At 67.3% G+C, this 110,996-nt stretch carries 107 protein-coding genes, 1 tRNA gene and 1 pseudogene (1 of these 109 running past the window's edge); 67 read left to right on the top strand and 42 right to left on the bottom strand.

The window, feature by feature from the left end:
• From ACM6JT_RS03585 to ACM6JT_RS03555, 7 genes are all read left to right on the top strand, one after another.
• A protein-coding gene (locus ACM6JT_RS03585; RefSeq protein WP_407970904.1) for an acyl-CoA dehydrogenase family protein crosses the window boundary here: on the top strand, positions 1-326 show its 3' end. 823 nt of this gene lie to the left of the window's left edge; the window shows 326 of its 1,149 coding nt (coding positions 824-1,149); its start codon lies beyond the left edge, outside the window; its stop codon occupies positions 324-326.
• 30 nt (positions 327-356) lie between these two features.
• The gene (locus ACM6JT_RS03580) at positions 357-1,562 is read left to right on the top strand and encodes a CaiB/BaiF CoA transferase family protein (RefSeq protein ID WP_034179133.1); all 1,206 of its coding nucleotides are present in this window, start codon (positions 357-359) and stop codon (positions 1,560-1,562) included.
• A 188-nt stretch (positions 1,563-1,750) separates the two neighbouring features.
• Complete coding sequence (locus ACM6JT_RS03575; RefSeq protein ID WP_014895931.1) at positions 1,751-2,056, top strand: DUF485 domain-containing protein; 306 nt, start codon at positions 1,751-1,753, stop codon at positions 2,054-2,056.
• A gap of 11 nt (positions 2,057-2,067) precedes the next feature.
• Complete coding sequence (locus ACM6JT_RS03570; RefSeq protein WP_175748958.1) at positions 2,068-3,753, top strand: cation acetate symporter; 1,686 nt, start codon at positions 2,068-2,070, stop codon at positions 3,751-3,753.
• 401 nt (positions 3,754-4,154) lie between these two features.
• Positions 4,155-5,444, top strand: coding sequence for a dicarboxylate/amino acid:cation symporter (locus tag ACM6JT_RS03565; protein ID WP_034179131.1), 1,290 nt, complete (start codon positions 4,155-4,157; stop codon positions 5,442-5,444).
• 4 nt (positions 5,445-5,448) lie between these two features.
• Positions 5,449-7,458, top strand: coding sequence for a sensor histidine kinase (locus ACM6JT_RS03560; protein WP_034179130.1), 2,010 nt, complete (start codon positions 5,449-5,451; stop codon positions 7,456-7,458).
• An 80-nt stretch (positions 7,459-7,538) separates the two neighbouring features.
• On the top strand, positions 7,539-8,894 hold the full coding sequence (locus ACM6JT_RS03555) for a sigma-54-dependent transcriptional regulator (protein WP_034179129.1): 1,356 nt from the start codon (positions 7,539-7,541) through the stop codon (positions 8,892-8,894).
• Between the two features lie 96 nt (positions 8,895-8,990).
• Here the strand turns inward: ACM6JT_RS03555 and ACM6JT_RS03550 are convergent, their stop codons facing one another.
• Entirely contained in the window at positions 8,991-9,527 is a 537-nt protein-coding gene (locus tag ACM6JT_RS03550) for a peroxiredoxin family protein (RefSeq protein ID WP_034179128.1), read from the bottom strand.
• 163 nt (positions 9,528-9,690) lie between these two features.
• Here ACM6JT_RS03550 and ACM6JT_RS03545 point away from each other — a divergent pair, with 163 nt between their 5' ends.
• Positions 9,691-10,263: a hypothetical protein gene (locus tag ACM6JT_RS03545; protein ID WP_105389619.1), complete on the top strand. Its 573-nt coding sequence runs from the start codon at positions 9,691-9,693 to the stop codon at positions 10,261-10,263.
• Between the two features lie 333 nt (positions 10,264-10,596).
• Here ACM6JT_RS03545 and ACM6JT_RS03540 read toward each other — a convergent pair whose 3' ends face one another.
• Entirely contained in the window at positions 10,597-12,201 is a 1,605-nt protein-coding gene (locus ACM6JT_RS03540) for a YifB family Mg chelatase-like AAA ATPase (RefSeq protein WP_105389621.1), read from the bottom strand.
• A gap of 264 nt (positions 12,202-12,465) precedes the next feature.
• The gene (locus tag ACM6JT_RS03535) at positions 12,466-12,717 is read right to left on the bottom strand and encodes an accessory factor UbiK family protein (protein ID WP_034179125.1); all 252 of its coding nucleotides are present in this window, start codon (positions 12,715-12,717) and stop codon (positions 12,466-12,468) included.
• A 355-nt stretch (positions 12,718-13,072) separates the two neighbouring features.
• Between ACM6JT_RS03535 and ACM6JT_RS03530 the strand changes: the two genes are divergently transcribed.
• The 7 genes from ACM6JT_RS03530 to ptsP (ACM6JT_RS03500) all read left to right on the top strand — a co-directional run bounded on the left by ACM6JT_RS03530 (position 13,073) and on the right by ptsP (ACM6JT_RS03500) (position 20,502).
• A complete protein-coding gene (locus ACM6JT_RS03530) occupies positions 13,073-13,411 on the top strand; it encodes a P-II family nitrogen regulator (RefSeq protein WP_006398175.1) in 339 nt (112 codons plus the stop codon).
• A gap of 37 nt (positions 13,412-13,448) precedes the next feature.
• Positions 13,449-14,963: an ammonium transporter gene (locus tag ACM6JT_RS03525; protein ID WP_034179124.1), complete on the top strand. Its 1,515-nt coding sequence runs from the start codon at positions 13,449-13,451 to the stop codon at positions 14,961-14,963.
• Between the two features lie 243 nt (positions 14,964-15,206).
• A complete protein-coding gene (gshA, locus tag ACM6JT_RS03520) occupies positions 15,207-16,496 on the top strand; it encodes a glutamate--cysteine ligase (protein WP_034179123.1) in 1,290 nt (429 codons plus the stop codon).
• Between the two features lie 27 nt (positions 16,497-16,523).
• Entirely contained in the window at positions 16,524-17,480 is a 957-nt protein-coding gene (gene gshB, locus ACM6JT_RS03515) for a glutathione synthase (RefSeq protein WP_034179122.1), read from the top strand.
• Between the two features lie 233 nt (positions 17,481-17,713).
• Positions 17,714-18,184 (top strand): PTS sugar transporter subunit IIA, encoded by a 471-nt coding sequence (locus ACM6JT_RS03510; RefSeq protein ID WP_034179121.1) that lies wholly within the window; start codon positions 17,714-17,716, stop codon positions 18,182-18,184.
• A gap of 74 nt (positions 18,185-18,258) precedes the next feature.
• Positions 18,259-18,528 carry an HPr family phosphocarrier protein gene (locus ACM6JT_RS03505; RefSeq protein ID WP_414855971.1) on the top strand — a complete coding sequence of 90 codons (270 nt, stop codon included), beginning with the start codon at positions 18,259-18,261 and terminating at the stop codon, positions 18,526-18,528.
• A gap of 201 nt (positions 18,529-18,729) precedes the next feature.
• Positions 18,730-20,502: a phosphoenolpyruvate--protein phosphotransferase gene (gene ptsP, locus ACM6JT_RS03500; protein WP_072437651.1), complete on the top strand. Its 1,773-nt coding sequence runs from the start codon at positions 18,730-18,732 to the stop codon at positions 20,500-20,502.
• Between the two features lie 97 nt (positions 20,503-20,599).
• Here the strand turns inward: ptsP (ACM6JT_RS03500) and ACM6JT_RS03495 are convergent, their stop codons facing one another.
• The 3 genes from ACM6JT_RS03495 to gpmA form a co-directional block, all read right to left on the bottom strand.
• Positions 20,600-21,352: a HesA/MoeB/ThiF family protein gene (locus ACM6JT_RS03495; RefSeq protein WP_243564936.1), complete on the bottom strand. Its 753-nt coding sequence runs from the start codon at positions 21,350-21,352 to the stop codon at positions 20,600-20,602.
• Between the two features lie 284 nt (positions 21,353-21,636).
• Positions 21,637-23,187 carry a S41 family peptidase gene (locus ACM6JT_RS03490; protein WP_414855970.1) on the bottom strand — a complete coding sequence of 517 codons (1,551 nt, stop codon included), beginning with the start codon at positions 23,185-23,187 and terminating at the stop codon, positions 21,637-21,639.
• Between the two features lie 250 nt (positions 23,188-23,437).
• Positions 23,438-24,184, bottom strand: a complete 747-nt coding sequence (gene gpmA, locus ACM6JT_RS03485; RefSeq protein WP_105389624.1) for a 2,3-diphosphoglycerate-dependent phosphoglycerate mutase — start codon at positions 24,182-24,184, stop codon at positions 23,438-23,440.
• A gap of 134 nt (positions 24,185-24,318) precedes the next feature.
• On the opposite strand from gpmA, the gene ACM6JT_RS03480 reads away from it, so the two are divergent.
• From ACM6JT_RS03480 to ACM6JT_RS03460, 5 genes are all read left to right on the top strand, one after another.
• On the top strand, positions 24,319-24,741 hold the full coding sequence (locus tag ACM6JT_RS03480) for a rhodanese-like domain-containing protein (RefSeq protein ID WP_034179117.1): 423 nt from the start codon (positions 24,319-24,321) through the stop codon (positions 24,739-24,741).
• Positions 24,738-24,998 carry a glutaredoxin 3 gene (gene grxC, locus ACM6JT_RS03475; RefSeq protein WP_034179116.1) on the top strand — a complete coding sequence of 87 codons (261 nt, stop codon included), beginning with the start codon at positions 24,738-24,740 and terminating at the stop codon, positions 24,996-24,998. Before ACM6JT_RS03480 ends, grxC begins: the two co-directional genes overlap by 4 nt.
• A gap of 108 nt (positions 24,999-25,106) precedes the next feature.
• On the top strand, positions 25,107-25,586 hold the full coding sequence (secB, locus tag ACM6JT_RS03470) for a protein-export chaperone SecB (protein ID WP_034179115.1): 480 nt from the start codon (positions 25,107-25,109) through the stop codon (positions 25,584-25,586).
• A gap of 25 nt (positions 25,587-25,611) precedes the next feature.
• Entirely contained in the window at positions 25,612-26,610 is a 999-nt protein-coding gene (locus ACM6JT_RS03465) for an NAD(P)H-dependent glycerol-3-phosphate dehydrogenase (RefSeq protein ID WP_034179114.1), read from the top strand.
• 93 nt (positions 26,611-26,703) lie between these two features.
• On the top strand, positions 26,704-27,228 hold the full coding sequence (locus tag ACM6JT_RS03460) for an O-acetyl-ADP-ribose deacetylase (RefSeq protein WP_217590793.1): 525 nt from the start codon (positions 26,704-26,706) through the stop codon (positions 27,226-27,228).
• Between the two features lie 22 nt (positions 27,229-27,250).
• Here the strand turns inward: ACM6JT_RS03460 and trmL are convergent, their stop codons facing one another.
• Both trmL and ACM6JT_RS03450 read right to left on the bottom strand, forming a co-directional pair.
• A complete protein-coding gene (gene trmL / locus ACM6JT_RS03455) occupies positions 27,251-27,721 on the bottom strand; it encodes a tRNA (uridine(34)/cytosine(34)/5-carboxymethylaminomethyluridine(34)-2'-O)-methyltransferase TrmL (RefSeq protein ID WP_034179112.1) in 471 nt (156 codons plus the stop codon).
• A 107-nt stretch (positions 27,722-27,828) separates the two neighbouring features.
• Entirely contained in the window at positions 27,829-28,632 is an 804-nt protein-coding gene (locus tag ACM6JT_RS03450) for a phosphoribosyltransferase family protein (protein WP_034179441.1), read from the bottom strand.
• 82 nt (positions 28,633-28,714) lie between these two features.
• Here ACM6JT_RS03450 and ACM6JT_RS03445 point away from each other — a divergent pair, with 82 nt between their 5' ends.
• The 8 genes from ACM6JT_RS03445 (at position 28,715) to ACM6JT_RS03410 (ending at position 35,784) form a co-directional block, all read left to right on the top strand.
• On the top strand, positions 28,715-29,680 hold the full coding sequence (locus ACM6JT_RS03445) for a methyltransferase domain-containing protein (RefSeq protein WP_034179111.1): 966 nt from the start codon (positions 28,715-28,717) through the stop codon (positions 29,678-29,680).
• Between the two features lie 195 nt (positions 29,681-29,875).
• A complete protein-coding gene (locus ACM6JT_RS03440) occupies positions 29,876-30,400 on the top strand; it encodes a DUF2244 domain-containing protein (protein WP_051983603.1) in 525 nt (174 codons plus the stop codon).
• Positions 30,401-30,457: 57 nt separating this feature from the next.
• Positions 30,458-32,059: a cytochrome c oxidase subunit II gene (gene coxB / locus ACM6JT_RS03435; protein WP_217590794.1), complete on the top strand. Its 1,602-nt coding sequence runs from the start codon at positions 30,458-30,460 to the stop codon at positions 32,057-32,059.
• Between the two features lie 43 nt (positions 32,060-32,102).
• Positions 32,103-33,710: a cytochrome c oxidase subunit I gene (gene ctaD, locus ACM6JT_RS03430; protein WP_034179108.1), complete on the top strand. Its 1,608-nt coding sequence runs from the start codon at positions 32,103-32,105 to the stop codon at positions 33,708-33,710.
• A 69-nt stretch (positions 33,711-33,779) separates the two neighbouring features.
• Entirely contained in the window at positions 33,780-33,920 is a 141-nt protein-coding gene (locus ACM6JT_RS03425) for a cytochrome oxidase small assembly protein (RefSeq protein WP_006760728.1), read from the top strand.
• A gap of 35 nt (positions 33,921-33,955) precedes the next feature.
• Positions 33,956-34,564, top strand: a complete 609-nt coding sequence (locus ACM6JT_RS03420; protein WP_034179106.1) for a cytochrome c oxidase assembly protein — start codon at positions 33,956-33,958, stop codon at positions 34,562-34,564.
• 16 nt (positions 34,565-34,580) lie between these two features.
• Positions 34,581-34,781, top strand: a complete 201-nt coding sequence (locus ACM6JT_RS03415; RefSeq protein ID WP_047899090.1) for a DUF2970 domain-containing protein — start codon at positions 34,581-34,583, stop codon at positions 34,779-34,781.
• Positions 34,782-34,926: 145 nt separating this feature from the next.
• Positions 34,927-35,784, top strand: a complete 858-nt coding sequence (locus tag ACM6JT_RS03410; protein ID WP_034179104.1) for a cytochrome c oxidase subunit 3 — start codon at positions 34,927-34,929, stop codon at positions 35,782-35,784.
• Positions 35,785-35,959: 175 nt separating this feature from the next.
• Here ACM6JT_RS03410 and ACM6JT_RS03405 read toward each other — a convergent pair whose 3' ends face one another.
• Positions 35,960-36,169, bottom strand: a complete 210-nt coding sequence (locus ACM6JT_RS03405; protein ID WP_034179103.1) for a twin transmembrane helix small protein — start codon at positions 36,167-36,169, stop codon at positions 35,960-35,962.
• Between the two features lie 84 nt (positions 36,170-36,253).
• On the opposite strand from ACM6JT_RS03405, the gene ACM6JT_RS03400 reads away from it, so the two are divergent.
• The 5 genes from ACM6JT_RS03400 to ACM6JT_RS03380 are packed head-to-tail and all read left to right on the top strand — an operon-like array spanning position 36,254 to position 40,336.
• Positions 36,254-36,964 (top strand): SURF1 family protein, encoded by a 711-nt coding sequence (locus ACM6JT_RS03400; protein ID WP_244099585.1) that lies wholly within the window; start codon positions 36,254-36,256, stop codon positions 36,962-36,964.
• A gap of 60 nt (positions 36,965-37,024) precedes the next feature.
• Positions 37,025-37,651, top strand: a complete 627-nt coding sequence (locus tag ACM6JT_RS03395; protein ID WP_034179101.1) for an SCO family protein — start codon at positions 37,025-37,027, stop codon at positions 37,649-37,651.
• 25 nt (positions 37,652-37,676) lie between these two features.
• Entirely contained in the window at positions 37,677-38,789 is a 1,113-nt protein-coding gene (locus ACM6JT_RS03390; protein ID WP_034179100.1) for a COX15/CtaA family protein, read from the top strand.
• 8 nt (positions 38,790-38,797) lie between these two features.
• Complete coding sequence (cyoE, locus tag ACM6JT_RS03385; RefSeq protein WP_034179099.1) at positions 38,798-39,700, top strand: heme o synthase; 903 nt, start codon at positions 38,798-38,800, stop codon at positions 39,698-39,700.
• An 18-nt stretch (positions 39,701-39,718) separates the two neighbouring features.
• Complete coding sequence (locus ACM6JT_RS03380) at positions 39,719-40,336, top strand: SCO family protein (RefSeq protein WP_243564930.1); 618 nt, start codon at positions 39,719-39,721, stop codon at positions 40,334-40,336.
• Positions 40,337-40,483: 147 nt separating this feature from the next.
• Here ACM6JT_RS03380 and ACM6JT_RS03375 read toward each other — a convergent pair whose 3' ends face one another.
• Positions 40,484-40,774 carry a YciI family protein gene (locus tag ACM6JT_RS03375; protein WP_034179097.1) on the bottom strand — a complete coding sequence of 97 codons (291 nt, stop codon included), beginning with the start codon at positions 40,772-40,774 and terminating at the stop codon, positions 40,484-40,486.
• Between the two features lie 210 nt (positions 40,775-40,984).
• On the opposite strand from ACM6JT_RS03375, the gene ACM6JT_RS03370 reads away from it, so the two are divergent.
• Both ACM6JT_RS03370 and ACM6JT_RS03365 read left to right on the top strand, forming a co-directional pair.
• Positions 40,985-42,622: a methyl-accepting chemotaxis protein gene (locus ACM6JT_RS03370; RefSeq protein WP_243564929.1), complete on the top strand. Its 1,638-nt coding sequence runs from the start codon at positions 40,985-40,987 to the stop codon at positions 42,620-42,622.
• Positions 42,623-42,826: 204 nt separating this feature from the next.
• Positions 42,827-43,642 (top strand): MetQ/NlpA family ABC transporter substrate-binding protein, encoded by an 816-nt coding sequence (locus ACM6JT_RS03365; protein WP_034179096.1) that lies wholly within the window; start codon positions 42,827-42,829, stop codon positions 43,640-43,642.
• A gap of 110 nt (positions 43,643-43,752) precedes the next feature.
• Here ACM6JT_RS03365 and ACM6JT_RS03360 read toward each other — a convergent pair whose 3' ends face one another.
• Positions 43,753-44,061 (bottom strand): VF_A0006 family four-cysteine protein, encoded by a 309-nt coding sequence (locus tag ACM6JT_RS03360; protein ID WP_047899082.1) that lies wholly within the window; start codon positions 44,059-44,061, stop codon positions 43,753-43,755.
• 333 nt (positions 44,062-44,394) lie between these two features.
• Here ACM6JT_RS03360 and ACM6JT_RS03355 point away from each other — a divergent pair, with 333 nt between their 5' ends.
• The 11 genes from ACM6JT_RS03355 to nagE all read left to right on the top strand — a co-directional run bounded on the left by ACM6JT_RS03355 (position 44,395) and on the right by nagE (position 60,556).
• Entirely contained in the window at positions 44,395-45,360 is a 966-nt protein-coding gene (locus ACM6JT_RS03355) for an ABC transporter substrate-binding protein (RefSeq protein WP_105393574.1), read from the top strand.
• A 139-nt stretch (positions 45,361-45,499) separates the two neighbouring features.
• Positions 45,500-46,396 (top strand): ABC transporter permease, encoded by an 897-nt coding sequence (locus tag ACM6JT_RS03350; RefSeq protein WP_175750343.1) that lies wholly within the window; start codon positions 45,500-45,502, stop codon positions 46,394-46,396.
• A 1-nt stretch (position 46,397) separates the two neighbouring features.
• Complete coding sequence (locus tag ACM6JT_RS03345) at positions 46,398-47,192, top strand: ABC transporter ATP-binding protein (protein ID WP_072437267.1); 795 nt, start codon at positions 46,398-46,400, stop codon at positions 47,190-47,192.
• Positions 47,193-47,480: 288 nt separating this feature from the next.
• Entirely contained in the window at positions 47,481-48,188 is a 708-nt protein-coding gene (gene imuA, locus ACM6JT_RS03340; protein WP_034179092.1) for a translesion DNA synthesis-associated protein ImuA, read from the top strand.
• Complete coding sequence (locus ACM6JT_RS03335; RefSeq protein WP_414855969.1) at positions 48,121-49,608, top strand: Y-family DNA polymerase; 1,488 nt, start codon at positions 48,121-48,123, stop codon at positions 49,606-49,608. Before imuA ends, ACM6JT_RS03335 begins: the two co-directional genes overlap by 68 nt.
• Before the next feature lie 6 nt (positions 49,609-49,614).
• Complete coding sequence (locus ACM6JT_RS03330) at positions 49,615-52,818, top strand: error-prone DNA polymerase (protein ID WP_414855968.1); 3,204 nt, start codon at positions 49,615-49,617, stop codon at positions 52,816-52,818.
• 327 nt (positions 52,819-53,145) lie between these two features.
• Positions 53,146-53,880 carry a GntR family transcriptional regulator gene (locus ACM6JT_RS03325; RefSeq protein WP_034179089.1) on the top strand — a complete coding sequence of 245 codons (735 nt, stop codon included), beginning with the start codon at positions 53,146-53,148 and terminating at the stop codon, positions 53,878-53,880.
• 108 nt (positions 53,881-53,988) lie between these two features.
• The gene (gene nagA, locus ACM6JT_RS03320; RefSeq protein WP_414855967.1) at positions 53,989-55,092 is read left to right on the top strand and encodes an N-acetylglucosamine-6-phosphate deacetylase; all 1,104 of its coding nucleotides are present in this window, start codon (positions 53,989-53,991) and stop codon (positions 55,090-55,092) included.
• A complete protein-coding gene (locus tag ACM6JT_RS03315) occupies positions 55,085-56,101 on the top strand; it encodes an SIS domain-containing protein (RefSeq protein WP_034179087.1) in 1,017 nt (338 codons plus the stop codon). Before nagA ends, ACM6JT_RS03315 begins: the two co-directional genes overlap by 8 nt.
• A gap of 15 nt (positions 56,102-56,116) precedes the next feature.
• Positions 56,117-58,699 carry a phosphoenolpyruvate--protein phosphotransferase gene (ptsP, locus tag ACM6JT_RS03310; protein ID WP_414855966.1) on the top strand — a complete coding sequence of 861 codons (2,583 nt, stop codon included), beginning with the start codon at positions 56,117-56,119 and terminating at the stop codon, positions 58,697-58,699.
• Positions 58,700-58,786: 87 nt separating this feature from the next.
• On the top strand, positions 58,787-60,556 hold the full coding sequence (nagE, locus tag ACM6JT_RS03305; protein WP_034179085.1) for an N-acetylglucosamine-specific PTS transporter subunit IIBC: 1,770 nt from the start codon (positions 58,787-58,789) through the stop codon (positions 60,554-60,556).
• A 143-nt stretch (positions 60,557-60,699) separates the two neighbouring features.
• On the opposite strand, the gene ACM6JT_RS03300 is transcribed toward nagE, so the two are convergent.
• From ACM6JT_RS03300 to cydP, 5 genes are all read right to left on the bottom strand, one after another.
• On the bottom strand, positions 60,700-63,183 hold the full coding sequence (locus ACM6JT_RS03300; RefSeq protein ID WP_414855965.1) for a family 20 glycosylhydrolase: 2,484 nt from the start codon (positions 63,181-63,183) through the stop codon (positions 60,700-60,702).
• A gap of 569 nt (positions 63,184-63,752) precedes the next feature.
• Positions 63,753-63,875, bottom strand: a complete 123-nt coding sequence (cydX, locus tag ACM6JT_RS03295; RefSeq protein ID WP_034179083.1) for a cytochrome bd-I oxidase subunit CydX — start codon at positions 63,873-63,875, stop codon at positions 63,753-63,755.
• Between the two features lie 54 nt (positions 63,876-63,929).
• Positions 63,930-65,066: a cytochrome d ubiquinol oxidase subunit II gene (gene cydB / locus ACM6JT_RS03290; protein WP_034179082.1), complete on the bottom strand. Its 1,137-nt coding sequence runs from the start codon at positions 65,064-65,066 to the stop codon at positions 63,930-63,932.
• A gap of 31 nt (positions 65,067-65,097) precedes the next feature.
• The gene (locus ACM6JT_RS03285; RefSeq protein WP_034179081.1) at positions 65,098-66,678 is read right to left on the bottom strand and encodes a cytochrome ubiquinol oxidase subunit I; all 1,581 of its coding nucleotides are present in this window, start codon (positions 66,676-66,678) and stop codon (positions 65,098-65,100) included.
• A complete protein-coding gene (cydP, locus tag ACM6JT_RS03280) occupies positions 66,668-66,946 on the bottom strand; it encodes a cytochrome oxidase putative small subunit CydP (RefSeq protein WP_034179080.1) in 279 nt (92 codons plus the stop codon). Before cydP ends, ACM6JT_RS03285 begins: the two co-directional genes overlap by 11 nt.
• Positions 66,947-67,118: 172 nt before the next feature.
• Here cydP and ACM6JT_RS03275 point away from each other — a divergent pair, with 172 nt between their 5' ends.
• Entirely contained in the window at positions 67,119-67,322 is a 204-nt protein-coding gene (locus tag ACM6JT_RS03275) for a hypothetical protein (RefSeq protein WP_414855964.1), read from the top strand.
• Between the two features lie 10 nt (positions 67,323-67,332).
• Here ACM6JT_RS03275 and rpoH read toward each other — a convergent pair whose 3' ends face one another.
• Positions 67,333-68,268 (bottom strand): RNA polymerase sigma factor RpoH, encoded by a 936-nt coding sequence (gene rpoH / locus ACM6JT_RS03270; RefSeq protein ID WP_034179079.1) that lies wholly within the window; start codon positions 68,266-68,268, stop codon positions 67,333-67,335.
• A gap of 360 nt (positions 68,269-68,628) precedes the next feature.
• Here rpoH and ACM6JT_RS03265 point away from each other — a divergent pair, with 360 nt between their 5' ends.
• Positions 68,629-69,198, top strand: a complete 570-nt coding sequence (locus ACM6JT_RS03265; protein ID WP_034179078.1) for an acyloxyacyl hydrolase — start codon at positions 68,629-68,631, stop codon at positions 69,196-69,198.
• A 45-nt stretch (positions 69,199-69,243) separates the two neighbouring features.
• The gene (locus tag ACM6JT_RS03260) at positions 69,244-69,627 is read left to right on the top strand and encodes a nuclear transport factor 2 family protein (RefSeq protein ID WP_034179077.1); all 384 of its coding nucleotides are present in this window, start codon (positions 69,244-69,246) and stop codon (positions 69,625-69,627) included.
• A gap of 131 nt (positions 69,628-69,758) precedes the next feature.
• Here ACM6JT_RS03260 and leuA read toward each other — a convergent pair whose 3' ends face one another.
• The gene (gene leuA, locus ACM6JT_RS03255; RefSeq protein WP_414855963.1) at positions 69,759-71,408 is read right to left on the bottom strand and encodes a 2-isopropylmalate synthase; all 1,650 of its coding nucleotides are present in this window, start codon (positions 71,406-71,408) and stop codon (positions 69,759-69,761) included.
• A gap of 381 nt (positions 71,409-71,789) precedes the next feature.
• Positions 71,790-72,764, bottom strand: a complete 975-nt coding sequence (gene ybiB / locus ACM6JT_RS03250) for a DNA-binding protein YbiB (RefSeq protein WP_243564920.1) — start codon at positions 72,762-72,764, stop codon at positions 71,790-71,792.
• Between the two features lie 193 nt (positions 72,765-72,957).
• Here ybiB and maiA point away from each other — a divergent pair, with 193 nt between their 5' ends.
• Positions 72,958-73,602 carry a maleylacetoacetate isomerase gene (gene maiA / locus ACM6JT_RS03245; RefSeq protein WP_034179437.1) on the top strand — a complete coding sequence of 215 codons (645 nt, stop codon included), beginning with the start codon at positions 72,958-72,960 and terminating at the stop codon, positions 73,600-73,602.
• 71 nt (positions 73,603-73,673) lie between these two features.
• Here maiA and ftsY read toward each other — a convergent pair whose 3' ends face one another.
• Positions 73,674-74,828 (bottom strand): signal recognition particle-docking protein FtsY, encoded by a 1,155-nt coding sequence (ftsY, locus tag ACM6JT_RS03240; RefSeq protein WP_105393312.1) that lies wholly within the window; start codon positions 74,826-74,828, stop codon positions 73,674-73,676.
• Positions 74,829-75,043: 215 nt separating this feature from the next.
• Here ftsY and rsmD point away from each other — a divergent pair, with 215 nt between their 5' ends.
• The 3 genes from rsmD to ACM6JT_RS03225 all read left to right on the top strand — a co-directional run bounded on the left by rsmD (position 75,044) and on the right by ACM6JT_RS03225 (position 76,593).
• Positions 75,044-75,658: a 16S rRNA (guanine(966)-N(2))-methyltransferase RsmD gene (gene rsmD, locus ACM6JT_RS03235; protein ID WP_034179074.1), complete on the top strand. Its 615-nt coding sequence runs from the start codon at positions 75,044-75,046 to the stop codon at positions 75,656-75,658.
• 111 nt (positions 75,659-75,769) lie between these two features.
• Positions 75,770-76,267, top strand: coding sequence for a pantetheine-phosphate adenylyltransferase (gene coaD / locus ACM6JT_RS03230; RefSeq protein ID WP_031403077.1), 498 nt, complete (start codon positions 75,770-75,772; stop codon positions 76,265-76,267).
• A 59-nt stretch (positions 76,268-76,326) separates the two neighbouring features.
• Positions 76,327-76,593, top strand: coding sequence for a YfhL family 4Fe-4S dicluster ferredoxin (locus ACM6JT_RS03225; protein ID WP_034179073.1), 267 nt, complete (start codon positions 76,327-76,329; stop codon positions 76,591-76,593).
• 81 nt (positions 76,594-76,674) lie between these two features.
• Here ACM6JT_RS03225 and hisC read toward each other — a convergent pair whose 3' ends face one another.
• The 8 genes from hisC to ACM6JT_RS03185 form a co-directional block, all read right to left on the bottom strand.
• Positions 76,675-77,742 carry a histidinol-phosphate transaminase gene (hisC, locus tag ACM6JT_RS03220; RefSeq protein ID WP_414855962.1) on the bottom strand — a complete coding sequence of 356 codons (1,068 nt, stop codon included), beginning with the start codon at positions 77,740-77,742 and terminating at the stop codon, positions 76,675-76,677.
• Between the two features lie 118 nt (positions 77,743-77,860).
• Positions 77,861-78,460, bottom strand: coding sequence for an aminoacyl-tRNA hydrolase (gene pth, locus ACM6JT_RS03215; RefSeq protein WP_034179071.1), 600 nt, complete (start codon positions 78,458-78,460; stop codon positions 77,861-77,863).
• A gap of 120 nt (positions 78,461-78,580) precedes the next feature.
• On the bottom strand, positions 78,581-79,189 hold the full coding sequence (locus ACM6JT_RS03210) for a 50S ribosomal protein L25/general stress protein Ctc (protein WP_034179070.1): 609 nt from the start codon (positions 79,187-79,189) through the stop codon (positions 78,581-78,583).
• Between the two features lie 160 nt (positions 79,190-79,349).
• Positions 79,350-80,306, bottom strand: coding sequence for a ribose-phosphate pyrophosphokinase (locus ACM6JT_RS03205; RefSeq protein WP_034179069.1), 957 nt, complete (start codon positions 80,304-80,306; stop codon positions 79,350-79,352).
• 44 nt (positions 80,307-80,350) lie between these two features.
• Positions 80,351-80,427: transfer RNA gene (locus tag ACM6JT_RS03200), tRNA-Gln, on the bottom strand.
• Between the two features lie 55 nt (positions 80,428-80,482).
• Entirely contained in the window at positions 80,483-81,364 is an 882-nt protein-coding gene (gene ispE / locus ACM6JT_RS03195; protein WP_414855961.1) for a 4-(cytidine 5'-diphospho)-2-C-methyl-D-erythritol kinase, read from the bottom strand.
• Positions 81,365-81,391: 27 nt separating this feature from the next.
• Entirely contained in the window at positions 81,392-82,012 is a 621-nt protein-coding gene (gene lolB / locus ACM6JT_RS03190) for a lipoprotein insertase outer membrane protein LolB (RefSeq protein ID WP_034179067.1), read from the bottom strand.
• Complete coding sequence (locus ACM6JT_RS03185) at positions 82,012-83,835, bottom strand: tetratricopeptide repeat protein (RefSeq protein ID WP_034179066.1); 1,824 nt, start codon at positions 83,833-83,835, stop codon at positions 82,012-82,014. The genes lolB and ACM6JT_RS03185 overlap by 1 nt, the downstream gene beginning before the upstream one ends.
• A 368-nt stretch (positions 83,836-84,203) precedes the next feature.
• Between ACM6JT_RS03185 and mutM the strand changes: the two genes are divergently transcribed.
• Positions 84,204-85,031, top strand: coding sequence for a bifunctional DNA-formamidopyrimidine glycosylase/DNA-(apurinic or apyrimidinic site) lyase (gene mutM / locus ACM6JT_RS03180; protein WP_072444687.1), 828 nt, complete (start codon positions 84,204-84,206; stop codon positions 85,029-85,031).
• 24 nt (positions 85,032-85,055) lie between these two features.
• Complete coding sequence (mutY, locus tag ACM6JT_RS03175) at positions 85,056-86,162, top strand: A/G-specific adenine glycosylase (protein WP_131947514.1); 1,107 nt, start codon at positions 85,056-85,058, stop codon at positions 86,160-86,162.
• A gap of 98 nt (positions 86,163-86,260) precedes the next feature.
• Here the strand turns inward: mutY and ACM6JT_RS03170 are convergent, their stop codons facing one another.
• The 11 genes from ACM6JT_RS03170 to kdsD form a co-directional block, all read right to left on the bottom strand.
• The gene (locus ACM6JT_RS03170; RefSeq protein ID WP_034179063.1) at positions 86,261-86,896 is read right to left on the bottom strand and encodes an LON peptidase substrate-binding domain-containing protein; all 636 of its coding nucleotides are present in this window, start codon (positions 86,894-86,896) and stop codon (positions 86,261-86,263) included.
• A gap of 27 nt (positions 86,897-86,923) precedes the next feature.
• Positions 86,924-87,832, bottom strand: a complete 909-nt coding sequence (gene rapZ / locus ACM6JT_RS03165; protein WP_034179062.1) for an RNase adapter RapZ — start codon at positions 87,830-87,832, stop codon at positions 86,924-86,926.
• 75 nt (positions 87,833-87,907) lie between these two features.
• Complete coding sequence (hprK, locus tag ACM6JT_RS03160) at positions 87,908-88,876, bottom strand: HPr(Ser) kinase/phosphatase (protein WP_006483133.1); 969 nt, start codon at positions 88,874-88,876, stop codon at positions 87,908-87,910.
• 129 nt (positions 88,877-89,005) lie between these two features.
• Positions 89,006-89,518, bottom strand: a complete 513-nt coding sequence (locus ACM6JT_RS03155) for a PTS sugar transporter subunit IIA (protein ID WP_034195643.1) — start codon at positions 89,516-89,518, stop codon at positions 89,006-89,008.
• 196 nt (positions 89,519-89,714) lie between these two features.
• On the bottom strand, positions 89,715-90,074 hold the full coding sequence (hpf, locus tag ACM6JT_RS03150) for a ribosome hibernation-promoting factor, HPF/YfiA family (RefSeq protein WP_006477786.1): 360 nt from the start codon (positions 90,072-90,074) through the stop codon (positions 89,715-89,717).
• Positions 90,075-90,233: 159 nt separating this feature from the next.
• A complete protein-coding gene (locus tag ACM6JT_RS03145) occupies positions 90,234-91,739 on the bottom strand; it encodes an RNA polymerase factor sigma-54 (protein WP_414855960.1) in 1,506 nt (501 codons plus the stop codon).
• Between the two features lie 160 nt (positions 91,740-91,899).
• Positions 91,900-92,676 carry an LPS export ABC transporter ATP-binding protein gene (gene lptB / locus ACM6JT_RS03140; RefSeq protein ID WP_034179059.1) on the bottom strand — a complete coding sequence of 259 codons (777 nt, stop codon included), beginning with the start codon at positions 92,674-92,676 and terminating at the stop codon, positions 91,900-91,902.
• The gene (lptA, locus tag ACM6JT_RS03135; protein WP_034179058.1) at positions 92,673-93,338 is read right to left on the bottom strand and encodes a lipopolysaccharide transport periplasmic protein LptA; all 666 of its coding nucleotides are present in this window, start codon (positions 93,336-93,338) and stop codon (positions 92,673-92,675) included. Before lptA ends, lptB begins: the two co-directional genes overlap by 4 nt.
• Before the next feature lie 20 nt (positions 93,339-93,358).
• Positions 93,359-93,973, bottom strand: coding sequence for an LPS export ABC transporter periplasmic protein LptC (gene lptC / locus ACM6JT_RS03130; protein ID WP_034179057.1), 615 nt, complete (start codon positions 93,971-93,973; stop codon positions 93,359-93,361).
• Between the two features lie 3 nt (positions 93,974-93,976).
• Positions 93,977-94,513: a KdsC family phosphatase gene (locus tag ACM6JT_RS03125; RefSeq protein WP_034179056.1), complete on the bottom strand. Its 537-nt coding sequence runs from the start codon at positions 94,511-94,513 to the stop codon at positions 93,977-93,979.
• The gene (gene kdsD, locus ACM6JT_RS03120; protein WP_034179055.1) at positions 94,513-95,496 is read right to left on the bottom strand and encodes an arabinose 5-phosphate isomerase KdsD; all 984 of its coding nucleotides are present in this window, start codon (positions 95,494-95,496) and stop codon (positions 94,513-94,515) included. Before kdsD ends, ACM6JT_RS03125 begins: the two co-directional genes overlap by 1 nt.
• Positions 95,497-95,622: 126 nt before the next feature.
• Between kdsD and ACM6JT_RS03115 the strand changes: the two genes are divergently transcribed.
• From ACM6JT_RS03115 to purU, 5 genes are all read left to right on the top strand, one after another.
• Positions 95,623-97,629, top strand: a complete 2,007-nt coding sequence (locus ACM6JT_RS03115) for a monovalent cation:proton antiporter family protein (protein WP_034179436.1) — start codon at positions 95,623-95,625, stop codon at positions 97,627-97,629.
• A gap of 77 nt (positions 97,630-97,706) precedes the next feature.
• Positions 97,707-98,273, top strand: coding sequence for an adenine phosphoribosyltransferase (locus ACM6JT_RS03110; RefSeq protein WP_034179054.1), 567 nt, complete (start codon positions 97,707-97,709; stop codon positions 98,271-98,273).
• Positions 98,274-98,313: 40 nt separating this feature from the next.
• Positions 98,314-98,928, top strand: coding sequence for a LysE family translocator (locus ACM6JT_RS03105; protein ID WP_034179053.1), 615 nt, complete (start codon positions 98,314-98,316; stop codon positions 98,926-98,928).
• A 5-nt stretch (positions 98,929-98,933) separates the two neighbouring features.
• Positions 98,934-99,788, top strand: a complete 855-nt coding sequence (locus ACM6JT_RS03100) for a DUF4743 domain-containing protein (RefSeq protein WP_414855959.1) — start codon at positions 98,934-98,936, stop codon at positions 99,786-99,788.
• 74 nt (positions 99,789-99,862) lie between these two features.
• Positions 99,863-100,747, top strand: a complete 885-nt coding sequence (gene purU / locus ACM6JT_RS03095) for a formyltetrahydrofolate deformylase (RefSeq protein WP_034179051.1) — start codon at positions 99,863-99,865, stop codon at positions 100,745-100,747.
• 129 nt (positions 100,748-100,876) lie between these two features.
• Here purU and ACM6JT_RS03090 read toward each other — a convergent pair whose 3' ends face one another.
• Entirely contained in the window at positions 100,877-101,959 is a 1,083-nt protein-coding gene (locus ACM6JT_RS03090) for an AI-2E family transporter (RefSeq protein WP_034179050.1), read from the bottom strand.
• 251 nt (positions 101,960-102,210) lie between these two features.
• Positions 102,211-105,096, bottom strand: a complete 2,886-nt coding sequence (gene uvrA, locus ACM6JT_RS03085; protein ID WP_034179049.1) for an excinuclease ABC subunit UvrA — start codon at positions 105,094-105,096, stop codon at positions 102,211-102,213.
• A 264-nt stretch (positions 105,097-105,360) separates the two neighbouring features.
• Between uvrA and ACM6JT_RS03080 the strand changes: the two genes are divergently transcribed.
• The 5 genes from ACM6JT_RS03080 (at position 105,361) to ACM6JT_RS03060 (ending at position 109,350) form a co-directional block, all read left to right on the top strand.
• Complete coding sequence (locus ACM6JT_RS03080; RefSeq protein WP_034179048.1) at positions 105,361-106,548, top strand: MFS transporter; 1,188 nt, start codon at positions 105,361-105,363, stop codon at positions 106,546-106,548.
• Between the two features lie 102 nt (positions 106,549-106,650).
• Positions 106,651-107,202, top strand: coding sequence for a single-stranded DNA-binding protein (locus tag ACM6JT_RS03075; protein WP_414855958.1), 552 nt, complete (start codon positions 106,651-106,653; stop codon positions 107,200-107,202).
• Positions 107,203-107,322: 120 nt separating this feature from the next.
• On the top strand, positions 107,323-107,874 hold the full coding sequence (gene mug, locus ACM6JT_RS03070) for a G/U mismatch-specific DNA glycosylase (protein ID WP_414855957.1): 552 nt from the start codon (positions 107,323-107,325) through the stop codon (positions 107,872-107,874).
• On the top strand, positions 107,861-108,484 hold the full coding sequence (locus ACM6JT_RS03065; RefSeq protein WP_407970884.1) for a DNA-3-methyladenine glycosylase: 624 nt from the start codon (positions 107,861-107,863) through the stop codon (positions 108,482-108,484). Before mug ends, ACM6JT_RS03065 begins: the two co-directional genes overlap by 14 nt.
• Before the next feature lie 101 nt (positions 108,485-108,585).
• Entirely contained in the window at positions 108,586-109,350 is a 765-nt protein-coding gene (locus tag ACM6JT_RS03060) for a ParA family protein (RefSeq protein WP_034179044.1), read from the top strand.
• A gap of 72 nt (positions 109,351-109,422) precedes the next feature.
• Here ACM6JT_RS03060 and ACM6JT_RS03055 read toward each other — a convergent pair whose 3' ends face one another.
• A complete protein-coding gene (locus ACM6JT_RS03055; RefSeq protein ID WP_243564916.1) occupies positions 109,423-109,575 on the bottom strand; it encodes a hypothetical protein in 153 nt (50 codons plus the stop codon).
• A 287-nt stretch (positions 109,576-109,862) separates the two neighbouring features.
• Here ACM6JT_RS03055 and phaP point away from each other — a divergent pair, with 287 nt between their 5' ends.
• Both phaP and ACM6JT_RS03045 read left to right on the top strand, forming a co-directional pair.
• Positions 109,863-110,447 (top strand): TIGR01841 family phasin, encoded by a 585-nt coding sequence (gene phaP / locus ACM6JT_RS03050; protein ID WP_034179043.1) that lies wholly within the window; start codon positions 109,863-109,865, stop codon positions 110,445-110,447.
• A gap of 253 nt (positions 110,448-110,700) precedes the next feature.
• Positions 110,701-110,996 (top strand): annotated as a pseudogene (locus ACM6JT_RS03045) (acetyl-CoA C-acetyltransferase); the annotation flags it as partial.

The following is a 110,996-nucleotide window of genomic DNA, read 5'->3' as shown; positions in this document are numbered from 1 at the left end:
TGCCGATCGGCAGTTTCCAGGCGCTGCAGCACCGGATGGCCGACCTGCTGCTCGAAGTCGAGCAGGCGCGCTCGGCCGTGATCAACGCGGCCGCGCAGCTCGATGCGCCGCGCGCGGTGCGCGAACGTGCGCTTGCGGCAGCGAAATACAGCATCGGCCGGATCGGCACGCTCGTTGCCGAGGAGAGCATCCAGTTGCACGGCGGGATCGGGATGACGTGGGAGCTGCCGCTGTCGCATTACGCGAAGCGCCTCGTGATGATCGATCACCAGCTCGGCGACGAGGATCACCATCTCGCGCGCTACATCGCGTTGTCCAAACAGTAAAAGCGCGCAGCGCGAATGGAGGAGACAAGGATGACGAACGAACCGCGCGCATTGCCGCTGGCCGGCGTGAAGGTGCTCGATTTCTCGCGCGTGCTCGCGGGCCCGTGGTGCGCGATGGTGCTCGCCGACTTCGGCGCGGAAGTGATCAAGGTCGAGCATCCGGCGCGCGGCGACGACACGCGCGACTGGGGGCTGCGGATCGGCGATACCGAGACTACGTATTTCAACAGCGTGAATCGCAGCAAGCGTTCGATCTGCGTGGACCTGCAGACCGAAGAAGGGCAGCGCGTCGCGCGCGAGCTGGCCGCGCAGGCCGACGTGCTGGTCCACAACTTCAAGTTCGGCGGCGCGGAAAAGCTCGGCCTCGGCTATGACGCGCTGGCCGAACTGAACCCGCGCCTCGTGCACTGCGCGATTTCCGGCTACGACCGTTCGGGCGCCGAGGCCGCGCGGCCCGGTTACGACCTCGTCGTGCAGGGGGAGGCCGGGCTGATGGCGCTGAACGGCGAGGCCGGCCAGCCGCCGCTGAAGTTCGGCGTCGCGGCGGTCGACCTGTTCACCGGCATGTATTCGGCGCAGGCGATCCTCGCCGCGCTGTACGAGCGTCATGCAACCGGGCGCGGGCGGCGCATCGAGATGGCGCTGTTCGACTGCGGGCTGATGATCACCGCGTACTACGGGCTCGATGCGCTGCTGATGGGCGAGGACCCGCCGCGCTACGGCAACGCGCATCCGTCGATCGTGCCGTATGGCGTGTTCGACGCGGCCGACGGCCCGCTCGTGATCACCGTCGGCAACAACACGCAGTTCGCGCGCTTCTGCGAGGTGATCGAGCGGCCCGACCTCGCGGCTGACGCGCGCTACAAGACCAATCTCGGCCGCTCGGAAAACCGCGCGGACCTGCTGCCCGAGCTTCGCCGCGAACTCGCGCGCCGGTCGCGCGCGACGCTGCTTGCGGCGCTCGCCGACGCGGGCATTCCGTGCGGTGAAGTGCTTGGGTTGCACGAAGCGCTGAGGTCCGAGCGCGCGACCAGCGCGGGGCTCGTCACGCGGCAGCCGCATCCGGTCGCGGGCGGTGTCGACGTGCTCGCGCCGCCGTACCGCTTCGACGGCGCGCGGCTGCCGGTGCGCGGCGCGCCGCCGGTGCTCGGTGCGGATACGGACGCGGTGCTCGGCGGCTGGCTCGGGATGTCGACCGACGAGGTCGCGCGGCTGCGCGCGGATCGCATCGTGTAACGCGATTTTTCCGCCGCGGCGCGGGCGGAGCGGTTGACGCGCCGGCCATCTACAAGACAAGCCTCGCGAAACGACGAGGTGCCCTGCGGGGACTGGAGTCGGCGCTGAAGCGCCGATTCCGGTCGACCGCGAAGCATGGGGCCGGAACAAGCGCCAAAGCGCCAACTCCGGTCGACACAGGAGACACCATGGAGCTTTCCGTCATCGAATCGGTCACGGCGCGCCGCGACTACCAGCAACTCGTGCGTGCGCGGCGCCGCTTCAGCTTCACGCTGACGGCGCTGATGATCGCGACCTACTACGGCTTCATCCTGCTCGTCGCGCTCGCGCCGCACGTGCTCGCGGCGCCGCTGTATCGCGGCGCGACGACGACGGTCGGGATCGCCGCGGGCGTCGCGATCATCCTGGTCGCGATCGGCCTGACCGCGTGCTACGTGCTGCGCGCGAATCGTGCGTTCGACCGCCGGGTCGACGCGATCCTGCAGCGTTCCTGACGGAGGCCGACATGCGACGCACATCGATCGCGCTCGGCGCGCTTGCCATTCTCGTTTCCTCCGCCGCCCATGCGGTATCGGTCGCGGGCCCGATGCCCGACAAGGTCGAGCTGAACCCGGTCGCGATCGGGATGTTCTTCGCGTTCGTGTTCGCGACGCTCGCGCTCACGCGCTGGGCCGCGCGCCGCACGCGCTCGACACGCGACTTCTACACGGCCGGCGGCGGCATCACCGGGCTGCAGAACGGCCTCGCGATCGCGGGCGACTACATGTCGGCCGCGTCGTTCCTCGGGCTGTCCGGCATGGTGTTCATGTTCGGCTTCGACGGGCTCATCTATTCAATCGGCTTTCTGGTCGGCTGGCCGTTCGTGATGTTCCTGATCGCCGAGCCGCTGCGCAACCTCGGCAAGTTCACGTTCGTCGACGTCGTCGCGTACCGCTTCGCGCAGCGGCCGATCCGGCTGCTGACCTCCGCGAACGCGCTGACGATCGTCGTGCTGTACCTCGTCGTGCAGATGGTCGGCGCGGGCAAGCTGATCCAGCTGCTGTTCGGGCTGTCGTACGGCACGGCGGAGCTGATCGTCGGCGTGCTGATGGTCGTCTACGTGTTCTTCGGCGGGATGACCGCGACCACCTGGGTGCAGGTGATCAAGGCCGTGCTGCTGCTGTGCGGCGCGACGCTGCTCGTGTTGCTCGCGCTCGGCGAATTCGGCTTCAGCGTCGACGAGATGTTCCGCCGCGCGGTGGCCGTGCATCCGGGCGCGCTCGGCATCATGGGGCCCGGCAAGCTGATCCGCGATCCGGCCAACGCGCTGTCGCTCGGCATCGCGCTGATGTTCGGCACGGCCGGCTTCCCGCACATCCTGATGCGCTTCTTCACGGTGCCGAACGCGAAGGAGGCGCGCAAGTCGGTGCTCTACGCGACCGGCTTCATCGGCTACTTCTACCTGCTGACCTTCGTGATCGGCTTCTCGGCGATCGTGCTGCTCGCGCAGCATCCCGAATTCTTCAAGCTCGGCGCGAACGGCACGTTCAACCTCACGCACGACCTGCTCGGCGGCTCGAACATGGTCGCGGTGAAGCTCGCGCAGGCGGTCGGCGGGAACTGGTTCTACGGCTTCATCGCGGCCGTCACGTTCGCGACGATCCTCGCGGTGGTCGCGGGCCTGACGCTCGCCGGCGCGACGACGATCTCGCACGACCTGTATGCGCAGATGTGGGCGCGCGGCAAGCCCGACGAGCGCCTGGAGATGCGCATCTCGCGCGCGGCGACGATCGTGCTGTCGGCCGTCGCGATCGGGCTGTCGATCCTGTTCGAGCATGTGAACGTCGCGTTCATGGTCGGGCTCGTCGCGGCGGTGGCCGCGAGCGCGAATTTCCCGGTGCTCGCGATGTCGATCTTCTGGCGCGGGATGACGACGCGTGGCGCGGTGCTCGGCGGCGGCCTCGGCCTCGCGTCGGCGGTGGTGCTCACGGTGCTGTCGAAGTCGGTGTGGGTCGACGTGCTGCACCACGCGCACGCGCCGGTGTTCCTCGACAACCCGGCGCTCGTGTCGGTGCCGCTCGCGTTCATCGGGATCGTCGTCGGCTCGCTCGCGGATCGCGGCGAGCGCGCGCAGCGCGAGCGCGACGCGTTCGCGCAGCAGGAGTTCTACGCGCAAACCGGCCTGCTGGCCGGCGAGGCCGTGCAGCACTGATTCGTCTGATCAAAGTGCCAATCCGTCCGGATCGCCGGACGGATATTTTCCGGAAATCCGGAATCCCGGATTTCCTTGCCTGCCGCATTATGAGAAATACAATGAAAACAATGGTTTGAGGGGTTACGGAAACCTGGCATCGACCTTGCGATATAAAACGCACGGCCGCCCACTCGGCCTGACTATTAAACCAAGCGTTGCATGGGACCCAAGTAAGCGCTGAAGCGCTAACTCGGGTCGACAGGAGACAATCGATGACCACTGCCTTCCTCCCCCTCCGGATGTCGTGAGGCATCGCTTGTTGCGGCACGGCAGCCGCGCGGGCGAATGCTCTTCCCCTGACATTCGCCTGCGCGCGTGACGCCGTATCCACCGGCTCATCTACTTCAGCAGGAACCATCGTGAAGAAGAAACCCTTCTACAAAGTGCTCTATGTGCAGGTGATCTTCGCCATCATCGTCGGCGTGATCCTCGGCCACTACTACCCGGCGCTCGCCACCGACATGAAACCGCTCGGCGACGGGTTCATCAAGCTGATCAAGATGGTGATCGGTCCGATCATCTTCTGTACGGTCGTCACCGGCATCGCCGGCATGGAGGACATGAAGAAGGTCGGCCGCGTCGGCGGCAAGGCGCTGCTGTACTTCGAGGTCGTGTCGACCTTCGCGCTGCTGCTCGGCCTCGCGGCCACGCACATCCTGCGTCCGGGCGTCGGCTTCAACATCGACCCGGCGACGCTCGACGGCAAGGCCGTCGCGTCGTACGCGGCGAAGGCGCACGGGCAGTCGACGGTCGACTTCCTGATGCACATCATCCCGAACACGATGGTCGATGCGTTCGCGCAGGGCGAAATCCTGCAGATCCTGCTGATCGCGCTGCTGTTCGGCAGCGTGCTCGCGCACCTCGGCGAGCGCGGCAAGGTCGTCACCGATTTCATCGACGGGCTCACGCGCGTGCTGTTCGGCATCGTGCACATCGTCACGAAGCTGGCACCGATCGGCGCGTTCGGCGCGATGGCGTTCACGATCGGCAAGTACGGCGTCGGCTCGCTGGTGCCGCTGCTCAAGCTGATCGGCACGTTCTACCTGACGTCGGTCGTGTTCGTGCTCGTCGTGCTCGGCGCGATCGCGCGCTTCACGGGCTTCTCGATCATCCGCTTCGTGTCCTACATCAAGGAAGAGCTGCTGATCGTGCTCGGCACGAGCTCGTCGGAAGCCGCGCTGCCGCAGTTGATGGAAAAGCTCGAGAAGGCCGGCTGCTCGCGTTCGGTCGTCGGCCTCGTCGTGCCGACCGGCTATTCGTTCAACCTCGACGGCACCAACATCTACATGACGATGGCCGTGCTGTTCATCGCGCAGGCGACCAACATCGAACTGACGTGGATGCAGCAGCTCACGCTGCTGGCGGTCGCGATGCTGACGTCGAAGGGCGCGAGCGGCGTGACGGGCGCGGGCTTCATCACGCTCGCCGCGACGCTGGCCGTCGTGCCGACGATCCCGCTGTCGGGCATGGTGCTGATCCTCGGCATCGACCGCTTCATGAGCGAATGTCGCGCGCTGACCAACATCGTCGGCAACGGCGTCGCGACGGTCGTCGTGTCCGCCTGGGAGAAGGAGCTCGACCGCAACAAGCTGCGCCAGGCGCTGAAGGGCGGCGGCGAAGTCTCGGCGACCGAGACGGCCGGCGTCTGACGTCGTGAAGGAGCAGGCGGCGGCACCGCCCGCCGGCGGCGCGGCACGCGGCGGCCGAGGCGTTGACAGGGAGGCCTATGACACAATAGGCGATCCGCATCGCCAGGAAGCCTCGACCGTGAAGCGCCGCCTGCTCATCCTCGTCGTGCTTGCCGCCGCGCTCGTCGCGGCGTGCGCGCTGACGTGGACGATTACCTGGCAACGCGGCGTCGCCGAGTTGCAGCGCAACGCCGCGGTGCGCGTCGACCGCACCACCAACGCGCTCAAGAGCACGCTCGACCGCTACGAATCGCTGCCCTATCTGCTCGGCAGCCATCCGTATGTGCAGGACCTGCTCGCCGAGCCGAAGCGCGGCGACTACACCGCACGCGTCAACCGCTATCTCGAAGATCTCAACGAACACGCGCACGCGACCGTCACCTACGTGATCGGCGCGGACGGCCTGTGCGTCGCCGCCAGCAACTGGCGCGCGCCCGACAGCTTCGTCGGGATCGAATACCGTTTCCGCCCCTACTTCCTCGACGCGATGAACGGCCGGGTCGGCCGCTTCTTCGGGATCGGCACGATCTCGCGCGATCCCGGCTACTACATCTCGCAGCCCGTATGGCGCGACGGCAAGATCGCGGGCGTCGTGGTCGTGAAGCTCAATCTCGAATGGTTCCAGGGCGCTGACGCGTCCGAGCCGCTCGTCGTCGCGGACGATCACGGCGTCGTGTTCCTGTCGTCGGTGCCCGCGTGGAAATACCACACGCTGCGGCCGTTGACGGGGCCCGTCGCCGCGTCGATCTACGAGACGCGCCAGTACGCGCAGCAGCCCGTCACACCGCTGCCGCTGCGCATCGAGCAGACGCTCGGCGCCGATGCGGAGATCGTGCGCCTCGGCGCGGGCCTGCGCGCGCCGCGCTTCCTGGCCAGCAAGCGGCGGATCGGCGAGCCCGACTGGCTGCTCGTCACGCTCGCGCCGATCGCGCCGATCGACGCCGATGCGCGCAACGCGACGATCGTCACGGGCTTCGGTTTCGTGTCGGTCGCGCTGCTCGCGTTCTACTGGCGGATGCGCCGCGCGCGCGTGCGCGAAATGATCCGCGGCCGCGCGCTGTTGCAGCAGGCGTATGCGGAGCTGAACCGGCGCGTCGAGGAGCGCACGGCCGACCTGTCGGAAGCGAACGAGCAGTTGCAGAAGGAAGTCGGCGACCGGATCCGCGCGGAGCAGGAGCTGCGCGCCGCGCACGACGAACTGATCCAGGCGAGCAAGCTGGCCGCGCTCGGCCAGATGGCGGCCGGCATCACGCATGAACTGAACCAGCCGCTCGCGGCGCTGCGCAGCTTCTCGGACAACACGCGCGTGCTGCTCGATCGCGGCGAGCAGGCGGCCGCGCGCGAGAACCTCGAGGCGATCGCCGCGCTCACCGAGCGGATGGGCAAGATCACGAACCAGTTGAAGCTGTTCGTCGGCCGTGCGAAGCCGCGCAACGAGCGGGCGCTCGTCGTGCGTGCGCTGCGCAGCGTACTGTCGCTGCTCGGCGATCGCCTGCGCGGCGTCGCACTCACGCTGACGCTGCAGGACGCGACCGTATCGCCCGCGCACGGCGTGCCGCTCGATCTGGCGCGCGACTACCCCGAGCTTGTCGCACGTTGCGAGGACCTGCGCCTCGAGCAGGTGCTGATCAACCTGCTCGGCAACGCACTCGACGCGGTCGCGGGCATCGCGGCGCCCGCGATCGAAGTGACGATCGCGGTGTCGGCCGCGACGCTCGCGGTCGAGGTGCGCGACAACGGCCCCGGCATCGCGCCCGACCTGTTGCCGCGCCTGTTCGAGCCGTTCTTCACGACCAAGGAAATGGGGCGCGGGCTCGGGCTCGGCCTCGCGATCTCGTCGTCGATCGCGAGCGACGCGGGCGGTGCGCTGACCGCGCGCAACGCGCCGTCGGGCGGCGCGCTGTTCGTCTTGACGCTGCGGCGCGCGCGCACGCATCATCCGGACTCCGTGTCCGAGCCGGCGGGCTCGCACTAGGCCCGGTCGGCGAACGACCGGCATCAACGCCGCCGCGCGCGCAACACTGCCGCGCGGCCCGTCAGGAGCAAGTGAGTACGATGGCCAACCGGCTGCAAGTGATCTATATCGAAGACGATGCGCTCGTTCGCCGGGCGAGCGTGCAGAGCCTTCAGCTGGCGGGCTTCGACGTCGCCGGCTTCGAGTCGGCCGAAGCGGCCGAGAAGGCGATCGTCGCGGACACCGCGGGCGCGATCGTCAGCGACATCCGGCTGCCCGGCGCAAGCGGGCTCGACGTGCTCGCGCAGTGCCGCGAGCGCGTGCCCGACGTGCCCGTGATCCTCGTCACCGGGCACGGCGACATCTCGATGGCCGTGCAGGCGATGCGCGACGGCGCATACGACTTCATCGAAAAGCCGTTCGCGGCCGAGCGCCTGATCGAGACGGTGCGCCGCGCGCTCGAGCGGCGCGAGCTCGTGCTCGAGAACCATGCGCTGCGGCGCGAGCTGGCCGGGCAGAACGTCGTCGCGCCGCGCATCATCGGCCGCAGCCCCGCGATCGAGCAGGTGCGCAAGCTGATCGCGAACGTCGCGCCGACCGATGCGTCGGTGCTGATCAACGGCGACACCGGCGCCGGCAAGGAACTGATCGCGCGCAGCCTGCACGAGCTGTCGCCGCGCCGCGACAAGCCGTTCATCGCGGTGAATTGCGGCGCGCTGCCCGAGCCGATGTTCGAGTCGGAGATGTTCGGCTACGAGCCCGGCGCGTTCACCGGCGCCGCGAAGCGGCGCGTCGGCAAGCTCGAATACGCGTCCGGCGGCACGCTGTTCCTCGACGAAATCGAAAGCATGCCGCTCGCGCTGCAGGTGAAGCTGCTGCGGGTGCTGCAGGACGGCGTGCTGGAGCGGCTCGGCTCGAACCAGCCGATCCGCGTGAACTGCCGCGTCGTCGCGGCCGCGAAGGGCGACATGAGCGAACTCGTCGCGGCCGGTACGTTTCGGCGCGACCTGCTGTACCGGCTCAACGTCGTGACGATCGCGCTGCCGCCGCTCGCCGAGCGCCGCGAGGACATCGTGCCGCTGTTCGAGCACTTCATGCTCGATGCGGCCGTGCGCTACGGGCGGCCCGCGCCCGTGCTGACCGACCGGCAGCGCGCGAGCCTGATGCAGCGCGACTGGCCCGGCAACGTGCGCGAGCTGCACAACGCGGCCGACCGCTTCGTGCTCGGCGTGGCCGACATGCCGCAGGAAACGGGCGCGGGTGGCGACGCTGCCGACAACGAGCAGACGCTGAAGGAGCGCATCGAGCAGTTCGAGCGCGCGGTGATCGCTGAGGCACTGAACCAGACGGGCGGCGCGGTCGCCGCGACGGCCGACCGTCTGCATGTCGGCAAGGCGACGCTGTACGAGAAGATGAAGCGCTACGGGCTGTCGGCGAAAGGCGAAACCGAGCGCTGAAAAGCAAACGGACCGCGGAACCGGGCTGGCCGGTCGTGCGGTCCGTTGGCGGGGAAGGGTGCTGCGCGCGGCCCTTCGATCCGGATCAGGCGGCGCTCAGGCCGCGTTGCCGTCGAGCGCCTTCTTGAGCAGCGCGTCGAGTTCCGCGAACTGCGGGGCGCCGACGTAGCGCTTCAGGATCTTGCCGTTTTTGTCGACGACGAAGGTCGTCGGCGTGAGCTGCACGTTGCCGAACTGCTTCGCGACGCTGCCGTCGTCGAGTGCGACCTTGAACGGCAACTGGCGCGTCTGCGCATAGTTCGCGACGTACATCGGCGGATCGTAGTTCATCGCGACCGCGACGAATTCCAGCCCCTGACCCTTGAAGCGGTTATAGGTATCGACCATCTGCGGCATTTCCTGCATGCAGGTCGCGCAGCTCGTCGCCCAGAAGTTCACGAGATAGACCTTGCCCTTCAGGTCGCCGGAGGTCGAGACCTTCTGGCCCGACAGCAGCGTGAACGTCGCGTCCGGCGCGCTGGACTTGCCGTTGAACGCGAAGAAGCCGGCTACGGCGATGGCCGCGACGACGACGGCCGCGACGATGTAGCGGGCGGGGCCGGCGCTGCGGCGGGCGGGAGGCGTGGTGTTCATCTGCGGTGCTCTCGGAGTCGGTCGATGACGCGGATCAATGCAAAGGACGTCGAAATTCGGCGCCCATTTTAGCGCGAATGCGGTGCGCGCACCGGCGGCGGCCACGCATCCCGGTTTTCACGTTCGGCGGATAATGGCCCTTTTTGCCTGCCCGATCCACGCCATGCCGAAGGAAGTCTTCGATTCGTTGCGCCCCCTGTTTCGTCCGCTGCGACACTTCGCCGCGCTCGCCTGCGCGAGCGCCGTGCTGGCCGCGTGCTCGCCGTCGTACGACTGGCGCACGCTCCACAACGACGCCGGCTACACGATCGACCTGCCGGCGAAGCCGACCGTCGAGGAGCAGCCGGTTGCGATCGGCGGCACGTCGATGCCGATGCGGATGCAGGCCGCGCACGTCGACGGCGCGGTGTTCGCGGTCGGCACGCTGACGCTGCCCGACGACCGCGACGACACGCGCCGCGCGGCGCTCGAGTTCCTGCGCGCCGGGCTGTCGCGCAATCTCGAAGGTACGCCGCAGACGGCTTCGGTGCCCGTGCCGCTGGCGGCCGGCGGCGCGGTGAACGGGCTCGAGCTGCGCATCGCGGGCGCGGCCGCCGGCGGCGATCGCGCCCGCAAGACGATCGTCGCGCGGCTTGCCGCGCGCGGCCGGCACGCGTACCAGGCTGTCGTGATCGCCGACGGGCCGCTCGCCCAGGAGCAGTTCGACCAGTTTTTCGGCTCGTTCAAACTCGACTGACGACGGCCGGAGAGGGCGCTCAGACACTGCGTGACAACTGAAAGTTCATTCGCAGCTTTCGGCGCTAGTCGCCGGATTTTGCGAGGTTTTTTCGGCTATCCACAGCGCATGTGGATAACTTTGTTGAAAAGTCGGCCGGATTTCCCGCTGAGCCGCACCGGGCGGCCCTCCGGCCCGTTTTGCCGCTCGTCCGGGTTTGGGGAAATATCAATAAAAACAAAGGGATACGAATTTTGCGATGAGCGGGCCCCGGCGAGCCATGATCCGGGGCCAGATTCGCGAAATTGTGCATAAGTCAAGTCTTGACAGCCGGATTTTGTCCTCCGAGGGCGCTCAGAGCGACGTAAGCACGCGCCGGTAGCGGATCGCCTCGGCGATTTGCGCGGCCGTCGGCAGCGGGTCGCCGGCCAGGTCGGCGATCGTCCGCGCGACCTTCAGCACGCGAAAATACGCGCGCGCCGACCAGCCGAAGCGCTCGCCGGCTTCGCGCAGCAGCCGCTCGCCTTCGTCGGTCGGCCGGCACAGGTCGTCGGTCTCGCGGCCGCTCAGCATGTGATTCGTCTTGCCCTGCCGGCCGAGCTGCAGCGCGCGCGCCTGCGCAACCCGCGCGGCCACCGCGGCGCTTGGTTCGCCGGGCGCCGACGCGCGCGACGCGAGTTCGGCCGGCGACAGCGCGGGCAGGTCGATCTGGATGTCGATGCGGTCGACGAGCGGCCCAGACAGCTTGCGCAGGTAGCGCGCGGCGACGTCCGGCGTGCAGCGGCAGCGCCCGGACGGATCGCCGTGCCAGCCGCACGGGCACGGGTTCATCGCGGCGATCAACTGGCACGCGGCCGGGAAGTCGGCCTGCTGCGCCGCGCGCGAGATCGTGATGCGGCCGGCTTCCAGCGGCTCGCGCAGCATCTCGAGCACGTGCCGGTCGAATTCCGGCAGTTCGTCGAGGAACAGCACGCCGAGGTGCGCGAGCGTGATTTCGCCCGGCTGCGGCGGGTTGCGGCCGCCGACCAGCGCGGCGGCGCTCGACGAGTGATGCGGCGCGCGGAATGGCCGCCGGCGCCATTGCGCGGGCGAGAAGCCGAGGCGGCTCGCGGAAAGGAGCGCGGCCGACGTCAGCGCCTCGTCGTCGGTCAGCGGCGGCAGGAGGCCCGGCAGCCGCGCGGCCAGCATCGACTTGCCTGCCCCCGGCGGGCCGACCATCAGCATGTGATGACCGCCCGCGGCGGCGACTTCCAGCGCGCGCCGGGCGCCGCGCTGGCCGATCACGTCCGCGAGGTCGGGCGCGGCCGGCGCCGGCAGGCCGTCGAGGCAGGGCGCCGCGACCGGCATCAGTCGCCCGTCGGGCGCATCGGCGAGGTGTGCGCACAGCGCGGGCAGGTCGGGCGCGCCGAATACCGTGACGCCCGGCACGAGCGCCGCCTCGGCCGCGCTGTCGAGCGGCAGGTACAGCTCGGGCGGACGCGCCGTTGCCGCGGAGCCGGACAGGGCGACCGAATCCGGGCCCGGGCCGGAACCGAGGCCCGATCCGGTTTCGCCCGCGCGCCGGTCCCGTGCCGCGCCGCACGCCATCGCGAACGCGCCGCGCATCGGCCGCAGCGCGCCGGTCAGCGACAGCTCGCCAGCGAATTCGCGGCCGGCCAGCGCGTCGGCCGGAATCTGGCCGTTCGCGGCGAGAATGCCGAGCGCGATCGGCAGGTCGAACCGGCCCGACTCCTTCGGCAGATCGGCCGGCGCGAGGTTGACGGTGATGCGGCGCACGGGGAACTCGAAGCCGCAGTTCTGCAGCGCGGCGCGGACGCGCTCGCGGCTTTCACGGACTTCGAGATCGGGCAGGCCGACGATCGAGAACGACGGCAACCCGTTGGCGAGATGGACTTCGACGGTAACGTCCGGCGCGCGGCCGGATGCGGGCGCGCGACTGCGCACCACGGCGAGCGACATGGCGAGGCTCCTGTAAACAGACGGGCGACGGCCGTTCGGGGCCGCATGCCGCGGGAATCGGAGGAATCGGTGCGCGCTTGCCGGCGTGGCGCGGGGAAAGAACGAGGGACTGCGGAACGACGGACTGCGAAGAGCGATGAACAGCGAAGAGCGGGGAGCTGCGAAGAACGATGGACTACGAAGAACGGCGGTACGGCTTCGGGGCGGCGGGCGCGGGCCGCGCGAGGCGGCCCGCGCCCGGACCTTGCGGTCGGGTGGCGGGCGTCAGGCCTGCGGTGCCGCGAGCTTCTGCTCGAGCTCCGCGACGCGCTTTTCGAGTTCCTCGAGGCGCACGCGGGTGCGGGCGAGCACCTGCGCCTGCGTGTCGAATTCCTCGCGCGTGACGAGATCGAGCTTCGAGAAGCCTTGCGACAGCATGGCCTTCACGTTGCGCTCGACGTCCTTGGCCGGCGAGTTTTTCAGCAGGTCGCTGACGCGCGACTGCAGATCGTGGAAAACGTCGCTGGGTTGCTTCATGTGATTCCCCTTCCTTGCACAAAAATTGTGCATCTTCAGTTGCGTACGTGCCCATGATGCACGCATGACCGGAAATGGTGCGCCCGGAGCGCGAAATCCGGGCATGGCGCCCGCATGGGTGAATGTCCCGGCGAGCCGGGACGTGCGTGCACTCTAGCAACGATCCTTTCGCCGCGCCAGCAAACCGGGCCATGTTGGCCATTCGGCCGGGCTTCCGCACCTTACATCACAGGATGCGACCCCGTTACTGAGCCCTTCGAGACGGCGCTCGGACGAACATGGCATGCGAGTTGCTGAGAAGAGTCCGTTACAACATTCCAACCAATTCGACGGGACAACCCAGCGAGAGGACTTCATGAAACTCATTACCGCAATCATCAAGCCGTTCAAGCTCGATGAGACGCGCGAAGCGCTGTCGGCGCTCGGCGTCTCGGGTATCACGGTGACGGAGGTAAAAGGGTTCGGGCGCCAGAAAGGGCATACCGAGCTGTATCGCGGCGCCGAATACGTGGTCGATTTCCTGCCGAAGATGAAGATCGAGGCGGCCGTGTCCGACGATCTCGTCGACCAGGCGGTCGAGGCGATCGAGCGGGCCGCGCGCACCGGCAAGATCGGCGACGGCAAGATCTTCGTGACGCCGATCGAACAAGTGATCCGGATTCGCACCGGGGAGACGGGCGCTGACGCGCTGTAACAGAACAGACAAGACAAGCGACAAGAGGAAACCCAAGATGCGCAAACTTCTGATGTCCCTGCTGATGGCCGGCTCGCTGATCGCGGCCGGCGTCGGCCCCGCGCTCGCCGACGACGCGGCGTCCGCCGCGGCTGCGTCCGCGCCCGCCGCAACGGCTTCCGACGCATCGGCTGCCGCGGCACCCGCCGCGACGGCAAGCGCCGCGCCTGACGCATCCGCTGCAGCGGCCGCCGCCGCACCGGCTTCGGGCGCCGCCGACGCATCGGCCGCCGCCGCTGCGTCCGCGCCGGCCGCACCCGCCGCGCCGACCGCGCCGTTCTCCGTCGATTCGTCGAAGATCAGCGCCGGCGACACCGCGTGGATGCTGACCTCCACCGCGCTCGTGCTGTTCATGACGATCCCCGGCCTCGCGCTGTTCTACGCGGGCATGGTCCGCAAGAAGAACGTGCTCGCGACCGTGATGCAGAGCTTCGCGATCACCGCGGTGATCACGGTGCTGTGGACGGTGGTCGGCTACAGCCTCGCGTTCACGCCGGGCAACGGTTTCATCGGCGGCCTGTCGCGCGTGTTCCTGCACGGGATGAACTACATCAAGGGCGACAAGGCGACGACGCTGACCGTCAGCCACCTGGCGACGACGATTCCGGAATCGGTCTACTTCGTCTACCAGATGACGTTCGCGATCATCACGCCGGCGCTGATCTGCGGTGCGTTCGCCGACCGGATGAAGTTCTCGGCGATGCTCGTGTTCATGACGCTCTGGTCGCTGATCGTCTATGTGCCGATCGCGCACATGGTGTGGGAGCCGACCGGCTGGCTGTCGGCCGACGGCGTGCTCGACTTCGCGGGCGGCACGGTGGTGCACATCAACGCCGGTATCGCGGGCCTCGTGTCGTGCCTGGTGCTCGGCAAGCGCGTCGGCTACGGTCGCGAATCGATGGCGCCGCACAACCTCGTGCTGACGATGATCGGCGGCTCGATGCTGTGGGTCGGCTGGTTCGGCTTCAACGCGGGTTCGGCGGTCGCGGCTGATGGCCGTGCCGGCTTCGCGATGCTGACCACGCAAGTGGCGACGGCCTGCGCGGCGCTCGGCTGGATGTTTGCCGAATGGATCGCGAAGGGCAAGCCGTCGGTGCTCGGTATCGTGTCGGGCGCGGTCGCGGGTCTCGTGGCGATCACGCCGGCTGCCGGCTTCGTCGGCGTCGCCGGTGCGCTCGTGATCGGCATCGCGGCGGGCGTGATCTGCTTCTGGTCGGCCACGTGGCTCAAGTCGAAGCTCGGCTACGACGATTCGCTCGACGCGTTCGGCGTCCACGGCGTGGGCGGGATTCTCGGCGCGCTGCTGACGGGCGTGTTCGCGGTCAAGGACATCGGCGGCTTCGACGGCAGCCTGCTGCTGCAGGCGAAGGGCGTGCTGATCACGCTGGTCTACAGCGGCGTGCTGAGCTTCGTGCTGCTGAAGCTGATCGACCTGACGATGGGCTTGCGCGTGTCCGAAGAGGAAGAGCGCGAAGGCCTCGACGTGATCCTGCACGGCGAGCATGTCGAATAAGTCATAAGGATGCACGGCGGGCCGCCGCGGAGACGGCGCCCGCCACGAATGAGCGCAGCGACTTCGGCCCGCCCACCCGGCGGGCTTTTTTTCTCCTGCCGCGTGCTGCCGTAGCGCATAACCCTTCGCGCTATCGGGTCAATAGCCGAAAACTTCCTCCAAACCCTTGCGAAGCCGGGAACAATCCCCAAATGGACAGGGCAATTGCTCTACAATCTTCATTCTCCCGCTCGCGAGTGATTCATGGTTCCCCACCTCGTTACCGCGTTGAACGGTCCGCTGCTCGAACTCGAGCGGAAGATCCTCGACGCGACGCCTGCGATCGAACGCTGGTTCAGGCTCGAATGGCAGGAACATACCCCGCCGTTCTATTGTTCGGTGGACCTGCGCAACGCCGGCTTCAAGCTGGCGCCCGTCGACGCGAACCTGTTCCCCGGCGCGTTCAACAATCTGCCGTCCGAAGTGCTGCCGCTCGCCGTGCAGGCCGCGATGGCCGCGATCGAGAAGATCTGCCCGGACGCGAAGAACCTGCTCGTGATCCCCGAGCTGCCGACCCGCAACGCGTTCTACCTGGAAAACGTCGCGCGGCTCGCGACGATCATGCGCCAGGCCGGCCTGAACGTGCGCTTCGGCTCGCTCGACCCGAGCATCACCGACATGACGCCGATCACGCTGGCCGACGGGCAGAAGATCGTGCTCGAACCGCTCGAGCGTTCGCAGCGCCGCCTCGGCCTGAAGAATTTCGATCCGTGCTCGATCCTGCTGAACAACGACCTGTCGGCCGGTATCCCGGCCGTGCTGGAAAACCTGCACGAGCAGTACCTGCTGCCGCCGCTGCACGCGGGCTGGGCCGTGCGCCGCAAGTCGACGCACTTCTCGTGCTACGACGACGTCGCGAAGAAGTTCGCGAAGATGGTCGGCGTCGATCCGTGGATGGTGAATCCGTATTTCGCGCACGTCGAGGGTGTCGACTGGCAGGCGCATGAAGGCGAGCAGGCGCTCGCCGACGCGATCGACGGTGTGCTGAAGAAGATCGCGCGCAAGTACCGCGAATACGGGATCAGCGAGAAGCCGTACGTCGTCGTGAAGGCCGACGCGGGCACGGCGGGGCGCGGCGTGATGACCGTGCACGACGCGGCCGAGATCGGCCGCATGTCGAAGGCCGAGCGCGCGCAGATGGCCGAGTCGAAGGCCGGCCTCGCGGTGCGCGACGTGATCGTGCAGGAAGGCGTCTATACGTTCGAGCGCGTCGGCGACGAAGTGGCCGAGCCCGTCGTATACATGATCGACCGCTATGTGGTCGGCGGCTTCTACCGCACGCACGGCGGCCGCGAGCGCGACCAGAACCTGAACGCGCCCGGCATGCACTACGTGCCGCTCGGCTTCGAGCACACCGCGCTGCCGGATGCCGGCGCCAAGCCGGGCGCCGCGCCGCCTAACCGTTTCTACATGTACGGCGTCGTCGCGCGGCTGTCGCTGATCGCGTCGTCGATCGAACTGGAAAAGACCGATCCCGAAGCCATCCAGGTGTAACGGACCTTCGCTACGTACAGGACCCGCATGGACATTCTTTTTATCGCCGACCCGCTCGAGCGCTTCAAGATCTACAAGGATTCGACCTACGCGATGATGGCGGAGGCCGCGCGGCGCGGGCACGTGATCTACACGTGCGAGCCGCACCAGCTTGCGTGGACCGGGTCGGGCGTCGAGGCGGACGTGCAGCGCGTGACGATCGTCGGCGATACGGCCGACCTGCATCGCCATCCGTGGTACGAGGCGGCCGCGCATGAATCCCGTCAAATGACGTCGTTCGGCGCGGTGCTGATGCGCAAGGACCCGCCGTTCGACATGGAGTACGTGACGGCCACGTGGATGCTCGAACTGGCCGAGCGCGCGGGCGCGCGCGTGTTCAACAAGCCGCAGTCGATCCGCGACCATTCGGAGAAGCTGGCGATCGGCGAGTTTCCGCAATTCGTCGCGCCGACGCTGGTCACGCGCGATGCCGCGCGGTTGCGCGCGTTCCACGCCGAGCACGGCGACGTGATCGTGAAGCCGCTCGACGGCATGGGCGGGATGGGCGTGTTCCGCGTGAAGGCCGACGGGATGAATCTCGGCGCGATCATCGAGATGCTCGGCCACGACGGCACGCGCTCGCTGATGATTCAGAAGTTCATTCCCGAGATCAAGGCCGGCGACAAACGGATCCTGCTGATCGCGGGCGAGCCCGTGCCGTATTCGCTCGCGCGGATTCCGCAGGGCAGCGAGGTGCGCGGCAATCTCGCCGCGGGCGGGCTCGGCGTCGCGCAGCCGCTGACTGCCCGCGATCGCGAGATCGCCGGGACGCTCGGGCCCGTGCTCGCGTCGCGCGGGCTGCTGCTGGTCGGCCTCGATGCGATCGGCGACTGGCTGACCGAGGTGAACGTCACGAGTCCGACGTGCTTCCGCGAGATCATGGAGCAGACGGGCTTCGACGTCGCCGCGATGTTCATCGACGCGCTGGAGCGCGCGGCCGCGTAGGCCGTTTTCCCGCGCAACCCCGGCGGCGGCCCGCGCAGGTCCCCCGTCGCCGGAGCAGCTTGACCGGCCTGCTACAATGCCCGCTTGCCCGGTGCCGAGATCGGCGCACCGAAGGCCCGGCGGTCGGGCCGACACTGTTGCAAGGCTGAACATGAAACGCTTCCCACACTCGCTACGCTTTTTGCCCCGCCGCGGGGTATCGGCCCGCCAGGGGCGGCCGGGAGCGATCTGACATGGCCGGGATCCTGATCATCGCGCACGCACCGCTCGCCACCGCGCTGCGGGACTGCATCGCGCACATCTACGGCGGCGTGCCCGCGCGCATCGGCTGTATCGACGTGATGGCGGACAGCGATCCGACCCAGGTGATGGCGTTCGCGCACGCGGAACTCGCGCGGCTCAAGGAAGAGAACGGCGTGGTCGTGCTGACCGACATGTACGGCGCGACGCCCGCGAACATCGCGGGCCAGCTCGCGAAGATCGACAACGTGCGCGTGCTGGCGGGCGTGAACCTGCCGATGCTCGTGCGGGCCGTCTGCTATCGCACCGTGCCGCTCGACAAGCTCGTCGACAAGGCGCTGTCCGGCGGCGCGAAGGGCGTCCACGAAGTGGCGGCCGGCACGCCGCCGCCGCCGACGGAAGCCGGCTGCGGCCAGTGCGCGCCGATTCCGCCCGAACCGCAGCCGCGCACCGAATCGCACTGATCACTGCGTTTTTCGTTTTAGACAGCACCGCCGACGCGCACCGCCGGCGGCTCCGACCGACCCGACCGAGAATCATGCTTCAACAAGAAACCACTATCGTCAATAAATTGGGGCTCCATGCGCGCGCATCGGCCAAGCTTACGCAACTGGCCGGCAACTTCCAGTCGGAAGTCTGGATGACACGCAACGGGCGCAAGATCAATGCGAAGAGCATCATGGGCGTGATGATGCTGGCGGCGGGCATCGGCAGCACCGTGACGATCGAGACCGAAGGGCCCGACGAGCGGGAAGCGATGGGCGCGCTGCTGAAGCTGATCGCCGACAAGTTCGGCGAAGGCCAGTGATCGTCGCGCGGGATCGTTGCCGTTTCCAGCCAGAATGCCGCGGATTTCGCGGCATTTTTTTCGTCGAAAGCATTGATGCGGAATGCGCAATGTTGCGCTGCATGCAGTCAACAGGGAGTCGCGGAATTTATAATCGCTAACCGGGGTCATAAGCGCATCGCAGCAGTGTGCCGCGGCTTTACTTGTACAGAGGAGGTGCGCGTGTCCTTCACGCTGCAAGGCATTCCCGTCTCACGAGGTATCGCGATCGGGCGAGCGTATCTGATCGCGCCGGCGGCGCTCGACGTCGCCCATTACCTGATCGAGGCGAACCAGATCGACGCCGAAGTCGAGCGTTTCCGCACGGCGCTCGACGTCGTGCATCACGAACTCGAAGCGCTGCGCGCCGACCTGACCGACGACACGCCGAGCGAAGTGGGCGCATTCATCGACGTCCACATGATGATCCTGAGCGACGCGATGCTCGTGCAGGAAACCATCGACCTGATCCGCACGCGCCGCTACAACGTCGAGTGGGCGCTGACCGAGCAGCTCGAGCTGCTCACGCGCCACTTCGACGACATCGAGGACGAATACCTGCGCGAGCGCAAGGCCGACATCGAGCAGGTGGTCGAGCGCGTGCTGAAGGCGCTCGCCGGTGCGCCGTCCGCGTCGCAGGCGCTCGACCGCGCGGCCGCGAACGGCACCAACGAGATGATCGTCGTCGCGCACGACATCGCGCCGGCCGACATGATGCAGTTCAAGACGCAGTCGTTCCAGGCGTTCGTCACCGACCTCGGCGGCCGCACGTCGCACACGGCGATCGTCGCGCGCAGCCTCGGCATTCCGGCCGCGGTCGGCGTGCAGCACGCGAGCGCGCTGATCCGCCAGGACGACCTGATCATCGTCGACGGCGACCAGGGCATCGTGATCGTCGATCCGGCGCCGATCGTCCTCGAGGAATACTCGTACCGCCAGTCCGAGAAGCTGCTCGAGCAACGCAAGCTGCAGCGCCTGAAATTCTCGCCGACGCAAACGTTGTGCGGCACCAAGATCGACCTGTACGCGAACATCGAGCTGCCCGACGATGCGAAGGCGGCCGTCGACGCCGGCGCGGTCGGCGTCGGCCTGTTCCGCTCCGAGTTCCTGTTCATGCATCAGAAGGAGATGCCGGAAGAGGAGGAGCAGTTCGCCGCATACAAGCGGGCCGTCGAGTGGATGAAGGGCATGCCGGTGACGATCCGCACGATCGACGTCGGCGCGGACAAGCCGCTCGAGGCGCTCGACGAGGGCTACGAGACGGCGCCGAACCCGGCGCTCGGCCTGCGCGCGATCCGCTGGAGCCTGTCCGAGCCGCAGATGTTCCTCACGCAGTTGCGCGCGATCCTGCGCGCGTCCGCGTTCGGCCAGGTAAAGATCCTGATCCCGATGCTCGCGCACGCGCAGGAGATCGACCAGACGCTCGACCTGATCCGCGAGGCGAAGCGCCAGCTCGACGACGCGGGGCTCGCATACGATCCGAACGTGCGCATCGGCGCGATGATCGAGATTCCGGCCGCGGCGATCGCGCTGCCGCTGTTCCTGAAGCGGTTCGATTTCCTGTCGATCGGCACGAACGACCTGATCCAGTACACGCTCGCGATCGATCGCGCGGACAACGCGGTCGCGCACCTGTACGACCCGCTGCATCCGGCCGTGCTGCACCTGATCTCCTATACGTTGCGCGAAGCGAAGCGCGCGGGCGTGTCCGTGTCGGTGTGCGGCGAGATGGCGGGCGATCCGGCGCTCACGCGCCTGTTGCTCGGGATGGGGCTCACCGAGTTCTCGATGCACCCGAGCCAGCTGCTCGTCGTGAAGCAGGAGATCCTGCGCGCGCACCTGAAGGCGCTCGAGAAACCGACGGCCGACGTGCTTGCCGCATTCGAGCCGGAGGAAGTGCAGGCGGCGCTGAAGCGGCTGTCGGTCGCCGAGCCGCGCGCGGATGCGGCCGCTTAGGTCGCTTATGCCGCTTATGCAGCTCAGGCGCCCGCGGCGCCGCTAACTCCCGTGAAGTGTCATGCATGCGCCGGCCGGCGCATGCGTCCGACGCGCGTCAGTGCCGGCCCCCGCAGACGGGGCAGTCGGCCTGGCGCGCGATTTTCATCGTCGTCCATTCCATCCGCAGCGAATCGAGCATCATCAGCCGCCCGTTGAGCGTCGTGCCGATTTCGCCGATCACGCGCAGCGCTTCGGCAGCCTGCATCGCGCCGATGATCCCGACCGTCGGCGCGAACACGCCCATCGTCGCGCACGCGACTTCCTCGAACGGCTGGTCTTCCGGAAACACGCACGCATAGCAGGGTGCAGTTGCATCGCGGAAATCGAACGTGCTGATCTGTCCGTCGAAGCGCAGCGCGGCGCCCGACACGAGCGGCACGCCGTGCGCGACGCACGCGCGGTTGATCGCGTGCCGCGTCGCGAAGTTGTCGGTGCAGTCGAGCACGACGGTCGCGGCCGGCACGTGCGCGTCGAGCCACGCGTCGTCGACGCGCTCCGCGACCGCGTTCACCTTCACGTCGGGGTTCAGTTGCGCGAGCGCGTCGCGCCCCGATTCGACCTTGCTGCGGCCGACCGACGACGTCACGTGCAGGATCTGCCGCTGCAGGTTCGTGAGGTCGACCGTATCGGCGTCGACGAGCGTGATCGTGCCGACTCCCGATGCCGCGAGGTACATCGCGGCGGGCGAGCCGAGGCCGCCCGCGCCGACGACGATCGCGTGCGCGTCGAGAAAGCGCTGCTGCGCGTCGATGCCGATTTCGTCGACGAGGATGTGGCGGGAGTAGCGGAGGAGTTGATCGTCGTTCATGGGGAGATCGGGCGAAGCATGCCGCGGGCGGCGGCGCGGACGGTATCTGCGTATTTTAGTGCAGTGTTCGGCGCTAATCGGCACTGATGTGCTGCGCCTTCGCGCCCGTGGCTGCGTTGCAAATCCTCGCGATGCCACTGGGCATCGCTGCGGTTTGCGCCTTGCCACGAGCACGAATCCGCTGGCACATCAGCACCGCTTAGCACCGAACACTACACTAGGCGCACATGAAAAACGGGCCATCGCGGTCTTCCCGCGATGGCCCGTCGGATGCCGGCCGGCGCTTACTTCGGCGCCGACGCGGGCTTCGGTGCGGAAGCCGGCTTCGCGTTCGCGCCCGATGCCTTCGAGGCCGCGGCAGCCTTGCCGGCCGGGCTCTTCGTCGTGCTCTCGGCGAGCAGCGACTTCGATGCCTGGACGGTCTTGCCTTCGAGCTTGTTGAGCGCCTGCTGCATCATGAAGTCGTCGGCGCTGCCGAACTCGATCGGCTTGCGATCGCGGTCCTTCTGGCGTTGCTCCGGCGTCTTCTTGTCGTTCTGCTCTTCGAGGATGCGCAGTTGATCCATCCGGCGCTGCTCGCGTTCTTCCTGTTCCTTCTTCTCGTTCGGGTCCTGCGTGTTCGCGAGGTGGTTCGTGTAGTCGACCTCGCGCGTCACGAGCACGTCGTCCGGATCGCCGTCCGCGTACTGATCGACCGGCACGTCGGGCGTGATGCCCTTGTTCTGGATCGAGCGGCCGCTCGGCGTGTAGTAGTACGCGGTCGTCAGGCGCAGCGCGGTGTCGGCCGTCATCGGGCGGACCGTCTGCACCGAGCCCTTGCCGAACGTCGTCTTGCCCATGATCTGCGCGCGCTTCGAATCCTGCAGCGCGCCGGCGACGATTTCCGACGCGGACGCCGAATACGCGTTCGTCAGCACGATCATCGGCACGGTCTTGAAGACCGGCGGCAGGTTCTTCAGCGGATCGCCGTCGAAGGACGGCAGGCGATAGTTGTCGTACGTATCGCGGTAGACCTGCTTCGAATCGGGGATCTGGCCGTTGGTCGACACGACGACGGAGTCGGGCGGCAGGAACGCGCCGGCCACGCCGACCGCGCTCTGCAGCAGGCCGCCGCCGTTGTTGCGCAGGTCGAGGACCAGGCCCTTCAGGTTCGGCTGCTGGCGCGCGATGTCCTGCAGCTTCGCGGCGAGATCGGGCGTCGTGCGCTCCTGGAAGCTCGTGATGCGGATATACGCATAGCCGGGGTCGAGCATCTTCATCTTCACGCTCTGGACCCTGATGATCGCGCGCGTGACCGTGACCGGGAACGTGCGGTCGTCGCTCTTGCGGAAGATCGTCAGCGTGACCTTGGTGCCCGGCTCGCCGCGCATCTGCTTGACGGCCTTGTCGAGCGTCATGCCGCGCACCGGCTTGTCGTTGATGCGCGTGATCAGGTCGCCCGGACGGATGCCGGCGCGGAATGCGGGGGTGTCCTCGATCGGCGAGATCACCTTGACGAGGCCGTCTTCCTGCGAGATCTCGATGCCGAGACCCGCGAAGCGGCCCTTCGTCTGCTCCTGCAGCTCGTCATAGTCGGTCTTGTCGAGGAACGACGAGTGCGGATCGAGGCTCGACACCATGCCCTTGATCGCCGCCGTCAGCAGCTTCTTGTCGTCGACCGGTTCGACGTACTCGCGCTTGATCTGGCCGAATACTTCCGCGAACAGGCGGAGCTGGTCGAGGGGAAGCGGCGCCGTGGCGGTCTGCTCGGCCGACGCGGAAATCTGCAGCGTGGCGAACACGCCCGTGGCGAGGCCCGCGGCAATCAGGCCGATGTTCTTCAATTTCATTCGCATAGAGAGTCTGGTGCGGTCGGGAAGCGCGTGGCGGTAGCGGGGATGTAGCGGACAAGTATAACTGTTCGTCCGATAACTCAGTGGAACGCCGCGAAAAGCGGCGAACAGGTGCCATGGGCCGGGCCCGGAGCAGGCCCGGCGGGGCGCCGCCGGGCGCGCTGCGGGTTCGAAAGCGGGTTCGACCGCAGCGGGGCCGCGAAGGTTCGCGCGGCGTGCCGCGCCGGACGCGGCACGCCCGGCGCGACGGGCGTCAGCCCGCCTTGCCCTGCTTCGCGACGGCGGCCTGCGCCTGCGCGATCGCGTCCTGGTCGCCGAGGTAATAGTGCTGGATCGGCTTCAGGTTCTCGTCGAGTTCATACACGAGCGGCACGCCGTTCGGGATGTTCAGGCCGACGATGTCGCTGTCCGAGATGCCGTCGAGGTACTTGATCAGCGCGCGCAGCGAGTTGCCGTGCGCGGCGATCAGTACCTGCTTGCCGGCGCGGACCGCGGGCGCGATCGACTCGTTCCACAGCGGCAGCACGCGCGCGACCGTGTCCTTCAGGCACTCGGTGAGCGGCAGTTGCTCGCGCGGCACCTTCGCATAGCGCGGGTCGTTGAACGGCGCGCGCTCGTCGGTCGGTTCGAGCGCGGGCGGCGGCGTATCGTAGCTGCGGCGCCAGACGAGCACCTGGTCGTCGCCGAACTTCGCGGCCGTTTCCGCCTTGTTCAGCCCAGACAGCGCGCCGTAGTGGCGCTCGTTCAGGCGCCACGAGTGGACGACCGGCAGGTACATGAGGTCCATCCGGTCCTGCACGTGCCACAGCGTGCGGATCGCGCGCTTGAGCACCGACGTGTACGCGATGTCGAACGTGTAGCCGGCCTCCTTGAGCAATTCGCCGGCCTGGTAGGCCTCGTTGCGACCCTGTTCGGTCAGGTCGACGTCGACCCAGCCGGTGAAGCGGTTTTCCTTGTTCCACGTCGATTCGCCGTGGCGGATGAGAACGAGTTTGTACATGGATCTTGCGGTCGGTAGTGAAGGAAGCGGTGCGCGTCGCGCGGCACCCGACCCGGGCCCGCCATCGCGCAAGGCGGTTATTTTATAATGGCGGGATTGTCCTCATCCGATTTCTCTTTTTCCGGCGGAATTCCGTGACGTTCTTTACCGATTACACGAACCTGGCCCTCATCGCGATCCTGCTGGTATCCGGCGGCCTGCTGGCGTGGCCCGCCCTGCGCCGCGGCCGCGGCGGCCTGTCGGCCGCGGAGGCCACCCAGCTCATCAACCGCCGCAATGCGGTCGTGATCGACGTGCGCGCCGCGTCCGATTTCGCCGCCGGCCACCTGCCGTCGGCGCGTCAGGTCGCGGCGGGCGAGATCGGCGCGAAGATCGCGCAGGTCGCGAAGAACAAGAGCACGCCGGTGCTGCTCGTCTGCCAGAATGGCCAGCAGTCGCAGAAGGCGGCGCGCGAGGTCGAGGCGGCGGGCTATGCGGAGGTGCACGTGCTCGAGGGCGGCGTGGCTGCCTGGCAGCAGGCCGGGATGCCGGTCGTCAAACAAGGAGTGGCGAAGTGAACAAGGTTTTGATGTACAGCACGCAGGTGTGTCCGTATTGCATGCAGGCCGAGCGCCTGCTGAAGCTGCGCGGTGTCGAGCAGATCGAAAAGGTGCTGATCGACCGCGATCCGGCGCGCCGCGAGGAAATGATGACGCGCACGGGGCGCCGCACGGTGCCGCAGATCTATATCGGCGACACGCACGTCGGCGGCTACGACGATCTGTCGAAGCTCGACCGCGAAGGCGGGCTCGCGCCGCTTCTGCAAGCGGCCTGATTAGGGCAGAATGGCCGCCGGCCGCGCCGCGGCTTGGGCGCGCAGGATTCATCCGTGGCGGCCGGCGAGAAGCCGGGCCGCTCCGTCACCACTTTTTTGGGAAACACCATGTCCGACGTCGAAAACCAACCGTTCTTCAACATCCAGCGCGTCTACTTGAAGGATATGTCGCTCGAGCAGCCGAATTCGCCGGCCATCTTCCTCGAGCAGGACATGCCGTCGGTTGAAGTCGAAGTCGACGTCAAGGCCGACCGCCTCGCGGAAAGCGTGTTCGAAGTCGTCGTGTCGGGTACCGTCACCGCGAAGGTGAAGGACAAGGTCGCGTTCCTGATCGAAGCGAAGCAGGCCGGCATTTTCGACATTCGCAACATTCCGGACGAACAGCTCGACCCGCTGGTCGGCATCGCTTGCCCGACGATCCTGTTCCCGTACCTGCGCTCGAACATCGCCGACGCGATCACGCGTGCGGGCTTCCCGCCGATCCACCTGGCGGAAATCAACTTCCAGGCGCTGTACGAGCAGCGTCTCGCGCAGCTTCAGCAGCAGGCCGGCGCCGCAGGCGCGCCGAACGGCACGACGCTGAACTGACGTTTCACACGGACCGGTGCTGGGTATGAAAGTAGCCGTTCTCGGCGCCGGTGCCTGGGGCACCGCGCTCGCGGGCCATCTGGCCGCGCGGCACGATACGCTTCTGTGGGCGCGCGACGCCGCGCTCATCGCCGGGCTGCAGGCCCGGCACGAAAATTCCCGCTATCTGGACGGCATCGCGCTGCCTGACGCATTGCGCTACGACGCCGATCTCGGCGCCGCGCTCGCGCATGGCGCCGCGGACGACGCGCTGTGCGTGATCGCCGCGCCCGTGGCCGGGCTGCGCACGCTGTGCCACGCGATGCACGACGCAGGCTGCGTGCCCGCGCACATTGTCTGGGTCTGCAAGGGCTTCGAGGCCGACACGCATCTGCTGCCGCATCAGGTGATCGCGGCCGAGCTGCCCGAACAGCGCAGCAACGGCGTGCTGTCGGGGCCGAGCTTCGCGCGCGAGGTCGGACAGTCGCTGCCCGTCGCGCTGACGGTGGCGAGCACGTCCGCCGAATGCCGCGAGCGCACGCTCGCCGCGTTCCATCACGGCGCGATGCGGATCTATACGGGCGACGACGTGGTCGGCGTCGAGGTTGGCGGCGCGGTGAAGAACGTGCTCGCGATCGCGACCGGCATTTCCGACGGCCTCGGCCTCGGGCTGAACGCGCGCGCCGCGCTGATCACGCGCGGCCTCGCCGAAATGTCACGGCTCGGCGTCGCGCTCGGCGGCCGCGCGGAAACCTTCACCGGCCTCACGGGCCTCGGCGACCTGATCCTCACCGCGACGGGCGACCTGTCGCGCAACCGCACGGTCGGCCTGCAACTGGCGGCCGGCCGCACGCTGAACGACATCCTCGGTGCGCTCGGCCACGTGGCCGAAGGCGTGCGCTGCGCGCAGGCCGTGCTGGCGATCGCGCACGCGCAATCGATCGAGATGCCGATCACCGAAGCCGTGTGCGGCGTGCTGTTCGACGGCATCGCGCCGCGCGACGCCGTCAGCGGCCTGCTGCGGCGCGACGCGCGCGCCGAGTAGCGCGGCCGGGCGCCGCCCGGTGCGGTCGCGTCAAGCGCGCGGCGCCAAAGCGCACTACGCTTGAACAAGTCTCCGGCGTTTCGGGAGGTTGTCATGCTGCAGATCCAATCCACCACGCTCGACGCGCAACTCGTCGACATCACGACGCTCGATGTCGACGCGATCGTCAACGCCGCGAACGGCTCGCTGCTCGGCGGGGGCGGTGTCGACGGCGCGATTCACCGCGCTGCCGGCCCCGGCCTGCTCGCCGAGTGCCGCACGCTCGGCGGCTGCGATACGGGCGACGCGAAGCTCACGCGCGGCCACGGGCTGCCGGCGCGCTACGTGATCCATGCGGTCGGGCCGGTGTGGCACGGCGGCGATCGCGGCGAGCGCGACCTGCTCGCATCGTGCTACCGGCGCGCGATCGAGCTGGCCGAAGAGGTGGCCGCGACGTCGATCGCGTTTCCGGCGATCAGTTGCGGCATCTATCGTTATCCGGCCGGCGAGGCCGTCGACATTGCAGTCGGCACCGTCGTCGAAATGCTGCCGCAGGCGCCGAGCCTCGCACGCGTGGTGTTCGCGTGCTTTTCCCCCGACATCCACGACCTGTATCGCGCGCGGCTCGCGCGCAACTGACGCGGCTCGCGCCGCGTACGCATCACGCGCCGCCTTCGAAGCCGGCCTGGCGCCACGCCTCGAACACGACCACCGCGACCGTGTTCGACAGGTTCAGGCTGCGGTTGTCCGGCCGCATCGGCAGGCGCACGCGCTGTTCGTTCGGGAAGCGTTCGAGCAGCGCGGCGGGCAGGCCGCGCGTCTCCGAGCCGAACACGAACCAGTCGCCCGGCAGGAACGCATGATCGTGGAAGCGGCCCGAGCCGCGTGTCGTGAACGCGAACATCCGCGCGGGATCGGGCGATTCGGCCGCGACGAACGCGTCCCAGTCGCGGTGCACGCGCATCTGCGCATACTCGTGATAGTCGAGGCCGGCACGGCGCATCCGTGCGTCGTCGAGCGGAAAGCCGAGCGGCTCGATCAGGTGCAGGTGCGCGCCGGTGTTGGCGCACAGGCGGATCACGTTGCCGGTGTTCGGCGGAATTTCGGGAGCGACGAGGACGACGTTGAACATGTTTCGGTTTGGCTGGGCCGGCCGGTGCGGAGCAATGCGCGCTCGTTCCCGGCCGGCCGGTTCGTGACGGCCGCGGCCGCGTGCAGGCGGCCGGCCTCTCTATTTAATTAATCCCTGGCGGTGCGCAGCGCAACCAGATTCGTCACGCGCGCGGCGCCCGCCGCCTTCAGTGCGTGCGCGGCGGCCGCGAGCGTCGCGCCGGACGTCATCACATCGTCGACGAGCGCGACGTGGCGGCCAGTGACGTCGCCGGCCACCGCGAACGCCGACATCACGTTGTCGCGCCGCGCGCGCAGGGCGAGCCGCGACTGCGGCGCGGTGTCGGCGACGCGCGCGAGCAGTGCCGCATCCGCGCGCACGCCGAGCCGGCGCGCGAGCGGCCGCGCGATCGCCCATGCCTGGTTGTAGCCGCGTGCGACGAGCCGCCGGTGCGACAGCGGCACCGGCGCGACCAGGTCGAAGCCGCCGGTGCCGCGCGTATCGTCGACCAGCCGGGCGAGCCGGGCCGCGAATTCGGCGCCGAGCGCGAGCCGCGCGTGAAACTTCAGACCGCGCGCGAGCCCGTCGAGCGGCGCGCGGTAATCCGCGAGCGCGAGCGTCGCGTCGAACGGCGGCGCCGCCGTGCGGCACGCGTCGCAACGGTACGCGGCCGCGCGGCCGGCGCGGCCGTGCCCGCCACGGAGCGGGCGCGAACGCGGCTGCCCGACACTTAGCGGCAGCGCGCAGATGTCGCAGCGCAGCCGCGCTTCATTCCAGTACGCGGCGTCGCAGGCAATGCAAATCACGGCGTGTGACAAATTGCCGCACAGTGCGCAGCGATTCGGCAGCGCGATCGCGGCGACGCGCGCAGCCAGCGCGCGAACCTGCGACAAAACGACGCGCATCGTGCGCGGAGCAGAACTGCGGATCATCGCGAACACTCCTGGCGGCCCGCCTCGATGAAGCCTGCGGGGCGAGCGAGTATACTTCGGGCTCTTCGCCAGTGTGCCCGACATGTCCCCAGCTTCGACTTCAACCGGCCGTCCGGCCAATGACGCCAGGCGCCTGCGGCGGATCTTCGATCGCCGTGCCGCCACGTTCGACGCGGTCGCGTTCCTGCCGCGCGAGATCGCGCAACGGATGAACGAGCGTCTCGAATACATCAAGGTGAGCCCCACGGCCGTGCTCGATGCGGGCTGCGGCCCGGGCGACGATCTGCCGGCGCTGCGCGCGCGCTTTCCTGAAGCGCCCGTATTCGGCGTCGACCTGTCCGGCGCGATGCTTGCGCGGGCCGGTCAGCGCGAGGTCGAGCAGGCGAGCTGGCGCCGCTGGCTGCCGGCCTCGCTCGGCCGGGCGCTGGGCCAGCGCGGCCCGCGCGTCGCGCAGGCCGACTTCGCTGCGCTGCCGTTTTCGGGCGGCGCGTTCGACCTGATCTGGTCGAATCTCGCGCTCCACTGGCATTCGCGCCCCGACGCGGTGCTGCCCGAATGGCAGCGCGTGCTGCGCGTGAACGGGCTGCTGATGTTCAGCACGCTCGGCCCCGACACGCTGCGCGAGCTGCGCGCGGCCTGCGCGGACGCTGAAGCGGCGCTCGGCATTGCGCCGCCCGCCGCGCGCGTGATCGATTTCGTCGACATGCACGACCTCGGCGACATGCTCGTCGAGAGCGGCTTCGAGATTCCCGTGATGGATCAGGAAGTGCTGACCGTCACGTACAAATCCCCCGATTCCCTGCTGGCCGACGTGCGCCGCTGGGGCGCCTATCCGTTCGAGCGGGCGGCGCCGCAGCGCGCGACGCGACGCTTTCGCGCGGCGCTCGGCGACGCGCTGGAAGCGCGCCGGCGCGCGGACGGCACGATTGCGCTGACCTTCGAGGTGATCTACGGCCACGCATGGAAGGCCGTCCCGCGCACGACCGCCGAAGGGCACGGGATCGTGCGCATCGAGGACATCGGAAAGGGGCGTCCGAAGAATCGGTAAAGCGGTAAAGAGGGGTTTTGTTATGTCCGAAATTAGCGGCGCAAAGCGGGGTCGAATTGGCGCCAAAAATGGCCGGAAAGCTTGTCGCGCTTGGCTTGGCGGGCGATAGGCGCTTGCTTGTGGATGCCATTGAACCCGCCTATAATGCGTCAGCTTGTCGTCCCGGGGTCCCCGCAATACGGGGCGACGAGTCCGATGCAGGCATGCATCGCATGCCATTCGCGTGAGGCGGCGATGGAAGCAGCGAGGGTTTTGGCGGAGACGACGAACGGCGAGCCGGTCCTCGAAGACTGGCTCATGAAACGCAACTGTTCGGCGTCGCCGCGCCAGTTCGTGCTGTTTTACGCGTCGCTCGCTGGCTTCTCGCTGGTGATCGCGACGTTGCTGATGTGGCGGGGGGCTTGGCTCGTCATGCCCTTCACCGGAATCGAGTTGCTGGCTGTGGGTGTCGCATTCGCGATCTATGCTCGCCATGCGGTCGATTACGAACGCATCAGGCTGTTCCCGCACCGGCTCGTGATCGAGCGGATGGATGCGGAGCGGCTCACGCAGATCGAATTCAACCCGCGCTGGGTGCGGGTCGAGCCGGGCGCGACGCCACGCGATCCGATTCGGCTGGTATCGCGCGGGCAGACCGTCGTAATCGGGCAGCATCTCGCGCAGTACAAGCGTGCGCAGTTCGCCGACGAACTGCGCATGTCGCTCAGGCGCTGCGGCTGACGAGGCGCGGGCACCGGCCGGGAACAGGCCGGCGGCTTGCGACGGGGGAGGGTTTGAATGGAAATTTTGGGTAAGGATGCTATGAAAACAATCAAGCGAGCCCTCACGGGCGTGCTGGCATGCAGCGGATTGCTCTTTGCCGGTGCCGCCCTGGCGGTCGGTGATAGCCCGGGCGGCCCCCGCGTCAACGAGATCAACTTTCAGCCGCCGGTCACGAAAATCGCCGAGGAGCTCTACGATCTCCACACGATGATGCTGATCCTGTGTACGGTGATCTTCGTCGGCGTGTTCGGCGTGATGTTCTATTCGATCTTCGCGCACCGCAAATCCAAAGGCCACAAGGCCGCCAATTTCCATGAAAGCACGACCGTCGAGATCATCTGGACGATCGTGCCGTTCGTCATCGTCGTGCTGATGGCGCTGCCGGCGACGAAGGCCGTCGTCGCGATGAAGGACACGACCAACGCCGATCTCACGATCAAGGTCACCGGCTACCAGTGGAAGTGGGGCTACGACTACGTGAAGGGCCCGGGCGAGGGCATCGGCTTCCTGTCGACGCTGACCACCCCGCGCGACGAAGTGATGGGCAAGAAGCCGATCACCGACACCTATCTGCAGGAAGTCGACAACCCGCTCGTCGTGCCGGTCAACAAGAAGATCCGCATCATCACGACCGCGAACGACGTCGTCCACTCGTGGTACGTGCCCGCGTTCGGCGTGAAGCAGGATGCGATTCCCGGCTTCGTGCGCGACACGTGGTTCAAGGCCGACAAGGTCGGCACCTTCCGCGGTTTCTGTACCGAGCTGTGCGGCAAGGAGCACGCGTACATGCCGGTCGTAGTCGTTGTCCTGTCGGAAGACGACTACGCGAAGTGGGTCACCGCGCAGAAGGCCAAGCTGGCCGGCGCGGCGGTCGATCCGAACAAGGTCTACACGATGGCCGAACTCGTCGCGCACGGCGAGGAAGTCTACAAGGCGAACTGCGCGGCCTGCCACCAGGTGAGCGGCAAGGGCCTCGGCGCATTCCCGGCGATGGACGGCAGCCCGATCGTGAACGGCCCGATCGCCGGCCACGTCGAGCGCGTGCTGCTGGGCAAGGGCGCAATGCCGTCGTGGGCGTCGCTGTCGGACCTCGACATCGCATCGGTCATCACGTACGAGCGCAATTCGTGGGGCAACCACAAGAACGACCTGCTGCAGCCGAAGCAAGTGGCTGACGCGCGCAACGGCAAGATGCCGGAAGACGCGGCAGGCGCAGCGGCGTCGGCCGACGCGGCTTCGGCACCGGCGCAAGCCGCGTCGGGCGCGGCCGAGCAGCCGGCGGCAGCATCGGCAGCGGCATCGGTCGCGTTGTCGACGATCTACTTCGAGACGGGCAAGAGCGTGCTGCCGGCCGACGCGAAAGCGGCGATCGCCGCCGCGGCCGACTATGCGAAGGCACATCCGGACGCGAAGCTCGCGCTGTCGGGCTTCACCGACAAGACGGGCTCGGCCGACGCGAACGCCGAACTGGCGAAGCACCGCGCACAAGCCGTGCGCGACGCGCTGAAGGCAGCAGGCGTGGCGGAAGACCACATTATTCTCAAAAAGCCGGAAACGATCTCGGGCGGGGCAGACGCGAAGGAAGCCCGGCGTGTCGAGATCGGGCCGGCGGCTTGACGTGTCGCTGAGTTAGTCGACGTATTCGCATTAGGAGATTCTCATGTCTAGCATCGGGCACGACGTAGCCGCGGACCACGCGCACGACGACCACGCGCACGAAATGCCGCACGGCTGGCGGCGCTGGCTGTTCGCCACCAACCACAAGGACATCGGTACGCTGTACCTGCTGTTCTCGTTCATCATGTTCCTGTCGGGCGGCGTGATGGCGCTCGGCATCCGTGCCGAACTGTTCGAGCCGGGCCTGCAGATCATGCGTCCGGAGTTCTTCAACGAACTCACGACGATGCACGGCCTGATCATGGTGTTCGGCGCGATCATGCCGGCGTTCGTCGGCTTCGCGAACTGGATGATTCCGCTGCAGATCGGCGCGTCCGACATGGCGTTCGCGCGGATGAACAACTTCAGCTTCTGGCTGCTGCCGGTCGCGGCAGTGCTGCTGGTCGGCTCGTTCTTCGCGCCGGGCGGCGCGACGGCCGCCGGCTGGACGCTGTACGCGCCGCTGTCGACGCAGATGGGCCCGGGCATGGACTTCGCGATCTTCGCGGTGCACATCATGGGCGCGTCGTCGATCATGGGCGGGATCAACATCGTCGTGACGATCCTGAACATGCGCGCACCTGGCATGACGCTGATGAAGATGCCGATGTTCGCGTGGACGTGGCTGATCACGGCCTACCTGCTGATCGCCGTGATGCCGGTTCTGGCAGGCGCGATCACGATGGTGCTGTTCGACCGCCACTTCGGCACGTCGTTCTTCAACGCGGCAGGCGGCGGCGACCCGGTGATGTACCAGCACATCTTCTGGTTCTTCGGCCACCCCGAGGTGTACATCATGATTCTGCCGGCGTTCGGGATCGTGTCGCAGGTGATCCCGGCGTTCTCGCGCAAGACGCTGTTCGGCTATAGCTCGATGGTGTACGCGACGGCTTCGATCGCGATCCTGTCGTTCATGGTCTGGGCACACCACATGTTCGCCACGGGCATGCCGGTCACCGGTCAGCTGTTCTTCATGTACGCGACGATGCTGATCGCCGTGCCGACGGGCGTGAAGGTGTTCAACTGGCTCGCGACGATGTGGCGCGGCTCGATGACGCTCGAAACCCCGATGCTGTTCGCGATCGGCTTCCTGTTCGTGTTCACGTTCGGCGGCCTGACGGGCCTGATGCTCGCGATGGCGCCGCTCGACATCCAGTATCACGGCACCTACTTCGTGGTGGCGCACTTCCACTACGTGCTGGTGGCCGGCTCGCTGTTCGCGCTGTTCTCGGGCTGGTACTACTGGGCACCGAAGTGGACGGGCTGGATGTACAACGAGACGCGCGGCAAGATCCACTTCTGGGCGTCGATGATCTTCTTCAACCTGACGTTCTTCCCGATGCACTTCGTCGGCCTCGCGGGCATGCCGCGTCGTTATGCGGACTACCCGGCGCAGTTCACGGACTTCAACCAGGTGGCGACGATCGGCGCATTCGGCTTCGGCCTCGCGCAGGTGTACTTCCTGTTCGCGGTCGCGCTGCCGGCCTACCGTGGCGGCGGCGATCTGGAAAAGGCGTCGGACAAGCCGTGGGACGGCGCGACGGGCCTCGAGTGGACGGTGCCGAGCCCGGCTCCGTTCCATACGTTCGAGCAACCGCCGCACGTCGAATAAGTTTCACAGTGCGCTTAGCCGCTGCCTGCCGCGCAGGCAGGCGCGGCGGGCGCCGAACCGAAGTTTCAGATGAACCGGAATCCACAAGAAAGACGAACGCCCGAGCAGATCCGCGCGGGCAACAAGCGGCTCGGCCTCATCCTGCTCGTCATCGCCGCCGTTTTTTTTGTGGGTGTCGTGATCAAGCAGTGGTGGCTGTCCACTCACTGATGCAGTAACTGACGCAGTAGCGAGGAAGTTGTCGTATGTCGAAGCCGGAAGAGGGCGCCGTCGATCGCGCGTTCAATCGTTCGATGCTGGTGAAGCTCTTCGTCGTGGCCGGGCTGATGTTCGGTTTCGGCTTCGCGCTGATCCCGATGTATCGGGCGATCTGCCAGATCACCGGCATCAACAACCTGGTGCAGCGCGACGTCAGCGAGCGCGAGGTGAAGAACTCGCAGGTCGACACCAGCCGCACGGTGTCGGTCGAGTTCGATGCGAACGCGCGCGGCCCGCTCGGTTTCAAGCCGGAGCACAACAGTCTCGACGTGCATCCGGGCGAGCTGACGACGATCGTATACGACGTGACGAACGGGCAGGGCCGGCCGGTCGTTGCACAGGCGATTCCGAGCTACGCGCCGAAGCAGGCGACGGAGTTCTTCAAGAAGATCGAATGCTTTTGCTTCACGCAGCAGACGCTGGCCGCGCACGAGTCGCGCAAGATGCCGGTGGTGTTCGTGATCGATCCGAAATTGCCGAAGGACGTGAAGACGATCACGCTGTCGTACACGTTCTTCGAGCTGAATACGCCGGCCGCGCCGGCGCCGGCGACGCGCAGTACCGCGGCGCAGGGCGCGGCGAAGCCGGATGCATGACGACGGAGACGGGGCGATGACGGAGGGTAAGCGGGGCGGGTCGTTCGGCCAGGCGGTGAAAGCGGTGCTGTGGTCGTTCTTCGGGGTGCGCAAGCGGCGCGACCTGGAAGCCGATGCGACGCAACTCAATCCGCTGCACGTGCTGATCGTCGCGTTGATCGCGGCCGGCGTGTTCATCGGCGTGTTGATCCTGATCGTGCGTGCCGTCGTGGGCTGAGGCCTGACGCCCGCGGTCACGAAAGAATGCAGTGCGCAGCGCCGCGGCGCTGCGTGCAGGAAAGAGCGGTGGCGGTCGCGCCGCGCAAGAAATAAAGCCGGAGCGGTTTCCGGTAAACAAATTGGACTGAAGTGGAGAATCAAGCATGAGCGGTCAAAACCAGACCCCGTACTATTTCGTGCCGCATCCGTCGCACCATCCGATCAGCGCGGCCATCGGGCTGCTGGTCATGCTCGGATCGACGGCGCTGTGGATCAACGGTCACGACTGGGCGCCGTTTACGGCGCTGCTCGGCCTGCTGTGGTTGCTCTTCACGCTGTATCACTGGTTCGGCGACGCGATCGCCGAATCGGAAGGCGGTCAATACGGCAAGAACGTCGACAAGTCGTACCGCTGGAGCATGAGCTGGTTCATCTTCTCCGAAGTCATGTTCTTCGGCGCGTTCTTCGGCGCGCTGTTCTATGCACGTGAAATCGCGCTGCACCAGCTCGGCAGCCTCGACTACAAGCTGATCTGGCCGGACTTCTCCGCCGTGTGGCCGAACGAAGGCCCCGCCGCGCTTGCCGGTCACTTCAAGACGATGGGCCCGTGGCCGGTCCCGACGATCAACACGGCATTCCTGCTGTCGTCGGGCGTGACGCTGACGATCTCGCACCACGCACTGCGCGACGATCATCGCAAGAAGGCGATCGCATGGCTGGCCGCGACGCTCGCGTTCGGTATCTGCTTCCTGTTCCTGCAGGGTTTCGAGTACTACCACGCGTACAACGAACTGAACCTGACGCTGAACTCGGGCGTGTACGGTTCGACGTTCTTCCTGCTGACCGGTTTCCACGGCTTCCACGTGTTCCTCGGCGGCACGATGCTCGCGGTGGTGCTGGTGCGGATGATCCGCGGCCACTTCAAGCCCGATCACCACTTCGCATTCGAAGGCGCCGCGTGGTACTGGCACTTCGTCGACGTCGTCTGGCTCGGCCTGTACGTCGTCGTTTACTGGCTGTAAATGGAAAAACGGCCCGCGCAGCAATGCGCGGGCCGTTTTCATTGGTGTCGGCCCGGCAGTTGCGAGCCGACACCCTTGGCGCCGCCGCGACTCAGTCAGGCGGCGCTTTTACTTGGTGGCGCGGCCGTGCGGCTAAATGTCACATCGGTTGCAGCGGGCCGCGGCGGCAAATGCGTCAACGCCCGATCGGCAGGCCGGTCGAATGGATCCAGCCCATCCAGTTCGCGAGCAGGATGAACAGGAACAGCGAGACCGACAGCCCGACGCGGGTGGCGAGCGACCAGACCATGCGTTTCGTGTGGCCGCGGTCGTGCATCATGAAGTAGAGCGCCGAGCCCATGCTGGCAATGATGAGGACGAAGGCGATGGGAACGAGTATGTGCATGACGCGAACCGGACGACGGCAATTCGAAAGGAAGAGGATAATTATCGCATTTCGCTTTCGCGAATGTGCCCGGCGGGCCGCACGATGAAGATTCGCTGGCTGCCTGCGCTGCTGATTCTCGTCGTCGTCGCGGTCACGATCCGTCTCGGTTTCTGGCAGCGCGACCGCGCGCACCAGAAGGAAGCGCTGCAGGCGAGCATCGAGCGCTACGAGCATGCGGCGCCCGTCGATGTCGGCGCGCAGCCGATTCCGCTCGCGTCGATCGAGTTTCATCGCGTGCGTGCGAAGGGCCGTTTCCTGCCCGAGCAGGCCGTGTTCCTCGACAATCGGCCGTATAACGACCAGCCGGGTTTTTACGTCGTGATGCCGTTTAAACTCACGGGCGGCGGTGTCGTGCTCGTCAACCGCGGCTGGCTGCCGCGCAACATCGCCGATCGCACGGCGATCGAGTCGTTCGCGACGCCCGCGGGCGACGTCGAGATCGTGGGCATCGCGCGCGCGGACGCGTCGCGTGCGTTCGAGCTCGGCGAAGGCGGATCGGCGGCGCACCAGAAGATCCGGCAGAACCTGGACGTCGCCGCGTATGCGAAGGAAACGGGGCTGCCGCTGCAGCCGTTCGTGATCCAGCAGACGAGCGACGACGGCGACAAGCTCGTGCGCGACTGGCCGGCGGCGGCGACCGGCGTCGAGCGCAATTACGGTTACATGTTTCAGTGGTGGGCCATGGCGGCGGCCGCGCTCGGCTTCGGCCTGTACGCCGCGCGGCGTGCGGCGAAGAAGTCGGCCGGCGCGTGAGCGCCATGCCAGGACGCGGCGCACGCGCCGCGGGTTCGTTTCGAGAGGTCTGATTTGTCCATGCAATCTTCCCGTCAGGGTCCGGCCGCTGCGCCGATCTCGCCGGCGGCCCGCAAGCGCGGCCGCTGGATGCTCGTGCTGCTGGGTCTCGTGTGCGCGGCGCCGATGCTCGCGTCGTACTTCACCTATTACGTGATCAAGCCGAAGGGCGGTTCGACGAACTACGGCACGCTGATCGAGCCGCAGCGGCCGATCCCGGCCGATCTGCAGGTCACCGACGAAACCGGCAAGACGGTGCCGCTGTCGTCGCTGCGCGGCGTCTGGCTGTTCGTGATGACGGACCGCAGCGCGTGCGACGACGCGTGTGCGCAGAAGCTCTATTTCATGCGCCAGATCCGCGTCACGCAGGCCGGCGAACGGCACCGGCTCACGATGGTGTGGCTGCGCAGCGATGCGGGCGCGATGCCGCAGAAGGTGCTGGAAGCCTATCCGGACACGCGCCGGCTCGTCGCCGATCCGGCCGCGGTGGCCGCGTGGCTGCCGGCCGACGCCGGCACGAAGGACAGCGACCACATCTACATGGTCGATCCGAACGGCAACCTGATGATGCGTTTCCCGAAAGACCCGAATCCCAGCAAGATCAAGGCGGACGTGACGAAGCTGCTGAAGTGGTCGAGCATCGGTTAAGGCAAGAGAGCGAGGCACCATTCCGATGTCGTATCTACTGCAACTCGGCCTGATCGGCTTCTGCATCGCGCTGCTGCCGCTGTCGTACGTGTGGGTGAAGGCCGACGACAACAAGTTCCGCAAGCTCGTGTGGATCACCACGTTCCTGACCCTCGACCTGGTGATGTTCGGCGGCTTCACGCGGCTGACCGATTCGGGGCTCGGCTGCCCCGACTGGCCCGGCTGCTACGGCACGTCGTCGCCGTTCATCGCGCATGCCGCGATCACGGCCGCGCACCAGGCGATGCCGACGGGCCCCGTCAGCATGACGAAGGCGTGGATCGAGATGATCCACCGCTATTTCGCGATGGCGATCGGCGTGCTGATCATCGCGCAGGTTGTGATCGCATGGGCCGCGCGGCTGCGTCGCCGCCCGCTGCACGTGTCGCCGTGGTGGCCGACGAGCCTGCTGCTGCTGATCGTCGTGCAGGGCGTGTTCGGCGCATGGACGGTCACGATGAAGCTGCAGCCCGTGATCGTCACGACCCACCTGCTGCTCGGCCTCGCGCTGCTCGGCACACTCGGCTGGCTCGCGGCGCGGCAGACGCCGCTGCCGTCTCACGACCCGGAGGCCGGGCGCTATCGCGCGGCCGCGCTCGCGGCGCTCGTGCTGCTGGTCGTGCAGATCGCGCTCGGCGGCTGGGTGAGCACCAACTACGCGGTGCTCGCGTGCACCGATTTCCCGACCTGCAACGGCCAGTGGATTCCGCCGATGGACTTCGGGCACGGCTTCCACCTGTGGCGCGCGCTCGGGATGACGAAGGACGGCGACGCGATCACGCAGGATGCGCTGGTCGCGATCCACTGGACGCACCGCACGTTCGCGTTCGTCGTGGTCGCGTACCTGGTCGCGTTCGCGCTGAAGATGCGCCGCTTCGAATCGCTGCGGCGGCCCGCGAACGGCGTGCTGCTGGTCGTCCTGCTGCAGTTCGTGACGGGCCTGACCAATATCGTGCTGCAGTGGCCGCTGCCGGTCGCCGTCGCGCACAACGGCGGTGCCGCGATCCTGCTGCTGCTCGTCGTCATGTTAAACTTTCGCATCCTTTCAAGCCGCCCCGGCCGTGTCGCGCAGCCTGCGCGCGACGCCGCCCCGGCGTGACCGCCCCCATGCAAAGCACCCTCTCCCAATCGCCCGGTAGCCGCTTTTCCCAGTACATGGCGCTGACGAAGCCGCGTGTCACGCAGCTCGCGGTGTTCTGCGCGGTGATCGGCATGTTCCTCGCGACACCGGGCATGGTGCCGTGGCATGTGCTGATCGGCGGCACGGTCGGCATCTGGCTGCTGGCCGGTGCCGCATTCGCGATCAACTGCCTCGTCGAACAGAAGATCGACGCGATGATGCGGCGTACCGCATGGCGCCCGTCCGCGCGCGGCGAGATCACGACGCCGCAGATCCTGGTGTTCTCGGCCGTGCTCGGCAGCGCCGGCGCATGGACGCTCTACACGTTCACGAACCCGCTGACGATGTGGCTGACGATCGCGACGTTCGTCGGCTACGCGGTGATCTACACGCTGCTGCTCAAGCCGATGACGCCGCAGAACATCGTGATCGGCGGCGCGTCGGGCGCGATGCCGCCGGCGCTCGGGTGGGCCGCGGTCACCGGCGCGGTGCCCGGCGACGCGTGGATCCTCGTGCTGATCATCTTCGTGTGGACGCCGCCGCATTTCTGGGTGCTCGCGCTCTATCGCCGCAAGGATTACGAGAGCGCGGGGCTGCCGATGCTGCCCGTCACGCACGGCGAGAAGTTCACGCGGCTGCACATCCTGCTGTACACGGTGATCCTGTTCGCGGTCACGCTGATGCCGTTCATCTCCGGGATGAGCGGGGCTGTCTACCTGACGAGCGCGGTGCTGCTCGGCGCGGTGTTCCTCGCGTATGCGTGGAAGATCTACCGCGATTATTCGGACGAACTCGCCCGCAAGGCCTTCCGCTATTCGATCGTCTATCTGTCGCTGCTGTTCGCCGCGCTGCTCGTCGATCACTATGCACGCCCGCTGCTCGGCGTGTAACCGCACGGTTTGAACGCAATGCTCCATACACGGTTCGGGCGCCGCGCGCGCCAAGGCTGGATGCTCGCGTGCGCATTCACGGCAGCGCTGCTGCTCGCCGGATGCGACAACGCGCCGAAATTCCAGAACCTCGACATCACCGGCAACACGCAGTTCGGCAACGACTTCTCGCTGCCCGATACGGCCGGCAAGGTGCGCACGCTCGCCGACTTCAAGGGCAAGGCTGTCGTAATGTTCTTCGGCTATACGCACTGCCCGGACGTGTGCCCGACGACGATGGCCGAGCTGTCCGAGGCGCTGAAGCAGCTCGGGCCCGATGCCGCGAAGCGCGTGCAGGTGCTGTTCGTCACCGTCGACCCGGAACGCGACACGCCGGCGCTGCTCGGCCAGTACGTGCCCGCGTTCGATCCGTCGTTCGTCGGCCTGCGGCCGGCCGACGAAGCGGCGCTGAAGAAGGTCACGAAGGATTTCCGCGTGTACTACGCGAAAGTGCCCGGCAAGACGCCCGGCAGCTACACGATGGATCACACCGCCGCGAGCTATGTGTTCGATCGCGACGGCAAGCTGCGCCTGTTCGTGCGCGACGGCCAGGGCCCCGGCCCGTGGGTCCACGACCTGAAGCTGCTGGTCGAGTGACCGGCATTCGCCGAGCGCCCGGCCCGGCGATCGTGTGACGGCCGTTTCGCGCCGTCACGCTTTCTCTTTTCCCTTTTCGTTTGCATGCGCCGCCCGCCGCCCGCCGCGCGGCGCGTCGGCACGCGCGCGTGCCGCGCAGATGCCGCGTTACGGCAGCGCCGGCACGTTGAAGCCGGATGCGGCGCGCGTGATCCGGAATTCCGTCACGCGATACGTCGCGAGCCCCTCGGTGACGAACGGGTCGGTCTTCAGGATCGCGTCGAGTTCGTCGCGATCGATGCGGGCCGCGAGGATCACGCCGCCTTCGCGCGGCACCTTCGGCCCCGCCGCGATGAAGATGCCCTTGTCGAACAGCGGCTGCAGATACGCACGGTGGCGCTCGAGCGCGTCGTCGATGCGCTCGAGCGATGCGGTGTAGTGGATGTCGATGACGTACATGGATGGCCCCGGAATGGCGCCGGCGCGTCGCGCGCCGGCCAGCCGGTCTTTGTAGCACAGCGGATGCGGGCTGTCGCGCCGGGGCCGTCCGTTGCGCTCCGGCGTGTATTCAAGTTGTAAGCCTCGTTGCCGTAAATGCAAGGGCAACCGTTTGCGCGCGGCAGGCCGTTCGTGCGCATCGTGTGCACCGACATCGATAAAGGCACGCAGATGAGCAGAATGAGTTTGAACCGCAAGCTGTGGCTCGCGCTTGCGCTGGTATGGATCGGTTTGCTGGGCGTCGGCGCCTGGAGCGCCTACGAGACGCGCGCGACGATGCTCGCCGAACGCCGGGCCGGCATCGCGAATCTCGTCGATTCGGCGGCCGGCATCGTGAAGTCGTATCACGCGCTTGCGCAGAGCGGCACGCTGCCCGAGGCCGATGCGAAGCGCGACGCGCTCGCGAGCCTTGCCGCGATGCGCTACGGAGATTCGGGCTACGTGTTCGTGATGGACTCGAAGCCGGTCGTGCTGATGCATCCGACGCTGCCGAAGCTGGTCGGCACGCAGGTCGGCGACACGCTCGATCCGGACGGCAAGCCGCTGTTCGTCACGATCCTGAACGCCGCGAAGGCGACCGGCAGCGGCTTCGCCGAATATCGCGGGCGGCTGCCGCACAGCGAAACCGCCGTGCCGAAGATCAGCTACGTCACGCGTTTCGCGCCGTGGGACTGGAACATCTCGAGCGGCGTGTTCCTGAAGGACATCGACACCATCTACTACCGCACGCTGCTCGGCCACCTCGCGGTCGTGTTCGTGATCGGCTTCGTGATCAGCGCGGCGATGCTGGTAATCATCCGCAACGTGCGCGCCAGCCTCGGCGGCGAGCCCGACGAAGCGGCCGCGCTCGCGACGCGCATTGCGCAGGGCGACCTCACGCAGCCGGTGCCCGTGCGCGCGGGTGACCGCACGAGCATGATGGCCGCGATGCGCGACATGCAGGCTCGGCTGCGGGCGACGATCGGCGGGATTCGCCAGTCGGCCGAATCGATCGCGTCGGCGAGCCGCGAGATCTCGGCCGGCAACGACGACCTGTCGCAGCGCACCGAGGAGCAGGCCGCGTCGCTGGAGGAAACGGCCGCGAGCATGGAGCAGCTGACCGCGACGGTGAAGCAGAACGCCGACAACGCGCGGCAGGCGAGCGGGCTCGCGAACAACGCGTCGGACATCGCGCGCACGGGGAGCGACGTCGTGAACCGCGTGATCGGCACGATGGGCGAGATCGACGACAGCTCGCGCAAGATCGCCGACATCATCGGCGTGATCGAGGGCATCGCATTCCAGACCAACATCCTCGCGCTGAACGCGGCGGTCGAGGCCGCGCGCGCGGGCGAGCAGGGCCGCGGCTTCGCGGTGGTCGCGGGCGAGGTGCGCTCGCTCGCGCAGCGCAGCGCGACGGCCGCGAAGGAGATCCGCGCGCTGATCGTCGATTCGGTCGAGCGCGTGCGCAACGGTTCGACGCTGGTCGGCCAGGCCGGCACGACGATGGGCGAGATCCTGCAGGCCGTCGCGCGCGTGACCGACATCATGGGCGAGATCGCGGCCGCGTCCGAGGAGCAGGCGAGCGGCATCACGCAGGTCGGGCGCGCGGTCACGCAGATGGATCAGGTGACGCAGCAGAACGCGGCGCTCGTCGAGGAGGCTGCGGCCGCCGCTGGGTCGCTGCAGGAACAGGCCGCGCGGCTGCGCGACGCGGTCGGCGCGTTCCGGGTCGGCGATGCAGGCGGCATATCGTCGCGGCGGGCCGGCGAGCGGGCGGCCGAACCCGCGTTCGGCACGAAGGCGGCCGGCGACGCAGCGGTGGCGTGACGCGGACTTGACGGGTGCGCGTCACACTTAACGCAACTAACGGCCAAGCCGCGCATCCGCCGCCAGCACCGCTGCGGTGCATACCCATATGAGCGGGATGTATTTCACTTCCCGCCGATCCTGTGACACCATTTGCCCCTTCCAGCGAGTCGGGGGATACCCGTATCGCGCCCCATTTCCAGTAAGCAAGAAAGCGAGAAACAGATGAAGCGTCGCAGTCTCCTGAAGGTATTTTCCGTGCTGGCCGCCGGTGCAGCGCTGACGCTGTCGGCGGGCGCGCACGCCGAGGACAAGGTGATCAAGGTCGGCACGGTTGCCGGCCCGGATGCGGAAGTGTGGCAGCTCGTGCAGAAGGTCGCGAAGGAGAAGGAAGGCCTGAACGTGAAGGTCATCGAGTTCAACGACTACGTGCAGCCGAACGCGGCGCTCGATTCGGGCGACCTCGACGCGAACAGCTTCCAGCACCAGCCCTACCTCGACAGCCAGGTGAAGCAGCGCGGCTACAAGATCGTCAGCGCGGGCCTGACCTACATCTCGCCGATCGGCGTGTACTCGAAGAAGTTCAAGTCGCTGAAGGACCTGCCACAAGGCGCGAAGCTCGCGGTGCCGAACGATCCGTCGAACGAGAACCGCGCGCTGCTGCTGCTCCAGACGCAAGGCGTGATCAAGCTGAAGTCGGGCGCCGGCACGGGCGGCAACAACGCGACGGTGCTCGACATCGCCGAGAACCCGAAGAAGCTGAAGATCTCCGAACTCGACGCCGCGCAACTGCCGCGCGTGCTGTCGGACGTCGACGCGGCCGTGATCAACACGAACTACGCGCTGGCCGCGAACCTGCAGCCGACCAAGGACGCGATCGCACTCGAAGCGCTGACGAGCCCGTACGCGAACCTGATCGCCGTGCGCGCGAAGGACAAGGATCAGCCGTGGGTGAAGAAGCTGGTCAAGGCGTACCAGTCGCCGGAAGTGCGGGAATTCATCAAGAAGCAGTTCAAGGGCTCGATGGTCGCGTCGTTCTGAACGCCGCACACCGGTCGGACCGCTGAACGAAAAGGGCCTGCATCGCGCAGGCCTTTTTTCATTGGCGCGGCCGGTGGACGGCCGCGTGGTGCGCCGCGTTCAGCGCCGGCTCACATGTCGCCGCGCCGCGAGCAGATCGCCATGATCTGCTGGATCGCATAGTTGTCGCGCACGCCCGGCAGCGACTGCACGACGCATTCGTGAAAGCGCCGCTCGCGCGGCAGCAGCATCGCGTTGTTGCGGTACAGCGCGTCGCAGGAGCGCTGGATCAGCTGGGCCGCGGCGCCGTTGCGGCTTTCGCGCAGCGCGCCGAGCATGCACTCGTCGTATTGCGCATAGCCGTCGGTCAGCGCGAATGCCGCGCCCGGCAGCGCCAGCGCGACGGCCGCGAATGCGATTGCACGGACTCCCCGTTTCATGTGCCCTCCGATGGTGTCGCCTGGGTCGGCCGACAGCATAACGTAAAGCCGTCAACGCGGCTGACGCGTTGCGCCGATGCCGGCGGGAGCCGCCGCCGGCCGGGCTTCGCGCGCGGTCGCGGGCACCGGCGGGCAGCGCAATCCGGCGCGCCGCGTGAAAGGGCGGAGTCAGGCGGTGGTCTGCGGAAATGGTATCCTCGTGCGTTCGCCGCTACGCACCTTCCCGGGGTGCGCGCGGGCCGGCCGCCGCCGAGTTTCACGCGCTGCGGTGCCCGTCTGACGGCGGCGGGAATCCATCATCCAGAACCGACACAATACGGGGGAGACTCACCCATGAAGCGATTCAAGACTTTCGCGATCCGTTCGATCACGGCCGGCGTGGCCGCACTCGCGCTGGCAGGCGCCGCGCACGCGCAGACCGTCAAGGTGCTGTCGATCGTCGACCATCCGGCGCTCGACGCGATCCGCGACGGCGTGCGCGCCGAACTGAAGGCGGAAGGCTACGGCGACGACAAGCTCAAGTGGGAATACCAGAGCGCGCAGGGCAACACGGGCACGGCCGCGCAGATCGCACGCAAGTTCGTCGGCGACAAGCCCGACGTGATCGTCGCGATCGCGACGCCGGCCGCGCAGTCGGTCGTCGCGGCGACGAAGAGCGTGCCGGTCGTCTATTCGGGCGTGACCGATCCGGTCGCCGCGCAGCTCGTGAAGGGCTGGGGCCCGTCGGGCACCAACGTGACGGGCGTGTCCGACAAGCTGCCGCTCGATCGCCAGGTCGCGCTGATCAAGCGCGTCGTGCCGAATGCGAAGACGGTCGGCATGGTCTACAACCCGGGCGAGGCGAATTCGGTCGTCGTCGTGAAGGAGCTCAAGGAGCTCCTCGCGAAGCAGGGGATGACGCTGAAGGAAGCGGCCGCACCGCGCACCGTCGACATCGGCCCGGCCGCGAAGAGCCTGATCGGCAAGGTCGACGTGATCTACACGAACACCGACAACAACGTCGTGTCCGCGTACGAAGCGCTCGTGAAGGTCGCGAACGAAGCGAAGATCCCGCTCGTCGCCGGCGACACCGACAGCGTGAAGCGCGGCGGCATCGCGGCGCTCGGCATCAACTACGGCGACCTCGGCCGCCAGACGGGCAAGGTCGTCGCGCGCATCCTGAAGGGCGAGAAGCCGGGCGCGATCGCGTCGGAGACGAGCAGCAACCTCGAGCTGTTCGCGAACACGGGCGCGGCCGCGAAGCAGGGCGTCACGCTGGCGCCGGATCTCTTGAAGGACGCGAAGACGGTCATCAAGTAAGCCGCGGCCCGACCGCCGCGCTTGCGAGCCCGATCCGGGCCTGAACGACACCGCCGGACGGGCGGCTCCCACCCGGGGCCGCCCGTTCGCTTCGCCCGGCCGTACACGTCCGGCCGGGAAGCAACAGGATTTCCCCACCATGTCTCTGTTCTCGTTTCTGGGCGCGCTGGAGATCGGCCTGATCTTCAGTCTCGTCGCCCTCGGGGTGCTGATCTCGTTTCGCATCCTCAACTTCCCCGATCTCACCGTCGACGGCAGTTTTCCGCTCGGCGGGGCCGTCGCCGCGACGCTGATCTCGGCCGGCTACGACCCGTTCTCCGCGACGGTGCTCGCGATCGTCGCGGGCGCGCTGGCCGGCTTCATCACGGGCTGGCTCAACGTGCGCCTGAAGATCATGGATCTGCTCGCCAGCATCCTGATGATGATCGCGCTGTATTCGGTGAACCTGCGGATCATGGGCCGGCCGAACGTGCCGCTGATCACCGAGCCGACGCTGTTTACCGTACTGCAGCCCGACTGGATGCCCGACTACGTGCTGCGTCCGGTGCTGCTCGCGATCGTCGTCGTGGTCGCGAAGCTCGGCCTCGACTGGTTCTTCTCGTCGCAGCTCGGCCTCGCGATGCGCGCGACCGGCGCGAACCCGCGGATGGCGCGTGCGCAAGGCATCGCGACCGGCCGCGCGACGCTTGCCGGGATGGCGCTGTCGAATGCGCTCGTCGCGCTCGCAGGCGCCTTGTTCGCGCAGACGCAGGGCGGCGCGGACATCTCGATGGGGATCGGCACGATCGTGATCGGGCTGGCCGCGGTGATCATCGGCGAGACGCTGCTGCCCGCGCGCCGGCTGGTGCTGACGACGCTCGCCGTCGTGCTCGGCGCGATCGTCTACCGCTTCTTCATCGCGCTCGCGCTGAACAGCGAATTCATCGGCCTGAAGGCGCAGGACCTGAACCTCGTGACGGCCGCGCTCGTCACGATCGCGCTGGTGCTGCCGGCGACGCGCAAGAAGCTGTTCGCGCGCAAGAACGGAGGGGCATGACATGCTGTCCGCACAAGACCTGACACTCACGTTCAATCCCGGCACGCCGATCGAGACGCGCGCGCTGCGCGGGCTGTCGCTCGAGATTCCCGACGGCCAGTTCGTCGCGGTGATCGGCTCGAACGGTGCCGGCAAGTCGACCTTCCTCAATGCGGTCAGCGGCGACCAGCGCGTCGATGCGGGGCGCATCTCGATCGACGGCGCGGACGTCACGCGCCAGCCCGCGTGGGACCGCGCGCACCTCGTCGCGCGCGTGTTCCAGGATCCGATGGCCGGCACCTGCGAGGCGCTGACGATCGAGGAAAACATGGCGCTCGCGACGGCGCGCGGCGTGCGGCGCGGCTTCCGGGCCGCGCTCGACCGTCCGTCGCGCGAGCTGTTCCGCGACAAGCTGCGGCTGCTGAACCTCGGCCTCGAAAACCGGCTGACCGACCGGATCGGGTTGCTGTCGGGCGGCCAGCGGCAGGCCGTGAGCCTGCTGATGGCGTCGCTGCGGCCGTCGCGGATCCTGCTGCTCGACGAGCACACGGCCGCGCTCGACCCGAAGACGGCCGCGTTCGTGCTGGAACTGACCGCGCGCATCGTCGCCGAGAGCCGGCTGACGACGATGATGGTCACGCACAGCATGCGGCAGGCGCTCGACTACGGCGACCGCACGGTGATGCTGCACCAGGGGCAGGTCGTGCTCGACGTGTCGGGCGACGCGCGCAAGGGGCTCGACGTGCCGGACCTGCTGCAGATGTTCGAGAAGGTGCGGCACGAGCAGCTCGACGACGACGCGTTGTTGCTGAGCTAACCTGACGGGCGGCACGCGGCGAGCCGGCGCGATGCGGTGTTGCATCGTGCCGGTTGGCGTGAGGGTTGGCGTGCCGATCCGGCCGGGCGATCCGGCCCGCGTGCGTCGCATCGGGCCGGATGGTCGTGGCGGCGGGCGTGCGGGCGGCCCGATCCGGCGCACCGTAACATGACGGGCGCGCCGGCTTTCCCCCTGTTTTTCCTCTGACAAAAACCGGTTTCGCACCGGCGCTGTGCGACGCGGGCGCATTGCCATATACTGTATATCCATACAGTTGTGGGTGGCGTCATGCTCGCATCCTCCATTTCTCCCGAATCCCTTCATCCGTCGCTCTGGCGCGGCTCGCAGCTCGCGCGCGGCGGCCCGCGCACGATCGATACCGGCTTCGCGCCGCTGTCCGCCGAGCTGCCGGGCGGCGGCTGGCCGGTCGGCGGGCTCGTCGAACTGCTGGCCGCGCAGCCGGGCTGCGGCGAGATGCGGCTGCTCGCGCCCGCGCTCGCACGCACCGTCAGCGCCCGGCGTCCGCTCGCGCTCGTCGCGCCGCCGCAATCGCCGCATGCGACCGCGCTCGCCAGTCTCGGCGTGCCGGCCGACGCGTTGCTGTGGCTGCGCGCCGGCAGCCGCACGGATGCGTTGTGGGCCGCCGAGCAGGCGCTCAGGACCGGCTGTTGCGGCGCGCTGCTGCTCTGGCAGGACGCGCGGCCCGATGCGCTGCGGCGCCTGCATCTCGCGGCCGCGCGCACGGGCGACACGCTGTTCGTGATGCTGCGTCCGCTGTCGGCCGCGCGGCAGCCGTCGCCGGCCGTGCTGCGCGTCGCGCTGCATCCCGTGCCGGGCGGCGTGTCGCTCGATATCGTCAAGCGTCGCGGGCCCGCGCGCGGCGAGCCGCTCGTGCTCGACCTGCCGTCGCCCATCGTGGAGAGTCGTTATGCGCGTCTTGCTCGGCATCCATCTGCCGCGCCTGCCGCTCGACGTGTGCGCCCCGCAGCCGTCTGACGCAGCGGCCGGCGGCGCCGGCTGCGCGGTGCTCGAGCAAGGCGTCGTGCTGATCGCCGATGCGGCCGCGCGCCGGCAAGGCGTGCGTGCGGGCATGAAGCGCGGCGGCGTGCTGACGCTCGCACCCGACACGCAGCTCGTCGAACGCGATCCCGCGCGCGAGGCCGATGCGCAGCGCGCGGTCGCGCTCGCGTTGCTGCGCTTCTCGCCGTGCGTCGCGCTCGACGACGAAGCCACGCTGATCGTCGACGTCGGCCCGAGCCTGCGCCTGTTCGGCGGCTTGCCGTCGCTGTGCCGCCAGGTGCGCGCGACGCTCGCGGCGCTCGGTTATGCGGCGCGCCTGTCCGCCGCGCCGACCGGGCGCGGCGCGTGGCTGCTCGCGCGCACGTCGGCGCGCGCGCGCATCCGGCGCCGCGTCGCCGGCCACGCGTCGCTCGTCCGCTCGCTCGACGGGCTGCCCTGTGTGCTGCTGCCCGATGCGCGTCCGTATGCGGGCTGGTTCGACGGCCTCGGTTGCCGCACGCTCGCCGATCTGCGCCGCCTGCCGCGCGCGGGGCTGCAGCGCCGCTGCGGTCCCGCGCTGCTGGCCGCGCTCGATCGCGCGTACGGCGACGCGGTCGAGCCGCTTGCGTGGATGGCGGTGCCGCCCGTGTTCGACGTGCGGCTCGAATTGCCGGAGCGCGTCGAATACGCGGAAGCCGTGCTGTTCGCCGCGCGGCGGCTCGTCGTGCAGCTCTGCGGCTGGCTGGCTGCGCGGCAACTGTCGCTGGCCGCGATGACGTTCGATCTCGAGCACGAGCGCGGCCGCCAGGCCGTGCCGCCGACGCCGCTCGAACTCGCGTTCGCCGCGCCCGTACGCGACGAGGCGCACTTCATGCGGCTGCTCGGCGAGCGGCTCGCGCGCGTCGAACTGCCGGCCGCGGTGATCGCGGTGCGCCTGAAGGCCACGCGCGTCGAATCGGTCGCGCCGCCGGCGGACGATCTGTTTCCCGAACCGGGCGGCACGCGCGAGACGCGCGCGCGGCTGTTCGAGTTGCTGGTCGCGCGGCTCGGCGCGGAGAACGTGCTGCGCGCGGCGCCGGTTGCCGATCACCGGCCCGAAGCCGCGAACCGCTGGCTGCCGCTCGATGCGCAGGCCGGCAAGCCGGCCGCCGGTTCGCCGGCCGTGCCGCCGCGTCCCGCGTGGCTGCTGGCCGAGCCGCTGCCGTTGCTGATGCGCGGGGAGCGGCCGGTATTTCATACGCCGCTCAGGATGATGTCGTCGGTGGAGCGGATCGAGGCCGGGTGGTTCGATGGTCAGCTCGCTGCGCGCGATTACTGCGTCGCGCAGGACGAGGCCGGTGCGTGCTACTGGGTATTCAGGGAGCGAGCGAGGAGCGAGTCCGAGCCGCGCTGGTTCCTGCACGGCCTGTTCGGGTGATCGGTGATGGTTGCGGAATTCAGTTGGCTGCCCGATTACGCGGAGTTGTTTTGCCGCTCGAACTTCTCGTTCCTGCATGGCGCGTCGCATGCGGAAGAGTTGGTCGAGCGCGCGTTCGAGCTCGGTTATCGCGGGATCGCGATCACCGACGAATGCTCGCTCGCAGGCGCGCCGCGCATGCATGTCGAGGCGAAGGCGAAAGGGCTGCCGCTCGTCATCGGTTCGTATTTCGAAGTAACCCCGGATGAAGTCGCGCCGGGCCACGATCCTGGCCCCGGCGCGTTCGGGCTCGTGCTGCTCGCGCAGAACCGCGAGGGTTACGGCAACCTGTCCGAACTGATTTCGTGGCGGCGGATGGCATCGCCGAAGGGCACGTACCGACTGACGTCGCGGATGCTGTCGGTGCCGCCCGAGGAGTTTGCGCACTTGCGCGGAATACCCGACTGCTTCGCGATTCTCGTGCCCACGTATCCGGTGCGTGCGGATGTACTCGATGCGCAGGTCGCGTGGTTTCGCACGACATTCGGCGAGCGTGCGCGGCTAGGGCTCGTGCAGTTGCAGCGTGCGCTGGACGGTGCGCAGCGCGAGGAGATTCGTGCGGCCGGCGCGCGGCGCGGCGTGCGCATCGTCGCGCTCGGCGACGTGACGATGCACCGGCGCTCGTGCAAGGCGTTGCAGGACGTGATGACGGCGATCCGCGTCGGGATGCCGGTTTCGGAATGCGGCTATGCGCTCGCGCCGAATGCCGAACAGCACCTGCGTTCGCGGCAGCGTATCGGGCAACTGTTTTCGCCTGAAGAGATCGCGGAAACGTGCGCGATTCTCGATGCGTGTCATTTTGAACTCGATTCGCTGCGCTACGAGTATCCCGACGAAATCGTGCCGAAGGGGCACACGCCGGCGAGTTACCTGGAACAGGAAACCGAGGCAGGGGCGGCCGAGCGCTATCCGCAGGGTATTCCGGAGAAAGTGGAGAAACAGATCCGGTATGAACTCGACCTGATCGCGAAGCTGAGCTACGAACCGTTCTTCCTGACCGTCTACGACATCGTCAAATACGCGCGCAGCCAGAACATCCTGTGTCAGGGCCGAGGCTCGGCAGCGAACTCGGTCGTCTGTTATTGCCTCGGCATCACCGAGGTGAACCCCGAACAGAGCACGATGCTGTTCGAGCGCTTCATCAGCGAGGAACGCGGCGAGCCGCCCGATATCGACGTCGACTTCGAGCATCAGCGTCGGGAAGAAGTGATCCAGCATATCTATGAAAAATACGGACACGATCGCGCCGCGCTCGCCGCTGCCGTATCGACGTATCGCCCGCGCGGCGTGCTGCGCGAAACCGGCAAGGCGCTCGGCGTCGATCCGATGCTGGTCGATCGCGTTGCGAAAGGGCACCGCTGGTTCGACGGCAGCCGCGATCTGCTGCAGAAGTTCGCGACGACCGGGCTCGATCCCGAAACGCCGCTGATCCGCGCATGGGCCGACCTGGCGGGGCGATTGCTCAATTTCCCGCGCCACCTGTCGCAGCACTCCGGCGGCTTCGTGATCAGCCGCGGCAAGCTCACGCGGCTCGTGCCGGTCGAGAACGCGGCGATGGACGGGCGGCGCGTGATCCAGTGGGATAAAGACGATCTCGAAGCGCTCGGGCTGATGAAGGTCGACGTGCTCGCGCTCGGCATGCTGTCGGCGCTGCATCGCGCATTCGACATGCGCACCGCGTGGCGCGGGCCGCCGGAGCCGGGCGGCGAGCCATTCACGCTGAAACACATTCCGCAGGATGATGAAGCGACCTACGACATGATCTGCCGCGCCGACACGGTCGGCGTGTTCCAGATCGAATCGCGCGCGCAGATGTCGATGCTGCCGCGCCTGCGGCCGCGCAATTATTACGATCTGGTGATCGAGGTGGCGATCGTGCGGCCGGGGCCGATTCAGGGCGGAGCGGTGCATCCCTATCTGAAGCGGCGGCAGGGCATCGAAAAGGTCAGTTACCCGAAGGAAGATCTGAAGCCCGCGCTCGAGCGCACGCAGGGTGTGCCGATCTTCCAGGAGCAGGTGATGCAGGTCGCGATGATCGCGGCCGGCTTCACGCCCGGCGAAGCCGACCAGTTGCGTCGCGCGATGGCCGCGTGGAAGCGCAAGGGCAATCTGGAGCAATATCACCGCAAGATCGTCGACGGGATGCGCGAGCGCGACTATCCGCCCGAATTCGCAGAACAGATCTTCGAACAGATCAAGGGCTTCGGCGATTACGGTTTCCCCGAAAGCCACGCGGCGAGCTTCGCGAAGCTCGCCTACGCCAGCAGCTGGCTCAAATGCCACGAACCGGCGATCTTCCTCGCCGCATTGCTGAACAGCCAGCCGATGGGTTTCTACCCGCCGTCGCAACTCGTGCAGGACGCGAAGCGCCACGGTGTGCAGGTCCTGCCGATCGATGTCACGCAAAGCGACTGGGAGGCATCGCTCGAAGCGCTGCCCGGCCAGCTGCCGCCGCACGGCCAGCCTGCCGTGCGGCTCGGCCTGTCGCTCGTGCGCGGCCTCGGCGAAGCCGCCGCGCGCCGCATCGAAGCCGCACGCGCGGCGGGCCCGTTCGAGAACGTCGACACCCTCGCGCGTCGCGCGCAGCTCGAACGCCGCGACCTCGAAGCGCTCGCCGCCGCGAATGCGCTCGCGACGCTCGCCGGCCATCGCCGCGATGCACTGTGGCAGGCCGTCGCCGCGGCGCCGGAGCGCGACCTGCTCGCCGCCGCGCCGATCGACGAAGCGGAGAAGCCCGCGCTCGGTGCGCCGTCGGAGGCCGACGACATCCTCGCCGACTATCACACCACCGGCCTCACGCTGAACCGCCATCCGGTCGCGCTGCTGCGGCCCGCGCTGCGCGCGCAGCGGCTGTCGTCCGCGGCCGAACTGCGCGACCGCCCCGACGGCCGGCTCGCACGCGCGTGCGGGCTCGTGACCGCGCGGCAGATGCCGGGCACCGCGAAAGGCGTGATGTTCATGACGCTCGAGGACGAAACGGGCTGCGTGAACGTGATCGTCCGGCCCGAACTGCTCGCGCGGCAGCGCCGCGAAACCCTCGATTCGCGGCTGCTCGCGGCGTCCGGCGTGTGGCAGGTCGTGAGCGACGTGAGGCACCTCGTCGCGCAGCATTTCGAGGATCTGACGCCGCTGCTCGGCGGCCTGCGCACGTCGAGCCGCGAATTCCACTGACGCCCCCGACGCGTGCCGCCGGCCCGCGCGGCGCTTCGCCCCACGATGCATACCAGTCGGCTCAACTGGTTCTATCCCGGTCTCATATTCGCACCCGAAACCTGGCTGAACCGGGCACTGGAACTGTCCCCTTGCATACCACTTCGGGTAAATCCCTATCCCGCATATCGTTGTAAACAAAGGCTTTATCGGCACTAAAATGCTTGCGCAGCAAGGCTTTCGGCGATTTTCACGCAGCTAATACCAGTTCGTTGACTGGTATTATGGTGGTTATATAATGCGTTCACTTTCGACGGCCCGAGGTCGTCGTCCGACACCCGGAGGCACATGGAAACCGGCTGGTCCGAACTGGCGCCCGATCCCCTCAGCGACACGCCGCTCTACCTGCAGCTCGCCCGCAACCTGGCGAGCGCGATTCACGGCGGCGCGTGGCGGGCCGGCGAGGCGCTGCCGTCGGAGCGGCTGCTGTCGGTGTCGGTCGGCGTATCGCGGATCACGGCCCGCCGCGCACTCGCGCTGCTGGTCGAGCAGGGGCTGATCACGCGGGCGCGCGGTGCGGGCAGCTTCATCACGCCGCGCGTCGCTGATCCGCTGTCGCGTCTCGTCGGTTTCACCGCGAAGATGCAGCAGCGCGGCTTCATGCCCGATTCGGTATGGCTGTCGCGCAAGTTGCGTACCGCGAGCCGCGACGAGATCGTGCATCTCGGCCTCGCGCCGGGCGCGACGGTTGCTCGGCTCGAACGGCTGCGCCGCGCGGACGGCATCGTGATGGCCGTCGAGCATTCGACGCTGCCGGCCGCGGTGGTGCCCGATCCGCAGGCGCTCGGCGCGTCGCTGTACGAATACCTCGAAGCGCGCGGCATGGTCGTCGTGCGCGCACTGCAGCACTTTCGCGCGGTGAACGCGACGCGCGAGATCGCGAAGTGGATGGCGGTGAAGCCGGGCGCGGCACTGCTCGTGATCACGCGCATCGGCTACGGCGCCGACCAGCGCGCGATCGAAGTGACCGAATCGTATTGCCGCGACGACTATTACGACTTCGTCGCCGAACTGAAACGCTGACGCGCGAGACTGCCCGCGCGCCAAGCAACGCGATGGGCGCGAAGCAACGACACGGATTTGCAAATCACGACGCGGATGCCCGCGTCACCAGATCATCAAGAGAACGTCATGCTGACTGGAAACATCCTCACCCCCGACGGCTGGATTCACGGTTCGCTCGATAGCGAGAACGGCCGCATCACCACGGTCGACGGTACGCCCGCCGATCCCGCGAAGAACGACGCGCCGTACATCCTGCCCGGCTTCATCGACCTGCACGTGCACGGCGGCGGCGGCGCCGACGTGATGGAAGGCGGCGACGCGATCGAGACGATCGCCCGCACGCACGCGCAATTCGGCACGACGAGCCTGCTCGCGACGACGATGACCGCGCCGCGCGACGAACTGATGAAGGTCGTCGGCAATCTCGGCAGCGTCGCGCGCACCCGCACGCCGGGCGGTGCGCGCGTGCTCGGCGTGCACCTCGAAGGGCCGTACATCAACCCCGGCAAGCTCGGCGCGCAGCCCGACGCGGCCGTGTCGGCCGTGCTCGACGAAGTGCTGAAGTACCTGTCGATCGCACCGATCCGCGTCGTCACGCTCGCGCCGGAAATCGCCGGCCACATCGAGATCATCGGCGAGATGGCCGCGCGCGGCGTGCGCGTGCAGCTCGGCCACTCGCTCGCGACCTACGACGATGCCGTCGCCGCGCTCAAGCACGGCGCATGCGGCTTCACGCACCTGTTCAACGCGATGTCGCCGCTGCATCACCGCAACCCGGGCCTGGTGGGCGCGGCGCTTGCGCATGCCGAATACGCGGAAATCATTCCCGACCTGCTGCACGTGCACCCGGGCGCGATTCGTGCTGCGCTGCGCGCGATCCCGCGCCTGTACGTCGTGACCGACAGCACGTCCGCAACCGGCATGCCCGACGGCGAATACCGGCTCGGCAGCCAGCACGTGACGAAGTGCCTCGGCGGCGTGCGGCTCGCCGACGGCACGCTCGCCGGCAGCACGCTGACGATGGACCAGGCGCTGCGCAACCTCGTGTCGCTCGGCCTGCCGATCGCCGACGTGTCGAACCGGATGTCGCGCTATGCGGCCGACTACCTCGGCGTCGCCGATCGCGGCCGCCTCGAGCGCGGCGCATGGGCCGACCTCGCGGTGTTCGATCGCGACCTGAACCTCACCGCGACCTATGTCGAAGGAGAATCGATTGTCGAATATGCTTAAGGAAGCGCGCGAGTCCGCCCAGGTCGTCGCCGCGCAAATCGCCGACACCACGCGCGTCGAAGCGCTCGCCGGCCAATTGCTCGATCACCCGCCGGCCGTCGCGCTGACGGTCGCGCGCGGCAGCTCGGATCACGCCGCGAGCTATTTCGCGAGCCTGACGATGAGCCGCCTCGGCGTGCCGGTCGCGTCGCTGCCGATGTCGGTCGCGACGCTGCAGCAGGCGCCGCTGAAGGTGCAGGATCAACTCGCGATCGCATTCTCCCAGTCGGGCAAGAGCCCCGACCTCGTCAACACGATGGCCGCGCTGCGCGAAGCCGGCGCGCGCACCGTCGCCGCCGTGAACGTGCTGCCGTCGCCGCTCGCCGATGCGTGCGAGCACCAGTTGCCGCTGCTCGCCGGCCCCGAACTGTCGGTTGCCGCGACGAAGAGCTATATCGCGATGCTGTCGCTGTCCGCGCAGATCGTCGCTTACTGGCAGCGCGACGCCGCGCTGGTGACCGCGCTGCGCGGCTTGCCCGACGTGCTCGCGCAGGCCGGCCGGCTCGACTGGTCGCAGGCCGTTGCCGCGCTCGCGGGCATCGAGCGGATGATCGTCATTGGCCGCGGCCTCGGTCTCGCGATCGCGCAGGAAGCCGCGCTGAAGCTGAAGGAAACGTCCGGCATCCAGGCCGAGGCGTTCTCGAGCGCCGAAGTTCGTCACGGCCCGATGGAACTGATCGATCGCGACTATCCGCTGCTCGTGTTCGCGCCGCCGGGGCCCGAACAGGCCGGCCTGCTGCAACTCGCGGAAGACATGCGCGCGCGCGGCGCCGCCGTGCTGCTCGCGGCGCCCGCCGGCACGCCCGGCCTGTCGGGCACGGTGCTGCCGCTCGCGCAGTCCGCCCATCCGGCGCTCGACCCGATCGCCGCCATTCTTTCGTTCTACGTGATGGCGGCGGATCTCGCCGTCGCGCGCGGCCGCAATCCCGACACGCCGCGCCACCTGAACAAAGTCACCGAAACGCACTGATAGCCGAGACAGCCGATGAGACGCGCCGAGGAGTCCCAGTTGAAGAGCCCCACCCACGATCAGATCGTCCTGCTTGCCCCGTTGACGGGGCCGATCGTTCCGCTGGCCGACGTGCCCGATCCGGTGTTCTCCGGCGGGATGTTCGGCGACGGCATCGGCATCGACCCGCTCGCGGGCAAGCTCGTCGCGCCGTGCGCGGGCATCGTGTCGCATCTCGCGCGCACGGGCCACGCGGTGACGATCACGACGCCGCAAGGCGCGGAAGTGCTGTTGCACATCGGCATCGACACCGTCGAGCTGAACGGGCAGGGCTTTACCGCGCACGTCGAGGCCGGCGCGCGCGTCGAAGCGGGCGATCTGCTGATCGAGTTCGACCAGGACGCGGTCGCGCGCAGCGCGCATTCGCTCGTGTCGGTGATCGCGATCGCGAACTCCGACGCGTTCGAGGTCGTCGACCGCGCGAGCGGTTTCGCGACGGCCGGCGAGACGCCGCTGCTCGCGCTGCGCGGCAAGGGCGAAGCGGCTGCGCAGGCGGCGCAGGCCGGCGCGGCGGCACACAACGAAGTGCGCCGCGAAATCGTGCTGGCGCAGCCGGGCGGCCTGCACGCGCGGCCGGCCGCGCGTGCGCGTGAGGCCGTGCGCGGGCTCGACGCGACCGTCGACGTGCTGTTCGACGGCCGCAAGGCGTCGATCGCGAGCGTCGTCGGCCTGCTCGGCCTCGGCGCCGGCGAAGGCGCGACGGTCGAACTGGTCGGCCGCGGCGCGCACGCGCAGCAGGCCGTCGATGCGGTCGAGCACGAACTGCTGCGCGAAGCGCACGGCGAAGTCGAGGAAAAGCCGGCGCGACTGAGGTCGCCCGCGCCGCAGACGGCCGCGCGCAACGTCGGCGCGCCGATCGACCCGAACACGCTCGTGGGCGTATGCGCGGCCCCCGGCATCGCGGTCGGCACGCTGGTGCGTCTCGACGATGCGGAAATCGTGCCGCCCGAACAGGCCGCCGGCACGCCGGCCACGGAAAGCCGCCAGCTCGACCAGGCGCTGAAGGCTGTCGACGGCGAACTCGACGAAACGGTGCGCAGCGCATCGGCGCGCGGCGCGGTCGGCGAAGCGGGCATCTTCGCGGTGCATCGCGTGCTGCTCGAGGACCCGACGCTGATCGACGCGGCACGCGACCTGATCAGCCTCGGCAAGAGCGCGGGTTTCGCATGGCGCGCGACGATCCGCACGCAGATCGACACACTGTCGAAGCTCGACGACGCGCTGCTCGCCGAACGCGCGGCCGACCTGCGCGACATCGAGAAGCGCGTGCTGCGCGCGCTCGGCCACACGAACGGCGCGGCGCGTGCGCTGCCCGACGAGGCCGTGCTCGCGGCCGAGGAATTCACGCCGTCGGACCTGTCGTCGCTCGATCGCCAGCGCGTGACCGCGCTCGTGATGGCGCGCGGCGGTGCGACGTCGCACGCGGCGATCATCGCGCGGCAGCTCGGCATCCCGGCGCTGGTCGCGGTCGGCGATGCGCTGTATGCGATTCCGGACGGCACGCAGGTCGTCGTCGATGCGAGCGCGGGCCGTCTCGAACACGCGCCGACCGCGCTCGACGTCGAACGCGCGCGGCACGAGCGCCAGCGCCTGGAAGGCGTGCGCGAGGCGAACCGGCAGCTGGCAGGCGTGGCCGCCGCGACGGCCGACGGCCGCGCGATCGAGGTGGCCGCGAACATCGCGACGCTCGACGACGCGAACACCGCGGTCGACAACGGCGCGGACGCGGTCGGCCTGCTGCGCACCGAGCTGATGTTCATCCATCGCCAGGCCGCGCCGACGGTCGTCGAACACCAGCAGAGCTACCAGTCGATCGTCGACGCGCTGCAGGGCCGCACGGCGATCATCCGCACGCTCGACGTCGGCGCCGACAAGGAAGTCGACTACCTGACGCTGCCGCCCGAACCGAACCCGGCGCTCGGCCTGCGCGGCATCCGCCTTGCGCAGGTGCGCCCCGATCTGCTCGACGACCAGTTGCAGGGCCTGCTCGCGGTGAAGCCGTTCGGCGCGGTGCGCATCCTGCTGCCGATGGTCACCGACGCGGGCGAGATCGTGCGGCTCAGAAAGCGCATCGACGAGTTCGCCCGAGCGCAGGGCCGCATCGAGCCGATCGAGGTCGGCGTGATGATCGAGGTGCCGTCGGCCGCGCTGCTGGCCGACCAGCTCGCGCAACACGCGGATTTCCTGTCGATCGGCACCAACGACCTGACGCAGTACACGCTTGCGATGGATCGCTGCCAGGCCGACCTGGCCGCGCAATCCGACGGCCTGCATCCGGCCGTGCTGCGCCTGATCGACATCGCGGTGCGCGGCGCCGCGAAGCACGGCAAGTGGGTCGGCGTGTGCGGCGCGCTCGGCGGCGATCCGCTCGCGGTGCCGATTCTGGTCGGCCTCGGCGTGACCGAGCTGTCGGTCGACCCGGTAGCGGTGCCGGGCATCAAGGCGCGTGTGCGCCGTCTCGATTACCAGTTGTGCCGTCAGCGCGCGCAGGATCTGCTCGCGCTCGATTCGGCACAGGCGGTAAGGGCAGCAAGCCGCGAGGTCTGGCCGCTCGACTGAACGTCGAAGGCAGGCTCGCGACCCGTTTCACTACGAGAGCAATTAGGTCAACGACGCTTAACGACGAGACAAGGATTGGAGGACTGAATGAACGGGAATCCGTTTCTGAAAATACAGGGCCTGGGCCGGGCGCTGATGCTGCCGATCGCGGTATTGCCGGTTGCCGGCATCCTGCTGCGGCTCGGCCAGCCGGACGTGTTCAACATCAAGATGATCGCCGACGCCGGCGGCGCGATCTTCGACAACCTGCCGCTGCTGTTCGCGATCGGCGTGGCGGTCGGCTTCGCGAAAGACAACAACGGTGTTGCTGCGCTCGCGGGCGCGATCGGCTACCTGATCGAAACCGCGATCATGAAGGACATCGATCCCAAGTTGAACATGGGCGTGCTGTCCGGGATCATCGCGGGTGTCGTTGCGGGCTTGCTGTACAACCGCTTCAAGGACATCAAGCTGCCGGACTACCTCGCGTTCTTCGGCGGCAAACGGTTCGTGCCGATCATCACGGGGCTGGTCTGCGTGATACTCGGCATCGTGTTCGGCTACGTGTGGCAGCCGGTCCAGCATGCGATCGACGCGGCCGGCCAGTGGCTGACGACGGCGGGCGCGATCGGTGCGTTCGTGTTCGGCTTCCTGAACCGCCTGCTGCTCGTCACGGGCCTGCACCACATCATCAACTCGCTCGCGTGGTTCGTGTTCGGCAACTTCACGCCGCCCGCCGGCGGCGAGATCGTGCACGGCGACCTGCACCGCTTCTTCGCGGGCGACCCGACCGCGGGCACCTTCATGGCCGGCTTCTTCCCGATCATGATGTTCGGCCTGCCGGCTGCGTGTCTGGCGATGCTGCACGAAGCGCCGAAGGAGCGCCGCGCGATGGTCGGCGGCCTGCTGTTCTCGATGGCGCTGACGTCGTTCCTGACCGGCGTGACCGAGCCGATCGAGTTCAGCTTCATGTTCCTCGCGCCGGTGCTGTACGTGATCCACGCGGTGCTGACGGGGCTGTCGCTCGCGATCTGCCAGATCCTCGGCGTGAAGCTCGGCTTCACGTTCTCGGCCGGTGCGATCGACTACGTGCTGAACTACGGGCTGTCGACGAAGGGCTGGATCGCGATTCCGCTCGGCATCGCATACGGCGCCGCGTACTACGGGCTGTTCCGCTTCTTCATCCGCAAGTTCAACATGGCGACGCCGGGCCGCGAGCCGGCATCGGCCGACGCGGCGGCGGAATCGTACGCATCGGGCGGCTTCGTCGCGCCGGCTGCGGGCGCCGCATCGGCTGCGGTTGCACCGCGCGCGCAGCGCTACATCGCCGCGCTCGGCGGCGCGGGCAACCTGACGGTCGTCGACGCATGCACGACGCGCCTGCGCCTGACCGTCGTCGATCCGGAGAAGGTATCGGAGCCGGAACTGAAGTCGATCGGCGCGCGCGGCGTGCTCAAGCGCGGCGGCAACAGCGTGCAGGTGATCATCGGGCCCGAGGCCGACCTCATTGCCGACGAGATGCGTACCGCGATCGGCAGCGGTGCGACCGGCGCGGCGTCGACGGCGACGGCCGCCGCGGCGCAGCCCGTCACGGGCGGGGCCGCCGGCCCGCTCGATCCGGAGCCGGCCCGCTGGCTCGCGGTGTTCGGCGGGGCGACCAACGTCGCGTCGCTCGACGCGGTCGCGACCACGCGCCTGCGCGTCGTCGTGCGCGATCCGTCGGCGGTCGATCGCGATCGTCTCGGCGCGCTCGACGTCGCGTGGGTGTCGCTCGACACGTTCCACATCGTCTGCGGCAACGCGGCGGCACGTTATGCCGAACAGCTCGGCGCACGCCTGCCGCCGGCGGCAGGCGGGGCGGCAGTGCAACCGGCATGACGCAATAAGGCCGGCAGGACCCGCGCTGCGGGTTCGGGCCGGTCGGCAGAAACGAAAACGGCTTGCGATGCGTCGCAAGCCGTTTTTCTTTGGTGGGGCGATTGCGCGATGCGTTCGTCTGCATCGCTCAACCGTTCAACCGCTCACGGGTTCGTCAGCGTGAAGGTCGGCTTCCGGTAGCCGATGCCCGCGCGGTCGAGCTTCGGCAATTCGCGTTGCGTGAGCAGCGTCGCGAAACCGGCCCAGTCGCGCTGCAGCGCGGCCGTGTCGACGTGATGCGTATCGCCGCGCTTGTAGCGCACGCCGGCCGCGTACGGCAGCTCCCAGTCGGCCCGGTGCCACGCGCGCTCGGCGAGCGCGAGCAGCCGCGGATAGGCCATGTATTCGAGGAAGGTGTCGTTGCGCATCACCTCGCCCCATGCCTGCCCTTGCATGCCTTCGATGCGCGGCGCGGGGCCCGTGCCCGTTGCCTCGAATGCGTTGCCGCCACGGTCGCCCATCACTTCGGCGTTCTGCGGCAGGTTCTCCGGCGCGAGCGAGAACACCTTGTACTCGTCCGTCGCGTGCGAGCCCCAGTAGTAGCCGCGCTCGCGCGGGTTGAGCGTGTACGGGAAGTCGAAGTACAGGTAGTCGGGCAGCGCCAGCACCGTCAGGTAGCCCTTGCCGCTCAGGTCGCGCGCGCTGTCCGATGCGCCCCAGAAGATCGTGTCCCACAGCGACACCATCACGTGGCGCGTGCCGAAGTCCTGCGGCCCGTTCGCATGCTTGATGCCGTCCTGCCACGCGGCCATCGTGTCGATCCCGTTCGCGTTGACGGCCGCGCTCACCTGTTGCGCGAAACGCGTCGGCAGTTCGTCGATCGACTTGATCTCGCCGCGCTGGAGCAGCGCCGTGCATGCGGGCGAACGCGCCCACGGCTTGTCCTGCGCGGCGAGATCGATGCGGCCCTTGTTCGGGTCGGTGCCGTTCAGCGGCTGGAAGCCCGCGCCGAGCAGGATGTTCTTCGCTTCGTCGCCGCCGTAGTGCCAGATGTGCAGCGGCGCCTGCGCGTCCGCATGCATCGCCGCGATCTCGCGGATCACCTTCGACGCGAAATTGAGCGCGCCCGGCACGCACGGGTTCAGGTCGCTGCGGCGGTCGTAGAACTGCACCGTCAGCAGGTTCGACGTGTCCTGCGGATCGAGCAGCCGGTACGCGTTCGCTTCCTGTTCGCGGCCGGCCGCATGCAGCCTGCGGTAGCGTGCCTCCATCGTCACGACGGCCGCACGCGCATGCGCTGGCATGTCGATCTCGGGAATGATCTCGACGAAACGCGCGGCCGCGTAGCGCACCAGCGCCACGTAGTCGTCGCGCGTCAGGTAGCCGCCGCCCGAGCGGTTGTCCGGGCCGGAGCCTAGTTGCGGCAGCAGGCAGCGCGTCTCGCTCGGGTCGTGGCAGCGGCGCGAGCCGATCTCGGTCAGCTCGGGCAGGCCGGGAATCTCGATGCGCCAGCCTTCGTCGTCGGACAGATGCAGGTGCAGGCGGTTGAGCTTGTACGCGCTCATCTGGTCGATCAGGCGACGCAGCGTCGCCGGGTGCTTGAAGTTGCGCGCGAGGTCGACGTGCATGCCGCGATGCGTGAAGCGCGGCGCATCCTCGACGAGCATCGCCGGGATCGGGCCGCCGCCGGCCGGCGCGAGCGAGAAGAGCGTCTGCACGCCGTAGTAGAGGCCCGCGCGATCGTAGGCTTCGATGAACACGCCGCGCGGCCCGATCGCGAGCCGGTAGCCGCCCGGCGTCGCGATGTCGGCCGGCAGCCGGCGCGGCGCGACGGCACCCCACACGGGCACGCGTGCGCCGTCGAGGCCGAGCGTCGTCGCCCGCTCGCGCAGCGCCGCGACCTGCGCGTCCGGCAGGTTCGGCAACGCGAACTCGACGCCGCGCAGGTCGAGCGTGCCGGGCAAGCGCTGTTGCCGCTTCACGCTCGGCAGCGCACGGCTCGCGTCGGGCCGTGCGGCCACCGGCGGCGCATTGCCGGTCGAGTTGTTCTGCGCGTCGGCCGGCAGCGATTCGACGTAGCGCAGCTCGTCGTCGGTGTCGTTGTAGCGCAGCACGGCGGGCGGCGCGCCGTCGACGACGACGTACGGGCGCGGAATCACGTCGCTGTAGCGCAGCAGCCAGTATTCGGCGACGAACGGCAGCTCGATGCGCTCGCCCGGCGCAAGCCGCACCGAGCCCGGCTGCGGCGTCAGCTCGTACAGGTCGCCCGTGAGCCGCCGCAGCGCGAAGCCCGGACGGTCGATCCGCAGCAGGCGGCGGATGCTGTGCAGATAGAGCTTCCAGCCGCCGTCGGCGATCGCCTGGTGGCCGCGGTTCTGCAGGATCAGGCGGCCCGTCGCGCAGGCCGCGCCGTCGGCGCCGAGATCGGCGCACGGCACGCCGGCCGCAGCCGCGTGGTTGTTGTCGACGGCGACGCGCAAGGCGAGGCCGTTCGACAGCAGCGTCGCGAGACTGGCCGTTTGCGCGGTGGGTTGCGCGGTGCCCGCGGTCGCGCCGGACGCGGTCGATGCCGGCTGGGCGGAGATCGCGGCCGGCGACAGCGCCGCGATCAGCACGCCGGCAAAGAGGGATGGCAAGGTACGCTTCATTCGAACTCCTGATAAAAAAGGGGGGCGTAGCGTCGTCGTGGAGTGACGTCGCTGCGATCGGACTTTCAATGGAGCTGCGGGAGATACCTGCACGCGGGGCGATGCGGCCGCACCGCGCGCTTTCGGCACGCGGGGGCGTGCGTTACGGAACGGGAGGCGGGCAGGCGTGCCGATCGGACCGGCGGGGCGGCGTACGCGCGTTCATCGGCGGCGCGCGGCAACGGCCGCAATGGCGAAGCGGCCGCAGTCGGCTGCGTTCGTCCGGCCGCGCACGATGGCGACAACAGGTGCCGCCGCACGGCAATCAGCCGCCGCCCGGCAACACGGCGCGCAGGCGCGCGCCATACACGAGATTCGCATGTCTCCCCCACCCAGAAGGATTCGGCCTGTCGGCGGCCGTGTCCAAAGATCTTATGAAACCTTTTATTGGTATTCAAGTGGTATCAATCTGGCGCTAAATTGGCATCGGTGTACGAGGCCGGTCCGGACGGCCGGGACGAAAAAAAACCTCGCGCGAAGCGAGGTTCGTTCCGGACGGCGGCGGCGCGATCCGCCGCACGCGTCACGCGTCAGTCGCGGCGCACGCGCGCGGGCGCTTCCTGCGTCTTCTGCCGCGCTTCGAGCCACATCGCGTTGACGATGCCGAACGACAGCGCGACGCCGATACCGAGAATCCAGCTGAAATACCACATGATCCGACTCCTTGCGAAACGGTGGACGGGGGCGCCTGTGCGCCCCGGCCAGGTTCAATACATCGAGTGATTGTTCTCTTCGAGCGTCTGGTGCGTGACCTTGCCGCGCATCACGCGATACACCCAGCCCGTGTAGACCAGGACGATCGGCAGGAACACGATCACCGCGAACAGCATCACCTGCAGCGTCTTGTGGCTCGACGTCGAATCCCACACGGTCAGGCTGCTGCGCGGGTCGAGCGACGACGGCATGATGAACGGGAACATCGAGAAGCCCGCGGTCAGGATCACGCCGACGATCATCAGGCCCGTGCAGAAGAACGCCGTCTTCTCCTGCTTCGAGCCGGCGAGCAGCAGCGCCAGCAGGCCGCCCGCGATCCCGACGACCGGCGCCGCGATCATCCACGGAAACTCGCTGTAGTTCGCGAGCCACAGGCCCGAGCCGGCGGCGACGTCCTTGAGCAGCGGGTTCGCGACCGTGTCGGTCGGCGCGGCGTTCGTGATGTGGAAGCCGCCGATATACGACGCGATCAGCACGCCGGCCAGCACGAACAGCACGACCGCGAGGAACGACGCCACACGCAGCGCGATCGATGCGCGGCGCGCGATCACGCCGTCGGTCTTCATCTTGATGAAGGCGGCGCCGTGCGCGACGAGCATCGTGAGGCTGACGAGCCCGCACAGCAGCGCGAACGGGTTCAGCAGCGCCCAGAAGCTGCCGTAATAGGTCACGCGCAGGTCGCTGTCGAACTTGAACGGCACGCCCTGCAGCAGGTTGCCGAACGCGACGCCGAACACGAGCGCCGGCACGAAGCCGCCGGCGAACAGGCCCCAGTCCCAGCCCGCGCGCCAGCGCGGGTCCGGCCGCTTGCTGCGGTAGTCGAAGCCCACCGGCCGGAAGAACAGCGCGAACAGCACGAGCAGCATCGCGAAGTAGAAGCCGGAGAACGACGCGGCATAGACGAGCGGCCAGGCCGCGAACATCGCGCCGCCGGCCGTGATCAGCCACACCTGGTTGCCTTCCCACGTCGCACCGACCGTGTTGACGATGATGCGGCGCTCCTCGTCGGTCTTGCCGAGGAACGGCAGCAGCGCGGTCGCGCCCATGTCGAAGCCGTCGGTGACGGCGAAGCCGATCAGCAGCACGCCGACGAGCAGCCACCAGATCAGCTTGAGAGTTGCATAGTCCATAGCGATTCCTTGTTCCGTTTCGGGTGCGTGCTCAGGCCGGGGCGCGCTCGCTGGCGGCCGCGAGTTCGTGGTGATAGCGGCCGGTATGCAGCGACGACGGGCCGAGGCGCGCGTACTTGAACATCAGCTTGATCTCGATGACGAACAGCGCGGTGTAGAACAGGATGAAGCCCGCGAGACTCAGGTACAGGTCGGTCGGCGTCAGGCTCGACGCGGACAGGTGCGTCGGCAGCACGCCGGCGATCGTCCACGGCTGGCGGCCGAGCTCGGCGACGATCCAGCCGAATTCGATCGCGATCCACGGCAGCGGGATCGCCCACAACGCATAGCGCAGGAACCAGCGGCGATTGTCCTGCAGCAGTTCGCGGCGCGCGCAGAACCAGAACGCGGCAACGAACGTCGCGACGAACAGGAAGCCGAGGAACACCATGATCCGGAACGAGAAGAACACGGGCGCGACCGGCGGGATCGTCTTCTTCGCGGCGGCCTTGATCTGCTCGGGCGTCGCGTCGGTCACGTTCGGCGTGAACTGCTTGAGCATCAGACCGTAGCCGAGATACTGCTTGTGCTGGTCGAACAGTTCGCGCGTCGCGGCGCTCGTGTCGCCCTGCTTGATCTTCTGCAGCGCGCCGTACGCGATCATCCCGCTCTGGATGTGCTCCTCGCTGTGCTTCGCGAGATCGCGCAGGCCGATCACCGGTTCGTCGATCGAGCGCGTCGCGATCAGGCCGAGCGCATACGGGATCTTGATCGCGTAGTCGGTACGCTGTTCTTCCTGGTTCGGAATGCCGATCAGCGTGAACGATGCGGGCGCCGGCTGCGTTTCCCATTCGGATTCGATCGCGGCAAGCTTCATCTTCTGCACTTCGCCGGTCGTATAGCCCGATTCGTCGCCGAGCACGATCACGCAGAGCGTCGCCGCGAGGCCGAAGCCGGCCGCGACCGCGAACGAGCGCAGCGCGAAGTCGATGTCGCGCTTCTTCAGCAGGTACCACGACGACACGCCGAGCACGAACATCGCGGCCGACACGTAGCCGGCCGACACCGTGTGCACGAACTTCACCTGCGCGACCGGGTTGAACAGCACGTCGAACAGGTTCGTCATCTCCATGCGCATCGTCTGGTAGTTGAACTCGGCGCCGACCGGGTTGTTCATCCAGCCGTTCGCGACGAGGATCCACAGTGCGGACAGGTTCGAGCCCAGCGCGACAAGGAACGTGACCATCAGGTGCTTGACCTTCGACAGGCGGTTCCAGCCGAAGAAGAACAGGCCGACGAACGTCGATTCGAGGAAGAACGCCATCAGGCCTTCGACCGCGAGCGGCACGCCGAAGATGTCGCCGACATAGTGCGAGTAGTACGACCAGTTCGTGCCGAACTGGAATTCGAGCGTGATGCCGGTCGTCACGCCCATCGCGAAGTTGATGCCGAACAGCTTGCCCCAGAACTGGGTCATGTCCTTGTAGACCTGTTTGCCGGTCATCACGTAGACGGCTTCCATGATGACGAGCAGCCAGGACAGGCCGAGCGTCAGCGGCACGAACAGGAAGTGGTAGAGCGCCGTGATGCCGAACTGCAGGCGTGATAGATCGACGACTTCACTACTTATCATGGTGGTCTCCCTCGGTGGGTGCAGGTGCCGGTACCGAGAGCAGCTTCTCGGCGACGGCGGCAGGCGGAAGCGACATGTGCTCGGCCTGCGGATGATTGAAGAATGCGTATTTGAGCGACATCAGGAGGATCAGCTTGACGATCAGCACCAGGGTGATGTCGCGGGCGAGGGTCGGTCCGCGAGCCCACGCGGCGATGCGCGCGCGCCAGCCGATCGTGCCGGCCGGCCGCTGGGGAGGCGGCGCAGGCTCTTTATTGATCGAGATCAAGGTGATTATCCTGAATCGATTTAGGACGGATTGGGGGCGACTTTACGTCGGATTTATGACGGCCGTGAAGCTGTTTTAATCCTTTTGCGCCTGACATGCCAATTTTAAGATGACGGCTTTCCGATGCCGAGTGCTGCGCTGCGGCAGACCGTCGCTAACTACGGGCTGAAACTTGAGGCAGATCAAGCTTATGCGGAAGGGAGCCGAAAACGGCCTATTACCTGATGAATCGGGTCAATTAATCGGCGAAGAAACGGGCGGTAAAGCGGATGAAACGCAGCGGGAAAAGCGGAAAAGCAGCGGAAAAAGCAGCGGGAAAAAGCAGACGAAAAAAACCGCTGCCGGTCAGGCAGCGGTTTTCGATGCAGCGCTCTGAGTCGCCGGATTTATGCGTATTCGGCGAGGGCGGTGCGCATCTTTTTCATTGCGCTCGCTTCGATCTGGCGGATGCGTTCCGCGGACACGCCGAACTCGGCGGCGAGATCGTGCAGCGTCGAGCCGCCCGAGCCGTCGTCGTCGACGTGCAGCCAGCGCGCCTCGATGATGCGGCGGCTGCGCGCGTCGAGCGCGTCGAGCGCCTGCGCGATGCCGTCCGTCTGCAGCGTGTCGCGCTGACGCGCGGCGAGCACGGCGGTCGGCTCGTTGTGCGAGTCGGCCAGATAGGCGATCGGCGCGTACGACTCCTCGCCGTCTTCCACCTGCCCTTCGAGCGCGATGTCGCCGCCCGACAGGCGCGTTTCCATCTCGGCCACTTCTTCGCGCTTGACGTTGAGCTCCTGCGCGAGGCCGTCGATTTCCTCGGGCGTCATCGCCTGCATGCTCTTCTTGTGGCTGCGCAGGTTGAAGAACAGCTTGCGCTGCGCCTTCGTCGTCGCGACCTTCACCATGCGCCAGTTGCGCAGGATGTACTCGTGGATCTCGGCCTTGATCCAGTGGATCGCGTACGACACGAGGCGCACGTTCTGGGCCGGATCGAAGCGCTTCACGGCCTTCATCAGGCCGATGTTGCCTTCCTGGATCAGGTCGCCGTGCGGCAGGCCGTAGCCGAGATAGTTACGCGCGATCGACACGACGAGACGCAGGTGCGACAGCACGAGGCGGCGCGCCGAGTCGAGGTTGTTGTTTTCGCGGAATTCGGTTGCGTACTGGCGTTCCTCTTCGGCCGTCAGCAGAGGAATGCGATTGACGGCCTGGATATACGCGTCGATGTTGCCAAGCTGGCCCGGCAACATCGATTGAGCTGCGAGCGCCAGCGAGCCTGCCGATTCGGCCTTGGCCGGCGTCGGGCTCAGGGTATTCGGAAGGGTCAGGGCGTTGCTCACTAAAAACTCCTTTGGAATCAGGGACAAACCCTGGGTCTCGGATGAGATTCCGGGGCCAATCTTAGCACTCCCGGAAACCGAGTGCTAATTCCTTAGAGCGGGCGTGGGCATCTGAGTTCCCGATTTTTCTATCGAGATAGTCGAGTCGATAGTCTAATCTGCGACCAAGGCGGCGGATCGAAGTTCCGTAAACCATTGTTTCTGATGGGAATCAGTAGACGATTTCGATTTTTGTCGTTTTGGAAGGAAGCCATTTCGCTTCGTGATGCCGATCCGAAAAGTCCTTTACCATACCATTCAGTTCGCTCGAGCCAGGCCGTCGCGGCAGGCTCCATTCAACCCACAAAGTTGGAGTGTCAGATGAACAATAAGAAGAATCGCCGGCCCCGCAGCCGGCTTGCGCTGCATGCGATGCTGGCGGCGTCACTTCTGGGCGGATCGGGTGCGGCGTTCGCGGATCGATGGGGTATCCAGGCGGGCGGCGGGTTTTCGGATCGTCACGGGATCGACAAGGCCGATCTCGGCGTGGTGTGGGATCCGGGCTGGAACTGGTGGGAAATCGGCGGCTGGCACTTCGCGTTCGTGATGGAGGGCCACGCCGGCTACTGGCACACGGGCGGCAACGTCCACGGCAGCATCGGCGAATTCGGCGCGCAGCCGATGTTCCGCTTCGTCAAGAGCGCGGGCCAGGTGCGCCCGTTCGTCGAGGCCGGCGCCGGCATCCGGTTCCTGACTTCCCCGACGATCTCCAACAATCTTTCGCTCGCGACGTCGTTCCAGTTCGTGGATGTCGTCGGCGTCGGCGCACAGTTCGGAGAACGGCAACAGTATCAGGTCGGTTACCGTTTTCAACATGTGTCTAACGCGGGTATCAAAGAGCCGAATCCTGGTATAAATTTCCACCAGTTCTACGTGCAGTACAACTTCTGATCCGCATGCCCGCGCACGGCGTGCGCGTTGCCGAGGAGTCAGGCGATGGCGAAGGTGGTCGATGCGATCCGCGCGCTCGAGCGCGATCGGTTCCGGGCGATGGTGGACGGGGACGGCGAGGCGCTCGACGCGCTGCTGTCGGACAAGGTGTTCTTCGTGCACACCAACGGCAAACGTGAAACCAAGCAGCAGTTTATCGACGCCATCGTCGCCGGCCGCCGCCGCTATCGTCAGATCGAAATCCAGTCGCAGGACGTGCTGCCCGTCGGCGGCGAAACCTGCGTCGTCACCGGGCGCGCGTTGATCGAGATGGAAACGAACAACGGCGGCCTGGTGTTCCCGATTGCCTATACGTCCGTCCATACCGAGGAGCAGGGCCGCTGGTGCCTGCTCGCATGGCAGGCGACGCGGTGCGCGACCGAGACATGAGCGCGCGTGGCGCTCCTTTTCATGTCCCCACCGAAGCGGCCTTATGGGCCGCTTTTTGCTGGCCCGTGCGGCGCGGATCGCGCGGCGCACGGGCGGTCACGCCCCGCTCGCTGACTGTCGAACCCTGAGCGTCAGGCCGCCGCGCGGCGATCCGTGCAATGCCATGCCGAACGGTTGATTGCGCTGACGATTGCATCGAGTGCGGCGCTTGCCGCATCGGCGTGCAGGCCGACGCCGTGCCGCAGCGGCGCATCGCCGACCCGGCAGCCGACCGATACCGCGATCCGGCCGTCCGTCGTGCGCGCGTGTTCGCACGACGCGATGTCGATCGCGGTGCCGGCTGCCGCCGCGAATGCCGCGGCCAAATGTCGCACGGCGTCTTCGGGCGTCGCGTCGGCCGCTGCCGGCGCTGCCGCGATCTCGCGGTTCTGCCAGCGTGCACCGCTGCCATGGCGCGCGGCCGGCCCGTCGGTCTCGAAGAATTCGCGGGCGAACAGCGCGCAGATCGCGTCGCCCGTCACTTCCTCGCCGGACGCGTCGGCGAGCGTCTGCACCGCATGGCTGAATTCGATCTGCACGCGGCGCGTCGGCGTGAAGCCCATCCCGCGTTCGAGCAGGAACGTCGCGCCGCCCTTGCCGGACTGGCTGTTCACGCGGATCACCGCATCGTAGCTGCGGCCGAGGTCGGCCGGGTCGATCGGCAGGTACGGCACTTCCCAGACCGCATCGGGGCGCTGCTGCGCGAAACCCTTGCGGATCGCGTCCTGGTGCGAGCCCGAGAATGCGGTGAACACGAGGTCGCCCGCATACGGATGGCGCGGATGCACGGGAATCTGGTTGCAGCGTTCGACGACGCGGCGCACCGCGTCGATGTCGGAGAAGTCGAGGCCCGGGTCGACGCCCTGCGTGTAGAGGTTCAGTGCGAGCGTGACGAGATCGACGTTGCCGGTGCGCTCGCCGTTGCCGAACAGGCAGCCTTCGATGCGGTCGGCGCCCGCGAGCAGCGCGAGCTCGGCCGCCGCGACCGCGGTGCCGCGATCGTTGTGCGGATGCACGGACAGCACGATGCTGTCGCGATACGCGAGGTTGCGGTCCATCCATTCGATCTGGTCGGCGAACACGTTCGGGCTCGCGGCCTCGACGGTGGCCGGCAGGTTGACGATCATCTTGTGGTCGCGGGTCGGCCGCCAGGTTTGCGCGACCGCATCGCAGATCTCGCGCGCGAACGTCAGCTCGGTCATGCTGAAGGTTTCCGGCGAGTACTGGAAGGTCCAGTGCGTGTCGGGGCGCGCGGCGGCGTGCTCCTTGATGATGCGCGTGCCGTCGACCGCGAGTGCCTTCACGTCGTTCTTCGACATCCCGAACACGATGCGGCGGAACGACGGGCAGACCGCGTTGTACAGGTGCACGATCGCGCGCGGCACGCCTTCGAGCGCGTCGAACGTGCGGGCGATCAGGTCTTCGCGCGACTGCACGAGCACCTCGATCGTCACGTCGTCGGGAATCCGCTGGTCGTCGATCAGCTTGCGGACGAAATCGAAGTCGGTTTGCGACGCCGACGGAAAACCGACTTCGATCTCCTTGAAACCGATCGCGACCAGCATCTCGAAGAACTCGAGCTTCTGCTCGATGCTCATCGGCTCGATCAGCGACTGGTTGCCGTCGCGCAGGTCGGTGCTCATCCAGACGGGCGCGCGCTCGATGGTGCGGGTCGGCCAGCGGCGGCCATTGATGCGGACGGGCTCGAACGGACGGTACTTGTCTTGCGGATTGCGCTTCATCTTCTGGACCTCGGGTCTCAAGTCGCGAGCGAAGACGGGCGGCAGGGGCGACGGTTGGCGCTGCCTCGCACCGCGGCGCGCGAAATGCGCTGCGGATGCGGATGATCTTCGCGAATCGACCGACGGATAGACGGACGAATGCTGACGACTTCGGGTTGTAAAAACTGCGAGAGGGGTACGGCGAGGAACTGCTGGGAGGGACCGTGCGGACAGCACACGGCGCTACGACAGCCTTAGGCTAGTCGTAGCGATAGCGGCCGCGCTAGGCGGCCGGAGGTAATTCGGAGGGTGTTCGGAAAGGAACGCATGACGGCAACTCTATGCCAGGATGCGGGCGCGTGTCAAATCGTCGGGGGCGCGGGGCGGGTCGTTGCCGCGCCGTCAGCGCGTGGTGCGGGCGATCTGCACGATCGTCGCGACTTGCCGCGCGACCGTGTCGGGCACCGGCACCTCGCCGCGCAACACGGCGTCCGTCCACGCGGCCGTCGTCGCCGCATCGCGCGATTCGGGCAGCGCGACGGGCGGCGTATCGGTCGACGAACGTTCGGCCTCGATCAGCGTGTCGCATACGCCGTCGTGCAGCCAGTCGACCTGCACCTGGCGCCGCGTATCGGCGACGGCCTCGCCCTCGGTGCCACGCGCGAGCAGCGCGCCGCCGAGCGCGGCGTCCGGATGGTCGCGGAACAATTGCGCGAGGCTGTCGCGGTACGGCGGATGCGTGTAGTTGACGAGCCGCAGGCCGGCCGGCGCGAACGGCTGCAGGATCTTCACGAGCGTGTGCGTCGAGTTGCGCACGCCGAGCACGCTGCGCATCGACAGCAGGTGCGCGATGCGCGGCGCCAGCGCTTCGATCGGCGCGAACGCGACGCGGCGCTCGGCGAGCATGTCCTCGATCGCATCGTGCGACGTCGACGGCGCGAGCGACAGCGCCGAGAAGATCTCCGCGCTCGTCACGCGGCCCGGGTCGCGCTCGACGCCGTGCACGAGCACCGGCACGCCTTCGCGCGCGAGCAGCAGCGCGAGCAGCGGCACGAGGTTCGGCTGCTTGCGCGCGCCGTTGTAGCTCGGGATCGACACGGGGCGGAACGCGGCGTCCTGCACGTGCACGGGCTCGAACGACGCCTGCGCGGCGGCAAGCATCGCGGCCAGCTCGTCGGACGTTTCGCCCTTCAGCCGATAGGCGATCAGGATCGCGCCGAGTTCGACGTCCGACACACGCGCGTCGAGCATCGCGCGATAGAGCTCGAACGTGTCCTCGGCGGACAGTGCGCGCGCGCCGTGCGGGCCGCGGCCGATCTCCTTGATGAAGCGGGCGCAACGGAACGGAACGGCGGCGGGATCGTGGGAAGCGGTCATCGGGACGTGGGGCGGGCGGCCGGCATCGGGCCGCGCGGTGAGCGTAAGGAATGCCCCGAGTATCGCACGGGTGCGGCCGGCGCAAGCGCGGCCGCGCATTGCGTCGCGCTACACTCCGGGTACCGGCGGCGGGCGCGCCGGCTGCGCCGCGCCTGTGCCGTTGCCGGCCGAATACGACTACGAGAGACATCCCATGAAGCTCTACAGCTATTTCCGCAGTTCTGCGTCGTACCGCGTGCGGATCGCCCTGAACCTGAAGCAGCTGCCGTTCGACTATGTCCCCGTGCACATGCTGCGCAACGGCGGCGAGCAACTGAAGGACGAGTACCGTGCACTGAATCCGGATGCGGTCGTGCCGACGCTGATCGACGGCGACGCGACGCTGCAGCAGTCGCTCGCGATCATCGAATATCTCGAAGAAACCCATCCCGAGCCCGCGCTGCTGCCGAAGCAGCCGGTCGACCGCGCGTACGTGCGCGCGGTCGCGCTGCAGATCGCGTGCGAAATCCATCCGCTCGACAACCTGCGCGTGCTGAAGTACCTGAAGCACACGCTGCAGGTACCCGAAGAGGCGAAGAACGCGTGGTACCGGCACTGGATCGAGGCGGGCTTCGAAACGCTCGAGACGCGCCTCGCGAACGATCCGCGTACCGGCAAGCTGTGCTTCGGCGACACGCCGACGCTCGCCGACCTGTGCCTCGTGCCGCAGGTGTTCAACGCGAACCGCTTCTCGATCGACACGACGCGTTATCCGACGATTCAACGGATCGTCGACCATGCATCGACGCTCGACGCGTTCAAGGCCGCCGAGCCCGGCGCGCAACCCGACGCCGAATGAGCGCGGCGCGCCGCGGGCGCGCATGAAAAAGGGCGCCCGAAGGCGCCCTGGGCGATGCGGGCCGGCGGCGTTCAGCCGAGCAGCGCGTCCGCGAATTCCACGGCGCTGAACGGCTGCAGGTCCTCGACCTTCTCGCCGACGCCGATGAAGTAGACGGGCACCGGGCGCTGCCGCGCGATCGCGGCGAGAATCCCGCCCTTCGCGGTGCCGTCGAGCTTCGTGACGATGAGGCCCGTGAGGCCGAGCGCGTCGTCGAATGCCTTCACCTGCGTGAGCGCGTTCTGGCCGGTGTTCGCGTCGATCACCAGCAGCACTTCGTGCGGCGAGCCGTCGTGCGCCTTCGAGATCACGCGCTTCACCTTCTTCAGCTCTTCCATCAGGTGGAGCTGCGTCGGCAGGCGGCCGGCCGTGTCGGCCATCATCACGTCGATCTTGCGTGCGCGCGCGGCGCTGACCGCGTCGAAGATCACCGCGGCCGGATCGCCGCTTTCCTGCTGCACGACCGTCACGTTGTTGCGCTCGCCCCAGACCGCCAGCTGTTCGCGCGCGGCCGCACGGAACGTGTCGCCCGCGGCCAGCAGCACCGACTGGTCGAAGCTCTGCAGATGCTTCGCGAGCTTGCCGATGCTGGTCGTCTTGCCCGCGCCGTTCACGCCGGTGATCATCATCACGAGGGGCTGCGCGCGGCCGAGCATCAGCGATTTCTCGAGCGGCTTCAGCAGCTCGACGAGCAGGTCGTGCAGCGCACCCTTCACCTGCTGCGGGTCGGTCAGCCGGCCGGTGCGCACCTTTTCGCGCAGTGCGTCGAGCAGGTACTCGGTCGCGTCGACGCCCGCGTCGGACATCAGCAGCGCGGTTTCGAGTTCCTCGTACAGATCCTCGTCGATCTTCGTGTTGACGAATACGCCGGTGATGCTGTTGCCCGTTTTCGCGAGCCCCGTTTTCAGGCGCGCAAGCCACGATTTCTTCGCGGATGCGTCCTGCAGCGGCGGCGGGACGATCTCGACCGTCTCGACGACTTCGTCGCGGCCGTCGTTGGTCGGCGTGACCGTCATCACGACGGCCGGCGCGGCCGGTTGCACGGGCGCCTGCGGCACGTCGGCCGCGGGCGGAGCCTCGAGCACGGGCGCATCGGACGGCTCGTCCGTTTGCTGCGCGTCGGCCGATTGCGATTCCGCGGGATCGGGCTCCTGCGTTTTCTTGAATCGTTTGAAGAAGCTGAACATGGTCTGACGTCGGGAAGAGGGGGGCCGCCGCCAGAAGCGGGGCGCCGGACGGGCCGTTCTGCGTTCGCGCGGGCGCGGCGCACGGCGGCCGAAACCGTGCATTTTATCAGTGCGGCGTGGCGCTCGCGTCAGTGCGCGTCGCCGCTGTGGTAACGTGCGCCTGTTTGGCGGTGCGCCCTGGCGCGCGCCCGGTCCCTCCGTTGCCTATATTCCGTATGTCCCGTTCCTCTCCCGGCCGCCCGGCGGCCCCTCCTGGCCGCGGCAAGCCGCACACGATCCGCATCATCGGCGGCGACTGGAAACGCACTCCGCTCGCGGTGCTCGATCTCGACGGCCTGCGGCCGACGCCCGATCGCGTGCGCGAGACGCTGTTCAACTGGCTCGGCCAGGATCTCGAAGGCCGGCGCTGCCTCGACCTGTTCGCGGGCACCGGCGCGCTCGGCTTCGAGGCCGCGTCGCGCGGCGCGGCGAGCGTCGTGATGGTCGAACGCCATCCGCGCGCCGCGCAGCAACTGCGTGCGATCAAGGACAAGCTCGGCGCCCGCACGGTCGAAGTCGCCGAAGCCGATGCGTTGCGGCTCGCGGCCGGGCTCACGCCGGGCGCGTTCGACGTCGTGTTTCTCGATCCGCCGTTCGGCGATCCGGCCGCGCTGGAGCGCGCGATCGCGCTGTCGGCGCCGCTCGTCGCGGCGGACGGTGCGCTTTACGTCGAGACGGGGGCTGAACTCGATCCGGCCGCACACGACGCGCTCGCGGGCTGGCAGGTCGTGAAGCACGGCAAGGCCGGTGCGGTTCACTATCATTTGCTGCGGCGCGAAAATGATGAATAATGCGCGTTCCATACGAGGCGGCGCGCCGCAAAGGCGACGCATGCCCATCTCGGCAGTGGCGTGCGCATCGCACCGCTGCCATCCCGTTTGCGTGATGACAGGAGGAGCGACATGGTAGTCGCCGTGTATCCCGGTACGTTCGATCCGCTGACGCGCGGGCACGAAGACCTCGTGCGGCGTGCGTCGAGCATTTTTGATACGCTGGTGGTCGGTGTCGCCGACAGTCGCGCGAAAAAGCCGTTCTTCTCGCTCGAAGAACGTCTGACGATTGCGAACGAGGTGCTCGGCCATTATCCGAACGTGAAGGTGATGAGTTTCACCGGTCTCCTGAAGGACTTTGTCCGCACCAACAACGCACGCGTGATCGTGCGCGGCCTGCGCGCCGTGTCCGATTTCGAATATGAGTTCCAGATGGCGGGGATGAACCGCTACCTGCTGCCCGACGTCGAGACGATGTTCATGACGCCGTCCGATCAGTACCAGTTCATCTCGGGAACGATCGTGCGCGAAATCGCGCAGTTGGGCGGCGATGTCAGCAAGTTCGTGTTCCCGTCCGTCGAGAAATGGCTGACCGAGAAAGTCGCCGCGATGGGAGGCCCTGCCGCGTGACGCGGCGCCGGCCGGTTTCGTTGCGAAGCCGGCCGCCGGCCTGAAGAAGTGAGATCAGTATGGCTTTGATGATTACCGACGAGTGCATCAATTGCGACGTGTGCGAGCCCGAGTGCCCGAACGGCGCGATTTCGATGGGCCCGGATATCTACGTGATCGACCCGAACAAGTGCACCGAGTGCGTCGGCCATTTCGACGAACCGCAGTGCCAGCAGGTGTGTCCGGTCGAATGCATTCCGCGCGATCCGCAGCATGACGAATCGCACGCGCAATTGATGGAGAAGTATCACGCGTTGATCGCCGGGAAGGGCGACGACGCGTCGTGACCCTGCGGTGACGCGCGCGCTTTGGTTTATCGGCGCACGCGTCACGCGTCCCGAGCGGCGCCGTCCGGCGCCGGTTCTTCGTTAGGCAAGCAGCTCGCGCAGCGCCGCGACGAGCGCATCGCATTCGGCGTCGGTGCCGACGGTGATGCGCAGATGCTGGTCGATCCGCGGCAGCCGGAAGTGCCGCACGAAAATTTCCCGTTCCTTCAGCTTTGCCGCGATCGCGCCCGCATTGTGCGCGGGATGGCGCGCGAACACGAAATTCGCGGCCGACGGCACGACGTCGAAGCCGAGCGCGTCGAGCGCGTGCGTGAGCCGCGTCCGGCTGTCGATCACGCGCCGGCAGGTCGCGTCGAAATAGTCGGTGTCCTCGTACGCGGCCTGCGCGGCGACCTGAGCGAGCCGGTCGAGCGGATAGGAGTTGAAGCTGTCCTTCACGCGGTTCAGCGCGTCGATCAGTGCCGCATCGCCGAACGCGAAGCCGACGCGCATGCCCGCGAGCGAGCGCGCCTTCGACGTCGTGTGCACGACCAGCAGGTTCGGATGGCGGTCGATCAGCGTAATCGCGGACTGCGCGCCGAAATCGACATAGGCCTCGTCGATCACGATGACCGACGACGGATTCGCGGCCGCGATCCGCTCGACGTCCGCGAGCGGCAGCGCGCGCCCGGTCGGCGCATTCGGGTTCGGAAACAGCACGCCGCCGGCGTCGTCGAGATAGTCGTCGACGCGGATCGAGAAGTCGTCCGCGAGCGGCACGACCGTGGTCTGTACGCCGTACAGGCGAGCGTAGGTCGGATAGAAGCTGTACGTGATGTCGGGAAACCGCAGCGGCCGGTCGTGCTTCAGCAGCGCCTGGAACGTGTGCGCGAGCACCTCGTCGGAGCCGTTGCCGACGAACACCTGTTCGGGCTTGATGCGGTGATGGGCCGCGACCGTCTCGCGCAGCGCGCGCGCGACCGGATCCGGATAGCGGCGCAGCGTGTCGCCGGTCTCGCCGAGTTCGCGTGCGATCGCCGCGACGACGCGCGGCGACGGCGGATAGGGATTCTCGTTGGTGTTCAGCTTGACGGGGTGCGCGAGCGCGGGCTGTTCGCCCGGCACATAAGGCACGAGTTGCTGAACGACGTCGCTCCAGTAACGGCTCACCGCTTGGCTCCTGTCGGGCAAAACGACGAGATTACCGCATGTGCGCGTCAAGGTGGGGAGGGCGGTGCCGCCCGGCGACGCCGGACGGCCCGATGCACCGGGCCGGTGCGATGCGCGGTCAGTTGCGATGCAGCTGCATCGTCGCGCGGTCGAGTTCGCCCTTGACGACCATCGGCATCACGGCGAGCGCGCGTTCGATCGACGCGTCGATCACGTCCTGTTCCTCGCGGCGCGGCGGCTTCAGCACGAAGTTCGCGACGTCGGGCTTCGCGCCGGCGCGCGCGCTTTCCGGAATCAGGTCGCGCGGATGGCCGATGCCTATCCGCAGCCGCCAGTAATGCTGCGTCGACAGGTGTGCGGAGATGTCCTTGAGGCCGTTGTGGCCGCCGCTGCCGCCGCCGAGCTTCAGCTTCACGGTGCCGGGCGGCAGGTCGAGCTCGTCGTGCGCGACGAGAATCTGGTCGGGCAGGATCTTGAAGAATTGCGCGAGCGCGACGACCGACTGGCCGGAGCGGTTCATGTAGGTCTGCGGCTCGAGCAGGTGCACTTCCTCGCCGTGCAGGCGTGCTTTCGCGTAGAAGCCGTGGAAGCGGCGCTCGTCGCGCAGCGTCGTGCCTGCCTCGCGGGCGAGCTGGTCGATCAGCCAGAAGCCGGCGTTGTGGCGCGTCGCGGTGTATTCCGCCCCGGGATTGCCGAGGCCGACGATCAGTTTGATCATGACGTTTCGAAGGCGGCGGCTGCCGCCTGGGCGCAGAAAAAGAAAAACCCGCCGGGCAAGCCGCGGCGGGTTGCGTCGACCGTTTCGTGAAACGGATCGATCGGGCGCGTAGGCAGCCGCTTAGGCAGCCGGCGTTTCGCCTTCGCCTGCTGCGTCCGACACGGCACCAGCCGGGACCGTCGCCGATGCGACAACCGGGTTTTCCGCATCGATGTGCGCGACCAGCGCGACGCCCTTCGGCAGCGCGATGTCCTTCGCGTGCAGCGACTGACCGGCTTCGATCTTCGACAGGTCGACTTCGAGGAACTCCGGCAGCGCAGCCGGCAGGCACTCGATTTCGATTTCCGTCGCGACGTGCGACACGACCGCGCTCGACAGCTTCACGGCCGGGCTGACTTCGGCGTTCAGGAAGTGCAGCGGCACCTTCGTGTGCAGCTTCTTCTTCGCGTCAACGCGCTGGAAGTCCACGTGCAGCACCAGTTGCTTGAACGGGTGGTATTGCACGTCGCGCAGCAGAACCTGCTGCGACTGGCCGGCCACTTCGAGGTCGAGGATCGACGAGTGGAAGGCTTCCTTCTTCAGGGCGTGCCACAGGGCGTTGTGATCGAGTTCGATCTTTTGCGGGGCTGCTTCGCCACCGTAAACGATGCCCGTGGTCTTACCGGCGTTGCGCAGGCGGCGGCTCGCACCCGTACCTTGCTGTTGGCGCTCGAAAGCGACGACTTTCATGTGATTCTCCAATGGCTGCCCGCGACCAGGCAGTAAAACGGGGCCGTCAAACGGCGGCCCCCGATGAAACGGCGGGGTTTCGTCTATCCCGTCCGATTGTGCAAAAAGCGAAGCGTTGCCGCTTCGCTTTCTGCGCATGCTTTCTTGTGTCGACTCGCGATCAGGATTCCGCGAACAGCGACATCACCGAATCGCCGCGGCGGATCCGCGAGAACGTCTCGGCCAGCAGGCTCGCGCTCGTCAGCGAGCGGATCTTCGAGCACGCCAGCGATTCGGCCGACAGCGGGATCGTATCGGTGACGACCAGCTCGTCGAGTGCCGATGCGGCGATGCGGTCGGCGGCGCCGCCCGACAGCACGGGGTGCGTCGCGTACGCGAACACCTGCTTCGCACCGCGGTCCTTCAGCACTTGCGCGGCCTTGCAGAGCGTGCCGGCCGTATCGACCATGTCGTCCATGATCACGCAGGTGCGGCCTTCGACTTCACCGATGATGTTCATCACTTCGGCGACGTTCGCCTTCGGACGACGCTTGTCGATGATCGCGAGATCGCAGTTGAGCTGCTTCGCGAGTGCCCGGGCACGCACCACGCCGCCGACGTCCGGCGACACGACGAGCAGATCCGAGTAGTTCTGCTTGCGCAGGTCGCCCAGCAGGATCGGCGTTGCGTAGATGTTGTCGACCGGGATGTCGAAGAAGCCTTGAATCTGGTCGGCGTGCAGATCCATCGTGATGATCCGCTCGACGCCGGCGATTTCCAGCATGTTCGCGACGACCTTCGCCGAGATCGCGACGCGCGCCGAACGCGGGCGGCGATCCTGACGGGCGTAGCCGAAGTAGGGGATGGCTGCAGTGATCCGGCCGGCCGATGCGCGCTTGAGCGCGTCGACCATGATCATCAGTTCCATCAGGTTGTCGTTCGCCGGCGCGCACGTGGATTGCAGGACGAAGACGTCCTTGCCACGCACGTTTTCCTGGATCTCGACCTGGATCTCGCCGTCGGAGAAACGGCTGACCATTGCTTTGCCGAGGGGAATTCCAAGAATGTTGACGACTTCCTGGGCGAGCGCGGGATTCGCGTTGCCAGTAAAAACCATCAGGCCGTCATGGCTGCTCATCGTGCACCTGCTTCAGGCTTAGGCGGGAAATGCGGGAAAATTTTTGGCAGGGGAGGAAGGACTCGAACCCTCGCATGCCGGAATCAAAATCCGGTGCCTTGACCAACTTGGCGACTCCCCTACACTTAACTGATAACTTCACCGGACTCGTGTAGGCCATCCGGCAAAGTAAAACTTCATGACGCGAAAGCGAAGAGCGGATGCTCGTTCAGGCTCTCGGCAACTGCGCCGTTCCAACTGGCGGGCAGCTTGGCTTTCGCCGCTTCTGCCTCGTGTTTGCTGCGAAACGCTGCAAACACGCTTGCTCCGGAGCCGGTCATCCTCACGGGGGTCACATCATACAACCATTTGACCACCTGCGCAACTTCCGCGTACTTACTTGTCACAACTTGCTGCATATCGTTCCGGCCGAAGCTGTCTGGCCATCCCGCATCGCTGTTTTGCTGTGCAAGAAAGTCAGCAATTGTGACGGGCTTCGAATCTCTTGTCAACAACTCATCTGAAAATATTTCAGCGGTCGGGACATGAACGCGTGGCGTCACAACCAAGAACCAGCGAGTCGGCAATTCTACCTCAGCTAATTCTTCTCCGATACCCTCTGCGAACGCATTTTTTCCAAAAATAAAAAACGGGACGTCTGCGCCGAGTTTCACCGCGAGCGACTGAAGCTCCGTGCGCGGCAGGTCGAGTTGCCACAGGCGGTTCAGCGCGAGCAGCGTCGTTGCCGCGTCGGAGCTGCCGCCGCCGAGGCCGGCGCCCATCGGCAGGCACTTGTCGATCTCGATGTCGACGCCGAGTGCGGTGCCAGTGTGCGCCTTCAGCAGGTTGGCCGCGCGCACGACGAGATCGCTTTCCTCGGGCACGCCGGGCACGTCGGTGACACGCGCGACGCGGCCGTCGTCGCGCAGCGTGAAGTGCAGCGTGTCACCCCAGTTCAGCAGCTGGAACACGCTCTGCAGATCGTGATAGCCGTTCGGGCGGCGGCCGGTGATGTGCAGGAACAGGTTGAGTTTCGCGGGCGCAAGGCAGTTGCGCAGCGAGCGGGTCGAATCGGTCATGCGTATGTCGAGGCTAGGCGCACGTGCTCACTGATCGAGCACGAGCTTGATGTCGAGCGGCGGCGTCGCGCGCACGAGGTTGACGCGTTTGACGCCCGTGGCCGGGGCGTCCGCGTAGGCAAGGTAGTCGATCGTCCAGCCGTCCTGGCGGATCTGCTTGACGTGCGTGTCGTCGGCCGGATCGCGTACCGTCTCCGCGGGCGTCGCGGGCGCGGGCGTCGGCAGCAGCCAGTAGCGCAGGCCCGCGAGCGGCAGTGCGAAGCCGAGCGTTCGCTGCATCAGGTCGCCGACGTCTGTCGCATATTGCGTCGGTCGGTTAGGCAACTCGAGCGACGCTGCCTGCGGCGTCGATTTCACGACCGCGAGCGTCTGGCCGAGCGGGCTGCGCAGCTCGAGCGACACGTCGTTGCCGTGCTCCTGCCAGTCGAAGTTGCCGTACACGTTCTGCTGCCTGCCGAGACGGTCGTCGTACTGCACCGCGAAGCGGCCATGGTAAGCGTGCGTCGCGGCGGTCTGCAGCACCGCGCCCGTCGGCGCGCTTGCCGACGGCGGCGTGCTCGCGCAGCCGGCGAGCGCGAGCGCGGCGCCGGCCGCGGCCAGCGTGCGCTGCGCGCGGGAGGACAGGGAAAGCATCGGGAACATCTGCATCAGAGGCCGTTGATCTGCAGGCGCTTCAGCGTCTGCACGAGCGTTTCGTTGTCGGGCTCGAGCTTCTGCGCGGCACGCCACGCGGAACGCGCGTCGTCCTGTGCGCCGCTCTTCCACAGCACTTCGCCGAGGTGAGCACCGATTTCGGCGTTCGGCTGCAGTTCGTACGCGTGCCGCAGGACCTTCGTAGCGCCGGCCGTGTCGCCCATCCGGTACTTCACCCAGCCGAGGCTGTCCATGATGTAGGCATCGTTCGGCGCGAGCGTCATCGCCTTGTCGATCAGCTTGCTGGCTTCGGGCAGGCGCTGGTTGCGGTCGGCAAGCGAATAGCCGAGCGCGTTGTACGCCTGCGGGTTGTCGGGCTGCGTGCGGATCAGCTCGCGCAGCTGCTGTTCCATCGTCGTGTAGTGGCCGGTCTTTTCGGCCGCCATCGCGTAGTCGTAGCGCAGGTCGGGATCGTCCGGGAAGTCCTGGACCGCCTGCCCGAGCCGTGCCTCGGCTTCCGGATAGCGCTTCGCGGTGAACAGGATCGACGCGTCGGTGCGCGCGACCACGGCCGCGTCGCGCGGATCCGTGATCGGCAGGTCGTCGAGCACCTTGCGCGCCTCGTCGGTCTTGCCCTGTTTCTGCAGCAGCTGCGCGCGCGTGATCTGTGCGGGGAGATAGTGCTGGCTCGTCTGGTCGACCTTGTCGAGCCATTGCGACGCCTGTGCATCGTTGTTCTGGTCGATCGCGATCTGCGCGAGGTAGATGTAGCCCTGGCCGACGTCGAGGTTCTGCTGCTTGTCGCCGAGCTGCACGTACTGCTTCAGGTAGGCGGTCGCTTCGTCGAGTTTCTTCTGCTGAATCTTGATCAGCGCGAGCGCCATCAGCGGCGTCGGATCCTTCGAGTCGAGCTTGCGCATCGTCTCGAACTGCTTCTGCGCGTCGTCGAGGCGATCGTCGGCGAGATAGAGCTGCGACAGCGCGAGCCGCGCGTCGCGCGACTTCGGATTCTGCTGAACATATTTCTCGAACGACGCGATGCCCGCCGCGCGTTCCGCCGGCCCCATCTGCGACAGCATCAGCGCCGCCGGCAGGTAGTCGGGGCGGAGTTGCAGCGCCCGCTTCAGCGATTGCGCGGCGCCGTCCTTGTCGTCGACCGCGAGCTGCTGCCGCGCGATCGCGAGCTGCGCCTCGGGCCGGTTCATGTCGTTCTTCAGCATGTCCTTCAGCACCGCGAGGCCGCCGACGCGATCGGAGCCGCGCACGAGCAGCGCCTGCAGCGCGAGGATCGCTGGCCCGCGCGTCTCGCCGGTTGCGCGGGCCAGCTCGCGCGCGAGCATCGGCTGCGCGTCGGCCGGCTTGCCGGCGAGCACCAGCAGCGCGGCGTCGACCTGCGACGCCCGGTTCGAATCCGGTGCGTACTGGCGCCACAGGTTCGCGGCGGACAGCGCGTCGGCCGGGCTCTGTGCACCGAGCGCGATCTCGGTCGCACGCTGCGCCATGCGCGGATCGCGCGTGTCGCGGGCGAGCGCGAGGTAGGTCTGGTACGCTGGCGCCGGCTGGTTGCGCTGGAGCGCGACCTCGGCGGCGAGCACCTGGTAGACGATCTGGCTCGTCAGCGGGACACCGGGGAGATTCTTCTGCTCATCCGGCATCACATGCTCGAACGCGCCCTGCGGCTCCGCGTCGTCCGATGCCGGATCCTGCGCGTGAGCCGGGAAGGCGGTGAGGGTCCAGGCGGCAAACAGCGCGGCGCCGAGTGCACGACGGACCGGGAAGGCGCGCGCGCCGCGCGCGGCGGCGGGGCGCTTCTGAAGCAGCTTCGAGGGCAGAGTCATGGAAATCCGTTCGATGTTTCAACCGATTGTAACGCGCTCGCTACAATACACGCACGATCGTGATAGGGTCTGTTTGCATATGGAGCGCACATGCGAATGCCCGAAATCGCCCGCATAGCAAGAAGCGAGGGGCGCCGTTTGGCGAGCCAAACAAGCGACGAGCGACGCCGCTATGCGGGCGATTTCGGGCATTCCCGTGACATGAATTTTTTAATTTGGGGTTGCCACGAGAACGGCCGCTCGCCGCGTTGCGCTCCTTGCGAATACGTCCAGTATTCGCGGCGTCGCGCGCCTCGCGAGCGGCCGTTCTCGTGGCAACGCATGCGCGTTCCATATGCAAACAGACCCTAGCCTCAGACCCGTATAACATGCCAGAGTTGCCAGAAGTCGAAGTCACGCGCCGGGGCATCGAGCCCTTTGTCGCGGGCCGCCGCGTCGAGCGTGTCGACATCCGTACCGCGATGCTGCGCTGGCCTGTGCCGGCGGGGCTCGCCGAGCAATTGCGCGCGCGCGAGGTGCTCGCCGTCGAGCGCCGCGGCAAATACCTGCTGTTCGAGGTCGACGCGGGCTGGTTCATCGTCCATCTCGGCATGACGGGCACGCTGCGCGTGCTGCCCGCGGCCGGCGTGCCGGTCGCCGCGAAGCACGATCACATCGACTGGATCTTCGACGAATTCGTACTGCGGTTCCGCGATCCGCGCCGCTTCGGCGCCGTGCTGTGGCACCCGCGCGAAGCGGGCGACGTGCATGCGCATCCGCTTCTCGCGAGCCTCGGCGTCGAGCCGTTCTCGCCGGCGTTTACCGGTGCGCTGCTGCATGCGCGCACGCGCGGCCGCACGGTGTCGGTGAAGCAGGCGCTGCTTGCGGGCGACATGGTCGTCGGCGTCGGCAACATCTATGCGTCGGAGAGCCTGTTTCGCGCCGGCATCCGGCCGACGACGGCCGCCGGCAAGGTGTCGCTGCCGCGCTACGAGCGGCTGGCCGACGCGGTGCGCGCGACGCTCGCCGATGCGATCGAGCGCGGCGGCAGCACGCTGCGCGATTTTGTCGGCAGCAACGGCGAAAGCGGCTATTTCCAGCTCGACTGCTTCGTCTACGACCGTGCCGGCCAGCCTTGCCGCGTATGCGGCACGCCGATCCGCCAGATCGTGCAGGGCCAGCGGTCGACCTATTTTTGTGCGACCTGCCAGCGTTGAAACCTTTTTCCGCGATTAGATAACTTGAAGCCGCCCCGCATCGCCCCCGCTCCGTTCCCCGTCACGCCGCTGCACCGCACGTTCGCCACGCGCCTGATCGCGTGGCAGCGCGAGCACGGCCGCCACGACCTGCCGTGGCAGAACACCCGCGATCCGTACCGGATCTGGTTGTCGGAAATCATGCTGCAGCAGACCCAGGTGTCGACCGTCATCCCGTATTACGCGCGCTTTCTCGAACGCTGCCCCGACGTCGCCGCGCTCGCGGCCGCGCCGGTCGACGACGTGATGGCGCTGTGGGCAGGGCTCGGCTACTACTCGCGCGCGCGCAACCTGCACCGCTGCGCGCAGGTCGTCGTCGCCGAGCACGGCGGCGCGTTTCCGGCGACGCCCGACGCGCTGGCCGAACTGCCGGGCATCGGCCGCTCGACGGCCGCGGCGATTGCGTCGTTTGCGTACGGCGCGCGCGCGACGATCCTCGACGGCAACGTGAAGCGCGTGCTCGCGCGGGTGTTCGGCGTCGAGGGCTTTCCGGGCGAGAAGCGCGTCGAGAACGACATGTGGGCGCTCGCCGAATCGCTGTTGCCCGACGCCGCGAATGCGGCGGACGTGAGCGCCTATACGCAGGGGCTGATGGATCTCGGCGCGACGCTGTGCGTGCGCGGCAAGCCCGATTGCGCGCGTTGCCCGTTCGCGGGCGACTGCGTCGCGCAATCGACGGGCCGGCAGCGCGAACTGCCGGCCGCGCGGCCGAAGAAGGCCGTGCCGACACGCAAGACCTGGATGCTCGTGCTGCGCGACGGCGACGCCGTGCTGCTCGAGCGGCGGCCGCCGGCCGGCATCTGGGGCGGCTTGTGGTGCCTGCCGCAAGCCGACGGCGACGCGGCGCTCGCGGAACTTGCGCAGGGCTTCGGCGGCGGCGGCCCGGTGCCGCTTGCACCGTTCACGCATACGTTCACGCATTTTCGGCTCGAGATCGAGCCGCGGCTGAGCGACATGGCGGACGGCGGCGGCCTGCCGTCGCAGGCACGGGACGCGGAGACCGCGTGGGTGTCGCTGAGCCGGCTCGATGCGTACGGCGTGCCGGCGCCCGTGCGCAAGCTGCTCGATGCACTGAGCGGGCCGCTGCTGTAACGAAGGGGAACGGGCGCGGCGCGGGCCGCGCGCTCGAGAAAAGAAAACGCCGGCCGCCCCGGGTTTTCCGCACCGAAGGAAGTCCCGTCCGGAGGCGCCTACAGCCAGCCGTGCCGGTCGAGCACGTGATGCACCGCGTCGATGCGTGCGCCGACGTCCGGAAACTCCATCAGCTTTTGCCGCGCGCGCAGGTCGAGCGGCAGCAGTTCCGCGAGGCGGTTCGACACCCAGCTCGGATCGTCGAGACGGAACGGTTCGCCGAACGGCAGCTTGCCCGGCTCGGATTTCTTCAGCGCGTCGATGATGCGCTCCAGCACCTCGGCGCACGAGCCGAACTGCGCGAGCGCCTGCTCGCCTTCGAGCGGGATATCGTCGGGCAGCGGTTCCGCGATGCCGACCAGCAGACCGTTGCCTTCGACGCGATACGACAGCAGTTCGAAACGCTGCGTGCCGACCGCCTGCAGATACAGCATCCCGAATTCGCCGGTATCGCACTCGGTGATGCGCGCCATGCAGCCGATGGTTTCGGGCACCGACACGGCGCCGTCCTGTGCGACTTCGGGCCCGCTCTTCAGCAGGCACACGCCGAACGGTGCGTTGTCGCGCAGGCACGCGCGGGACATGTCGAGGTAGCGTGCCTCGAACACCTTGAGCGGGAGCAGGCCTCCCGGAAACAGCACCGTGTGCAGCGGAAACAGCGGCAGGTCGATCAGGGTGGTCGATAGGGAGGACATGGCGCGCTGACGAAGGGGCGGGTGTCGCTAGGGTCGGTCGACCTCGGAGACGAGCCGCGACGACGCGTCGACATCCACTGGCGCGTCACGATGCCGCACGATCACGTTCGCCTCGTGCGCGAGGCGCGCGGCGAGCGTTTCCGCGATGAACACCGAGCGATGCTGGCCGCCGGTGCAGCCGATGGCGACGGTCAGGTAGCTGCGGTTGTCATCGCGGAAGTGCGGCAGCCATTTCAACAGGAACGCATGGATGTCGTCGATCATCTGGTGGACGATCGGCAGTGCGTCGAGAAAGGCGATGACCGGCTGGTCGAGCCCGGTGAGCGGGCGCAACTCGTGGTCGTAGTACGGATTCGGCAGTGCGCGCACGTCGAACATCAGGTCGGCGTCGAGCGGTACGCCGCGCTTGAAGCCGAACGACTCGAACATCACCATCAGGTCGTTGTTCTTCTGCTCGATGAAGCGCTTGACCCACGTGCGCAGCACGTTCGCGCGCAGCGTGCTCGTATCGATCTGGTGGCCGAACTCGGCGAGCGGCGCGACGAGGTCGCGTTCGCGCTCGATCGCTTCCTCGAGCGACGACAGCAGGCCGACGTCCGCATCGTGCGACAGCGAGCCGGACAACGGATGGCGGCGGCGCGTTTCGGAGAAGCGCTGGATCAGCGCCTGGGTGCTTGCGTTGAGGAACAGCACGCGCACGTCGTGATCGCGCGACAGCTCGCGGATCAGGCCGGGCATTTCGTCGAGCGATGCGCTCGAGCGCGCGTCGATCGCGACCGCGAGCCGGCGCTGGCCGTCCTGGGCGAGGTAGCGGGCGAGTTCGGGGAGCACATGCGGCGGCAGGTTGTCGACGCAGTAATAGCCTGCGTCTTCGAGCGCGTTCAGCGCGACGGATTTGCCTGAGCCGGAGATGCCGGTGATAAGGACGATGCGCATGGGAAGCAGAGAATCCTGACGTTTCATCATAGCACCGGCTCGACGCGTCGGCGTTGCGCAGCCGGCGCGTGCGGGTTACACCAGTTTGCCGGGGAACTGACTGTCGGGATCTTGCATCGCGAGTCGTTGCCGATCCATGAAATCGCGCAACGTGTCGATTCCGCGCAACTGCAGGATCGTGTTCCGGACGGCGGCCTCGACGAGCACCGCAAGGTTGCGGCCGGCCGCGACCTGGATCGTGACCTTGCTGATCGGCAAACCGAGCACGTCGACGGTCTGGCTTTCGAGCGGCAGGCGCTGGAATTCGCCGTCGGGGCGCCGCACGAGCTGGACGATCAGCTTCAGCTTCATTTTCCGCCGCACGGCGGTTTCGCCGAAGATCGTCTTGATGTCGAGCAGGCCGAGGCCGCGCACTTCGAGCAGGTTTTGCAGCAGCGGCGGGCAGCGCCCTTCGACGAAATCGGGGCCAAGGCGGACGAAGTCGACCGCGTCGTCGGCGACGAGACCGTGGCCGCGGCTGATCAGTTCGAGGCCGAGCTCGCTTTTGCCGAGGCCCGAATCGCCGGTCAGCAGCACGCCCATCCCGAGGATGTCGAGGAATACGCCGTGCAGCGTCGCGCGCGGCGCGAGGATGCGGGACATGTAGAGCCGCAGGCTGTCGATCACCGCGGCGGCCGACATCGGCGTCGTGAACAGCGGGGTCGACGAGCGCGTGCAGCGCAGCACGAGTTCGGGCGGCGCCGCGGCGCCGCCGGCGACGACGAGGAACGGCGGTTCGAGCGCGATCAGCTCGGCCATGTGGCGCGAGCGGTCTTCGTCGGTCTGGCGCTGGTAGTAGTCGATTTCGGCTTCGCCGAGCACCTGGATCCGGTTCGGGTGGATCAGGTTCAGGTGGCCGACGAGGTCGGCGCTCGACGTCGCGTTGCCGACCGTGTCGGCCGAAAAGCCGCGCTCCCAGCCTTCATGCCCCGTGAGCCAGCTCAGTTTCAGCGTGGCCGCGTTGTCGTCGAAGATGCTCTGGGCGTTGATGCTGGACGTATCCATGACTCTCGTCACTCCAATGAGCCGGTGCATGCGCGCGGCGACGGTCGTCGCCATGCCGGGCCGGCGCCGGGCGGCCCTGGACGGCGGCGCGTGCCGCCTCGTGAGGGAAAATATTCCGCCCGGATCAACTCAAGGTTGCCACTGAGTGAGCAGGCGATGCAACTCGGCGATATCCGTTTCGTTGTGCAGACGCTCGCGCGCGTCGCGATCGGACAGCAGTTGCGCGATTTCCGACAGGATTTCGAGGTGCTGCTGGGTGGCTTGCTCGGGGACGAGCAGGAAAATCAGGAGGCCGACCGGCTGGCCGTCGGGCGCTTCGAACGGGATCGCATCGGCGAGCCGGACGAACGCGGCGAGCGGGTGCTTGAGACCCTTGATGCGCCCGTGCGGAATCGCGACGCCCTCGCCGAGCCCGGTCGAGCCGAGGCGTTCGCGCGCGAACAGGTTGTCCGTGACGGTGCTGCGGGCGATGCCGTTCTGATTCTCGAACATCAGCCCGGCTTGTTCGAACACGCGTTTCTTGCTGGTGACCGAGAGGTCGATGACGACGTTCTCTATGGGCAGGATTTTGGCTAGGCGATTCATGTTGGCAGGCGATTGGGCGGCCTGGGGTCTCCTTGCGGCGGCAGACTGATTTTCCATGTTCGGCGATATCAAGGCATCTGGTATCGGCAACCTGCAACGCAGCTACCGCACCCAACGCCCCCCGGCGATAACCGGGACATTATAGAGCACAGCCGCGTGCGTGGCGCAGCATGGACGGACCGGTCGCACCACGGGCGCGGAGTCGCAAAAAAAACGCCCGGCGAACCGGGCGGCGTGCGTGTTGCGGTGACGGTTATTGCGGCGGCAGTTCGATCTGGTCGATCGACGGTTGAAGCTTGATCGGGTCGTGCGCGTGCGTTTGCAGGCGCTCCATGTGCTTGACGACCTGGCGATCCAGCTTGTCGATCAGCAGATCGATCGCGGCGTACAGGTTGCCGTTCGCGCTTTCGACGAAGATGTCCTTGCCCTTCAGGTGCAGATTGATTTCCGCGCGCTGCTGCTTGTCCTTTTCCTTGTGGTTGTCGACCGAGAGGATCACAGTGCCATCGATCACCTGATCGCTATGCCGTAGCACCCTGTCCAGCTTGGTGATCACGTATTCGCGAATTGCAGGCGTGACTTCGAGATGATGTCCACTGATCTTCAGGTTCATAGTGCTTCTCCAAGCGAGTGACCACCCGGCCGCATCGAGGCGGCGCTCCGGTCGACTTGCCCGTACCGCACGGAGGCGGTGTATCGCGGACAGGTCGCCCGGCCTGTTCCCCGTGTGCGCGGTGGCCGGAACACGCCTGCCGCCGGGCAGGCAGCAGGCCTAAAGAGACTTGCGCAGATTCACTGCCGGGATCTTGAGGGCTTCGCGATATTTGGCAACCGTGCGGCGCGCGACCACGAAACCCTGTTCTGCCAGCAGCTCGGCAATGCGGCTGTCCGAAAGTGGCGATTTTGGGTCTTCAGCTCCTATCAGTTGCTTGATGAGGGCTCGGATGGCGGTCGACGAGGCGGCGCCACCGGTGTCGGTCGAAACGTGAGATCCGAAGAAGTACTTAAATTCAAGCGTCCCGAACGGGGTCAGCATGTACTTCCCGGTTGTCACACGGCTGACAGTCGACTCGTGTAGGCCCAGCGTATCAGCTATTTCCCGCAAAACCAAGGGGCGCATGGCAATTTCGCCATGTGCAAAGAAATTCTTTTGACGCTCGACAATAGCCTGCGCGACACGCAGGATCGTGTCGAAACGCTGCTGGATGTTCTTGATCAGCCAGCGTGCTTCCTGAAGCTGCTGTTTCAGCGAACCGGTCGACGGATCGCCGCGGCTGTTGCGCAGGATGTTCGCGTAGAGGTTGTTGATCCGCAGGCGCGGCACGACCTCCGGATTGAGCTCCGCGAGCCATCCCTGGCCGGCCTTCTTCACGATGATGTCGGGCACGACGTAGTCGGCCTCGGCCTTGCCGTACGCGGCGCCGGGGAACGGCTCGAGCGAGCGGATCAGCGCGTGCGCGTCGCGCAGCGCGTCGTCGCTCGCCTTTAGGTGCTTGCGCAATCGCGTGAAGTCGCGTGCGGCGAGCAGCTCCAGATGCTGCGACACGATCTCGAGCGCGAGCGTGCGCGTCGGGGACGGATCGAGGCGCAGCAGCTGCAGCTTCAGGCATTCGGATGCCGAGCGGGCGCCGACCCCGGCCGGGTCGAAGCTGTGCAGCAGCGCGAGCGCCGCGTTCAGTTCGTCGCAGTCGATCTCCAGCTCGGGCGGCAGGTCGGCGAGCACTTCGTCGAGCGTGGCGGTCAGGTAGCCGTCGTCGTCGAGCGATTCGATCAGGAACATCACGAGCGCACGATCGCGCGGGCTGGCCTGCGTGACGCGCAACTGCGCGGACAGGTGGTCGCGCAGCGACGTCGCGGCTTCCTGCACCTGCAGCGGCGGGAGGTCGTCGTCGTCGGACGCGCCGCTCGAGCGGCCGAATTCGTCGAGATTCCATTGCGGGCCGTCGTTGCCGTCGCCGGACGCGTAACCGTCGTATTCGTCCGCGCCGGCCGGCTCGTCGCGCTCCGCGCGATCGCCCGACGTGCTGCTGCTGTTTGCCGGGGCCGGCTCGGTATTCTGGCCGGAAGGTGTCTGCGCGATCAGCGATCCGTCCGCCGCGACGCGCAGCGGGCTCACGATCCATTCGTCGTCGTTCTCGAGCAGCGGGTTCTGCGCGACGGCCATCGCGACTTCCTGCTGCAATTCGAGCGTCGACAACTGCAGGAGCCGGATCGACTGCTGTAGCTGGGGCGTCAGCGCCAGATGTTGCGACAGGCGGAGTTGGAGGCTGGCTTTCATGGCAAGGAGGGAGTCATACCGGCAGTTTGCCACGACCCAGGCGCGTTGAGCCATCCGCGATTACGCGCGGCGCGCCGCCCGGCCGCGGGCATGGCCGCGAAGCGGGGCGCGGCCCCGCGCGGCGATGCCGGGCGGGGTGCAGCCAGCCACGAGGAGGAAGTTACATGCGGAAGTGTTCGCCGAGATACACGCGGCGCACGCTTTCGTTTTCGATGATGTCGCTCGGCGCGCCGGCGGCGAGCACCGAGCCGTCGCTGATGATATAGGCGTGGTCGCAGATGCCGAGCGTTTCGCGGACGTTGTGATCGGTAATCAGCACGCCGATGTTGCGCTGCTTCAGGAACTTGACGATCTTCTGGATCTCGAGCACCGCGATCGGGTCGACGCCGGCGAACGGTTCGTCGAGCAGGATGAAGTTCGGGTTGGTCGCGAGCGCGCGCGCGATTTCGACCCGGCGTCGTTCGCCGCCCGACAGCGACAGCGCCGGGTTCTCGCGCAGGTGGCCGATCTGCAGCTCGTCGAGCAGCGCTTCGCTGCGCGACGAGATCGCGTCCTTCGACAGCCGCTTGCCGTCTTCGCCGTATTGCAGCTCGAGCACCGCGCGGATGTTTTCCTCGACGGTCAGCTTGCGGAACACGGACGCTTCCTGCGGCAGGTACGACAGGCCGAGCGACGCGCGCTTGTGGATCGGCAGCAGGCTGATCGAGCTGCCGTTCAGCGAGATCTCGCCCGCATCGAGCGGCACGAGGCCGACGATCATGTAGAACGACGTGGTCTTGCCGGCGCCGTTCGGGCCGAGCAGGCCGACGACTTCGCCGCTCTTCACGTCGAGTGACACGTCCTTGACGACCGTGCGCGAGCCGTAGCGCTTCTTCAGGTTGCGGACGACGAGCGAGCTCGTGGTGCCGGCCGGCTGGCGGTTCGGTAGCGCGTTCATTGGCCCGGCGCTCCCTGGATCGTGGTCGACGGCGACAGCTTCGCCGGCGCGCCGGTCAGCGGCGCGGGGCCGCCGTTCTTCGGCGACAGCATCGCGCGCACGCGGCCGTTCGGGTTGCCGGGCGCGGCGATGTCCTTGCCGCCCTTCGCGGTGTAGAAGTCGCGCTGGCCGTCGTACGTGATCACGCTGCCGTGCACGGTGTCGGCGATGGTCGACGTGCCCTGCAGGCGGCGCACGGTTGCGGCGGTCGTCAGCGTGGTCAGGTCCTGCTTGCCGTCGTAGTCGATGCGCTCGGCGTCGCCGTCGATGTATTCGTCGAGGCCTTCGCGCTTCTGGCGGAACGTCGCGTGCTTCTTGCCGCTGCCGAACGACGTCGCGTACTGATAGCCTTCCGGATCCTGGCGCACTTCGACGCGATCACCCTTGATGATGATCGTGCCCTTCGTGATCACGACGTTGCCGGTCGCGACCGTGACCTGCTTCAGGTCGTCATAGGTCAGGTTGTCGGCCTCGACGTTGATCGGTTTGTTCTGGTCGGCCTTCTCGGCATGGGCGAGCGGCGCCAGCCCGATCAACGGGAGCGCCACGAGCGTCGCGGCGAGCGCGGCGCGGACGGCGCGCGCAGCGCCGCCGGAAATCTGTCGAGGGAACGGTTCGTTCATGCAGTCACGTGAGGGAAGCGTCACTTGGGTTGACCTTTCGAGCCGCCGGACGTGTCCGCCGCGGCGATCGTGCCGCGCACGTTGCCGTAAAGCTCGATGACCCGGGTGACGTTGTTGTACTTCATGCCGTCGGTCGCGTTGACGAGCGACAGGCCGCGCTGAAGTTTAACCGGCTTTTCGGTCTGGATCACATCGTCATTGACGAAGATCCGGAAATGCTGGGAATCGGCCTGCATTTGCGGATCGCCGCCGCCGGCCGCGCGCAGGATGCGCGCGTCGTCGTACAAATCGACGATCGACACGTCGCCGTTGACGGTGCCGCGCTTCGCGGTGGTCGTCACGACCGGCTTGCCGGGCTGGAATGCGCGCATGGCCGGATCGGTCAGGTCGCTGTTTTCGGTGTCTTCGTAATGGACCAGCTTCGCGGCCGTCAGCCGGTACTGGGTCGTGCCGGACTGGTCGAGCTCGGTGACGGAGAAGTTGTCCGCGAAATAGTCGGGCGTATGGCGCTTCGGCTGCGCGGTGCCCTCGCCGGGCGGCGGCAGCGTCGCCTGCAGTAACCACCACGTGATGCCCGCGAGCGCGGCGACCGCGGCGAGCGGCAGCAACTGGGTCCAGCGGAAATGCGTATTCATCCGTCAGGCTCCGCAGGCTGCTGCGAGCAGCGCGTCATAGCGTCGCTGCGCGCGCAGGATCGCGTCGCAGACTTCGCGCACGGCGCCGTGGCCGCCGCGGGCCTCGGCCACCCAGTGCGCACGGGCGATCACGTCAGGGTGCGCGTTCGCGGGCGCGGCCGCGAAGCCGCAGCGCAGCATCACCGGCAGGTCGGGCCAGTCGTCGCCCATGTAGCCGCACGCGTCGGCGGTGAGGCCGAGCGATGCGATCAGGTCGGCGAACACCGAGAGCTTGTTCTCGGCGCCCTGGAACAGGTGCGCGATCTTCATTTCCTTCGCGCGCGCCGCGACGATCTCCGAGCGGCGGCCCGTGATGATCGCGGTCGCGATGCCGGCTTCGCCGAGCAGCTTCACGCCGTGGCCGTCGAGCGAGTTGAACGACTTCATCGCGTCGCCGGCCGCGGTAAACAGCAGGCCGCCGTCGGTCAGCACGCCGTCGACGTCGAAAATCATCAGCTTCACGCGGCTCGCGCGTTCGGCCGCAGTCAGCGCTGCGCTCATCAGATCACCTTCTTCGAAAACAGGTCGTGCATGTTCAGCGCGCCGATCAGCGCGCCGTCGGCATCGACCACCAGCATCTGGTTGATCCGGTGGCGCTCCATCAGTTCCACGGCCTCGACCGCCAGGTGATCCGGCCCGATCGTGCGCGGGTTGCGCGTCATCACGTCGGTGATCGGCAGCGTGCGGAAGTCGCCGTCGCGCGCGAGCACGCGGCGCAGGTCGCCGTCCGTGAAGATGCCCGCGACCTTGCCGTCGGCGTCGACCACGGCCGTCATGCCCAGGCGCTTCGCGGTGATCTGGAACAGCGCGTCCGACAGCGTCGCGTCGAGCCCGACGGACGGGACGTCGTCGCCCGAGCGCATCACGTCGCGCACGTAGGTGAGCAGGCGCCGGCCGAGCGCGCCGCCCGGGTGCGAGCGTGCGAAATCTTCCGAACCGAAGCCGCGTGCGTCGAGCACCGCGACGGCGAGCGCGTCGCCGAGCGCGAGCGCGGCGGTCGTGCTCGCGGTGGGCGCGAGGTTCAGCGGGCACGCTTCCTTCGAGACCGCGGCGTTCAGGTTCACGTCGGCGAGCGTGCCGAGGCTCGACTCCGCGCGGCCCGTGATCGCGATCAGCTTCGCGCCGATCCGCTTGACGAGCGGCAGGATCGCGACGAGTTCTTCCGATTCGCCGGAATAGGAGATGCCGATGAAGACGTCGTCGGAGGTGACCATCCCGAGGTCGCCGTGGCTGGCCTCGGCAGGATGGACGAAGAAGGCCGGCGTGCCGGTGCTGGCCAGCGTGGCCGCGATCTTGCGGGCAATGTGCCCCGATTTGCCGATGCCGGACACCACCACGCGGCCGCGGCAGCCGAGCAGCAGCGCGACGGCCTGGACGAAGCCGCCGTCGAGCTGGTCGCGCAGCGCGCGCACGGCGTCCGCCTCGATGTCGAGCACGTCGCGGGCGAGCGCGAGCGCCCGATCATCATTGATTTTCGCTATCATGCGCGGAGTATAGCAAAGGCGTTTGTTCGCCGCGCCGGGCTCTCGGACTCGTCCGATGTCGCCTATCCCACGCTACGCCATCGCGCCCGCTTCGCGGTGGCCCCGACGAACGAGGACGCTTCGCCCGTGATTTCCCCGCTCGAAATGACGCTCATGCTGCTGCTGGCTTCGGTGGTGGGCGTCGTCGTATTCCGTTCGCTGAACCTCCCGCCGATGCTCGGCTACCTGACCGTCGGCATCCTGGTCGGCCCGCACGCGCTCGGGATCGCGGCGGATCTCGAGCGCGCCGAGCATCTCGCGGAATTCGGCGTGGTATTCCTGATGTTCTCGATCGGCCTCGAATTCTCGCTCGCGAAACTGAGGTCGATGCAGCGGCTCGTGTTCGGTCTCGGGCTGCTGCAGGTCGTCGCGACGCTTTTGCTCGCGCTGCTGCTCGGCGCGCTGTTCGAGCGCTGGGTGCACATCACGTGGCAGGGCGCCGTCGCGCTCGGCGGCGCGCTCGCGATGTCGTCGACGGCGATCGTGTCGAAGATGCTTGCCGAACGTCTCGAGATCGAGACCGAGCACGGCCGCAACATCTTCGGCGTGCTGCTGTTCCAGGATCTCGCGGTCGTGCCGCTGCTGATCGTGATCGCCGCGTTCGGCGCCGAATCGTCGAAGGATCTCGCGCTGACGCTCGGCGTCGCGGCGGTCAAGATCGTGATCGCGCTCACGCTGCTGCTGGTCATCGGCCAGCGCTTCATGACGCGCTGGCTCAACGTCGTCGCGCGGCGCCGCTCGCAGGAACTGTTCGTGCTGAACCTGCTGCTCGTCACGCTCGGCGCCGCGTTCATCACCGACAAGTTCGGCCTGTCGCTCGCGCTCGGCGCGTTCATCGCGGGGATGCTGATCTCCGAGACGCCGTTCCGCCATCAGGTGGAGGAGGACATCAAGCCGTTCCGCGACGTGCTGCTCGGCCTGTTCTTCGTGACGACCGGGATGCTGCTCGATCCGCGCGTGATCTGGGAGCATCCGTTGCTCGTGCTCGGCTTCTTCGTCGGGCAGATCCTGTTCAAGGGGACGATGATCGCCGGGCTCGCGCGGCTGTTCGGCGCGACGCCGGGGGTCGCGATGCGCACGGGCATCGGCCTCGCGCAGGCCGGCGAATTCGGCTTCGTGCTGCTGAACCTGATCCTCGACCGGCATCTGGTCGATTCGACGCTGCTGCAGGCGATCCTCGCGTCGATGCTGCTGTCGATGCTCGCCGCGCCGTTCCTGATCCAGAACGCCGACCGGATCGTGATGCGGCTGTCGTCGACCGAATGGATGCAGCAGTCGCTGCAGATGACGCGGATCGCGACGCAAAGCCTGAAGCAGCGCGGCCACGTGATCATCTGCGGCTACGGCCGCGCGGGCCAGAACCTGGCGCGCATGCTCGAGCAGGAAGGCATTCCGTATGTCGCGCTCGACCTCGACCCGGACCGCGTGAGCGCGGCCGCGACGGCCGGCGAATCGGTCGTGTTCGGCGACGCGGCGCGCCGCGAGTCGCTGCTCGCGGCCGGTATCCACCGCGCGGCGGCGGTCGCGATCACCTATGCGAACACGCCGTCCGCACTGCGCGTGCTGCATCACGTGCACGAGCTCGCGCCGACGCTGCCGGCGATCGTGCGCACCGTCGACGATGCCGATCTCGAGAAGCTGCTCGCGGCCGGCGCGACCGAGGTGATTCCGGAGATCGTCGAGGGCAGCCTGATGCTCGCGTCGCATACGCTGGTGCTGGTCGGCGTGCCGATGCGCAAGGTCGTGCGGCGCGTCGAGGAAATGCGCGACGAGCGCTACAGCCTGCTGCGCGGCTATTTCCGCGGCGCGGACGACGCGGACGACGACGATCACGAGCAGGTGCGGCTACAATCGGTGCCGGTCGATGCGCGCGCGGACGCGGTCGGGCGCTCGCTGGAGGAACTCGGGCTGTATGCGCTCGGGCTGGAAGTCACGGCGATCCGCCGGCACGGCATCCGTGGCGTCGAACCCGATCCGCAGACCAAGCTGCGCGCGAGCGACATCGTCGTGCTGCGCGGGCTGCCCGAGGCGCTCGCGCTCGCGGAGGAGCGGCTGTCGCGCCATCGGCGCGACCCGCCGGCCGCGGCCGCGTGAGTCGCGGTCAATAACCTGACCCGTATTTATTCGAAACGGTGCCCGATCTTCGCGCACCGTTTTTTTCGGAGAGTTTCATGCCGCATTCGTCGTCGGGCGCGCCGCTCGATCCGGTCGCCTTCATCCACAGCCAGATCCGCACGGTGCCCGACTGGCCGCAGCCGGGCGTGATGTTCCGCGACATCACGACGCTGCTGCAGAGCCCGAAGGCGCTGCGCATCCTCGTCGACCTGTTCGTCGAGCGCTATGTCGATGCGAAGCTCGACTACGTCGCGGGCCTCGACGCGCGCGGCTTCATCATCGCGCCGATCGTCGCGTACGAGCTGAGCGTCGGCTTCGTGCCGATCCGCAAGGTCGGCAAGCTGCCGTACAAGACGCGCTCGGAATCGTACGACCTCGAATACGGCAGCGCGACGGTCGAGATTCACGAGGATGCGTGCCGCCCCGGCGACCGCGTGATCATCATGGACGACCTGATCGCGACCGGCGGCACGATGATGGCGGGGCGCAACCTGCTGCAGCGGCTCGGCGCGGTGGTCGTCGAAGGCGCGGCGATCATCGACCTGCCCGATCTCGGCGGCTCGACGCTGCTGCGCAACGCGGGACTGCCCGTCTATACCGTCACCGAATTCGCCGGCCACTGAACGCCGGCCCGGCTTACTCACGTTAAACCGCGAGGTCACGATGCCCAACTTCATGCTGTTTCTCGCCACGTCGATCGCGATCACGTTCGCGCCGGGTCCCGACAACCTGCAGGTGCTCGCGCGCGGCATCTCGCAGGGCCGCGCGGCCGGCTTCGTCGCCGCGCTCGGCTTCACGGCCGGGATCCTGTTCCACACGACGCTCGCGGCGCTCGGCGTCGCGGCCGTGCTGCGTTCGTCGCCGGTCGCGTTCGAGATCCTGAAGCTCGCGGGCGCCGCGTACCTCGTGTGGATCGGCATCAAGGCGCTGCGCAGCCAGGGCCTCGCGAATGCGCACGCGCGCCCGCCGCAGCCGCTCGGCACGATCTTCCGGCAGAGCGTGATCGGCAACCTGATGAACCCGAAGGTCACACTGTTCTTCGTCGTGTTCCTGCCGCAGTTCGTCGATTCGCACGGCGCGCAGAGCGTGACGCTGCAGATGTTCGAGCTCGGCGCGCTGTTCATGCTGCAGACGGCCGCGATCTTCTCGCTGTTCGGCGTCGGCGCCGGGATGATCGGCGCATGGCTGAAGCGCCGCCCGAAGGCCGGCGTGTGGCTCGACCGGATCGCCGGCGCGACGTTCATCGCGATCGGCATCCGCGTCGCGCTGAAGGACTGACGGCGATGACGTTTCCGTGCATCGCGGCCGCGCGCCGCTTCGATCCGGCCGCGCACCTGCGTTTCGAGATCGCCGGCCAGGCGGTCGGCTGGGTGCGCCGCCAGGATGTCGCGAAGCTTGCGCGCTGGCCCGACGTGTTCGAGCTGACCGGCGAGCGCGTCGTGCTGTCGGCGCGCTACGACTCGGTCGACGCGCGCAGCATGGCGCTGGCGAGCGCGATCGGCGCGCTCGCGGCCGAAGGCGCGATTCCCGGTTGGCGCGACGAGATCTACGCGATCCGCAACCGCTTCGACGATGCGCCGCTCGCGTATATCGAGCGCGCCGCGTCGCGGTTCTTCGGCACGCAGACTTATGCGGTGCATCTGAACGGCATCGTAGAATATGCGGCTACGCCCGCCGCGGCCGTGCCGCAGATGTGGCTCGGCCGCCGCAGCGTGACCAAGGCAACCGACCCCGGCATGCTCGACAACGTCGTCGCGGGCGGCATCGGCTGGGGCCTGGGCGTTCACCAGACGCTTGCGAAAGAATGCTGGGAAGAAGCCGGCATTCCGGCCGAACTCGCGGCGCGTGCGATCGCGGGCCGCGCGGTGCAGGTGCTGTGCTCGCTGCCGGAAGGCACGCAGTCCGAACTGATCTTCGTGTACGACCTGCCGCTGCCGCACGACTTCGCGCCGCGCAACCAGGACGGCGAAGTGGCCGAGCATCTGCTGGCCGGCGTGCCCGAGGTGATCGGCTGGCTGCGCGAGGGCCGCGCGACGATGGACGCGAGCCTCGCGACGCTCGACACGCTGCTGCGCCATCGCTGGCTGACGGCGCAAGAGGCCGCAGGCATCGACGCGCTGTTCGCGCCGGCCGCGTGACGCGCGCCGCGACGCGCAGCTTGTCGGCGCGAACGGGCAATTTGACGAATACGGAAACAAAGGGAGTAGCGGTCATGCCGACCGATCACAGCTTTATCTTGAAACTGTCGTGCCCCGACCGGCACGGCATCGTCCACGCGGTCTCGGGCTTCCTGTTCGAGCGCAGCAACAACATCCTCGATTCGGCGCAGTTCGGCGACAGCCGCACCAGCGAATTCTTCATGCGCGTGCACTTCGAGCAGGACGGCAACGGCACGGATGCCGCGTCGGCGCTTGACACACTTCGCAAGGAATTCGCGCCGCTCGCCGAGCAATTCTCGATGCGCTGGGAGCTGCACGATGCGGCCGTGAAGCCGCGTGTCGTGATCATGGTGTCGAAGATCGGCCACTGCCTGAACGACCTGCTGTTCCGCTATCGCACCGGCCAGCTGCCGATCGAGATCCCGGCGATCGTGTCGAACCACAAGGAGTTCTACCAGCTCGCCGCGAGCTACAACATCCCGTTCCATCACTTCCCGCTGATCGGCGGTTCGTCCGATGCCGCGAAGGCCGCGCAGGAAGCGCGCGTGCTGGAAGTGATCGACGAGCACCAGGCCGATCTCGTCGTGCTCGCGCGCTACATGCAGATCCTGTCGCCGAACATGTGCCAGCAGCTCGCCGGGCGCGCGATCAACATCCACCATTCGTTCCTGCCGAGCTTCAAGGGCGCGAAGCCGTACTACCAGGCGTTCGACCGCGGCGTGAAGCTGATCGGCGCGACCGCGCACTACGTGACGACCGATCTCGACGAAGGCCCGATCATCGAGCAGGAAGTCGAGCGCGTCGACCACAGCATGACGCCCGACCAGTTGACCGCGATCGGCCGCGACGTCGAGTGCGTGACGCTCGCGCGCGCGGTGAAGTGGCACGTCGAGCACCGGATCGTGCTGAACGGGACGAAGACGGTCGTGTTTCGCTGATCTGAATCGGCCGGCCGCCGGTTGGCCGGCCCCCGGATCGCCGGCCGCCGGATCGCCGGCCGCCGGAAACAAAAACGCCGCGCCTCCTTTACGGGGCGCGGCGTTTTTTTGTCGCCTGAGACGCGGGTTTCAGATCAGCCGCAGCAGGTACAGCTCGCGCTTCAGGTACGCATAGAAGATCGGCGCGGCGATCACGCCCGGCAGCCCGAACGCGGCCTCCATGATCAGCATCGCGAGCAGCAGCTCCCACGCGCGCGACTCGATCTGGCCGCCGATGATCTTCGCGTTCAGGAAATATTCGAGCTTGTGGATGACGACGAGGAACACGAGCGACGCGATCGCGGTGCCCATGCTGACCGACAGCGACACGGCGACGATCAGCGTGTTCGAGATCAGGTTGCCGATCACCGGCAGCAGGCCGACGATGAACGTGACGAGCACGAGCGTCTTCGACAGCGGCAGCCGCTCGTGGAAGATCGGCAGTGCGACGAGCAGGTAGATGCCCGTGAACGTCGCGTTGATCGCCGAGATCTTGATCTGCGCGAACACGATCCGGCGGAATGCGTCGGAGAAGCGCGATACGCGCGTGACGAGCGCGGTCGACAGCGGCCGGCGCACCTTGCCATGCTCGACGCCGATCGCGATCATCGCGCCGATGATCATCCCGAACAGCACATGGCCGAAGCCGCGCGCGACGCTCTTGCCGCTCTGCTGGAGCTGGTCCATGTGCGAGTGCATCAGCAAGGCCGCCTTGGTCTTCATCTGCTCGACGTCGACCGGCAGCAGGTTCGCGATCCACGCCGGCGTGCGCGCGCGGGTTTGCTCGACGATCTGCATCAACTGGCCGAGCAGGCTCTGCAGGTTCGGCACCGTGTGCTCGAAATGCTCGATGATGCCGATCGTCAGGCCCGTGAGCCCGCCGACGATCGCGATCGCCAGCAGCACGACGGCGACCCAGCGCGCGCGCATGCTCGTCGTGTGGCGTTCGATCACGGGCGCGATCGTGTGGATCAGCTGGTAGACGAGCAGGCCGGCCAGCAGCCCGCCGAGCAGCTTGAGCTCGAGAACGAGCCACATCGTGACGATCGCGAAGAGATAGCTGCCGATCTCGAGTGCCGACAGCCTCGGCAGGCTGAAGTCGCTCGTCAGTCGCACGCTGCGCAGGTGCGGCTCGCGGCTCTGCGCATCGCGCGACTCTTGTTGCTTCTCCATCGTGGATTCCTGTCGTTCGTGTGTCATGCCGCGCAGCGCACGGCAGAGCCGGGCTCACCCGGCGCCGCACCGGATTGGTGCGGAAGGCGAACCTTACGACCGTAAAGTATAGCTGCCATTATGGTCCGCAAACGGGCCGTTTGGCGCGTGGTGTAAACGCAGAAGGGAAAACGAGGGGGGCTGCTCGCTGCGGAAGGACGCGCGCGGCCGGGCGGCCGCGCGCGGGAAGGGCCGGGAGGGCCGAAAGCGCGTCAGCCGGCCGCGACCTTGCGGGTCGAACGCTTGAGCAGCGGCGCGAGGTACTTGCCGGTGAAGCTCGCCTTCGTCTTCGCGACCTGCTCGGGCGTGCCCTGCGCGATGATCTGGCCGCCGCCGGCGCCGCCTTCGGGGCCGAGGTCGATCACCCAGTCGGCCGTCTTGATCACGTCGAGGTTGTGCTCGATGATCACGACCGTGTTGCCCTGGTCGCGCAGCCGGTGGATCACCTCGAGCAGCAGCGCGATGTCGTGGAAGTGCAGGCCGGTGGTCGGCTCGTCCAGGATGTACAGCGTGCGGCCCGTGTCGCGCTTCGACAGCTCCAGCGACAGCTTCACGCGCTGCGCCTCGCCGCCCGACAGCGTCGTGGCCGACTGGCCGAGGCGGATGTAGCCGAGGCCGACGTCGAGCAGCGTCTTCAGCTTGCGCGCGATGACCGGCACCGCGCTGAAGAACTCGTACGCATGCTCGACCGTCATGTCGAGCACTTCGCTGATGTTCTTGCCCTTGTACTGCACTTCGAGCGTTTCGCGGTTGTAGCGCTTGCCGTGGCACACGTCGCACGGCACGTAGACGTCCGGCAGGAAGTGCATCTCGACCTTCAGCACGCCGTCGCCCTGGCACGATTCGCAGCGGCCGCCCTTCACGTTGAACGAGAAGCGGCCCGGATCGTAGCCGCGCTCCTTCGAGGTCGGCACGCCCGAGAACAGCTCGCGGATCGGCGTGAACAGGCCCGTATACGTGGCCGGGTTCGAGCGCGGCGTGCGGCCGATCGGCGACTGGTCGACGTTGATCACCTTGTCGAAGTGCTCGAGACCCTCGATCGCCTCGTGCGGCGCCGGCTCGGCCGACGAGCCGTACAGGTGGCGCGCGACCGCGTGATACAGCGTGTCGTTGATCAGCGTCGACTTGCCGGAGCCCGACACGCCGGTGATGCAGGTCAGCAGGCCGACCGGCAGCTCGAGATCGACGTGCTTCAGGTTGTTGCCGTGCGCGTCGACGATGCGCAGCATCCGCTCGGCGTCGGGTGCGATCCGCTCGTCCGGATACTCGATCGTGCGCTTGCCGAGCAGGTATTGGCCCGTCAGCGACTGCGGGTTGGACTGCACCTGCTTCGGCGTGCCTTCGGCCACCACCACGCCGCCGTGCTCGCCCGCGCCGGGGCCCATGTCGACGACGTAGTCGGCCGTGCGGATCATGTCCTCGTCGTGCTCGACGACGATCACCGAGTTGCCGAGGTCGCGCAGGTGCTTGAGCGTCCCGATCAGGCGGTCGTTGTCGCGCTGGTGCAGGCCGATCGACGGTTCGTCGAGCACGTACATCACGCCCGTGAGGCCCGAGCCGATCTGCGACGCGAGCCGGATCCGCTGCGCCTCGCCGCCCGACAGCGTTTCGGCGCTGCGTTCGAGCGACAGGTAGTCGAGGCCGACGTTGTTCAGGAACGTCAGGCGCGCGACGATTTCCTTGATCACCTTGTCGGCGATCTCGCGCTTCGCGCCTTCGAGCGTCAGCCCGTCGAAATAGCCGAGCGCATCGCGCAGCGGCCAGCCGCTGATTTCATAGATGCCGCGCGCGTAGTCGCCCGTGCCGATCCGCACGTGGCGCGCCTCGCGACGCAGGCGCGTGCCTTCGCACGACGGGCACGGCTGGTTGTTCTGGTACTTCGACAGTTCCTCGCGCACCGCGACCGAATCGGTTTCGCGGTAGCGGCGCTCGAGGTTCGGGATGATCCCTTCGAACACGTGCTCGCGGATCGTCGTGCGGCCGCGCTCGTTGATGTACGAGAACGGGATCGTCTGCTTGCCCGAGCCGAACAGCAGCACCTTCCTGATCTTTTCCGGCAGATCCTCGAATGCGGCGTCGATGTCGAACTCGTAGAACGCCGCGAGGCTCTGCAACATCTGGAAGTAGAACTGGTTGCGGCGGTCCCAGCCCTTCACGGCGCCCGCGGCGAGCGACAGCGACGGGTGCGCGACGACCCGCTTCGGGTCGAAGAACGTGATCTGGCCGAGGCCGTCGCATTCCGGGCACGCGCCCATCGGGTTGTTGAACGAGAACAGGCGCGGCTCGAGCTCCTGCAGCGAGTACGAGCAGATCGGGCACGCGAACTTCGAGCTGAACAGGTGCTCGTGGTCGGTATCCATCTCGAGCGCGATCGCGCGGCCGTCGGCGAGGCGCAGCGCCGTCTCGAACGATTCGGCGAGGCGCTGCTTCATGTCCGGGCGCACCTTCAGGCGATCGACGACAACGTCGATCGTGTGCTTGTCGTTCTTCTTGAGCTTCGGCAGCGACTCGACCTCGTAGATCTTCGCGACGCCTTCGTTCGCGGTGCCGCCGCCCGAGCGCACGCGAAAGCGCACGAAACCCTGCGCCTGCATCTCCTCGAACAGCTCGACGTGCTCGCCCTTGCGGTTCGCGACGACGGGCGCGAGGATCATCAGCTTGGTTTCCTCGGGCAGCGCGAGCGCGGCGTCGACCATCTGCGACACGCTCTGCGCCTCGAGCGGGATGTCGTGATCGGGGCAGTACGGCGTGCCGACACGTGCGTACAAAAGTCGCAGGTAGTCGTGGATTTCCGTGACCGTGCCGACGGTCGAACGCGGGTTGTGGGACGTCGCCTTCTGCTCGATCGAGATCGCGGGCGACAGGCCCTCGATCAGGTCGACGTCCGGTTTCTCCATCAACTGCAGGAACTGGCGGGCATACGCGGACAGGCTTTCGACGTAGCGGCGCTGGCCCTCGGCATAAAGGGTGTCGAACGCAAGCGACGACTTGCCCGACCCTGACAACCCGGTAATCACGATCAGCTTGTGGCGCGGCAGGTCGAGATTGACGTTTTTCAGGTTGTGGGTACGTGCCCCACGGATACGGATCTGTTCCATGAACCTGGCGAAAATGGAGGGAACCAAACCTGCTACTATAACGGCTTTTCGAGACCGTCGTTCGGGGTCCCCAGCCTTTACAGCAGGTGGCAGCAAGGCGGCGCCTGCGCCGGGGAAAGCGGTCGCGCCGCGCGGTTCCGGCGGCCTGCAGGCCGCCAGCATCCTGCCCCGACGCGTCGCCCGTCAGGCCTTCCGGGCCGCCGGTCCTGATCTTCCGCCGCCCGCTGCAGGGCGGACATTCCGATCATTCGAAATTCATTCCCGATGTCCAATCCGTCCGCCACGTCTTCCCGCATGACTGCGCCCGAACTGCGCGCGACCACGTCGCTCGCGGCGATCTTCGCGCTGCGCATGCTCGGCCTGTTCATGATCATGCCGGTGTTCTCGGTCTACGCGAAAACCATCCCGGGCGGCGACAACGTGCTGCTCGTCGGCATCGCGCTCGGGGCCTACGGCGTCACGCAGTCGCTGTTCTACATTTTCTACGGCTGGGCGTCCGACAAGTTCGGCCGCAAGCCGGTGATCGCCGCGGGCCTCGTGATCTTCGCGCTCGGCAGCTTCGTCGCCGCGTTCGCGCACGACATCACGTGGATCATCGTCGGCCGCGTGATCCAGGGGATGGGCGCCGTATCGTCCGCGGTGCTCGCGTTCATCGCCGACCTGACTTCCGAGCAGAACCGTACCAAGGCGATGGCGATGGTCGGCGGCTCGATCGGCGTGTCGTTCGCGGTCGCGATCGTCGGCGCGCCGATCGTGTTCCACTGGGTCGGGATGAGCGGGCTGTTCACGATCGTCGGCGTACTGTCGATCCTCGCGATCGGCGTCGTGGTGTGGATCGTGCCCGATGCGGCGAAGCCCGTGCACGTGCCCGCGCCGTTCGCCGAGGTGCTGCACAACGTCGAGCTGCTGCGCCTGAACTTCGGCGTGCTGGTGCTGCATGCGACGCAGACGGCGCTGTTCCTCGTCGTGCCGCGCCTGCTCGTCGACGGCGGGCTGCCGGTCGCCGCGCACTGGAAGGTCTACCTGCCGGTGATGGGGCTCGCGTTCGTGATGATGGTCCCGGCGATCATCGTCGCGGAGAAACGGGGCAAGATGAAGCCGGTGCTGCTCGGCGGCATTCTGGCTATCCTGATCGGCCAATTGCTGCTGGGCAGCGCGCCGCATACCATTCTGATTGTGGCGGCGATCCTGTTCGTCTACTTCCTCGGGTTCAACATCCTGGAAGCGTCGCAGCCTTCGCTCGTGTCGAAGCTCGCGCCGGGTTCGCGCAAGGGCGCGGCCACGGGCGTCTACAACACCACGCAGTCGATCGGGCTCGCGCTCGGCGGCATCGCGGGCGGCTGGCTGCTGAAGCACGGCGGCGCGAACACCGTGTTCTACGCGTGTTCTGGGCTCGTTGCCGCGTGGCTTATAATCGCGGCCAGCATGAAAGCGCCGCCGCGCAAGGCCTGAACCTAATTTTCGGGCAGGCACCGGCAGCGTTCGCGGGCTTGCCCGGCGGGCCGCTCCGACGCATGCGCGGGCGGCCCGGCATCGAATTTACTGGAGAAACACATGGCATCCGTCAACAAGGTCATCCTCGTCGGCAATCTCGGCGCCGATCCTGAAGTCCGTTACCTGCCGAGCGGCGATGCGGTTGCGAACATCCGTCTCGCGACGACCGACCGCTACAAGGACAAGGCAAGCGGCGATTTCAAGGAAATGACCGAGTGGCATCGCGTCGCGTTCTTCGGCCGTCTGGCGGAAATCGTCAGCGAATACCTGAAGAAGGGTTCGTCGGTCTATATCGAGGGCCGCATCCGCACGCGCAAGTGGCAAGGCCAGGACGGTCAGGATCGTTACTCGACCGAAATCGTCGCCGACCAGATGCAGATGCTCGGCGGCCGCGGTGGTGCGGGCGGTGGCGGCGGCGGCGGTGACGAAGGCGGTTACGGCGGCGGCTACGGTGGTGGCGGCGGCCGCGGCGAGCAGACGGAACGCGCCGGTGGCGGCGGTGGTCGCGCCGGCGGCGCGGCGCGCGGCGGTGCTGGCGGCGGCGCGCAGAGCCGTCCGAGCGCACCGGCTGGTGGCGGCTTCGACGAGATGGACGACGATATTCCGTTCTAATCGGCAAGTCGGCATCCCGCATCACGATGGGCCCGAATGTCCGAGTCAAGCCAGCCGCTTGGCCCGGGTATTCGGGCCTTTCTTCGTTTACGTTCTTGTACGTCGCACTCCAGACGAACCGTGGCTGACGCACTCCCCGACCTCATTGCTACGCATCTCGACGTGCTGTTCTGCGGGATCAACCCCGGCATGAACGCCGCCGCGACCGGGCATCACTTCGCGGGGAGAAGCAACCGCTTCTGGCGCGTGATTCATCTCGCGGGTTTTACGCCAACGGAAATTCCTCCGCAGGACGATCGCGCAATACTCAGGTATGGCTGCGGCGTGACGGCGGTGGTGAAGCGGCCGACAGCGAGTGCCGATCAGCTTTCGCGCGCTGAATTCATCGCCGCGGCCGCGGAGTTCGAGCAGAAGGTCGCGCGTCATGGGCCGCGCTTTGTCGCGTTTCTCGGCAAGGCGGCGTACTCGGCGCTTTCGGGGCAACGCGAAGTCGCGTGGGGATTGCAGCCGGCGCGCATGCAGCGCGCGAGCGTCTGGGTGTTGCCCAATCCCAGCGGGCGAAATCTTGCGTTCGGCCTCGACGATCTGGTCGATGCGTACCGTCAGCTTTATCTGCACGCGAGGACCGCTTCCGGTCGTCGGCCGGAGAGGCAGCCGGATGCGACTCGGTAAGACGGCATCCCCGTGGCCGGGCACCGTATTGCCGCGTGCGTTTTTCGATCGCGCAGCTACCGACGTCGCGCCGCAACTGCTCAACAAGATTCTCGCGGCAGCCGACGGCCGGGCCGGCCGCATCGTCGAAGTGGAGGCCTATGCCGGCGCGATCGACCCGGCGGCGCACACCTATCGCGGCAAGACGCCGCGCAATGCGACGATGTTCGGGCCGCCCGGGCACCTGTACGTCTATTTCACATACGGCATGCACTGGTGCTGCAATTGCGTGTGCGGCCCGGACGGTACGGGAACGGGCGTGCTGATCCGTGCGCTGGAACCGCTGCAGGGGCTCGAACGGATGCGCGCGGCACGGCCGCCGCTGACCCGCGATCGCGATCTGTGCCGTGGGCCGGCGCGGCTGACCCAGGCGATGGGGATCGATGGCGCCCAGGATGGCGTCGATCTGGTTGGCGCGCGCGAAGGGTTTGCGGTCGTGGACGACGGCATCGCGCCGCCCACGGATCTGGCGGGCGGGCCGCGCATCGGCATTCGCGTCGGCAAGGATTTCCCGTGGCGGTGGAGCGTGCCCGGCAACCGATATGTGTCGGGGGCGCTGCCGCGCATCTGATGCGTGCCGCCCACAATCGCGCGCAATTCGATCTGCGTCACGCTGCCGCCATTATTGACCGGCTAAGCTGATCCTTTCGACGTTTCGATCGAGGAGACACCATGCGGCGGGTCGTATTCAACCAGAAGGGCGGCGTGGGCAAATCGACGATCGTCTGCAACCTGGCGGCGATCAGCGCGAGCGAAGGGCTGCGCACGCTCGTCATCGATCTCGATGCGCAGGCGAACTCCACGCGCTACCTGCTCGGCGACGCTGCGGCCGATGCGCAACCGGGTGTCGCCGGCTTCTTCGAAACCGCGCTGACCTTCAACTTCCGTCCGGTCGACGTCGCGTCGTTCATTCATCCGACCCCGTTCGAAGGGCTCGACGTGATGCCCGCGCATCCGGACCTCGACACGCTGCACGGCAAGCTCGAATCGCGCTACAAGATCTACAAGCTGCGCGACGCGCTGAACGAGCTCGACACCTACGACGCCGTGTACATCGACACGCCCCCCGCGTTGAATTTCTATACGCGCTCGGCGCTGATCGCGGTCGAGCGCTGCCTGATCCCGTTCGATTGCGACGACTTCTCGCGCCGCGCGCTGTACACGCTGCTCGAGAACGTGAAGGAAATCCAGCAGGACCACAATGCGGCGCTCGAGGTGGAAGGAATCGTCATCAACCAGTTCCAGCCGCGCGCGAGCTTGCCGCAACGGCTGGTCGACGAACTCGTCGACGAAGGGCTGCCGGTGCTCGCGTCGAGGCTGTCGGCGTCGGTGAAGATCCGCGAATCGCATCAGCAGTCCAAGCCGGTGATCCATCTCGAACCCGGGCACAAGCTCGCGCAGGAATTCCGCGCACTGCATCGAGAACTGGCCGGCTGATTTTCCGCACGCCGGCGCCGGCCGCGGCCGTTTCATACGGCCGCGCCAGTTTTTTCCATTGCGACCCGCAATTCATCCGATCGTTGATTTTGTCATTAATAATCCCGGAAACGATTTCATAATAAATCCGGAAAAATCGATTACATAAGTGCCTGCTCCATTTTCAATGATCGCCGGTTTTCTAATAAACGGAATAGTGAATTGGTAAATGTTGAGCAAGGTCACGATGCGCTATGCTGTAAAAAGGTAAAAAGAAAATGCGGGACAGAGTGCCGCGGTATTTTTTTCTCTGCGATGTCGGCGCATCGCAGGCTTGGGCGGCCGCTCGAAATGAAATAAGGGTTTACACCTAGCATTAATGCCATTTTATTGACAATTAATCGATCTAGAATGACATCCTCCAACTTCCCGTACTCAAATGAGTGGCGGGTTGTCAATAAGTAAGCCGGCTTTTGATCTGGCTTCTATTTTTCTTTACGTCGTCTCTCGCATTGCCAACAGGAGCGTGCCCGATGTCCGTATTTGCCCCCGAAAAATTCGCTGCCGATTATCAATCCGGTATCGCTGCGTGGTTCGCGATCGCCCGTCCGGCGATCAAGGGTTTCGAGGCGGTCGTCGAACTGAACCTGCAAGCGGCCCGGACGGCGCTCGAGGAATACGAAGACAAGCTGAAGAACGCCTTCAACAGCAGCAATCCGGCCGCGGGTTTCGCGCAGCAGGCGGCCGTACCGCAGGAAGCGGCCGGCAAGGTCGTGTCGTACGGCCGCCATCTGTTCGACATCGCGGTGTCGACGCAATCCGAATGGGCGAAGGTCGCGCAGGCGCAATACGAACAGAACGACAAGCGCCTGAAGGACGTGATCGGCGAACTGTCGAAGCATGCGCCGGCCGGCTCGGCACCGGTGGTGGCCGCACTGAATTCGGCGCTGTCCGCGGCGACGGCAGCGGCCGACTCCGTGCGCGCAGCGACGGGGCAGGCGATCGAAGCCGCACAGAGCAGCTTCGATGCGGTCAGCGAAACGGCCACGCGTGGCGGCAAGCAGACGGCTGCCGCCGCACGCAAGGACGCAGCGGCTGCGCGCGAATCGGCCGCGTAACGATGCAATCGCGGACGTGAGCGCGTGTCGCGCGCAGGCGCGACACGATTGATCGGCGCCCCTCCGGTTTGCCGCAAGGTGCCGGTGCATGTGCGGGCCGTGCCGGTGTGCCGCCGGCGCGTTCCGCGCTGCTCGTGGCGTGTCGGCGTGCGACCTTTGTCGCGCCGAATGGCCCGACGTGCGCCATCGCCAATTGCAGCCGGCTCGTGCCGGCGTCAGAACGACGAACTTGATTTCGAAGCAGGAACTGAACATGACGGACGTAGTGATCGTATCGGCCGCGCGGACCGCGGTCGGCAAATTCGGCGGCTCGCTTGCGAAGATTGCGGCGCCTGAGCTGGGCGCGACGGTGATCCGCGCGGTGCTGGAGCGTGCGGGCGTGAAGCCCGAGCAGGTCAGCGAAGTGATCATGGGCCAGGTGTTGACGGCCGGCTCGGGGCAGAACCCGGCGCGGCAGTCGCTGATCAAGGCCGGGCTGCCGGCGGCGGTGCCCGGGATGACGATCAACAAGGTGTGCGGCTCGGGCCTGAAGGCCGTGATGCTGGCGGT

The organism is Burkholderia sp. IT-111MI5 (assembly GCF_949752865.1).
Lineage (GTDB): Bacteria > Pseudomonadota > Gammaproteobacteria > Burkholderiales > Burkholderiaceae > Burkholderia > Burkholderia pyrrocinia_C.
This window is presented reverse-complemented; position numbering and strand designations above follow the sequence as displayed.

What these genes read in the sequence shown, in the direction of transcription:
- ACM6JT_RS03580 (WP_034179133.1), top strand. Translation starts at nt 357, where the DNA reads ATGACGAACGAACCGCGCGCATTGCCGCTGGCCGGCGTGAAGGTGCTC.
- ACM6JT_RS03575 (WP_014895931.1), top strand. Translation starts at nt 1,751, where the DNA reads ATGGAGCTTTCCGTCATCGAATCGGTCACGGCGCGCCGCGACTACCAG.
- ACM6JT_RS03570 (WP_175748958.1), top strand. Translation starts at nt 2,068, where the DNA reads ATGCGACGCACATCGATCGCGCTCGGCGCGCTTGCCATTCTCGTTTCC.
- ACM6JT_RS03555 (WP_034179129.1), top strand. Translation starts at nt 7,539, where the DNA reads ATGGCCAACCGGCTGCAAGTGATCTATATCGAAGACGATGCGCTCGTT.
- ACM6JT_RS03550 (WP_034179128.1), bottom strand. Translation starts at nt 9,527, where the DNA reads ATGAACACCACGCCTCCCGCCCGCCGCAGCGCCGGCCCCGCCCGCTAC.
- ACM6JT_RS03545 (WP_105389619.1), top strand. Translation starts at nt 9,691, where the DNA reads ATGCCGAAGGAAGTCTTCGATTCGTTGCGCCCCCTGTTTCGTCCGCTG.
- ACM6JT_RS03540 (WP_105389621.1), bottom strand. Translation starts at nt 12,201, where the DNA reads ATGTCGCTCGCCGTGGTGCGCAGTCGCGCGCCCGCATCCGGCCGCGCG.
- ACM6JT_RS03535 (WP_034179125.1), bottom strand. Translation starts at nt 12,717, where the DNA reads ATGAAGCAACCCAGCGACGTTTTCCACGATCTGCAGTCGCGCGTCAGC.
- ACM6JT_RS03530 (WP_006398175.1), top strand. Translation starts at nt 13,073, where the DNA reads ATGAAACTCATTACCGCAATCATCAAGCCGTTCAAGCTCGATGAGACG.
- ACM6JT_RS03525 (WP_034179124.1), top strand. Translation starts at nt 13,449, where the DNA reads ATGCGCAAACTTCTGATGTCCCTGCTGATGGCCGGCTCGCTGATCGCG.
- gshA (WP_034179123.1), top strand. Translation starts at nt 15,207, where the DNA reads ATGGTTCCCCACCTCGTTACCGCGTTGAACGGTCCGCTGCTCGAACTC.
- gshB (WP_034179122.1), top strand. Translation starts at nt 16,524, where the DNA reads ATGGACATTCTTTTTATCGCCGACCCGCTCGAGCGCTTCAAGATCTAC.
- ACM6JT_RS03510 (WP_034179121.1), top strand. Translation starts at nt 17,714, where the DNA reads ATGGCCGGGATCCTGATCATCGCGCACGCACCGCTCGCCACCGCGCTG.
- ACM6JT_RS03505 (WP_414855971.1), top strand. Translation starts at nt 18,259, where the DNA reads ATGCTTCAACAAGAAACCACTATCGTCAATAAATTGGGGCTCCATGCG.
- ACM6JT_RS03495 (WP_243564936.1), bottom strand. Translation starts at nt 21,352, where the DNA reads ATGAACGACGATCAACTCCTCCGCTACTCCCGCCACATCCTCGTCGAC.
- ACM6JT_RS03490 (WP_414855970.1), bottom strand. Translation starts at nt 23,187, where the DNA reads ATGCGAATGAAATTGAAGAACATCGGCCTGATTGCCGCGGGCCTCGCC.
- gpmA (WP_105389624.1), bottom strand. Translation starts at nt 24,184, where the DNA reads ATGTACAAACTCGTTCTCATCCGCCACGGCGAATCGACGTGGAACAAG.
- secB (WP_034179115.1), top strand. Translation starts at nt 25,107, where the DNA reads ATGTCCGACGTCGAAAACCAACCGTTCTTCAACATCCAGCGCGTCTAC.
- ACM6JT_RS03465 (WP_034179114.1), top strand. Translation starts at nt 25,612, where the DNA reads ATGAAAGTAGCCGTTCTCGGCGCCGGTGCCTGGGGCACCGCGCTCGCG.
- ACM6JT_RS03460 (WP_217590793.1), top strand. Translation starts at nt 26,704, where the DNA reads ATGCTGCAGATCCAATCCACCACGCTCGACGCGCAACTCGTCGACATC.
- trmL (WP_034179112.1), bottom strand. Translation starts at nt 27,721, where the DNA reads ATGTTCAACGTCGTCCTCGTCGCTCCCGAAATTCCGCCGAACACCGGC.
- ACM6JT_RS03450 (WP_034179441.1), bottom strand. Translation starts at nt 28,632, where the DNA reads ATGATCCGCAGTTCTGCTCCGCGCACGATGCGCGTCGTTTTGTCGCAG.
- ACM6JT_RS03445 (WP_034179111.1), top strand. Translation starts at nt 28,715, where the DNA reads ATGTCCCCAGCTTCGACTTCAACCGGCCGTCCGGCCAATGACGCCAGG.
- ACM6JT_RS03440 (WP_051983603.1), top strand. Translation starts at nt 29,876, where the DNA reads ATGCAGGCATGCATCGCATGCCATTCGCGTGAGGCGGCGATGGAAGCA.
- coxB (WP_217590794.1), top strand. Translation starts at nt 30,458, where the DNA reads ATGGAAATTTTGGGTAAGGATGCTATGAAAACAATCAAGCGAGCCCTC.
- ctaD (WP_034179108.1), top strand. Translation starts at nt 32,103, where the DNA reads ATGTCTAGCATCGGGCACGACGTAGCCGCGGACCACGCGCACGACGAC.
- ACM6JT_RS03425 (WP_006760728.1), top strand. Translation starts at nt 33,780, where the DNA reads ATGAACCGGAATCCACAAGAAAGACGAACGCCCGAGCAGATCCGCGCG.
- ACM6JT_RS03420 (WP_034179106.1), top strand. Translation starts at nt 33,956, where the DNA reads ATGTCGAAGCCGGAAGAGGGCGCCGTCGATCGCGCGTTCAATCGTTCG.
- ACM6JT_RS03415 (WP_047899090.1), top strand. Translation starts at nt 34,581, where the DNA reads ATGACGGAGGGTAAGCGGGGCGGGTCGTTCGGCCAGGCGGTGAAAGCG.
- ACM6JT_RS03410 (WP_034179104.1), top strand. Translation starts at nt 34,927, where the DNA reads ATGAGCGGTCAAAACCAGACCCCGTACTATTTCGTGCCGCATCCGTCG.
- ACM6JT_RS03405 (WP_034179103.1), bottom strand. Translation starts at nt 36,169, where the DNA reads ATGCACATACTCGTTCCCATCGCCTTCGTCCTCATCATTGCCAGCATG.
- ACM6JT_RS03400 (WP_244099585.1), top strand. Translation starts at nt 36,254, where the DNA reads ATGAAGATTCGCTGGCTGCCTGCGCTGCTGATTCTCGTCGTCGTCGCG.
- ACM6JT_RS03395 (WP_034179101.1), top strand. Translation starts at nt 37,025, where the DNA reads ATGCAATCTTCCCGTCAGGGTCCGGCCGCTGCGCCGATCTCGCCGGCG.
- ACM6JT_RS03390 (WP_034179100.1), top strand. Translation starts at nt 37,677, where the DNA reads ATGTCGTATCTACTGCAACTCGGCCTGATCGGCTTCTGCATCGCGCTG.
- cyoE (WP_034179099.1), top strand. Translation starts at nt 38,798, where the DNA reads ATGCAAAGCACCCTCTCCCAATCGCCCGGTAGCCGCTTTTCCCAGTAC.
- ACM6JT_RS03380 (WP_243564930.1), top strand. Translation starts at nt 39,719, where the DNA reads ATGCTCCATACACGGTTCGGGCGCCGCGCGCGCCAAGGCTGGATGCTC.
- ACM6JT_RS03375 (WP_034179097.1), bottom strand. Translation starts at nt 40,774, where the DNA reads ATGTACGTCATCGACATCCACTACACCGCATCGCTCGAGCGCATCGAC.
- ACM6JT_RS03370 (WP_243564929.1), top strand. Translation starts at nt 40,985, where the DNA reads ATGAGCAGAATGAGTTTGAACCGCAAGCTGTGGCTCGCGCTTGCGCTG.
- ACM6JT_RS03365 (WP_034179096.1), top strand. Translation starts at nt 42,827, where the DNA reads ATGAAGCGTCGCAGTCTCCTGAAGGTATTTTCCGTGCTGGCCGCCGGT.
- ACM6JT_RS03360 (WP_047899082.1), bottom strand. Translation starts at nt 44,061, where the DNA reads ATGAAACGGGGAGTCCGTGCAATCGCATTCGCGGCCGTCGCGCTGGCG.
- ACM6JT_RS03355 (WP_105393574.1), top strand. Translation starts at nt 44,395, where the DNA reads ATGAAGCGATTCAAGACTTTCGCGATCCGTTCGATCACGGCCGGCGTG.
- ACM6JT_RS03350 (WP_175750343.1), top strand. Translation starts at nt 45,500, where the DNA reads ATGTCTCTGTTCTCGTTTCTGGGCGCGCTGGAGATCGGCCTGATCTTC.
- ACM6JT_RS03345 (WP_072437267.1), top strand. Translation starts at nt 46,398, where the DNA reads ATGCTGTCCGCACAAGACCTGACACTCACGTTCAATCCCGGCACGCCG.
- imuA (WP_034179092.1), top strand. Translation starts at nt 47,481, where the DNA reads ATGCTCGCATCCTCCATTTCTCCCGAATCCCTTCATCCGTCGCTCTGG.
- ACM6JT_RS03335 (WP_414855969.1), top strand. Translation starts at nt 48,121, where the DNA reads ATGCGCGTCTTGCTCGGCATCCATCTGCCGCGCCTGCCGCTCGACGTG.
- ACM6JT_RS03330 (WP_414855968.1), top strand. Translation starts at nt 49,615, where the DNA reads ATGGTTGCGGAATTCAGTTGGCTGCCCGATTACGCGGAGTTGTTTTGC.
- ACM6JT_RS03325 (WP_034179089.1), top strand. Translation starts at nt 53,146, where the DNA reads ATGGAAACCGGCTGGTCCGAACTGGCGCCCGATCCCCTCAGCGACACG.
- nagA (WP_414855967.1), top strand. Translation starts at nt 53,989, where the DNA reads ATGCTGACTGGAAACATCCTCACCCCCGACGGCTGGATTCACGGTTCG.
- ACM6JT_RS03315 (WP_034179087.1), top strand. Translation starts at nt 55,085, where the DNA reads ATGCTTAAGGAAGCGCGCGAGTCCGCCCAGGTCGTCGCCGCGCAAATC.
- ptsP (WP_414855966.1), top strand. Translation starts at nt 56,117, where the DNA reads ATGAGACGCGCCGAGGAGTCCCAGTTGAAGAGCCCCACCCACGATCAG.
- nagE (WP_034179085.1), top strand. Translation starts at nt 58,787, where the DNA reads ATGAACGGGAATCCGTTTCTGAAAATACAGGGCCTGGGCCGGGCGCTG.
- ACM6JT_RS03300 (WP_414855965.1), bottom strand. Translation starts at nt 63,183, where the DNA reads ATGAAGCGTACCTTGCCATCCCTCTTTGCCGGCGTGCTGATCGCGGCG.
- cydX (WP_034179083.1), bottom strand. Translation starts at nt 63,875, where the DNA reads ATGTGGTATTTCAGCTGGATTCTCGGTATCGGCGTCGCGCTGTCGTTC.
- cydB (WP_034179082.1), bottom strand. Translation starts at nt 65,066, where the DNA reads ATGGACTATGCAACTCTCAAGCTGATCTGGTGGCTGCTCGTCGGCGTG.
- ACM6JT_RS03285 (WP_034179081.1), bottom strand. Translation starts at nt 66,678, where the DNA reads ATGATAAGTAGTGAAGTCGTCGATCTATCACGCCTGCAGTTCGGCATC.
- ACM6JT_RS03265 (WP_034179078.1), top strand. Translation starts at nt 68,629, where the DNA reads ATGAACAATAAGAAGAATCGCCGGCCCCGCAGCCGGCTTGCGCTGCAT.
- ACM6JT_RS03260 (WP_034179077.1), top strand. Translation starts at nt 69,244, where the DNA reads ATGGCGAAGGTGGTCGATGCGATCCGCGCGCTCGAGCGCGATCGGTTC.
- leuA (WP_414855963.1), bottom strand. Translation starts at nt 71,408, where the DNA reads ATGAAGCGCAATCCGCAAGACAAGTACCGTCCGTTCGAGCCCGTCCGC.
- ybiB (WP_243564920.1), bottom strand. Translation starts at nt 72,764, where the DNA reads ATGACCGCTTCCCACGATCCCGCCGCCGTTCCGTTCCGTTGCGCCCGC.
- maiA (WP_034179437.1), top strand. Translation starts at nt 72,958, where the DNA reads ATGAAGCTCTACAGCTATTTCCGCAGTTCTGCGTCGTACCGCGTGCGG.
- ftsY (WP_105393312.1), bottom strand. Translation starts at nt 74,828, where the DNA reads ATGTTCAGCTTCTTCAAACGATTCAAGAAAACGCAGGAGCCCGATCCC.
- rsmD (WP_034179074.1), top strand. Translation starts at nt 75,044, where the DNA reads ATGTCCCGTTCCTCTCCCGGCCGCCCGGCGGCCCCTCCTGGCCGCGGC.
- coaD (WP_031403077.1), top strand. Translation starts at nt 75,770, where the DNA reads ATGGTAGTCGCCGTGTATCCCGGTACGTTCGATCCGCTGACGCGCGGG.
- ACM6JT_RS03225 (WP_034179073.1), top strand. Translation starts at nt 76,327, where the DNA reads ATGGCTTTGATGATTACCGACGAGTGCATCAATTGCGACGTGTGCGAG.
- pth (WP_034179071.1), bottom strand. Translation starts at nt 78,460, where the DNA reads ATGATCAAACTGATCGTCGGCCTCGGCAATCCCGGGGCGGAATACACC.
- ACM6JT_RS03210 (WP_034179070.1), bottom strand. Translation starts at nt 79,189, where the DNA reads ATGAAAGTCGTCGCTTTCGAGCGCCAACAGCAAGGTACGGGTGCGAGC.
- ACM6JT_RS03205 (WP_034179069.1), bottom strand. Translation starts at nt 80,306, where the DNA reads ATGAGCAGCCATGACGGCCTGATGGTTTTTACTGGCAACGCGAATCCC.
- ispE (WP_414855961.1), bottom strand. Translation starts at nt 81,364, where the DNA reads ATGACCGATTCGACCCGCTCGCTGCGCAACTGCCTTGCGCCCGCGAAA.
- lolB (WP_034179067.1), bottom strand. Translation starts at nt 82,012, where the DNA reads ATGCAGATGTTCCCGATGCTTTCCCTGTCCTCCCGCGCGCAGCGCACG.
- ACM6JT_RS03185 (WP_034179066.1), bottom strand. Translation starts at nt 83,835, where the DNA reads ATGACTCTGCCCTCGAAGCTGCTTCAGAAGCGCCCCGCCGCCGCGCGC.
- mutM (WP_072444687.1), top strand. Translation starts at nt 84,204, where the DNA reads ATGCCAGAGTTGCCAGAAGTCGAAGTCACGCGCCGGGGCATCGAGCCC.
- ACM6JT_RS03170 (WP_034179063.1), bottom strand. Translation starts at nt 86,896, where the DNA reads ATGTCCTCCCTATCGACCACCCTGATCGACCTGCCGCTGTTTCCGCTG.
- rapZ (WP_034179062.1), bottom strand. Translation starts at nt 87,832, where the DNA reads ATGCGCATCGTCCTTATCACCGGCATCTCCGGCTCAGGCAAATCCGTC.
- hprK (WP_006483133.1), bottom strand. Translation starts at nt 88,876, where the DNA reads ATGGATACGTCCAGCATCAACGCCCAGAGCATCTTCGACGACAACGCG.
- ACM6JT_RS03155 (WP_034195643.1), bottom strand. Translation starts at nt 89,518, where the DNA reads ATGGAAAATCAGTCTGCCGCCGCAAGGAGACCCCAGGCCGCCCAATCG.
- hpf (WP_006477786.1), bottom strand. Translation starts at nt 90,074, where the DNA reads ATGAACCTGAAGATCAGTGGACATCATCTCGAAGTCACGCCTGCAATT.
- ACM6JT_RS03145 (WP_414855960.1), bottom strand. Translation starts at nt 91,739, where the DNA reads ATGAAAGCCAGCCTCCAACTCCGCCTGTCGCAACATCTGGCGCTGACG.
- lptB (WP_034179059.1), bottom strand. Translation starts at nt 92,676, where the DNA reads ATGAACGCGCTACCGAACCGCCAGCCGGCCGGCACCACGAGCTCGCTC.
- lptA (WP_034179058.1), bottom strand. Translation starts at nt 93,338, where the DNA reads ATGAACGAACCGTTCCCTCGACAGATTTCCGGCGGCGCTGCGCGCGCC.
- lptC (WP_034179057.1), bottom strand. Translation starts at nt 93,973, where the DNA reads ATGAATACGCATTTCCGCTGGACCCAGTTGCTGCCGCTCGCCGCGGTC.
- ACM6JT_RS03125 (WP_034179056.1), bottom strand. Translation starts at nt 94,513, where the DNA reads ATGAGCGCAGCGCTGACTGCGGCCGAACGCGCGAGCCGCGTGAAGCTG.
- kdsD (WP_034179055.1), bottom strand. Translation starts at nt 95,496, where the DNA reads ATGATAGCGAAAATCAATGATGATCGGGCGCTCGCGCTCGCCCGCGAC.
- ACM6JT_RS03110 (WP_034179054.1), top strand. Translation starts at nt 97,707, where the DNA reads ATGCCGCATTCGTCGTCGGGCGCGCCGCTCGATCCGGTCGCCTTCATC.
- ACM6JT_RS03105 (WP_034179053.1), top strand. Translation starts at nt 98,314, where the DNA reads ATGCCCAACTTCATGCTGTTTCTCGCCACGTCGATCGCGATCACGTTC.
- ACM6JT_RS03100 (WP_414855959.1), top strand. Translation starts at nt 98,934, where the DNA reads ATGACGTTTCCGTGCATCGCGGCCGCGCGCCGCTTCGATCCGGCCGCG.
- purU (WP_034179051.1), top strand. Translation starts at nt 99,863, where the DNA reads ATGCCGACCGATCACAGCTTTATCTTGAAACTGTCGTGCCCCGACCGG.
- ACM6JT_RS03090 (WP_034179050.1), bottom strand. Translation starts at nt 101,959, where the DNA reads ATGGAGAAGCAACAAGAGTCGCGCGATGCGCAGAGCCGCGAGCCGCAC.
- uvrA (WP_034179049.1), bottom strand. Translation starts at nt 105,096, where the DNA reads ATGGAACAGATCCGTATCCGTGGGGCACGTACCCACAACCTGAAAAAC.
- ACM6JT_RS03080 (WP_034179048.1), top strand. Translation starts at nt 105,361, where the DNA reads ATGTCCAATCCGTCCGCCACGTCTTCCCGCATGACTGCGCCCGAACTG.
- ACM6JT_RS03075 (WP_414855958.1), top strand. Translation starts at nt 106,651, where the DNA reads ATGGCATCCGTCAACAAGGTCATCCTCGTCGGCAATCTCGGCGCCGAT.
- ACM6JT_RS03065 (WP_407970884.1), top strand. Translation starts at nt 107,861, where the DNA reads ATGCGACTCGGTAAGACGGCATCCCCGTGGCCGGGCACCGTATTGCCG.
- ACM6JT_RS03060 (WP_034179044.1), top strand. Translation starts at nt 108,586, where the DNA reads ATGCGGCGGGTCGTATTCAACCAGAAGGGCGGCGTGGGCAAATCGACG.
- phaP (WP_034179043.1), top strand. Translation starts at nt 109,863, where the DNA reads ATGTCCGTATTTGCCCCCGAAAAATTCGCTGCCGATTATCAATCCGGT.